This is a genomic window from Rhizobium sp. R711, assembly GCF_002211365.1.
Classification (GTDB): Bacteria; Pseudomonadota; Alphaproteobacteria; order Rhizobiales; family Rhizobiaceae; genus Rhizobium.
In genome coordinates, this window is record NZ_LOKZ01000038.1 from 112,681 (window position 1) to 225,812 (window position 113,132).

The 113,132-nt window shown below is 59.8% G+C and carries 106 protein-coding genes and 2 pseudogenes (2 of these 108 only partly in view); 52 read left to right on the forward strand and 56 right to left on the reverse strand.

Features of this window, described 5'->3' with window-relative positions; genetic code table 11:
• The 4 genes in view from ATY80_RS26685 to ATY80_RS26700 are tightly spaced (at most 12 nt apart) and all read right to left on the reverse strand, a layout consistent with a single transcriptional unit that may run on beyond the window.
• On the reverse strand, positions 1–1,619 hold the 5' portion of the coding sequence (locus ATY80_RS26685; RefSeq protein WP_088695300.1) for a hypothetical protein. 451 nt of this gene lie to the left of the window's left edge; only the first 1,619 of its 2,070 coding nucleotides appear in the window; its start codon is at positions 1,617–1,619; its stop codon lies off the left edge, out of view.
• A gap of 1 nt (position 1,620) precedes the next feature.
• Entirely contained in the window at positions 1,621–4,434 is a 2,814-nt protein-coding gene (locus ATY80_RS26690; protein ID WP_088695301.1) for a DUF4159 domain-containing protein, read from the reverse strand.
• A complete protein-coding gene (locus ATY80_RS26695) occupies positions 4,431–5,351 on the reverse strand; it encodes a DUF58 domain-containing protein (RefSeq protein ID WP_088695302.1) in 921 nt (306 codons plus the stop codon). Before ATY80_RS26695 ends, ATY80_RS26690 begins: the two co-directional genes overlap by 4 nt.
• 12 nt (positions 5,352–5,363) lie before the next feature.
• The gene (locus tag ATY80_RS26700) at positions 5,364–6,374 is read right to left on the reverse strand and encodes a MoxR family ATPase (protein WP_088695303.1); all 1,011 of its coding nucleotides are present in this window, start codon (positions 6,372–6,374) and stop codon (positions 5,364–5,366) included.
• Between the two features lie 158 nt (positions 6,375–6,532).
• Here ATY80_RS26700 and ATY80_RS26705 point away from each other — a divergent pair, with 158 nt between their 5' ends.
• From ATY80_RS26705 to ATY80_RS26715, 3 genes are read left to right on the forward strand one after another with little or no spacing between them, the layout of a single operon-like run.
• Complete coding sequence (locus ATY80_RS26705) at positions 6,533–7,156, forward strand: DUF1285 domain-containing protein (protein WP_088695304.1); 624 nt, start codon at positions 6,533–6,535, stop codon at positions 7,154–7,156.
• The gene (locus tag ATY80_RS26710) at positions 7,153–7,803 is read left to right on the forward strand and encodes a CoA pyrophosphatase (protein ID WP_088695305.1); all 651 of its coding nucleotides are present in this window, start codon (positions 7,153–7,155) and stop codon (positions 7,801–7,803) included. Before ATY80_RS26705 ends, ATY80_RS26710 begins: the two co-directional genes overlap by 4 nt.
• Positions 7,800–9,056, forward strand: a complete 1,257-nt coding sequence (locus ATY80_RS26715; RefSeq protein WP_088695306.1) for a CCA tRNA nucleotidyltransferase — start codon at positions 7,800–7,802, stop codon at positions 9,054–9,056. The genes ATY80_RS26710 and ATY80_RS26715 overlap by 4 nt, the downstream gene beginning before the upstream one ends.
• Here the strand turns inward: ATY80_RS26715 and ATY80_RS26720 are convergent.
• The 3 genes from ATY80_RS26720 to hemF all read right to left on the reverse strand — a co-directional run bounded on the left by ATY80_RS26720 (position 9,053) and on the right by hemF (position 10,623).
• Positions 9,053–9,238 carry a DUF1059 domain-containing protein gene (locus tag ATY80_RS26720; protein ID WP_088695307.1) on the reverse strand — a complete coding sequence of 62 codons (186 nt, stop codon included), beginning with the start codon at positions 9,236–9,238 and terminating at the stop codon, positions 9,053–9,055. The two genes, ATY80_RS26715 and ATY80_RS26720, sit on opposite strands and share 4 nt — an antisense overlap.
• Positions 9,239–9,358: 120 nt before the next feature.
• The gene (locus tag ATY80_RS26725) at positions 9,359–9,616 is read right to left on the reverse strand and encodes a hypothetical protein (protein ID WP_088695308.1); all 258 of its coding nucleotides are present in this window, start codon (positions 9,614–9,616) and stop codon (positions 9,359–9,361) included.
• A gap of 92 nt (positions 9,617–9,708) precedes the next feature.
• Positions 9,709–10,623, reverse strand: a complete 915-nt coding sequence (gene hemF, locus ATY80_RS26730) for an oxygen-dependent coproporphyrinogen oxidase (protein ID WP_088695309.1) — start codon at positions 10,621–10,623, stop codon at positions 9,709–9,711.
• Positions 10,624–10,789: 166 nt separating this feature from the next.
• Between hemF and ATY80_RS26735 the strand changes: the two genes are divergently transcribed.
• Positions 10,790–11,050: a hypothetical protein gene (locus tag ATY80_RS26735; protein ID WP_007534061.1), complete on the forward strand. Its 261-nt coding sequence runs from the start codon at positions 10,790–10,792 to the stop codon at positions 11,048–11,050.
• 3 nt (positions 11,051–11,053) lie between these two features.
• Here ATY80_RS26735 and ATY80_RS26740 read toward each other — a convergent pair whose 3' ends face one another.
• Both ATY80_RS26740 and ATY80_RS26745 read right to left on the reverse strand, forming a co-directional pair.
• Positions 11,054–12,700 (reverse strand): Na/Pi cotransporter family protein, encoded by a 1,647-nt coding sequence (locus tag ATY80_RS26740; protein WP_088695310.1) that lies wholly within the window; start codon positions 12,698–12,700, stop codon positions 11,054–11,056.
• Positions 12,701–12,897: 197 nt separating this feature from the next.
• The gene (locus tag ATY80_RS26745) at positions 12,898–13,359 is read right to left on the reverse strand and encodes a tRNA (cytidine(34)-2'-O)-methyltransferase (RefSeq protein ID WP_088695311.1); all 462 of its coding nucleotides are present in this window, start codon (positions 13,357–13,359) and stop codon (positions 12,898–12,900) included.
• A gap of 384 nt (positions 13,360–13,743) precedes the next feature.
• Here ATY80_RS26745 and ATY80_RS26750 point away from each other — a divergent pair, with 384 nt between their 5' ends.
• The gene (locus ATY80_RS26750; RefSeq protein WP_088695312.1) at positions 13,744–15,600 is read left to right on the forward strand and encodes an ABC transporter ATP-binding protein; all 1,857 of its coding nucleotides are present in this window, start codon (positions 13,744–13,746) and stop codon (positions 15,598–15,600) included.
• Positions 15,601–15,661: 61 nt separating this feature from the next.
• Here ATY80_RS26750 and ATY80_RS26755 read toward each other — a convergent pair whose 3' ends face one another.
• The gene (locus ATY80_RS26755; protein ID WP_088695313.1) at positions 15,662–15,871 is read right to left on the reverse strand and encodes a hypothetical protein; all 210 of its coding nucleotides are present in this window, start codon (positions 15,869–15,871) and stop codon (positions 15,662–15,664) included.
• Between the two features lie 182 nt (positions 15,872–16,053).
• On the opposite strand from ATY80_RS26755, the gene ATY80_RS26760 reads away from it, so the two are divergent.
• On the forward strand, positions 16,054–17,973 hold the full coding sequence (locus ATY80_RS26760; protein ID WP_088695314.1) for an ABC transporter ATP-binding protein: 1,920 nt from the start codon (positions 16,054–16,056) through the stop codon (positions 17,971–17,973).
• On the opposite strand, the gene ATY80_RS26765 is transcribed toward ATY80_RS26760, so the two are convergent.
• Positions 17,929–18,861, reverse strand: a complete 933-nt coding sequence (locus tag ATY80_RS26765) for an endonuclease/exonuclease/phosphatase family protein (protein ID WP_088695315.1) — start codon at positions 18,859–18,861, stop codon at positions 17,929–17,931. The genes ATY80_RS26760 and ATY80_RS26765 overlap by 45 nt on opposite strands.
• A 286-nt stretch (positions 18,862–19,147) precedes the next feature.
• Here ATY80_RS26765 and petA point away from each other — a divergent pair, with 286 nt between their 5' ends.
• The 4 genes from petA to ATY80_RS26785 all read left to right on the forward strand — a co-directional run bounded on the left by petA (position 19,148) and on the right by ATY80_RS26785 (position 22,599).
• The gene (gene petA / locus ATY80_RS26770; RefSeq protein WP_088695316.1) at positions 19,148–19,726 is read left to right on the forward strand and encodes a ubiquinol-cytochrome c reductase iron-sulfur subunit; all 579 of its coding nucleotides are present in this window, start codon (positions 19,148–19,150) and stop codon (positions 19,724–19,726) included.
• Between the two features lie 13 nt (positions 19,727–19,739).
• Positions 19,740–21,017: a cytochrome b N-terminal domain-containing protein gene (locus tag ATY80_RS26775; RefSeq protein WP_088695317.1), complete on the forward strand. Its 1,278-nt coding sequence runs from the start codon at positions 19,740–19,742 to the stop codon at positions 21,015–21,017.
• A 26-nt stretch (positions 21,018–21,043) separates the two neighbouring features.
• On the forward strand, positions 21,044–21,940 hold the full coding sequence (locus ATY80_RS26780; protein ID WP_088695318.1) for a cytochrome c1: 897 nt from the start codon (positions 21,044–21,046) through the stop codon (positions 21,938–21,940).
• Positions 21,941–22,056: 116 nt separating this feature from the next.
• The gene (locus ATY80_RS26785) at positions 22,057–22,599 is read left to right on the forward strand and encodes an adenine phosphoribosyltransferase (RefSeq protein WP_088695319.1); all 543 of its coding nucleotides are present in this window, start codon (positions 22,057–22,059) and stop codon (positions 22,597–22,599) included.
• Between the two features lie 297 nt (positions 22,600–22,896).
• Here the strand turns inward: ATY80_RS26785 and ATY80_RS26795 are convergent, their stop codons facing one another.
• Together ATY80_RS26795 and ATY80_RS26800 are read right to left on the reverse strand one after the other, a co-directional pair.
• Positions 22,897–23,364 (reverse strand): MaoC family dehydratase, encoded by a 468-nt coding sequence (locus ATY80_RS26795; protein ID WP_088695321.1) that lies wholly within the window; start codon positions 23,362–23,364, stop codon positions 22,897–22,899.
• Positions 23,361–23,831: a MaoC family dehydratase gene (locus ATY80_RS26800; RefSeq protein WP_088695322.1), complete on the reverse strand. Its 471-nt coding sequence runs from the start codon at positions 23,829–23,831 to the stop codon at positions 23,361–23,363. Before ATY80_RS26800 ends, ATY80_RS26795 begins: the two co-directional genes overlap by 4 nt.
• Before the next feature lie 81 nt (positions 23,832–23,912).
• Here ATY80_RS26800 and ATY80_RS26805 point away from each other — a divergent pair, with 81 nt between their 5' ends.
• Positions 23,913–24,992, forward strand: a complete 1,080-nt coding sequence (locus ATY80_RS26805; RefSeq protein WP_088695323.1) for a hypothetical protein — start codon at positions 23,913–23,915, stop codon at positions 24,990–24,992.
• 22 nt (positions 24,993–25,014) lie between these two features.
• On the opposite strand, the gene ychF is transcribed toward ATY80_RS26805, so the two are convergent.
• Entirely contained in the window at positions 25,015–26,118 is a 1,104-nt protein-coding gene (gene ychF / locus ATY80_RS26810; protein ID WP_088695324.1) for a redox-regulated ATPase YchF, read from the reverse strand.
• Between the two features lie 179 nt (positions 26,119–26,297).
• Between ychF and clpS the strand changes: the two genes are divergently transcribed.
• A complete protein-coding gene (gene clpS, locus ATY80_RS26815; protein WP_088695416.1) occupies positions 26,298–26,609 on the forward strand; it encodes an ATP-dependent Clp protease adapter ClpS in 312 nt (103 codons plus the stop codon).
• A gap of 63 nt (positions 26,610–26,672) precedes the next feature.
• Here clpS and ATY80_RS26820 read toward each other — a convergent pair whose 3' ends face one another.
• From ATY80_RS26820 to ATY80_RS26840, 5 genes are all read right to left on the reverse strand, one after another.
• The gene (locus tag ATY80_RS26820) at positions 26,673–27,134 is read right to left on the reverse strand and encodes a GNAT family N-acetyltransferase (protein WP_088695325.1); all 462 of its coding nucleotides are present in this window, start codon (positions 27,132–27,134) and stop codon (positions 26,673–26,675) included.
• 3 nt (positions 27,135–27,137) lie between these two features.
• Positions 27,138–27,854: an aminoacyl-tRNA hydrolase gene (gene pth, locus ATY80_RS26825; protein ID WP_088695326.1), complete on the reverse strand. Its 717-nt coding sequence runs from the start codon at positions 27,852–27,854 to the stop codon at positions 27,138–27,140.
• Positions 27,855–27,944: 90 nt separating this feature from the next.
• The gene (locus ATY80_RS26830; protein WP_088695417.1) at positions 27,945–28,664 is read right to left on the reverse strand and encodes a transporter substrate-binding domain-containing protein; all 720 of its coding nucleotides are present in this window, start codon (positions 28,662–28,664) and stop codon (positions 27,945–27,947) included.
• A gap of 23 nt (positions 28,665–28,687) precedes the next feature.
• Complete coding sequence (locus ATY80_RS26835; RefSeq protein ID WP_088695327.1) at positions 28,688–31,048, reverse strand: EAL domain-containing protein; 2,361 nt, start codon at positions 31,046–31,048, stop codon at positions 28,688–28,690.
• 184 nt (positions 31,049–31,232) lie between these two features.
• On the reverse strand, positions 31,233–31,847 hold the full coding sequence (locus ATY80_RS26840; protein ID WP_088695328.1) for a 50S ribosomal protein L25/general stress protein Ctc: 615 nt from the start codon (positions 31,845–31,847) through the stop codon (positions 31,233–31,235).
• Positions 31,848–32,183: 336 nt separating this feature from the next.
• Here ATY80_RS26840 and ATY80_RS26845 point away from each other — a divergent pair, with 336 nt between their 5' ends.
• The 4 genes from ATY80_RS26845 (at position 32,184) to ATY80_RS26860 (ending at position 39,942) form a co-directional block, all read left to right on the forward strand.
• A complete protein-coding gene (locus ATY80_RS26845; protein ID WP_088695329.1) occupies positions 32,184–34,271 on the forward strand; it encodes an EAL domain-containing protein in 2,088 nt (695 codons plus the stop codon).
• Positions 34,272–34,355: 84 nt separating this feature from the next.
• Positions 34,356–35,810, forward strand: a complete 1,455-nt coding sequence (locus tag ATY80_RS26850; protein WP_088695330.1) for a hypothetical protein — start codon at positions 34,356–34,358, stop codon at positions 35,808–35,810.
• A gap of 112 nt (positions 35,811–35,922) precedes the next feature.
• Positions 35,923–39,177, forward strand: coding sequence for an adenylate/guanylate cyclase domain-containing protein (locus ATY80_RS26855; protein ID WP_088695331.1), 3,255 nt, complete (start codon positions 35,923–35,925; stop codon positions 39,175–39,177).
• An 87-nt stretch (positions 39,178–39,264) separates the two neighbouring features.
• Positions 39,265–39,942, forward strand: coding sequence for a peroxiredoxin-like family protein (locus tag ATY80_RS26860; RefSeq protein WP_088695332.1), 678 nt, complete (start codon positions 39,265–39,267; stop codon positions 39,940–39,942).
• Positions 39,943–39,981: 39 nt separating this feature from the next.
• Here ATY80_RS26860 and ATY80_RS26865 read toward each other — a convergent pair whose 3' ends face one another.
• The 7 genes from ATY80_RS26865 to lgt all read right to left on the reverse strand — a co-directional run bounded on the left by ATY80_RS26865 (position 39,982) and on the right by lgt (position 46,608).
• Positions 39,982–40,434 (reverse strand): Kazal-type serine protease inhibitor domain-containing protein, encoded by a 453-nt coding sequence (locus ATY80_RS26865; protein ID WP_088695333.1) that lies wholly within the window; start codon positions 40,432–40,434, stop codon positions 39,982–39,984.
• 97 nt (positions 40,435–40,531) lie between these two features.
• Positions 40,532–41,464: a ribose-phosphate pyrophosphokinase gene (locus tag ATY80_RS26870; protein WP_088695334.1), complete on the reverse strand. Its 933-nt coding sequence runs from the start codon at positions 41,462–41,464 to the stop codon at positions 40,532–40,534.
• A gap of 106 nt (positions 41,465–41,570) precedes the next feature.
• Positions 41,571–42,398, reverse strand: a complete 828-nt coding sequence (locus ATY80_RS26875; protein WP_088695335.1) for a hypothetical protein — start codon at positions 42,396–42,398, stop codon at positions 41,571–41,573.
• Between the two features lie 154 nt (positions 42,399–42,552).
• Positions 42,553–43,704 carry a Xaa-Pro peptidase family protein gene (locus tag ATY80_RS26880; protein WP_088695336.1) on the reverse strand — a complete coding sequence of 384 codons (1,152 nt, stop codon included), beginning with the start codon at positions 43,702–43,704 and terminating at the stop codon, positions 42,553–42,555.
• A 5-nt stretch (positions 43,705–43,709) separates the two neighbouring features.
• A complete protein-coding gene (pgeF, locus tag ATY80_RS26885) occupies positions 43,710–44,504 on the reverse strand; it encodes a peptidoglycan editing factor PgeF (RefSeq protein ID WP_088695337.1) in 795 nt (264 codons plus the stop codon).
• 96 nt (positions 44,505–44,600) lie between these two features.
• A complete protein-coding gene (locus ATY80_RS26890) occupies positions 44,601–45,701 on the reverse strand; it encodes a class I SAM-dependent methyltransferase (protein ID WP_088695338.1) in 1,101 nt (366 codons plus the stop codon).
• Between the two features lie 25 nt (positions 45,702–45,726).
• Positions 45,727–46,608 carry a prolipoprotein diacylglyceryl transferase gene (lgt, locus tag ATY80_RS26895; RefSeq protein WP_189637281.1) on the reverse strand — a complete coding sequence of 294 codons (882 nt, stop codon included), beginning with the start codon at positions 46,606–46,608 and terminating at the stop codon, positions 45,727–45,729.
• A 282-nt stretch (positions 46,609–46,890) separates the two neighbouring features.
• Between lgt and ATY80_RS26900 the strand changes: the two genes are divergently transcribed.
• The 4 genes from ATY80_RS26900 to ATY80_RS26915 all read left to right on the forward strand — a co-directional run bounded on the left by ATY80_RS26900 (position 46,891) and on the right by ATY80_RS26915 (position 49,218).
• Complete coding sequence (locus ATY80_RS26900; RefSeq protein WP_088695340.1) at positions 46,891–47,151, forward strand: accessory factor UbiK family protein; 261 nt, start codon at positions 46,891–46,893, stop codon at positions 47,149–47,151.
• Between the two features lie 392 nt (positions 47,152–47,543).
• On the forward strand, positions 47,544–48,044 hold the full coding sequence (locus ATY80_RS26905; RefSeq protein WP_007789996.1) for a YbjN domain-containing protein: 501 nt from the start codon (positions 47,544–47,546) through the stop codon (positions 48,042–48,044).
• Positions 48,045–48,863 carry a pyrroline-5-carboxylate reductase gene (proC, locus tag ATY80_RS26910; protein ID WP_088695341.1) on the forward strand — a complete coding sequence of 273 codons (819 nt, stop codon included), beginning with the start codon at positions 48,045–48,047 and terminating at the stop codon, positions 48,861–48,863. It begins immediately after the preceding gene.
• A 13-nt stretch (positions 48,864–48,876) separates the two neighbouring features.
• Positions 48,877–49,218, forward strand: coding sequence for a tRNA-binding protein (locus tag ATY80_RS26915; RefSeq protein WP_088695418.1), 342 nt, complete (start codon positions 48,877–48,879; stop codon positions 49,216–49,218).
• Here the strand turns inward: ATY80_RS26915 and ATY80_RS26920 are convergent, their stop codons facing one another.
• From ATY80_RS26920 to ATY80_RS26935, 4 genes are read right to left on the reverse strand one after another with little or no spacing between them, the layout of a single operon-like run.
• Positions 49,219–49,800: a DUF1349 domain-containing protein gene (locus tag ATY80_RS26920; protein WP_088695342.1), complete on the reverse strand. Its 582-nt coding sequence runs from the start codon at positions 49,798–49,800 to the stop codon at positions 49,219–49,221. It lies immediately after the preceding gene.
• Positions 49,801–49,806: 6 nt separating this feature from the next.
• Entirely contained in the window at positions 49,807–51,186 is a 1,380-nt protein-coding gene (locus tag ATY80_RS26925; protein WP_088695343.1) for an ATP-binding protein, read from the reverse strand.
• 28 nt (positions 51,187–51,214) lie between these two features.
• Complete coding sequence (locus tag ATY80_RS26930) at positions 51,215–51,916, reverse strand: response regulator transcription factor (RefSeq protein WP_025581889.1); 702 nt, start codon at positions 51,914–51,916, stop codon at positions 51,215–51,217.
• Positions 51,917–52,414 carry a MarR family transcriptional regulator gene (locus tag ATY80_RS26935; protein ID WP_088695344.1) on the reverse strand — a complete coding sequence of 166 codons (498 nt, stop codon included), beginning with the start codon at positions 52,412–52,414 and terminating at the stop codon, positions 51,917–51,919. It lies immediately after the preceding gene.
• Positions 52,415–52,668: 254 nt separating this feature from the next.
• Here ATY80_RS26935 and ATY80_RS29865 point away from each other — a divergent pair.
• Positions 52,669–52,804: pseudogene (locus ATY80_RS29865) on the forward strand (branched-chain amino acid aminotransferase); the annotation flags it as partial.
• 190 nt (positions 52,805–52,994) lie between these two features.
• Here ATY80_RS29865 and ATY80_RS26940 read toward each other — a convergent pair.
• Entirely contained in the window at positions 52,995–53,261 is a 267-nt protein-coding gene (locus ATY80_RS26940) for a hypothetical protein (RefSeq protein WP_037132788.1), read from the reverse strand.
• A 239-nt stretch (positions 53,262–53,500) separates the two neighbouring features.
• Complete coding sequence (locus ATY80_RS26945; protein WP_088695345.1) at positions 53,501–54,109, reverse strand: DUF1236 domain-containing protein; 609 nt, start codon at positions 54,107–54,109, stop codon at positions 53,501–53,503.
• A 227-nt stretch (positions 54,110–54,336) separates the two neighbouring features.
• Here ATY80_RS26945 and ATY80_RS26950 point away from each other — a divergent pair, with 227 nt between their 5' ends.
• Positions 54,337–54,984 carry an MBL fold metallo-hydrolase gene (locus tag ATY80_RS26950; RefSeq protein ID WP_088695346.1) on the forward strand — a complete coding sequence of 216 codons (648 nt, stop codon included), beginning with the start codon at positions 54,337–54,339 and terminating at the stop codon, positions 54,982–54,984.
• Between the two features lie 64 nt (positions 54,985–55,048).
• Here ATY80_RS26950 and ATY80_RS26955 read toward each other — a convergent pair whose 3' ends face one another.
• The 3 genes from ATY80_RS26955 to ATY80_RS26965 form a co-directional block, all read right to left on the reverse strand.
• Positions 55,049–55,456, reverse strand: a complete 408-nt coding sequence (locus ATY80_RS26955) for a BA14K family protein (RefSeq protein WP_088695347.1) — start codon at positions 55,454–55,456, stop codon at positions 55,049–55,051.
• A 141-nt stretch (positions 55,457–55,597) separates the two neighbouring features.
• Positions 55,598–55,813 carry a cold-shock protein gene (locus ATY80_RS26960; RefSeq protein ID WP_007534130.1) on the reverse strand — a complete coding sequence of 72 codons (216 nt, stop codon included), beginning with the start codon at positions 55,811–55,813 and terminating at the stop codon, positions 55,598–55,600.
• Positions 55,814–56,278: 465 nt separating this feature from the next.
• Positions 56,279–57,193, reverse strand: coding sequence for a DMT family transporter (locus ATY80_RS26965; RefSeq protein ID WP_088695348.1), 915 nt, complete (start codon positions 57,191–57,193; stop codon positions 56,279–56,281).
• 111 nt (positions 57,194–57,304) lie between these two features.
• Between ATY80_RS26965 and ATY80_RS26970 the strand changes: the two genes are divergently transcribed.
• Positions 57,305–57,790, forward strand: a complete 486-nt coding sequence (locus ATY80_RS26970; RefSeq protein WP_245306935.1) for a DUF3052 domain-containing protein — start codon at positions 57,305–57,307, stop codon at positions 57,788–57,790.
• Between the two features lie 8 nt (positions 57,791–57,798).
• On the opposite strand, the gene ATY80_RS26975 is transcribed toward ATY80_RS26970, so the two are convergent.
• The 3 genes from ATY80_RS26975 to ATY80_RS26985 are packed head-to-tail and all read right to left on the reverse strand — an operon-like array spanning position 57,799 to position 62,119.
• Positions 57,799–58,947 (reverse strand): PQQ-dependent sugar dehydrogenase, encoded by a 1,149-nt coding sequence (locus ATY80_RS26975; RefSeq protein WP_088695349.1) that lies wholly within the window; start codon positions 58,945–58,947, stop codon positions 57,799–57,801.
• Between the two features lie 56 nt (positions 58,948–59,003).
• A complete protein-coding gene (locus ATY80_RS26980; RefSeq protein ID WP_088695350.1) occupies positions 59,004–59,786 on the reverse strand; it encodes a class GN sortase in 783 nt (260 codons plus the stop codon).
• Positions 59,783–62,119, reverse strand: a complete 2,337-nt coding sequence (locus tag ATY80_RS26985; protein ID WP_088695351.1) for a marine proteobacterial sortase target protein — start codon at positions 62,117–62,119, stop codon at positions 59,783–59,785. Before ATY80_RS26985 ends, ATY80_RS26980 begins: the two co-directional genes overlap by 4 nt.
• On the opposite strand from ATY80_RS26985, the gene ATY80_RS26990 reads away from it, so the two are divergent.
• From ATY80_RS26990 to ATY80_RS27000, 3 genes are all read left to right on the forward strand, one after another.
• Complete coding sequence (locus tag ATY80_RS26990) at positions 62,075–62,440, forward strand: hypothetical protein (RefSeq protein WP_141105594.1); 366 nt, start codon at positions 62,075–62,077, stop codon at positions 62,438–62,440. The two genes, ATY80_RS26985 and ATY80_RS26990, sit on opposite strands and share 45 nt — an antisense overlap.
• A 54-nt stretch (positions 62,441–62,494) precedes the next feature.
• Positions 62,495–63,697, forward strand: coding sequence for a pyridoxal phosphate-dependent aminotransferase (locus ATY80_RS26995; RefSeq protein WP_088695353.1), 1,203 nt, complete (start codon positions 62,495–62,497; stop codon positions 63,695–63,697).
• Positions 63,698–63,834: 137 nt separating this feature from the next.
• Complete coding sequence (locus ATY80_RS27000) at positions 63,835–64,989, forward strand: GGDEF domain-containing protein (protein WP_088695354.1); 1,155 nt, start codon at positions 63,835–63,837, stop codon at positions 64,987–64,989.
• 19 nt (positions 64,990–65,008) lie between these two features.
• On the opposite strand, the gene ATY80_RS27005 is transcribed toward ATY80_RS27000, so the two are convergent.
• Positions 65,009–66,106: a calcium:proton antiporter gene (locus ATY80_RS27005; RefSeq protein ID WP_088695355.1), complete on the reverse strand. Its 1,098-nt coding sequence runs from the start codon at positions 66,104–66,106 to the stop codon at positions 65,009–65,011.
• A gap of 228 nt (positions 66,107–66,334) precedes the next feature.
• On the opposite strand from ATY80_RS27005, the gene ATY80_RS27010 reads away from it, so the two are divergent.
• Positions 66,335–66,616, forward strand: a complete 282-nt coding sequence (locus tag ATY80_RS27010) for a DUF2188 domain-containing protein (RefSeq protein ID WP_088695356.1) — start codon at positions 66,335–66,337, stop codon at positions 66,614–66,616.
• A gap of 28 nt (positions 66,617–66,644) precedes the next feature.
• Here ATY80_RS27010 and ATY80_RS27015 read toward each other — a convergent pair whose 3' ends face one another.
• The gene (locus ATY80_RS27015; RefSeq protein ID WP_088695357.1) at positions 66,645–67,556 is read right to left on the reverse strand and encodes a LysR family transcriptional regulator; all 912 of its coding nucleotides are present in this window, start codon (positions 67,554–67,556) and stop codon (positions 66,645–66,647) included.
• A 93-nt stretch (positions 67,557–67,649) separates the two neighbouring features.
• Between ATY80_RS27015 and ATY80_RS27020 the strand changes: the two genes are divergently transcribed.
• On the forward strand, positions 67,650–68,660 hold the full coding sequence (locus tag ATY80_RS27020; protein ID WP_088695358.1) for an NAD(P)H-binding protein: 1,011 nt from the start codon (positions 67,650–67,652) through the stop codon (positions 68,658–68,660).
• Positions 68,661–68,706: 46 nt separating this feature from the next.
• On the opposite strand, the pseudogene ATY80_RS27025 reads toward ATY80_RS27020, so the two are convergent.
• The 5 genes and pseudogenes from ATY80_RS27025 to trxB all read right to left on the reverse strand — a co-directional run bounded on the left by ATY80_RS27025 (position 68,707) and on the right by trxB (position 73,606).
• Positions 68,707–69,484 (reverse strand): annotated as a pseudogene (locus tag ATY80_RS27025) (aminoglycoside phosphotransferase family protein).
• A 71-nt stretch (positions 69,485–69,555) separates the two neighbouring features.
• The gene (locus ATY80_RS27030; protein WP_088695359.1) at positions 69,556–70,677 is read right to left on the reverse strand and encodes an alkene reductase; all 1,122 of its coding nucleotides are present in this window, start codon (positions 70,675–70,677) and stop codon (positions 69,556–69,558) included.
• Positions 70,678–70,876: 199 nt separating this feature from the next.
• The gene (locus ATY80_RS27035) at positions 70,877–71,170 is read right to left on the reverse strand and encodes a metalloregulator ArsR/SmtB family transcription factor (RefSeq protein WP_088695360.1); all 294 of its coding nucleotides are present in this window, start codon (positions 71,168–71,170) and stop codon (positions 70,877–70,879) included.
• A 541-nt stretch (positions 71,171–71,711) separates the two neighbouring features.
• Positions 71,712–72,608 (reverse strand): LysR family transcriptional regulator VtlR, encoded by an 897-nt coding sequence (locus ATY80_RS27040; RefSeq protein ID WP_007534166.1) that lies wholly within the window; start codon positions 72,606–72,608, stop codon positions 71,712–71,714.
• Positions 72,609–72,631: 23 nt separating this feature from the next.
• On the reverse strand, positions 72,632–73,606 hold the full coding sequence (trxB, locus tag ATY80_RS27045) for a thioredoxin-disulfide reductase (protein WP_088695361.1): 975 nt from the start codon (positions 73,604–73,606) through the stop codon (positions 72,632–72,634).
• A gap of 235 nt (positions 73,607–73,841) precedes the next feature.
• On the opposite strand from trxB, the gene ATY80_RS27050 reads away from it, so the two are divergent.
• The 4 genes from ATY80_RS27050 (at position 73,842) to ATY80_RS27065 (ending at position 77,288) form a co-directional block, all read left to right on the forward strand.
• Entirely contained in the window at positions 73,842–74,309 is a 468-nt protein-coding gene (locus ATY80_RS27050) for an Lrp/AsnC family transcriptional regulator (protein ID WP_007534169.1), read from the forward strand.
• Positions 74,310–74,415: 106 nt separating this feature from the next.
• Entirely contained in the window at positions 74,416–75,225 is an 810-nt protein-coding gene (locus ATY80_RS27055; RefSeq protein ID WP_088695362.1) for a glycosyltransferase family 2 protein, read from the forward strand.
• Between the two features lie 12 nt (positions 75,226–75,237).
• Positions 75,238–76,269, forward strand: a complete 1,032-nt coding sequence (locus tag ATY80_RS27060) for a glycosyltransferase (RefSeq protein WP_088695363.1) — start codon at positions 75,238–75,240, stop codon at positions 76,267–76,269.
• The gene (locus tag ATY80_RS27065; RefSeq protein ID WP_088695364.1) at positions 76,266–77,288 is read left to right on the forward strand and encodes a glycosyltransferase; all 1,023 of its coding nucleotides are present in this window, start codon (positions 76,266–76,268) and stop codon (positions 77,286–77,288) included. Before ATY80_RS27060 ends, ATY80_RS27065 begins: the two co-directional genes overlap by 4 nt.
• A 9-nt stretch (positions 77,289–77,297) precedes the next feature.
• Here the strand turns inward: ATY80_RS27065 and ATY80_RS27070 are convergent, their stop codons facing one another.
• Both ATY80_RS27070 and greA read right to left on the reverse strand, forming a co-directional pair.
• Positions 77,298–78,347: a glycosyltransferase family 4 protein gene (locus ATY80_RS27070; RefSeq protein WP_189637282.1), complete on the reverse strand. Its 1,050-nt coding sequence runs from the start codon at positions 78,345–78,347 to the stop codon at positions 77,298–77,300.
• Between the two features lie 31 nt (positions 78,348–78,378).
• Positions 78,379–78,855 carry a transcription elongation factor GreA gene (gene greA / locus ATY80_RS27075; RefSeq protein WP_007534180.1) on the reverse strand — a complete coding sequence of 159 codons (477 nt, stop codon included), beginning with the start codon at positions 78,853–78,855 and terminating at the stop codon, positions 78,379–78,381.
• 414 nt (positions 78,856–79,269) lie between these two features.
• Between greA and ATY80_RS27080 the strand changes: the two genes are divergently transcribed.
• Positions 79,270–80,301: an alpha/beta fold hydrolase gene (locus ATY80_RS27080; protein ID WP_088695366.1), complete on the forward strand. Its 1,032-nt coding sequence runs from the start codon at positions 79,270–79,272 to the stop codon at positions 80,299–80,301.
• A 56-nt stretch (positions 80,302–80,357) separates the two neighbouring features.
• Here ATY80_RS27080 and carB read toward each other — a convergent pair whose 3' ends face one another.
• Both carB and ATY80_RS27090 read right to left on the reverse strand, forming a co-directional pair.
• Positions 80,358–83,843, reverse strand: a complete 3,486-nt coding sequence (gene carB / locus ATY80_RS27085) for a carbamoyl-phosphate synthase large subunit (protein WP_088695367.1) — start codon at positions 83,841–83,843, stop codon at positions 80,358–80,360.
• 172 nt (positions 83,844–84,015) lie between these two features.
• Positions 84,016–85,044, reverse strand: coding sequence for a zinc-dependent alcohol dehydrogenase family protein (locus ATY80_RS27090; RefSeq protein ID WP_088695368.1), 1,029 nt, complete (start codon positions 85,042–85,044; stop codon positions 84,016–84,018).
• Between the two features lie 221 nt (positions 85,045–85,265).
• Here ATY80_RS27090 and ATY80_RS27095 point away from each other — a divergent pair, with 221 nt between their 5' ends.
• On the forward strand, positions 85,266–86,378 hold the full coding sequence (locus ATY80_RS27095; RefSeq protein ID WP_088695369.1) for a phosphatase PAP2 family protein: 1,113 nt from the start codon (positions 85,266–85,268) through the stop codon (positions 86,376–86,378).
• Positions 86,379–86,522: 144 nt separating this feature from the next.
• Positions 86,523–87,440 carry a neutral zinc metallopeptidase gene (locus ATY80_RS27100; RefSeq protein WP_088695370.1) on the forward strand — a complete coding sequence of 306 codons (918 nt, stop codon included), beginning with the start codon at positions 86,523–86,525 and terminating at the stop codon, positions 87,438–87,440.
• A 38-nt stretch (positions 87,441–87,478) separates the two neighbouring features.
• Here the strand turns inward: ATY80_RS27100 and ATY80_RS27105 are convergent, their stop codons facing one another.
• On the reverse strand, positions 87,479–88,474 hold the full coding sequence (locus ATY80_RS27105) for an aldo/keto reductase (protein ID WP_088695420.1): 996 nt from the start codon (positions 88,472–88,474) through the stop codon (positions 87,479–87,481).
• A gap of 109 nt (positions 88,475–88,583) precedes the next feature.
• Here ATY80_RS27105 and ATY80_RS27110 point away from each other — a divergent pair, with 109 nt between their 5' ends.
• From ATY80_RS27110 to ATY80_RS27120, 3 genes are all read left to right on the forward strand, one after another.
• Positions 88,584–89,522 carry a LysR family transcriptional regulator gene (locus tag ATY80_RS27110; protein ID WP_088695371.1) on the forward strand — a complete coding sequence of 313 codons (939 nt, stop codon included), beginning with the start codon at positions 88,584–88,586 and terminating at the stop codon, positions 89,520–89,522.
• Between the two features lie 121 nt (positions 89,523–89,643).
• A complete protein-coding gene (locus ATY80_RS27115; protein WP_088695372.1) occupies positions 89,644–90,891 on the forward strand; it encodes a TCR/Tet family MFS transporter in 1,248 nt (415 codons plus the stop codon).
• Between the two features lie 144 nt (positions 90,892–91,035).
• Positions 91,036–92,439 carry an MATE family efflux transporter gene (locus tag ATY80_RS27120; RefSeq protein WP_088695373.1) on the forward strand — a complete coding sequence of 468 codons (1,404 nt, stop codon included), beginning with the start codon at positions 91,036–91,038 and terminating at the stop codon, positions 92,437–92,439.
• A 14-nt stretch (positions 92,440–92,453) separates the two neighbouring features.
• Here the strand turns inward: ATY80_RS27120 and ATY80_RS27125 are convergent, their stop codons facing one another.
• The 4 genes from ATY80_RS27125 to carA form a co-directional block, all read right to left on the reverse strand.
• Positions 92,454–92,774, reverse strand: coding sequence for an antibiotic biosynthesis monooxygenase (locus ATY80_RS27125; RefSeq protein ID WP_088695374.1), 321 nt, complete (start codon positions 92,772–92,774; stop codon positions 92,454–92,456).
• A 286-nt stretch (positions 92,775–93,060) separates the two neighbouring features.
• On the reverse strand, positions 93,061–93,489 hold the full coding sequence (locus tag ATY80_RS27130) for a GNAT family N-acetyltransferase (RefSeq protein ID WP_088695375.1): 429 nt from the start codon (positions 93,487–93,489) through the stop codon (positions 93,061–93,063).
• A 232-nt stretch (positions 93,490–93,721) separates the two neighbouring features.
• Positions 93,722–94,015: a hypothetical protein gene (locus ATY80_RS27135; protein ID WP_088695376.1), complete on the reverse strand. Its 294-nt coding sequence runs from the start codon at positions 94,013–94,015 to the stop codon at positions 93,722–93,724.
• Between the two features lie 155 nt (positions 94,016–94,170).
• Positions 94,171–95,376, reverse strand: coding sequence for a glutamine-hydrolyzing carbamoyl-phosphate synthase small subunit (gene carA / locus ATY80_RS27140; RefSeq protein WP_088695421.1), 1,206 nt, complete (start codon positions 95,374–95,376; stop codon positions 94,171–94,173).
• Between the two features lie 274 nt (positions 95,377–95,650).
• On the opposite strand from carA, the gene ATY80_RS27145 reads away from it, so the two are divergent.
• On the forward strand, positions 95,651–96,103 hold the full coding sequence (locus ATY80_RS27145) for a GatB/YqeY domain-containing protein (RefSeq protein ID WP_088695422.1): 453 nt from the start codon (positions 95,651–95,653) through the stop codon (positions 96,101–96,103).
• Here the strand turns inward: ATY80_RS27145 and ATY80_RS27150 are convergent, their stop codons facing one another.
• Positions 96,104–96,982, reverse strand: a complete 879-nt coding sequence (locus tag ATY80_RS27150; RefSeq protein ID WP_088695423.1) for a hypothetical protein — start codon at positions 96,980–96,982, stop codon at positions 96,104–96,106. It lies immediately after the preceding gene.
• A 660-nt stretch (positions 96,983–97,642) separates the two neighbouring features.
• Between ATY80_RS27150 and dnaG the strand changes: the two genes are divergently transcribed.
• The 12 genes from dnaG (at position 97,643) to ATY80_RS27210 (ending at position 111,209) form a co-directional block, all read left to right on the forward strand.
• Positions 97,643–99,628, forward strand: a complete 1,986-nt coding sequence (dnaG, locus tag ATY80_RS27160; protein WP_088695377.1) for a DNA primase — start codon at positions 97,643–97,645, stop codon at positions 99,626–99,628.
• Entirely contained in the window at positions 99,628–101,484 is a 1,857-nt protein-coding gene (recQ, locus tag ATY80_RS27165; RefSeq protein WP_088695378.1) for a DNA helicase RecQ, read from the forward strand. Before dnaG ends, recQ begins: the two co-directional genes overlap by 1 nt.
• A 118-nt stretch (positions 101,485–101,602) precedes the next feature.
• Positions 101,603–102,790 carry a glycine C-acetyltransferase gene (locus ATY80_RS27170; protein ID WP_088695379.1) on the forward strand — a complete coding sequence of 396 codons (1,188 nt, stop codon included), beginning with the start codon at positions 101,603–101,605 and terminating at the stop codon, positions 102,788–102,790.
• 21 nt (positions 102,791–102,811) lie between these two features.
• Positions 102,812–103,849, forward strand: a complete 1,038-nt coding sequence (gene tdh, locus ATY80_RS27175) for an L-threonine 3-dehydrogenase (RefSeq protein WP_088695380.1) — start codon at positions 102,812–102,814, stop codon at positions 103,847–103,849.
• A gap of 9 nt (positions 103,850–103,858) precedes the next feature.
• On the forward strand, positions 103,859–104,206 hold the full coding sequence (locus ATY80_RS27180) for a GFA family protein (RefSeq protein ID WP_088695381.1): 348 nt from the start codon (positions 103,859–103,861) through the stop codon (positions 104,204–104,206).
• Between the two features lie 455 nt (positions 104,207–104,661).
• The gene (rpoD, locus tag ATY80_RS27185) at positions 104,662–106,713 is read left to right on the forward strand and encodes an RNA polymerase sigma factor RpoD (RefSeq protein WP_088695382.1); all 2,052 of its coding nucleotides are present in this window, start codon (positions 104,662–104,664) and stop codon (positions 106,711–106,713) included.
• A gap of 210 nt (positions 106,714–106,923) precedes the next feature.
• The gene (locus ATY80_RS27190; protein WP_088695383.1) at positions 106,924–107,217 is read left to right on the forward strand and encodes a GYD domain-containing protein; all 294 of its coding nucleotides are present in this window, start codon (positions 106,924–106,926) and stop codon (positions 107,215–107,217) included.
• A 165-nt stretch (positions 107,218–107,382) separates the two neighbouring features.
• Positions 107,383–108,558 carry a DUF930 domain-containing protein gene (locus ATY80_RS27195; protein ID WP_088695384.1) on the forward strand — a complete coding sequence of 392 codons (1,176 nt, stop codon included), beginning with the start codon at positions 107,383–107,385 and terminating at the stop codon, positions 108,556–108,558.
• Positions 108,559–108,661: 103 nt separating this feature from the next.
• Entirely contained in the window at positions 108,662–108,823 is a 162-nt protein-coding gene (locus tag ATY80_RS29150; protein WP_189637277.1) for a hypothetical protein, read from the forward strand.
• Positions 108,824–108,922: 99 nt separating this feature from the next.
• A complete protein-coding gene (locus tag ATY80_RS27200; protein WP_088695385.1) occupies positions 108,923–109,723 on the forward strand; it encodes an AraC family transcriptional regulator in 801 nt (266 codons plus the stop codon).
• A 70-nt stretch (positions 109,724–109,793) separates the two neighbouring features.
• Entirely contained in the window at positions 109,794–110,681 is an 888-nt protein-coding gene (locus tag ATY80_RS27205) for a DMT family transporter (RefSeq protein ID WP_088695424.1), read from the forward strand.
• Between the two features lie 147 nt (positions 110,682–110,828).
• Positions 110,829–111,209: a DUF427 domain-containing protein gene (locus ATY80_RS27210; RefSeq protein ID WP_088695386.1), complete on the forward strand. Its 381-nt coding sequence runs from the start codon at positions 110,829–110,831 to the stop codon at positions 111,207–111,209.
• 212 nt (positions 111,210–111,421) lie between these two features.
• Here ATY80_RS27210 and ATY80_RS27215 read toward each other — a convergent pair whose 3' ends face one another.
• Positions 111,422–112,447 (reverse strand): porin, encoded by a 1,026-nt coding sequence (locus ATY80_RS27215; protein WP_088695387.1) that lies wholly within the window; start codon positions 112,445–112,447, stop codon positions 111,422–111,424.
• Between the two features lie 485 nt (positions 112,448–112,932).
• Here ATY80_RS27215 and ATY80_RS27220 point away from each other — a divergent pair, with 485 nt between their 5' ends.
• Positions 112,933–113,132, forward strand: the beginning of a protein-coding gene (locus tag ATY80_RS27220) for a LysR substrate-binding domain-containing protein (protein WP_088695425.1). 820 nt of this gene lie beyond the right edge of the window; only the first 200 of its 1,020 coding nucleotides appear in the window; the start codon lies at positions 112,933–112,935; the stop codon falls past the right edge of the window.

Below are 113,132 nucleotides of genomic sequence, written 5' to 3' on the forward strand. Positions count from 1 at the left end.
CCAGGATCCGCGCCAATGGTCTGGCGTGTGATCTCCAGCGTGCGGCCTGATGCGCGCGCCGTGAGGGCCTCCTCCTCAAGCGCCGGCTCTTTCATCAGCCAGTGAGCGACGCGGCGATAGAGCGATACATGCGGGCCGCCGCCTTCGAAGCCACGGGCCCATAGCCAGCCCTGATCAGAGAGCAGCATGGCAACGCGGCCCTGTCCGGCGCGGTTGAGAACGAGCAGCGGATGGTTGTCGGCGCCGACCATAACCGTCTGGCCCTGCGGGGGATCGACATCGACGCTGCGGAACCAGCGGCCCCAATGCGGCGGTTCGTCAGCGGAACCATCGAGGCCGCGGGTAACGGGGTGCTTGCGACCTTCTTCCGAAAGCCGGGGATAGAAGGCCTTTTCGATCATCTGGCCGGTCGGAGCGGCCGGCAGTACCGACGACAACGGCGTCAGCGCAATCGAATCCTGGCCTGCATGTTCGGGGCCTGCAGCGATCAGCAGGGCGCCGCCATTTTCAACGTACTGGGCAATATAGTCGTAGTAGAGGATCGGTAGCACGCCGCGATGCTGGTAGCGGTCGAAGATGATCAGATCGAAATCCTTGATCTTGTCGACGAACAATTCGCGGGTCGGGAAGGCGATCAGCGACAGTTCGTTGATCGGTGTGCCATCCTGCTTTTCGGGCGGGCGCAAAATGGTGAAGTGGACGAGGTCCACCGAGGCATCCGACTTCAAAAGATTGCGCCAGGCGCGCTCGCCGGCATGCGGTTCGCCGGAGACGAGCAGTACGCGCAGATTTTCGCGAATGCCGTCAATCAAGTGGACCGCGCGGTTGTTCGCGTCGGTGACCTCGCCCGGGAGGGTGGCGACCGAAAATTCGAGAACGTTGCTGCCGCCGCGCTCGACCTTGAACGAAAACGGCGTGTCGCGGCCGGGCGTTGCCTGGAGTGTGGCGATCTCGTTGCCGTTGAGTTTCACCGTGACGTTTGCGGTGCCGCCGGGGCTCGGTCCGTCGTCGAAGACGCGCAGCATCAATTGCTGCTCTTCATTGACGATCCCGAAGCGCGGCGCCTTCACCACTTCGATGCGGCGGTCGAACTCGTTGGCCTTGCCGGTGATCAGGCCGTGGATCGGCGCGTCGAAGCCGAGGGCTTGGTTGACGCCGGGAACGTCGTGGATTTCGCCGTCCGTCAGCATGACGGCGCCGCCGATGCGGGCGGGCGGCACATCCGCGACAGCAGCGGAAAGCGCATTGAACAGCCGCGTCGAGGGAGCGTCCGAGTCTTCCGGTTCCGTCGCGTCGACGTAGCGTGGTTCGATGTTGGGGAAGCGAGCGAGGCGATCCTTCAGCTGCGCCAGGGCATCGTTGGTCATCTTGATGCGTTCAGGCGTCTGCTGGCTCTGGCTGCGGTCAACGATCACGGGCACGACCGTCGACAGTTGCTCGCGATCTTCCTGCAGCAAGAGCGGGTTGGCGAGGGCAGCCAGCAAAGCAAGGGCCGCGATCGAGCGGATCCACGCGCCACGCACGCGGCGCCAGATGGCAAAGGCTGCAGTCACCAGAACAATGATCGCCAGACCCGCCAAGAGCGGCCAAGGGATGAAGGGCGAAAAATCAACTGTCATATCACTGTCCCAACCGTTCCAGGAGAGCTGGGACATGGACCTGATCGGTCTTGTAGTTGCCGGTTAGCATGTACATCATGATGTTGACGCCGCTGCGATAGGCGTATTCGCGCTGTGTCTCGTCCGGCGGGACCGTCGGCAACATCGGTACCCCGTTGTCATCGACGGCCCAGGCGCCGGCAAAATCGTTGCCGGTGATGAGGATTGGAGAAACACCGTCGGCCGTGGCCGCCGACTTGGCGTTTTCGGGACGATTTTCTTGGCGTGCTTCAATCCAGAGCGGGCTGCCCGTGTAGCGGCCGGGAAAGCTTGAGAGCAGGTAGAACGATTTCGTTAGTACGTGGTCCGACGGCACCGGTTCCAGCGGCGGAATATCGAGATTGGCGAGGATCTGCTGCAATCGCTCGCCATTGGCGCTGACCGAGCTTCCATTGCTGTCGAGCGCGCTAAACTGATCGCGCGTATCGAAGAGCACGGTTCCGCCCGCGCGCATATAGGCATCGATCTTGTTGATCGCAGCGGCCGAGGGCATGGGCGCGGTCGCCGAGATCGGCCAATAGATGATCGGATAGAAGGTGAGCTCATCCTTCGTGAGATCCACGCCGACAGGCGGCGATGGCTCCAACGTGGTGCGGTATGTCAGGAATTCCGTCAGGCCTTCCAGCCCGCGTTCGGATATGTGGTCGACCTCCTGTTCGCCGGTGACGACATAGGCGAGGTGTGTATTGTCGAGCCGCTGGAAGATCTGATCGTCGCCGGGCTTGGAGTCATCGGCATTTGATTGTCCCGGCAGCAGAAAGAAGGCCGCACTGACCGCCACTGCGACAAGCGCTGCTGTACGCGCCGCCGAGCGCAGCCTCGAAAAGGCTCCGCTCATGAACATCACGATCAGGCTGTCCGCCAGCAACAACAGGAAGGCGATCAGGAACAGCGCAGGCTTTGCCGACCAGGTTTCACCGCCGATCAACCCTTCGCGCACGACGGTGAGACCTGAGGCATCTAGCGGTTTCAGTTCGGCATTTTTCGGCAGGACGTTCAGCGCCGTAAATCCTTCTTCCGATCCGTAGAGGCCGGGTGGGTTATCGAAGCTTGCAACCGGCGTCACTTTGGCGTTCGGGATCAGCGGACGCGCCGTGCCGGTTTCGGTCGTGAGTGCGCCCTTCGCGGTCAGCAACCGGAAAGGCGGCAAGGCCTCAGCAGTCGAGGCGCCGCTGGCCTCGGCGGTAACGCCGCCGGAACGCGACAGCTGGACGAGGCGACGCAGCATCTCGACAAAATTGCCGGAGATCGGCAAATCGGACCACGTCGCTTCGGCGCTGACATGGAACAGGACGATCCGGCCTGCATTAATCGGCTTCGTCGTAACGAGGGGCGTGCCATCGGCGAGGCTTGCCCAAGTGCGTTCTGCAAGGTCCGGCGTCGGCTCCGCGAGAACTTGCCGCTTGACCGTAACATCCGTCGGCTTCGGCATCCCGGCAAAGGGGCCAAAGGTCGGAAATTCGGCGAGCGGCTGCGGCTCTGCCCATGAGAGCGCCCCACCCAATGCACGTTCGCCCTGGCGCAACGTCACCGGCACCAACGGATCGTCGGCGGGTGCGGCGGCAAGGCGCGGACCCGCAAAGCGAACGAGCGTTCCGCCGTTCGCGATCCAGCGCTGCAGCGGCTCGTAGGTTCCCTGGGGCAGGCGGCCAATATCCGCCATGATGATGACAGATGGATTCTGCGACAGCAGATCCGGGATCGAGGTCGCAAGATCGGGCGTGTTCGGTTCGATCAGGTCGGCATAAGGCTGCAGGGCGCGCTGGATGTAATAAAGCGGCGAAAGCAGTGGCTGGAACGTGTCGCCGACTTCGCCCGATAGCAGGACGACGCGGCGACGTTTGAAGCCATCGTCGAGCAGGTGCACGGCGCCAGCCGTAGCGTGATTATCGATGCTGACGCGCGCGAAATCGTTGCGCATTTCAAACGGTGCGGTGATCGATCCGGTCGCGACGCTCTGACCCGGTTGGAAGTCGATCGAGCCAGCCGCGATCGCGCGTCCCTGCGTGTCCTGCGCGGTGATCAGGCGCGAGGCGGCAGCGGCATTGTCAAGGCGCGTGGCGGTCACCGTCATCGCATCGGCGGCATTGTTTGCCGACGTGATCGCGATCGTCTCGTTCGCGTCCCCGGAAATCAGTCGCAATTGGGCCGGCGAGAGATCGGAAAGCTCGCGGACGGTCGCGTCGTTCTCGCTTGCAGCGGCACCGTCAGTGAGAAAAGCGAGAGTGCCAGGATGGACGCCGTTCAGCGCGGCGCGGAGAGCTTCGAAAGCGCGCTGGCGATCCGGCACAAGCGGCTTCGGTTCCGCGGCACGCAGCTTGTCGCGGGCGGCGGCTGCCGTTCCAGGGACGGCATCGTTGGTCGGGTCGGCAGTGAAGGCGATCGCCACCGGAGTACCAGCCGATTCTGCGTCATCAATCAGCGCGTCGGCCGTCTTCACGCGGCGATCCCAATCTGGTGACGTGGCCCAGCCGTTGTCAACAAAGAGCACGAGCGGGCCACCGGAAGCGATTGAATTCGTACGCGGATTGAAGACCGGGTCGGCGATAGCCAAAATGACGGCAGTGGCCAACAGCATGCGCAGCAAGGTCAGCCACCAGGGGCTCTGGGCCGGGGTTTCCTCCCGCTTCAGGACCGTCGCCAGAATCTTCAGCGGCGGAAAGACTTCCGTCTTCGGGCGCGGGGGCGTCAGTCTCAGCAGCCACCAGATGATCGGCAGGGCGAGGAGCGCGCCGAGGATTGCGGGGTAGGCGAAGGCAAAGGGAAGAGCGCTCACGTGCGTTCTCCCTGCGTTATCCTCGCGGGCATGCCCGAGAGATACATGTGAACGGCGACCAGTGCTTCGGAGGCGAGATGGTCAGTCCGGTGGCTGACAAAGGTCCAGCCCATATGACGCAACGCCTGGCCAAGATCATCCCGGCGGCCGAGGTAGGCGCGGGTATAAGCTTCGCGAACATGCTCGGCCCGGCCGGATGTCAGCTTCGACCCCGTCTCGGGATCGGTGAATTCGGTGCGGCCATCATAGGGGAAAAGCTCTTCGGCCGGATCGGCGATCTCGATGACGTGGCCGCGCAGACCGCGCCGCGCCAGGGGACCGATGCGCGCCATGACCGCGGATGCATCATCAAGGAAATCACCGATCAGCACGAGTTCGCTCCAACCGCGGATCATGGCTGTGTCGGGCAGTCCTCCGCTCAGCGGCGCGTGCATCAGTGCCGTTGCAAGTCGTTCGGCGGCATTGCGCGCGGCGATCGGTTCCATGACGCCTGGGCATCCGATTCGTTCGCCGGAGCGCGCCAGGATTTCGGCAAGCGCCAGCATGATAACGAGCGCCCGGCCTTCCTTCGAGACATTTCCGAACGTCGATTTGTACATCATCGAGGGAGACATGTCGGCCCAAAGCCAGACCGTATGGGCTGCCTCCCACTCGCGGTCACGGATGTAGGTGTGGTCGTCGCGTGCCGAGCGGCGCCAGTCGATGCGAGACAGGCTCTCGCCTTCGCTATAGGGACGGAACTGCCAGAAGTTCTCGCCGATGCCGCGTTTGCGACGGCCATGCCAGCCGGCGATGACGGTGTTAGCGATCCGCTTGGCCTCGACGAGACAATCCGGCACAAGGCTCGCTCGCTGCCTTGCGCGGGCGAGCGCATCATTGCCCGAGGTCGGATTGACGATCTGTCCGATGGGTGCCACGCAGACGCTTCCTTATCCCTTGGCCTGCTTGACCAGCCCACCAATGACGTCGCGAACCGACATGCCTTCCGCCCGCGCGGCAAACGTCAACGCCATGCGGTGCTGCAGTACGGGTTCGGCGAGCGCGTGGACATCGTCGACTGATGGTGCAAGGCGGCCTTCGTACAGAGCGCGAGCGCGGGCGCAAAGCATCATAGCCTGGCCAGCGCGCGGACCCGGACCCCAGGCGACGTTCTTGTCGGTCGCGGCATTTCCCTGACTGGGGCGAGCCGAGCGGACAAGCGCGAGGATCGCGTCGACAACCTTGTCGCTGACCGGCATCTGGCGGATGAGCGTCTGGATTTCGACGAGGCGCTCCGCGTCCAGGATTACTTGCGGCGCCCTCTCGCCGATTCCGGTCGTCTCGAGCAGGATCTGTCGTTCCGCGGCGAGCTCCGGATAGTGGACGTCGACCTGGAGGAGAAAGCGGTCGAGCTGGGCCTCCGGTAGAGGATAAGTGCCTTCCTGTTCCAGCGGATTCTGGGTGGCAAGGACGTGGAACGGAGCGGGCAAGTCATAGCGATGCCCGGCGACGGTGATGTGGTATTCCTGCATGGACTGCAGCAGGGCCGACTGCGTGCGCGGCGACGCCCGGTTGATTTCGTCGGCCATGAGGAGCTGGGCGAACACCGGGCCCTTGACGAAACGGAAGGAGCGGCGGCCGCTGTCGTCCTGGTCCATCACTTCCGAGCCCAGGATATCGGAGGGCATCAGATCCGGTGTAAACTGGATGCGGTTGGAGGCAAGGCCGAGCACTTCGCCGAGCGTCGTGACGAGTTTGGTCTTGGCAAGGCCCGGGACGCCGACCAGCAAGGCATGGCCGCCCGAGAGAACCGCGAGGAGGGTGTTCTCCACGACGCTTTCCTGGCCGAAGATCACCTTCGAGACTTCGCCCCGGACGGCGGCAATATCTGCAAGGGCCTTCTCGGCCGCGGCGATGATCGCCTTTTCATCGAGAGGGGCTTCGGTCTTCATCATACCCATAAGGCATCTCCAGCGGCTGATATCTTTCGTCGCGAATCGGCAGACTTACACGCAATCGTCATACCAGATAGAGTTATGGAGATGTTGCGGGCTGACAAGTTCGTTCCGAATGACTATCTCGTGACCCTCTGGAGTTAAAGACAAACCGGGACAGAAGAATGGCAGCCGAAGAGATCAAGGCGACAACGGATGCGGCCGGTCTTGCCGCGCTGATTTCGCGCGCGGCCGGCGACGCAGGAGCCAAAGCCCGCGGCCTTCCGCCCGTCGACAAGTGGAATCCGCCGTTCTGCGGCGATATCGATATGGAAATCCGAGCGGACGGCACGTGGTTCTACATGGGAACGCCGATCGGCCGGGCGCCGCTTGTCAGGTTGTTTTCGACTGTCCTCCGCAAGGATGAGGATGGGAAGACCTACCTTGTAACGCCCGTGGAAAGGGTGGGTATCCGCGTTGTAGATGCGCAGTTCGTGGCCGTTGAAATGAACGCCGGTGAAAGGGATGGTGAGCCGCTGCTGACGTTCCGGACCAATGTCGGCGACGTGGTCGAGGCTGGGCCGGAGCATCCTCTTCGCTTTGTAATTCACGGTGAAAACAGCGAGTTGAAGCCCTATCTTCATGTGCGTGGGCGGCTGGAAGCGCTGGTTTCGCGGCCCATCATGTACGAACTCGTCGAACTCGGCGAGCGCCTTGAAGTCGATGGCAAGACGATGTTTTGTCTCCGCTCCGGGGGGATGACTTTTCCCGTAATGCCCGCGGACGAACTGGATGCACTTTCCCGATGACCAATGCTTTGATCGAAAACCGTTCGCTCTATTCAGCGGCTGAATTCCGCCGTCGCGCCCTTCACCAGAGTGGTGGCCCGGTGGATCTCTCCTGGCGCGACCATGGCGATCATATTCTCAACCCCGATATTGTTACTCAGGTTGAGACCTTCAAACTTCGAGATGCTGCGGTGCTCGTGCCGGTCATCGACGATGGTGATGATGCGCATGTAATTTTTACACAGCGCACGGCGACGCTGCGCAAGCACTCCGGACAGATTGCGTTTCCGGGTGGGAAGATCGACGCTATCGACGGCTCCGCCGAAAAGGCTGCAATCCGTGAAACCGAGGAGGAGATCGGTATCGACGGGTCGTTCGTCGAGACGGTGGCGCGGCTTCCGAACTATCTCGCGTCGACGGGCTTCCGCATTACGCCGGTGCTGGCGGTTGTCCGGCGCGGTTTCGAGCTGAAGCTTAATCCAACGGAAGTGGATGATGTCTTCGAGGTGCCGCTGTCCTTTCTCATGAATCCGGCCAATCATAGCCGCGACCGGCGCGTGCTCGACGGGCTCGAACGGCATTTCTACCGGGTGCCCTATGAAAGCCGGATGATCTGGGGCATTACCGCCGGCATCGTTCGCACCCTCTATGAAAGGCTCTATGCATGACCAACCTTGGCCACGAGGCATGGTTCAAGGACCCGGCGCTGACGCGCGTGTTCACGCTGCTCAACGCCGATGGAGGAGAGGGGCGCGTCGTCGGCGGTGCCGTCCGCAACAGTCTCATGGGGCTCCCGGTCAGCGATATCGATGTTGCGACGACACTCACGCCGGAACAGGTCATCGAGCGTGCGGCTGCCGCTGGCATCAAGGCTGTTCCGACCGGCGTGGCACATGGCACCGTGACTCTTGTCATTGATGGCAAGCCCTTCGAGGTCACGACGCTGAGGGCCGATGTGGAAACTGACGGGCGCCGGGCCAAGGTCGCCTTCAGTTCGGATTGGCAGACGGATGCGGAGCGTCGCGACCTGACGATCAATGCACTTTATGTCGACGCCAAAGGTGATGTGATCGACCTGGTCGGTGGTCTTGCCGATATCGAGAAGCGCAATATCCGCTTCATCGGGGACGCGGCGACGCGTGTTGCCGAGGACTATCTGCGTATCCTGCGATTTTTCCGGTTCTTCGCCTATTATGGTTCCGGTCGTCCGGACGCGGATGGGCTGAGGGCATGCGCAGCGGCTCGGGACAAGCTGAAGACACTTTCCGCCGAAAGGGTATGGTCGGAACTCCGCAAGTTGCTCGGCGCCGGGGATCCTGGCCGGGCACTCCTGTGGATGCGGCAGGTCGGCGTGCTCAGCGAAATCCTGCCGGAGACAGAGAAGTGGGGTATCGACACCATTCCGACGCTGATCGGCACGGAGCAAGTGCTTGGCTGGAGACCGGATCCGCTTCTACGCCTCGCCGCCATCATTCCACCCGATGCTGATCGGCTGGAGAAGATGGCGATACGCCTTAAGCTTTCCAATGCCGAGGCCGCTTGGTTCAAAGCATGGGCCAAAGCGCCTGTTATCAATGACGAATTGTCGTCGGTTGCCTTTGCGCGATTGCTCTACCGGCACGGCGCGGACGGGATACTAACACGTTTGAAACTTGCGCTGACAACGGCACGGGGCAAGGCGGAAGGCGACATGCAGGAGATGGCTCGCTCGGCGAGGCTCAGTAAGCTGCTTGAATTGGCGCAAGGCTGGAGGAAGCCGCAGTTCCCGATCAATGGCGGCGACGTCTTAGGTGCGGGCGTGCCGGCCGGGAAGCAGGTTGGTGAGACGCTGTCGGCTTTGGAAGATTTCTGGGTCGGAGAAAACTTCGCTCCGGACCGGGCGGCGCTGCTCGCCCGGCTGAACAGTCTGACAAATAGCTAAGCGGCCGTCGCCTCGTTGCGAATCCGGGCCTTGATGTTGTCGATCATGTTCTCGCGGATCACGGTTTCCCCGTGAGCGCTCCTCATGTGCTCGACGACGCGGCGGACGATCTCCGCATCATCATTCGCCCGGGTATGCCACTCGCATCCGGGGACAAGAGTTCCACATTCGAAGAGTCTCATTTTTTCCTCCTTCTGTCGGATTTCATGCCATTGCGCGCTGCCGCAATGTTTGAATGTTCGAAGCGGTAAGAAGGTTCCGGTCCGGCCGGCGCGAAGGACCGGCCGGCGGTCATTTTCTCGTTATTCCGGCATCGCCCAGGCTCTGTAGCAATCTACTGCTGCTTTGTTGTCTTGATTTGCCGCGAGGTCGAGTTCCTCCGGCGTCTTGCCACCGGCCAGTTGAAGCTTTACCTGCTCGATGAAGCAGGAAAGCGGCAAGTCGGAGCCGCTTTTTGCCCGCAGCCGTTCCGCAATCCGGCGTAGAAACTCGGGCGTATCCAAGGGCATAAGAGGCTCGTGAGCACCCGCCGATGCCGCAGAGCTGCTTTGTATCGTCATGAACAATCCTCCTCCGATTGTTACGCGTACATGCCTAAACCTAGTGGTCCAGTTTCCGAATTTAAGCCCTCCAGCCCTCTTTATTTGTCCGGTCAAGGCCAGAGCACGAGAGGGGGCAGAGACGAGAGAATGGACTCTACATTTCCTCCTGTCTTGAGGCCAAAGATTGTACCTCGATCGTAGAGCAGATTGAACTCAACATAGCGCCCACGGCGAATCAATTGTTCGTCACGATCCGCGTCTGTCCACTGTTTATTGAAGTTCGAGCGAACGATCCGCGGATAAACCATGGCGAATGCCCTGCCGACATCGCGCGTGAAGGCGAAATCGGCATCCCAACCGCCTGCTTCCTCGCCGGAATGGAGCCAGTCATAAAAGATGCCGCCGATGCCGCGCGGCTCGTTGCGATGCTTGAGGAAGAAATACTCGTCGCACCATGTCTTGTAAGCAGCGTAATCGGCGACGCCGGAGTGGCTGCGACAGGCGATCTCCATCGCCTTGTGGAACAACTGGCTGTCCTCGTCTTCCTGCGTGCGGCGGCGGTCAAGCACCGGCGTCAGATCGGCGCCGCCACCGAACCATCGACTTGAGGTCACCACCATGCGCGTGTTCATGTGCACGGCGGGCACGTTAGGATTGACCGGATGGGCGATGAGCGAGATGCCGGAGGCCCAGAAGCGAGGATCCTCCTTGGCGCCGGGCATCTGAGCGCGGAGGTCGGGCGCGAACTCGCCATAGACGGTGGAAGTGTGCACGCCAACCTTCTCGAAGACGCGGCCGTGCATCATCGACATCCGGCCGCCACCGCCTGCACCATTCTCGCGCGACCAGTCCTTGGCCACGAAACGGCCTGGCTCTCTGTCCGATAGCGGGCCGGTCAGTTCGTTTTCCAACGCTTCGAAGGAGGCGCAGATAGTGTCGCGAAGGCTCTCGAACCAGGCGCGGGCGACGGACTTCTTCTCTTCGATATCGTCAGGCAGGCCGATCGGAAGTTCGGGTCTTTCCATCTTATCTTTCTCCGGGCGCGTCAGAGGTCGATTCGCGCTTTCGTCTTTTCAGTCCTGATAGCAGGTGAGGCACGGTCCTGCCAGCATAGCGGGTGATTGAGGCTTCCTCAGATTCGACTCGCAAAACGCGACTTTCGATATTACCTTTTCCCACAGAGGTAGGCTCATGACGAAAATTCCTGGACCTCCGTCGTTCGAGGGTCTCAAACGACGGATTGCTACCCACCGGGCGGAGGGCACACCCCGGAAGAATGACCGTTTCGTGCGTCAAACATATTGCCTCAACCTGCTTGAGGCTCGCGCCAAGGCGCGTGAATGGTTCGACGAGTATCCCAAGGCGGCGTACTGGACAGAAGTCGAGAGCTGGCGTCAGCTGGAAGGCGATCAGATCGAATTCACGATGCGCCGCTTGCCGTCCGCCGATTGAGCGCTATTCGGCCGCACCTTTCAGTCTGCTTTCGATCAGCAGTCCGCTCTCGTCGAGGATTGGGTGTGCGACGGAGACGATGTGAGCGTTGATGCGCTTCAGGTCGCGCAACATGTCGAGGTGCAGCGAGCTTGTCTGAAGGCTGTCGGCGCGACCATCGCGCAGGCGCTCCAGATGCCGCTCCGACGATTGCTTCTCCATCCGGCGAACCTCGACCTTCACCTCCATCAACTGCTTGGCGAGATTGAAGTCGCGGGTGACGAAGATCGTCTGGGCAATCCGCAGATTGTCGATTGTCAGGTGGAAGAGCTTTCGTAGTTCTTCGTAGCCCTCCTCGGAGAATTTCAAGCCGAGCGAGATCTTCTTCGTCACCTGCGGCATCAGGCCCTTCTCGATGATGTCGCCGATGTGTTCGAGGTTGATCGCATAGTCGATGATGACGATGGAGCGGCGACCGTCCTCTTCGCTCAGGCCACCATGCCCCAGCTTCGAAAGGTAGATTTTCACTTCCTGCTGCAGGCTGTCGACGCGTTTCTCCAGTAATGGAATTTCCTTGAGCTTCGCCAGATCATTGCTTTCAAAAGCGCTTGACGCGCGCAGCAGCATCCGTTCGATCAGATCGCCGACGCCGAGAACCTCGCGCGTGGCGCTGGCAAGGGCGACAACTGGCGTCGAAAGTTCGTGTTGGTCGAGATATTTCGGTCCGCTGTCCGGCTGAGCCTGTTCCGGTACCAGCCTGAGCATCAGTCGCGACAAGGGACGCGAGAAGGGCCATGCAAGTGCTGCAAGCATCAGGTTGAAGCCGAGGTGGGCGTCCACAGGCAGCTTTGCCGGTGCCAGTGGCAGTGCTTCCAGCAATTCGGCACCGAAGCTCGCGAGCGGTAACGCAACCAGGCAGCCGATGGCTCGGACGATCAGATTGCCAAGGGTGACACGCTTGGCGGCAGCCGGTCCGGAGAGCGATGCTATGACAGGCGGAATGGCGCCACCAAGATTGGCGCCGAGCACCAGCACGATGATCAGTCCTGCCGACAGGATGCCCGTCGAGGCGAGCGACAGAATGAGGACGACTGCGGCAAGGCTCGACGACGAGATGAAAGCGATGCCGGCGGAAAAGGCCAGTGCGACCGGCCAGGCATTGTCGAGCAGGGCAACGAAGGCACCAAGCGCCGGCGACTGGCGCATCGGCTCCGTGGCACTGCTCAACAAATGCAGCGACAACAGCATCAGACCGATGCCGATCAGCGCCGTACCGCCGCCCTGACGCGACGACGAGCCACTGCGATGGAGGACCATGCCGGCGAGGATTACCAGTGGAGACAGCCACTCTATGCCGGTTGCCACGATCCAGGCGGTCACAGCGGTTCCGACGTTGGCACCGAGCAAGACGATTTGCGCCATGCGCGGCTTCACCAATTCGCGCTCGACGAAGGAGGCGACCATCAACGCCGTGGCAGTCGAGCTCTGCAGCGCGATCGTCGCGAAGAAGCCCGACACGAACGAGCGCAGGCCGCTGCGCGTGCCGGTGGCAAGGCCGGTGCGCAACCGCGCCCCAAACGCTCTAGAGACACCGTCCTTCACCTGTGCCAGACCGAACAGCAGCAGAGCTACCGCGCCGAACAGGTTGATCATGACGATGGTGGATTCCATGCTGCCTTTCTTTTACGTCTTGCACGAACAAGCGTCGTTCTGTTCGAATCTCTCTTTGCCAAGTGATTGAAAACATGGCTTTCCGGACATTCTTTTTATTGTCCGGCTAAAAACTATACGCCGCTTGGGGGAATTCACAACGCCATTCGCGACATATTCTGAGGCTGTATCGGCATTTGCGTCATTGAGGCCAGAAGTCAACGCCAGACTGTCTGCCGCATGGCCTCTCCAACGATCATTGCCGCCGAGACGGCGACGTTGATGGAGCGTTGGCCCTCTATCATGGGGACAAGTATCCGGGCGTCCGCTGCCGCGTGCACGTGATCGGGGACGCCGGCGCTCTCGCGGCCGAACAGGAGGATGTCGTCGGGCAGGAACTCCAAGTCGGTGTAGCGTTCGGCCGCCTTGGTGGATGCCAGTATCAGGCGGCGGCCGGTGGCCCTTCGCCATTCCTCGAAACGGTCCCAATTGACGTGGCGGGTGAGGGCGGCAGCAGCGATATAATCCATACCAGCCCGCTTGAGATTGCGATCCGATATGTCAAAACCTGCCGGCTCGATGATGTCGACGGCAAAGCCGAGGCAGGCGGCAAGACGCAGGATAGTACCGGTATTCCCCGGGATGTCAGGCTGATAGAGGGCTAGTCTGAGGTCTGCCATAGTGGGTGTCGTCGTTTCCGCTTTCTTCGAGAGACACCTATTGCAACTGTGATTTTGGCGCAACAGGACGCATTTAGGCCTATAATTGTTCAATTTCCGGCCGGTCGGGGCTGGAAATTCTGCTTAATTCGCGTTAAGGGTGCACATCTTTTAATCGCCAAAAGGGAGCGCCAGATGGAAATGTTGCCGCGTATGCGCTCTCGATGCGTGAACCCACGAGTGGCGATCTGGCACGCCTAGTGCCATTTCTTTCCTGAATTCCCATTTCTAATCCATTGCGCGGCTGTCGTGGCCTCGCCCCGTGAACGTCCGGTTCCCATATGAGCTCAAGCGCCGTTTTGCGCGAGTCGGGAGGCCGGAGCGATCAAGTTTCGGAGCATTTTCATGTTTGGCTGGTTCGAACAGCGACTCAATCCCTTCCCCAGCGAGGAGCCGATTGCTCCTCCGAAGGGCCTCTTTGCATTTTGCTGGCATTATACGAAGCCGGCAGCACCGTGGCTCGCCATCATGGCAGTCCTGACCGCGCTGATCGCCGTGGGCGAGGTGGCGCTCTTCCAGTTCCTGGGCGACATTGTGGACTGGCTGACCAAAGCCGACAAGGCGACATTCCTGCAAACGGAGTGGCCGAGATTGGCGTGGATGGGATCGTTGATCCTCCTTGGCCTACCGCTGGCGGCTGGGCTGGATTCGCTCATCATGCATCAGGTGCTTCTCGGCAACTATCCGATGATCGCACGCTGGCAGATGCATCGCTTCCTGCTGCGTCACAGCATGACCTTCTTTGCCAACGAGTTCGCCGGACGCGTTGCGACGAAGGTGATGCAGACGTCGCTTGCGGTTCGCGAGACGACGATGAAGATCCTCGATGTCTTCGTCTATGTTGTCACGTACTTCCTGTCGATGATCATCGTTATCGCTGCTGCCGACTGGCGGCTGATGATACCGATCCTCGTTTGGCTCGCCGTCTATATCGGCATCGTCGCCTACTTCGTGCCACGGCTTCGCAAGATCGCGGCGCAGCAGGCGGATGCGCGCTCGATGATGACCGGGCGGGTGGTTGACAGCTACACGAACATCGCGACCGTCAAGCTGTTCTCACATGCCGGCCGCGAGGAGACCTACGCGCGTAGCGGCATGGAGGAGTTCCTCGGAACCGTTCATGCGCAGATGCGCCGCGTCACGTTGTTTCACATATCTGTCTATGTGAACAACTGCGTGGCACTCTTCGTGGTGTCGGGTCTGTCCATCTGGTTCTGGCTAAACGGGCAGATTTCGGTGGGCGCCATCGCCATCGCCATTGGTCTTGCCATGCGTGTCAACGGCATGTCGCAGTGGATCATGTGGGAAGTCTCGGCGTTGTTCGAGAACATCGGCACGGTCTATGACGGCATGGAGATGATGACGAAAAAGCACGACATCGTCGACAAGCCGGGCGCGCCGCAGCTGTCAGCGAAGAAGGGCGCAATCCACTACGATCGCATCCGCTTCCACTATGGCAAGGGCAAAGGCGTCATCGACAATCTCTCTCTCGACATCAAGGCGGGTGAGAAGGTCGGTCTGGTCGGTCGCTCCGGCGCCGGCAAGACCACGCTGATGAACCTGTTGCTGCGCTTCTACGATCTGGAGGCTGGCCGCATCACGATCGATGGGCAGGACATCTCGGGCGTGTCCCAGGAGAGCCTGCGTGAATTGATCGGTGTCGTGACGCAGGATACGTCCCTGCTGCACCGGTCGATCCGCGACAACATCGCCTATGGCCGCCCGGATGCGACGGATGCCCAGGTGATCGAAGCCGCCAGACGCGCCAATGCCTGGGACTTCATCGAAGGGCTTGTCGACATGCAGGGCCGGACAGGGCTTGACGCGCAGGTCGGCGAACGCGGCGTGAAGCTCTCCGGCGGCCAGCGTCAGCGCATCGCGATCGCCCGCGTCTTCCTGAAGGACGCGCCGATCCTGGTGCTCGACGAAGCGACGTCGGCGCTCGACTCCGAGGTCGAGGCAGCGATTCAGGAAAACCTGTTTGCGCTGATGGAAGGCAAGACGGTGATTGCAATCGCTCACCGCCTGTCGACCCTGACGGAGATGGATCGCTTGATCGTGCTCGACAAGGGCAAGATCATCGAGGCAGGAGCCCATGCCGAGCTTGTCGAACAGGGCGGCATTTACGCCGACCTGTGGAACCGCCAGTCGGGCGGCTTCCTGGCCGACCATTCCGAAGAAGCGGAAGAGGCGGCCGAATGAACCAGAAGCCCTCCCTGCGGGTGCGGGGAGGGCTTCTCATTTGCATTTGATGTGTGTCGGATCAGAGGCTGTCTGCCCAGTCTTTCACGCGGTTTCCTTCGACAAGCATGCTGTTGGTCGACGCAAGCGTACGCAACGCAAACAGACGCCGCTCTTCCTCACGATCGACCCACGCAGAGATCGCCTCGGCGATAACTTCGTCGTAAGATATTTCCAGCTGTTCAACGATTGCATCAAGTCGTTCCGCAAGGGGCAGCGGAATACTCGACATGACTGTCTTCCTTGCTTGCATCGCGGCCGTCTCCCGTAAAAATCCATTGTACCCCGAGATTGTCACGAGGTCAGTCTCATTCAACGGTGATGCCGTTGTTGTTACCGATTGTTACGAAAATATAAGGTTGCGCCCTGGGGCCGTTGCTTTCCCGCTCTGGCTAATAAGCCTATATCGCATTTATGCTGATAAAACGACTCCTCCGTGTCTTCGAAAATTGGATTAATCCCTTTGCGCCGCGGGAAAACATTCAGCCACCGCGCTCCACGTTTGGATTCATCTGGTTCTACATCGGTCAGGCGAAGGCGCCGTTCGTGGCCATGCTCGTCCTCGGCGGCATGTCGGCGGCAATCGAGGCGGCGCTCTTCTGGTTCGTTGGCCGGCTTGTCGATATCCTCGCGACGATCACACCGGCGGCAGGCTGGAGCGGCCTCCTTGCAGCGCACGGCGCTGAACTGTTCGGTATGCTCGTGCTTATCGGCATCGTCCGCTCTGTCGTTGCGCTGTTGATTGCGCTCGTGGATCAGCAGGTGATTACGCCCGGCTTCTATAACCTCGCGCGCTGGCAATCCTACCTGCATGTTTCGCGGCAATCGCTCTCTTTCTTTCAAAGCGATTTCTCCGGCCGCGTCGTCACCAAGGTCTGGTCGGCCGGCCAGGCCACGGGCGACCTGGTGACGTCGCTGATGGAGAGCGTCTGGTTCGTCGGTATCTACGCGGCGACGACGCTGGTCCTCGTCGCCAGGCTGGACTTCTCGCTTGCCGTGGTCGTGCTCTGCTGGCTCTGCGTATTCGGCGTTCTCGCGCGCTATTTCGTGCCGCGCATCCGATTCCATTCCCGGGAAACGGCTGAAGCCGCGTCGATGATCAACGGGCGTATGGTGGATGCCTACAGCAACATCCAGACACTGAAGTTGTTTGCGCGCGACGAGGAGAGCGACCGCTACATGCGGCAAGGCTTCGACTTCTATCAGCATACCGTACTGCGGTTCACGCGCTTCATCACCGGTGTACGCGCCTCGATGGCGCTGCTCTCGGGCATCATGATCGTTACAATGGCCGGACTGAGCGTTCATTTGTGGCTGGCTGGTCTCGTCAGTTCCGGCGCGGTGGCCTTCTCGCTGGCGCTTGTGCTGCGCCTCAATTTCCTTCTCGGCCGACTGATGACCCAGTTCAACGGCATCATGCGTAACCTCGGCACAATCCAGAATGCCGCCGAGTTGATCGCGCAGCCGCTCGGGCTCGTCGATCGCCCGGGTGCCCGCGATCTTGTGATCCGCCAGCCTGGCATCCGCTTCGAGAACGTCTCTTTTCACTATGGCAGGCCAAACGGCGTCATCGGCAACTTTTCACTCACGATCGAACCAGGTGAGAAGGTCGGCATCGTCGGGCGCTCCGGTGCGGGCAAGTCGACGCTGGTGAACCTGCTGCTACGGCTGTACGACCTCGAAGGCGGGCAGATCTTGGTCGACGGCCAGAATATTGCGGCGGTCAGCCAGGAGTCTCTGCGGATGCAGATCGGCGTCGTCAGTCAGGATACGTCGTTGCTGCATCGCTCGGTCCGGGACAATATCCTGTTTGGGCGCCCTGATGCGGGCGAGGCGAAATTGACGGAGGCAGCATTGCGTGCGGAGGCGCTTGGCTTCATCGAGCGCCTGCAAGATCAGAATGGCCGTAAGGGCTTCGACGCCCATGTCGGCGAGCGTGGGGTGAAGCTCTCCGGCGGCCAGCGCCAGCGCATCGCGATTGCTCGTGTCATGCTGAAGGACGCGCCAATACTCGTTCTCGACGAAGCCACATCGGCGCTGGATTCCGAAGTGGAAGAGGCGATCCAATCCAATCTGATCGGCCTCATGCAAGGCAAGACGGTGCTTGCCATCGCGCATCGGCTCTCGACCATTGCCGCACTCGACCGACTGATCGTCGTTGACGATGGCAAGATCATAGAGGAGGGCACGCATGAGACCCTCCTGAAACGTGGAGGTCTCTACGCCGATCTCTGGGCGCGGCAATCCGGTGGGTTCCTTGCCACCGATTTCGACGTGTCGCGGCCAGCGTCAAGGGTCGATGGCAAACTCGGCGATGAGGCCAAAGTGGTTTGATCCCATATTGTCCGCGATCCGCTGGACGGACTTCAATCGCAGCGGCGGACGGGCGAGGACGTGGTCGATGCTGATGCCGAAGTCACGCGCCCTGATCGGCCAGGTCGCCGGCTCGGGAAAGACCGTCTGAAAGCCAGTCGTGCGTATGAAACGCTGGATGCGTGGGTCCAGGATCGCTGAATTAAAGTCTCCGGTGAGGACGAGCGGCCCGTCGATAGCGCCCGTCACGGACCCGAGATCGTCGAGTTCGTCTCCCTGGAAGTCATCGAAGTAGGGTTTGGCGAGATGGGCCGCGAGGAAATTGATCTTCGTTCCCTCGAAGTCGATGACCGAATATGTCAGCCGATTTTGCCACAGTTCGCCAAGGCTGCGGACTTTCTTCTCGATGAATCGACGCTTCGAGAGGACGAGCGTGTCGCATTGGTTGATCTCTTCGCCGCAGCCGATGCGGTAGGGATATGTGCCGGACAGGCGTGCGATATAGGGGCGAAGCGGAGCTGCCTCCAGGATGTTCACGACATCGACATTCGAGGCGACGATGAAATCCGCAATTTGCCCGGCATTGGAGAAGTTCTCGTGCTCGATGTTGAAGGACATCACGCTGAAAAGTGGTGGCGTATCAGCAGCCGCTGGCAGAGAGGCGAATTCCCTCAGCATGATAACGCCATGCCCCAGCAACACTACCGCGACGGTCAGTAGCAGGTAGGCATACCAGTGCCGTTTGAGGAGTAGAAGGACGAGGCACCCTGCGACCGCAACCAGGGCAAAATGGATCTGAAAGCTGTAAACGAAGGCGAGAAGCCAAACGTATGTGATGTAGCGCAAAGACATCAGCGCCAGCAACAGCGAGAGGAGGACACTCCCTATGCAGTATAAAGTGTCTTTCATCGGCGGGCGCTGGGATAGGGAGAGGTTAGTGGCGGTCGCCTAGCACGAGGTTCGAATTGGTGCAATGCACAACTGTGGCAAGCATGTGATTGTCTTCGAAAATCATCTGAAAATTCCCGCGACATTGTGCCCTCATGGCCTTGCCAAGGCTGGACATAATTTGCGATCAAGCTTAGAACGCGCCGGATTGGTGGGGAATCTATGGTCGAATTGTGTCGCGACAGATTCGCCGCCGCGAGGGGAAGGGCGGAGTTCCGCAAAAATTGCGCAGAGGATGGTTTAAGCCGTGAGCGAACACGAAACGACAAGCGAGATCACGGGTGAGCCCACTCGCCGTGATTTCCTTTATCTCACCACTGGTATGGCGGGCGCCGTGGGCGCCGTTGCGGTCGCTTGGCCGTTTATCGATCAGATGCGTCCGGATGCTTCGACATTGGCTCTGGCTTCCATCGAAGTCGACGTTTCCAGTCTTGAGCCCGGAATGTCGCTGACCGCCAAGTGGCGCGGCAAGCCTATCTTCATTCGCAACCGTACGCCCGAGGAAGTGAAGGCGGCCGATGAAGTGCCGCTGTCCGACCTGAAGGATCCGGTTGCCCGCAACGCCAACCTGCCTTCTGACGCGCAGGCGACGGCTGTCGACCGTTCCGCCGGCAAGGACAAGGAAAACTGGATCGTCATGATCGGCTCCTGCACCCATCTGGGCTGCATCCCGCTCGGTCAGGCCGGCGAATACAATGGTTGGTTCTGTCCCTGCCATGGCTCGGTCTACGATACGGCCGGCCGCATCCGCAAAGGTCCGGCGCCGCAGAACCTGGCGATCCCGACCTATTCGTTCATTTCCGATAAAGTAATCAAGATCGGTTGAGGGGGACTGATTTATGAGTGGCCATTCCAGCTACGAGCCATCAACCGGCCTTGAGAAGTGGATCGATGCGCGCCTGCCTTTGCCGCGCATGGTCTATGACAGCTTTGTCGCATATCCGGTTCCGCGTAACCTGAACTATGCCTACACCTTCGGCGCCATGCTTGCGGTCATGCTCGTCGTGCAGATCCTGACCGGTGTCGTGCTTGCCATGCACTATGCCGCGGAAACGACGGTTGCGTTCAACTCCGTCGAGAAGATCATGCGTGACGTGAACCACGGCTGGCTGCTGCGCTACATGCACGCCAACGGCGCGTCCTTCTTCTTCGTTGCCGTTTATCTGCACATCGCCCGCGGTCTCTATTACGGCTCCTACAAGGCGCCGCGCGAAATCCTCTGGATCCTCGGTGTTCTGATCTACCTCCTGATGATGGCGACCGGCTTCATGGGCTACGTTCTGCCCTGGGGTCAGATGTCCTTCTGGGGCGCGACGGTTATCACCGGCTTCTTCTCGGCATTCCCGCTGGTTGGCGAGTGGATCCAGCAGTTCCTGCTCGGTGGCTTCGCCGTCGAGAACCCGACGCTGAACCGCTTCTTCTCGCTGCACTACCTGCTGCCCTTCGTTATTGCCGGCGTTGTTGTCCTGCATATCTGGGCGCTGCACGTTGTCGGCCAGACGAATCCGACCGGCGTCGAAGTCAAGACCAAGACGGACACTGTTCGCTTCACGCCTTATGCGACCCTCAAGGACGCGCTTGGCGTTTCGGTCTTCCTGCTGGTCTACGCCTACTTCGTCTTCTACATGCCGAACTTCCTCGGTCACCCGGATAACTATATCCCGGCTGACCCGTTGAAGACGCCGGCCCATATCGTTCCGGAATGGTACTTCCTGCCGTTCTACGCGATGCTGCGCTCGATCACCTTCAATATCGGACCGATCGACTCGAAGCTTGCAGGCGTTCTGGTCATGTTCGGCGCCATCATCGTGCTGTTCTTCCTGCCGTGGCTCGACACGTCGAAGGTTCGCTCGGCTGTCTACCGCCCGTGGTACAAGCTGTTCTACTGGTTGTTCGTCGCCAATGCGATCGTTCTCGGTTGGCTCGGTTCCCAGCCTGCCGAGGGCCTGTACACCACCATCTCGCAGATCTGCACGCTGCTGTACTTCGCCTTCTTCCTGGTTGCCATGCCGGTTCTCGGCCTCGTCGAGACGCCGCGCCGCTTGCCCAATTCAATTACGGAAGCGGTTCTGGAAAAGCGCAACAAGGCGGCGGCCGCTGAGCCGGTCAAGGCCTGAACGTGCGACAGGAAGGGAAGAGAAACATGAAAAAGCTTGTTACAAGCCTCCTGTCGCTTGCTGTCGTCGCTGGTTTGAGCGGCGCGGCATTCGCCCAGGAAGCCGCATCATCGAACGGCGCTGAGCCGGCACATCATGCGGAAGGCGCAACGCCGCACTATCCGCTGCTTCATCCAAAGCATGAAGAGTGGACCTTTGCCGGTCCCATCGGCCACTATGACAAGGGCCAATTGCAGCGCGGTCTGAAGGTCTACACGGAAGTTTGTGCAGCCTGTCACTCAATGAACCTTGTGGCTTTCCGTACACTTGGGGATCTTGGCTACTCCGACGCTCAGGTGAAGGCCTTAGCGGCGAACTACGAAGTTCAGGACGGTCCGAACGCAAGTGGTGACATGTTTACCCGTAAGGCCATTCCGTCGGATCACTTCCCGTCGCCGTTCCCGAACCACGAAGCGGCAGCAGCGGCCAACAACGGTGCGGCTCCTCCGGACTTCTCGCTGATCGCGAAGGCGCGCGGTATCGAGCGCGGTTTCCCGCAGTTTCTGATCGACATGATCCCGTTCGTCGGCGGCTATCAGGAAGGTGGTCCTGATTACATCTATTCGCTGCTGACCGGCTACGATCAGCAGCCGCCGGCTGGTGTTCAGGTCGCTGAAGGCACGCACTACAACCCGTACTTCGCCAATGCTGCCGCACTGGCCATGCCAAAACCGCTCTCCGACGGTCAGGTAACATATGACGACGGCTCGCCGGCGACGGTCGACCAGTATGCCAAGGACGTTGCATCCTTCCTGATGTGGGCCGCTGAACCGCACCTTGAAGAGCGCAAGCGTACGGGCTTCATGGTCATGGTCTTCCTGGCCATCTTCACGGGATTGATCTACCTGACCAAGCGTTCGGTCTACGCGAACAAGGAACACTGAGAGCTTCGCTCCAGAGTCTAGTGAAAGGCGGCCTTGGGGCCGCCTTTTTTGTTGGTTCCGTCTGCGGCAATTGATAGGGTGCAGCCGAATTGAAGCCTGCAGAGTATGGACATTCCATGAGCGATACGATTTCGGAGCTTGCAGCCAGCATCCGCTCCATCCCGGACTACCCGAAGCCCGGCATCATTTTCCGCGACATCACCACGCTTCTCGGCAATCCGCGCGCCTTCCGCCGCGCCGTCGATGAACTGGTGCAGCCCTATGCCGGGTTGAAGATCGACAAGATTGCCGGAACCGAAGCTCGGGGCTTCATTCTGGGCGGTGCGGTCGCGCATCAGCTTTCGGCGGGGTTCGTACCGATCCGCAAGAAGGGCAAGCTGCCGCGCGATACCGTGCGGGTAGCCTATAGCCTGGAATACGGTGTCGACGAGATGGAGATGCATCGGGATGCGGTGCAGCCGGGTGAGAAGGTCATTCTCGTCGACGACCTGATCGCGACCGGAGGCACGGCGGTCGCCGCCACGCAGCTTTTGCGGCAGATGGGGGCGGAGGTCGTTTCGGCCTGCTTCGTCATCGACCTGCCGGATCTCGGTGGCCGCAAGAAGCTGGAGGAGCTGGGCGTCGACGTCCGTACGCTGGTGGAGTTCGCGGGCCATTAGAGCCTTTCAGGGTTAAAGCGTTCTGTTGGCTCAAACGGAGTCGAATGGTCGACGGGTCGGCGCGCGTCGTAGCCATTTCCTACGGCCAAGCCGGCCGGTCGATCAGGCGGCCCGTTTCAGCCAACCCCGGTGGTTTGCTTGCGAACCAGCTAGGGCCGGGCATCTTTCCACCAGGATCAGAGGCGATCGGCTCAGACGTACATTGGGGTGTGCCCTTCGCCAATCGCCTCTGCCCTGACGAAAACCTGCTCCGGCAGAACGCTTCAATTTAACTCTGAAAGGCTCTAAGGCTAGCGCTTACTCGAATTCGATGACGGTGCTTTCGAACCGGATGACCGGCGTGCCGTCGGCGATCGTCCCCTCGCACAGAATACTGTTCAGCCGGCACCCTGGACGGGACGCCAGGGGACGGCTCGCAAGGAACGTGACAGAGTAGGTCACTTCCTCGCCGGCGTAGACCGGGCGCAGCCATTGAAGCTTCTGAAACCCAGGGGAGGGACCAAGCTTGGGTGGTTTCACTCCCTCGCTTGCAAGGCGCGCGCACTCGGCGCTCCAGTAGGCGATGAAAGTTTTCATCCAGGCCGCGCAAGTGTGCCATCCCGAAGCGCAGTGTCCACCAAAGAGCGTGGCCTTCGCAGCCTCCGCATCCAAGTGAAATGGTTGAGGGTCGAAGCGCTCGGCAAAGTGAATGATCCGTTCGGCCGTAAATAGATAGCTTCCGATGTCGGTCTTCTCGCCGGCGGCGTAGCGTTCCGCCATAATCATGCGGTCTTCTCCAGCGTTTCACGCATGACGAACATGATCGAGTTCTCGGCGCGACAGACGAGTTCTGCTTTCTGATTTAAAACTTCATGGCGGAACTTCACCATGCCGATGCCGGGCCTAGAGCGCAGTGCGCGGGTTTCTATGACCGTCGAATGACCTGCAAGCGTATCTCCGGCAAGAACAGGCTTTCGCCACTCCATGAAATCCACGCCGGGCGCGCCTTGGGAGAACGAATTGACGAGAAAGCTCTCCGCCATCATGCGCATGAACAGCGCCGAGGTATGCCAGCCGGATGCCGCCAGGCCACCGAGGATGCTGGCGCGACCGGCCGCCTCGTCCAGATGCATCGGCTGCGGGTCAAATTCGCGGGCGAATTCGATGATCTCCGCTGCGGTTACCGACCGCGGCCCGAGCGCAAAGCGTCGCCCCGGCTGGAAATCTTCGAAGGTAAGTTTCTGATCGGACAAATTCCTCTTTCCCTCGTAGGAGTTTCAAAACGACTACAATAGCATTCGAAGCGACTCAACGATTCCCGCGAGAATTTGACCATGCCCGAATTGAAGTTGATCCTTGATGAAGCCGAGCGGGAGGGTCTCATTCCGCGCCAGGCTGCTGAGCGGCTGCTACCATTCCTGATCGCGCACGGCGTCAGGGTCGATCAACTGTCGTCCGAAGCGCCTCCACGGTCGGTGCCTTTTTCGGATACCGAAACGCCAAGCTTCGTGCGTGGCTTCCATGACGTGTTGATAACCATCGGCATTGTCGTAGCGTTGGCCGGCTTGTGGGGTATCGCTTCGGTTTATGCCGTGCTGCCAGCGATCGTCGTCCTCGCCGAGATCCTTGTTCGACGTCAGAGGCTGGCGTTGCCCGCCGTCGTGCTGACGATTGCGCTTGCCATCTGGACGGCAGTTGTCGGCGCGCAATGGCTGCAAGATTCGCCTTCTTTTATCCCGATAGGTGGCAACGTTGCGCTGCAGTACACCCTTTCCTTTCCAGTCGTTCTAGGGCTCTTCTACCTGCTCTATCGCGTACCGCTCGCGCTTGCGTTGACGATCATGGGGGCGGCAGTGGTCGCGCTGCAATTGATTCTGCGTGCGCTTGGCTGGCTGAGCGGCGATCCACTCTTCGATGTCAATCATCCCATCGTCTTGTCGATTATCGCGATCGCGTGTGCGGTCGGTCTTTTCGCACTGGCGATGACATTCGATCTGCGCGACCCGCTTCGTCGTACAATCAATTCCGACGTTGCCTTCTGGCTCCATCTCGGTGCCGCGCCGGCCTTGCTCTACAGTGTCATATCGCTAGCCGGGCTCAGCGGCGGCACGCTTGCCGCGCTGCAGACGGTATCGTTTCGTACGCCGGTTGTGGTTGTGACCGTCGTCGCGCTCATGTTGATCGGCCTTATCATTGACCGGCGCGCATTCGTGACGTCAGGCCTGCTGTCGCTGGGCTTTGCGCTCTACGGAATCTTCCGCCTGGGGGACGCGCGGGTCGATACCTACATCTACATCACGCTTCTGACTGTTGGCGCGATCGTGCTGGTGATCGGGACGGGATGGATGCCGCTCCGTCGGTTCGTCATGGGCAGGCTGCCGGCTGCCATGCAGGCGAAACTGCCGCCGGCATAGGGCGGCAGTTTCTCGGTTCGCGTCAGGTATTGAAGCGGAAGTGGATGACGTCGCCGTCCTGGACGACGTATTCCTTACCTTCGTCGCGGCCCTTGCCGGCTTCCTTGGCGCCGACTTCACCCTTGAAGTTGATGTAGTCGTCGTAGCCGATGGTGAAGGCGCGGATGAAGCCGCGTTCGAAGTCGGTGTGGATCACGCCAGCCGCCTGCGGCGCCTTGGTGCCGCGCACGATCGTCCAGGCGCGTGTTTCCTTGGGGCCAACCGTGAAATAGGTGATCAGGTCGAGCAGGTGGTAACCGGCTCGGATCAACCGGTCGAGACCGGCTTCCTCGAGGCCGAGCGCCGAGAGGAACTCCGCCGCTTCCTCCTCAGGAAGTTGGGCCACTTCGGATTCGATCGCGGCCGAGATGATGACGCATTCGGCGCCCTGCTTCTCGGCCATGGCGGCGACTGCCTTGGTGTGCTCGTTGCCGGTCGAAGCGTCGGCTTCCGCGACGTTGCAGACATAGAGGACCGGATGCGAGGTCAGGAGGTTGAGGCCCTTCAGGATCTCGATTTCTTCCGGCGCCAGAGTCTTCAAGAGCAGGCGAGCGGGCTTGCCTTCGTTCAGCAGCTTGATCACGGCTTCCATGACCGGCAGCTGGGATATCGAATCCTTGTCCTTGCCCGTGGCGCGCTTGCGCGTCTGCTCGACACGGCGCTCAAGGCTTTCGAGGTCGGCCAGCATCAGTTCGGTTTCGATCGTGTCGGCATCGCCGACCGGATTGATGCGACCCTCGACGTGCGTGATGTCGTCGTCCTCGAAGCAGCGCAGCACGTGCACGACTGCATCGACTTCGCGGATATTGGCGAGGAATTTGTTGCCGAGGCCTTCACCCTTCGAAGCGCCGCGCACCAGGCCGGCGATATCTACGAAAGAGATGCGGGTCGGGATGATTTCCTTGGAGCCGGCGACCACTGCGAGCCTCTGCATGCGGGGATCAGGAACGGCGACTTCGCCGGTGTTCGGTTCGATCGTGCAGAAGGGATAGTTTGCCGCCTGCGCTGCTGCCGTCTTTGTGAGCGCGTTGAAGAGGGTCGATTTGCCGACATTCGGCAGACCGACGATACCGCATTTGAAGCCCATGGCCAGAAACCTGCTGTTCTTGAATTCGTTGGTGCTGGCTATGGGATAAAACGCGCCTTGCGGTCAAGCTTTTCGCGCAAGTCTCTTGCATTGCGAGGGTTGAAGGGTCGCCTTTGCAGCGCAATATAGATATTGGCGATCTGTTCTCGCTTCTTCATGTCATCAACGGTGGGTTTCCGATGAGTGACAACGATATTGCCCTTAAACCGAAGACAAAGTCTAAACCGAAGCTGGATCGGCCGAAGCTCTATAAGGTCATCCTGTTCAATGACGATTACACGCCGCGCGAATTCGTCGTGATGATCCTCAAGGCTGTCTTCCGCATGAGTGAGGAGGTTGGCTATCGTGTGATGATGACAGCGCACAAGATGGGATCGAGCGTCGTTGTGGTCTGTACGAAGGATATCGCCGAGACCAAGGTCAAGGAGGCGATGGATTATGCCAAGGAGGCCGGCTTTCCCCTGATGCTGACGGCGGAGCCGGAGGAATAGCTTGCGATCTCTAACCAGGCTTCCCAGCATTCTCCTTCTTTTCAGGCTCGGGCTGCTCTGAGCTTAGTCGTCAGCCGGTCGTCGGATCTGGTAGCCGGTCTTGTCCTGTCTGAAACCGCAGTTCTCGTAGAAACGCAGCGTTGTCGGATCCTTCGAGCCGGTAAGGAGCATCACCTTGTAGCAGCCGGCCTTCCATGCCGTTTCGATGGCATGCAGGATCAAGGCCCGTCCGTAGCCACGCTGCCGGTGATCGGCAGCAGTAACAACGTTCTCGATCAGTGCATAAGACGCGCCATGCCGGGTCAGATTGGGGACGATGACCAGCGTCACCGACGACGCGGGGGCTCGACCCGCCACGCCGAGGAAAATCGTCATGCCAGGCTGTGCGAGGATCGCTTCAAACCGTTCTTCGGCAAACGCGCGGTCCATGACCGGATCAGTTGGGTTGAGCTCATGGTAAAGGGCAAGCACGCCCGGCAGATCGCCAATCTCGGCGGCGCGGATGACGAGTTCGCCGGCAGACATGGTTCAATCGCCCTTGTTGCCGAACATTTTCTTCAGCATTTCAGCCATTGGCCCAGTTGCAGGCAGCTTTGGCTGATTGTGATTGCGGGCCTGGTGGATATGGGACTTTGCCGCCGCCTTCTTCTCCGGCTTCGGCTTCTCCTCTTCGACATTGCCGCCGAGCGCAAGGGCCAGCTTGTTCATCAGCTGGGAATCTTCCTTGCGGACCAGCATGTCGGCATTGTCGGCAAGCGCATCCAGCAGCGGTTCAAGCCAGGCCTGGTCGGCCTTTGCGAAGTCGCTGAGAACGTGATGCTGCACGAGTTCCTTGACGCCGGGGTGACCGATGCCGAGTCGCAGCCGGCGATATTCCTTGCCGCAATGAGCGTCCAGCGACTTGATGCCGTTGTGGCCGCCGTGGCCGCCACCTGTCTTGAGGCGGGCCTTACCGGAGGGCAAGTCGAGTTCGTCATAGATCGCAACGAGGTCGGCGGGCTGCAGTTTGTAAAAACGCATGGCCTCGCCGACGGCTTCGCCCGAGAGGTTCATGTAGGTCTGGGGCTTGATGAGCAGCACCTTCTCGCCTGCTATCTCGCCCTCGGCGATCTCAGCCTTGAACTTCTTCGACCAAGGCGAAAAACTATGGCGACGGTAAATGGCATCGACGGCCATGAAGCCGATGTTGTGGCGGTTTCCGGCGTATTTGCCGCCGGGATTACCGAGACCCGCGATGATCAGCATGGCTCGTTCATTCCTTGCAATGTGCTTTTTCCGTTCACCATCGCGAAACGGCGTCAAAGTCAAGACGAAGTGGCCGCTGCCGCGGAAAAATCAGTCCGCGGAGCTTAGGCCATATTTGGTGAAGATGGCCTTCTGCGTGCCATCGGCAATTAGCTTGTCCAGTGCGGCTTGCATCTTGGTCAGCAGATCGCTTGGGAAGTTCTTCTCGCAGGCTATCCCCATCGGCTGGGTGGAGAGTATCGTAACCATCTCCAAGGGCTGTTCCGCCTTGAGCTTGCCGAAGTAGATCTCGGAGATCGGCATCATGTCGATGCGACCGTTCAGTAGCTTGCGCAGTGTGGCGTTGAAGTCGGTGGCGATGTCGAGCTTGGTGAAGCCGTTCTCCTTCAGCGTCATCTCGGTGTAGTCTTCGCGCTGGGTACCGACCGTGTATTTCTTGGCTTCCTCGAGATCCTTGGCTGTCACGCCGGAGCCCGTCTTGGTAATGAGGATGTTGCGATCGACCAGTAGCGGTTCGACCCATTTGAACATCGGATCGCGTTTCGCATTGTGCGCGGTCGTGAAGACGCAGCCCAAAGGCGTGTTTTGGGCGAGGGCGTAGGCTCGCGCCCAAGGCATCATCTCGATTTTGTATTCAATGCCGGCGTCCTTCATCACCTTTTCGACTTGCTCGACCGAGGCGCCTTTGATTGCTTTCCCGTCGCGGTAGCTGAAGGGAGGGTATTCCTCCGTCGCGAGTGTGACGGCGGCTGCAATGGCATGGGTCGAGGCAGCGAGACCCAACAGAATGGAAAGCAGCAGTCTCTTCATCGCGTTGACCTTCTTCCCCGTGTTCAAGAAGCCCGCGCGATAGGCTGTTCCGCTGCGGACAAACGCTCGATCAAAGCCGTGGCATGCTGTGGGCGGTGGAACAGATATCCTTGGCCGAAGTCGAGGCCCATTTCGTGAAGCGTCTGGCATTCATCCTCGGTCTCGATGCCTTCGGCGATGACAGTGCAGCCCATCTTGTGGGATAGCGTCGTGATGCTTTCCACCAGCGTGCGGCTCTTTTCGCGGACATCATCATTTGTGTCGTTGATCGACTGGGTGAACGACTGGTCGACCTTGATGATGTCGACCGGAAAGCGATTGAGATAGCTCAGTGAGGAATAGCCGGTACCGAAGTCATCGAGGGCAATTCTGCAGCCGAAACGGCGCATCTCGGTGACAACAGTGTGGATTTGCGGATTGTTATGCATCAGCACCGCCTCGGTGATCTCCACGACGATGCGTTGAGGGCGAATGCCGTGGCGGCCAAGCAGTGCGGCCAGACGCGCGGGCAGGGCGTCTTCGAACTGCAAGGGAGAGAAGTTGATGGCGAGATAGCTGTCCTGCATTCCCGGTAACCTGGAAATGGCGGCAAGATGGGCGATCGCCTTCTCCATGATGACGTTGCCGACTCGAATAATCTTCGCCGTTTCCTCGGCGACATGGATGATTTCCGCCGGTGCCATCAAGCCCTTTTGCGGATGGTTGAGGCGCATCAGGGCCTCGAAACCCGCGATGCCGCGGCCGTTCAGGTTGACGATCGGCTGCAGGTAGGCGTCGAACCAGTCCTCGGCGAGGCCGGCCTCGATATAGGTCTCGATTTCGGCGCGGGCCCGAGTACGGTCCATCATGCTGTTGTCGAAGAGCTGCGCACCGTTCTTGCCGTCACGCTTCTTTGCGTACATGGCCATGTCGGATTTCTGCAGCAGCTCGGATGCATTCGCGGCATGGAGCGGGTAAATGGCGATACCGACGCTGGCGCTCATATGCAGGTCCGGACCGAACGGCTCGATGAAGATGGAGGCAATCTGCTCGGCCATCGCGCTTGCCCGGCGGGTGGCATCCTTTGCCGGGAGAAGGATCGCGAATTCGTCGCCGCCCAGGCGGGCCGCTTGATCGGATGGTGCCAGGTGCATCTTCAACCGGTCGACAAACTCCCGAAGGGCCCTGTCGCCCTCGGCATGGCCGAGATTGTCGTTGATCCATTTGAAGCGATCGAGATCGATGAACAGGCAGGCGAGTTCCTGGCCTGCCGCATCCGCCTCCTGAATTTTGGTGTCGAGCACTGACTCGAACCCCTGACGGTTCAGCAGGCCGGTCAGATGGTCCCTGATGGCCTGCTGGTGGTTGCGGGCCTCGGAGGCTTTGAGCTCGGTGACATCGGTCATAACCGACAGTGAGAGCCGATCATAACCCGCGGTCGCCGCCGTCGATTCCAGAATGAGCACATCCATAATGTTACCGTCGGCGCAGATGAACTTGACCGTGACATCGACTGCGGGGCCGCCCTCGAGATCGTTCTTGCGCTTGAGGAAGGCTTCGCGCGTATCTGTAGTGACGAGGTCGGCGAACCGGCGGCCGATCACGTGCGGTCGGTCGTAGCCGGTCGCGACGAGCCAGTAGTCGCTGACGGCGGTAATGCGATCGTCCTCGTCAAGGGAGAAGAGCATGGCGGGGGTCAGGTCGTAGATGTCGACGGCACGGCGATGCGCGAGCTTCAATTCGCGTTCCTCGCTTTCGAGCTTCGACTGCATCTCGTTGAAGCCACGGGCGAGGCGGCCCATCTCGTCGTTAGACTGCCAGTTCACGTGTTGCCGCGATCCGAGTTGGCGCGTGGCCTCGACCGCGGCCGTCAAGCGCATCAGCGGCCGGATGATGAAGATACGATTGCCGATCAAGGCAGCGCTGAATACGGCAAGCACCGCGAAGATGAAGATCGACATGAAGACGACTTCTTCGTGCTTGAGGCCGGAGAAGAGACCGAGGGCCGGATAGAACACGGAAATGGTGCCCAGATTTTTCGGGCCGTCGATGGTGTTGTATATGATCGCGCGCGACACCTGGACGAGGCTGCCGTTAAACGACTTCGGTATAGTCGACTGTGTGACGTCGAGCTGCCCCGACTGGTCGCGGACCTGAACCTTGACGATGGCGCCCTGCGAAACGATCGTCGCGCTGATCTGGGTCACGCTGTCGTCGTCAAGGTCCCAGAGCGGCTTTGCGAGTGCCTGAGAATTGGCGACAAGAAGAACCGAGATGTGGTCACGTATTTCCTTGTCTGCGCGCTCAGAGGAAAGAAAAAGAAAAAGGACGAACAGTGGGGCGACGAAGAGCAGCAATGCTCCGCAAATAATTGCCAAAAAACGATTTTCAACGGAATTGTTCATTGTTCCGTTTGCTCCCAGCCGCACTTTGCATCCACGATTTTCTACGCCCGTGGGTCTTCAAAAACGTACCGGCATGGTTTCACGAAATGTATTAAATGTTGCTGAAACGGGCTTCCTACCGCCAACGAAAAGGGCCCGCTTTCGCAAGAAAGCGGGCCCTATGCTTTACAAATTATGGAAGCGATCAGGCTTCTGCTTCGCCTTCTTCCGCAACCGTCTCGTCAACGCCGCCGGCCGGGGCGATGATCGTTGCGATCGTGAAGTCGCGGTCGGCGATAACCGGCGCTACACCCTTCGGCAGGGTGAGGTCGGAGATATGGATGCTGTCGCCGATCTTCTTGCCGCTGAGGTCAATGTTGAAGAATTCCGGGATTGCATCGGCCGGGCAATGAACTTCGATTTCGTGACGAACGATGTTCAGAACGCCGCCAGCCTTGAGGCCCTGGGACTTCTCTTCGTTGACGAAGTGAACCGGGATTTCAACGGTAACCTGGGTGTTGCCGGAAACGCGCAGGAAGTCCACGTGCATCGTGAAGTCGCGGACCGGATCGAGCTGATAGTCCTTCGGCAGAACCTTGTACTTCGTGCCGTCGACTTCGATGGTCGCGATGGTGGTCATGAAGCCACCTGCGTGAATGCGCTTCGTCACCTCATTGGTGCTGAGAGCGATAGAAATGGGGGCCTGCTTGTCACCATAGATGACAGCGGGAATCAAACCGTTGCGGCGAAGTTCACGGGCGGACCCCTTACCAACCCGTTCGCGCGCCTCGGCCTTGAGCTCGTAGCTTTCGTGGCTCATGACTTTTCCTTCCGAGGTTATTTGGAGAGCCCCGCGCAGGCTTATGCTTGCCGCGGAACTGGAGGCGGGTTACCCCATCCTCATCCGCGTTGCCTCCAAGGGTGTCTGCGCGGACGCGTGCGCTATAGTATAGATGTGACGGAAAGGCAAGCTGGTGCCTGTCATCGATAAAGGGCCACGTTCCAAACAAGCAGTCGGCGAGCGGTGTCGCTCGAACGATTCCGGAGGTTGAAGCGGATCGCGAAAGCTTAACCATATAGCTGGATTTCCCGCGAGATTAAGTAATACAAAATATCGGCGTTGCTATGAAGGCCAAAACGCAACCTGGTCCCTCCGATGCCTCGTCTTCTTACCTGCATTGTTGCCGAACATAGCTGGCCGCATCTGATCTTCGCAACCGTGATCTGCCTGCTTGGCTCGCTGCTTACCGTTCGGCTCTTCTCGCGGGTTCGGCGCACGCAGGGACTGCAGAGATTCAATTGGCTTTTCCTGTCGGCCTTCGTCGGCGGCGCGACGATTTGGACAACCCATTTCATTGCCATGCTTGGCTTCAATGCGCCGACGCTCAGCGGTTATGAGCCGGATTTGACGCTGCTGTCGCTTTTCATCGGCGTCGCCTCCTCGATGATCGGCTTTGCGGTCGCGTCGATGCGTAGCCAGGATGCGCTGGTCGAGGCCGGTGGCGCAATCGTCGGCCTTGGCGTAGCGGCCATGCACTATGTCGGCATTGCCGGCTACAAGGTGGCTGGCGATGTTCAATGGAATAGTGCCTATGTTGTTACCTCGCTGATTGCAGCTGCCGGTTTCGGCGCCCTCATGGCGAGCCGAGTTGCGCGCCCGACGGCGCCCTTCAGCCCGGTCGGGGCGGCTTTGCCGCTGATCCTTGCGATCGTTTCGACGCATTTCCTCGGAATGGCGGGTATGACGATCGTGCCGGATGCGGCAATCGCCGTTCCGCGTGAAATTCTCTCCGTGGGCGTGATGACCAGCCTTGTCGGCGCGGTGATGATCATCATCCTGCTTCTTGGTGCGTCCACCTACATCATCGACATGCAGTCGACGGAAGCAGCTGTCGCCCGCTACCGCCATCTCTCCCTTCATGATCCATTGACGAACCTGGCGAACCGGTCGGCGCTGAACGAGCATCTCGCTACAGCGACCAAGAGCACTCGTGAAATCGGCTGGAACATCGCCGTCCTTTGCTTCGATCTCGATCGCTTCAAGGAAATCAACGACGTGCACGGCCATGCCGCCGGCGACGCCGTGCTGCGGGCAATCGGCGAGCGGTTGGCGAAAGTCATGCAGAAGGGACAGTTTGCCGCCCGGGTTGGTGGTGACGAATTCGTGGTCGTGATGCGCGATCACGCTGGTCGTTCAGAGGCCAGAAGCGTAGCACAACGCCTGCTCGACGAGATCGAACGGCCGGTGGAGTGGAACGGCCAGTCGCTCAGCGTCGGGTCCAGCATCGGCGTTTCCAGCTTCCCAGACAGGGCACGAAGCGTTGATGACCTGCTTTCGCAGGCCGATGTCGCCATGTACCGCGCCAAGACAACGGCGGGCAATAGCATTTGCTTCTATGATCCTTCGATGGACGAGGCAGCGCGCGAACGAAATGCTCTGGCGATCGAGATGCGCGAAGGGCTGAAGAAAGGCGAATTTGAGCTGTTCTATCAGCAGCAGAACGATACCATGACACGGGAGGTGTTGGGCTTCGAGGTGTTGCTGCGCTGGAAGCACCCGACGCGTGGTTACATCTCGCCGGCCGAATTCATCCCGATCGCTGAAAAGACGGGCTTCATCATGGAGCTTGGCGAATGGGTCCTGCGTAGCGCATGCGTGGAAGCTGCCAGCTGGAAGAAACCATTGAACATCGCCGTTAACGTGGCAGCCCAGCAACTCGCCGATAGCCGCCTGCCGCAGATCGTACAGCAGATCCTGATGGAAACTGGTCTGGCAGCGCCGCGGCTCGAGCTCGAGATCACGGAATCCGGTATTATTGCCGACCACGGGCACGCGCTGAATGCCATCCGGCGGCTGAAGGCGCTGGGCGTCAAGGTTGCAATGGACGACTACGGCACCGGATATTCCTCGCTGTCGACACTCCAGAGTTTCCCGTTCGATAAGATCAAGATCGATCGTGCCTTCGTCGATGGCGTCGTCACCAACAAGCAGTCGGCTGCGATCGTTCGCTCGACGCTCATTCTTGCGCAGAGCCTTGATATTCCGGTTCTCGCCGAGGGCGTGGAGCGGGAGGAGCATGTCGATTTCCTTCGCCGCGAAGGTTGCCTGCAGGTGCAAGGCTTCCTTTTCGGAAGGCCGGTGCCACGTCCCGACATCGAGGCCTTCGTCAATGCCGACGCAACAGCTGTAGTCGAGAACGCGGATCGCTCGTCAGTTGCGGTGAAAACCGACGCCGCGGCCTGACCGTGGCCCTGCAACACAGCTTGACATCCGCCGCCCGGAAACCTCACATGCTCGCAAAACGCAGATGGCGGAGGAATTCAGGTTATGCGGCTCAATCTCATTGCGGCAACGAGCACGATCGCAATCGGTCTGGCATCCGCGGCCTATGCGGCCGACGTCAACCAGGCAGGGGCAAAGAAAGTTGAAGAGAGCCTGACGAAGCTGCTGCCGAGGAGCGTCGCGAAAGAAGGCTTCGTGACCGTCAATCCGGCAGGGACTCGCTACAAGATTATCTACGATCTTGCGAAGCTCCTGAAGAAAGTCGATCCGGGCAGTCTGGCGATCACCGGCTTGACGCCGTGGTCGATGTTCGCGACACCGCTAGACACCGGTCTATGGAGCGTGGAGGGGAACAACTCCCTCAATGTTTCCGGCAACTTCAAGGCGCCGGGACAGGCGAAAACGGATTTTACCTACGCTATCGATGCCTTCGTGTTCAGCGGTATTTTCGACCCGGCGATCAGCTATTTCCGCTCAGGTGATTTCTCCACGAAGGCCGTGAACTTTTCGTCGAAGACCGAAACCGAGGAGGTTAACGCCAGCTTTGACGGCATGAAGTACAAGGTGACGTCATCGGAGGGGGCCGCGGCTGGCACAACGAACTTTGCCACCAGCGGTTCCGCTACAGGGTTCCTCGAGAAGATCAGCAGCCGAGAGGTGCCGCCGGTCGAAGTTCGCGCTGACGCATTTGACTTCGCGGCGGCGGTGAACGGCCTGCCTGCAAACAAAGTTCGCGACATCATCATGTTCGCGATCGACCACGCGGACGAAAAGAAGCTTGCCACGGCGGACAGCGACAAGTTGAAGGCGATGCTTCGCGATGCTTTCCCGTTGCTCACGAGCTTCAACGAAACGATTGGCTTCAACAACTTGACAGTGTCGAGCGCTGCAGGGAACGGCGGTGCGAAGAACGTCGGTTACGAGGTCACGCTCGACGGTCCGACCAACGCCACGCGGTTCGGAGTCGGTGTGACGGCGGAAGAGATCAGCTTCGCGAGCCCCATCGTTCCTGCGGCCTACTCGGCGTTCGTGCCGCAGGAATTCCAGCTGAAGTTCGCCATTGCCGATATGGATTTCGCGGCCTTCGGCGACGAGTTTCTCAAAGTTGACTTCACCGGCGGCGCCGCATCGGAGGACAGCGGCAAGAAAGCGGCCGAGCGGCTCTTCAAGGGCGGTGAACTGGTGATGGACTTCCCGAAGATCAGCGCGGTGTCGAGCGTGTATGATGCCGAGATTTCTGGCAAGATCCGCGGGCGGATCGACACGTCCAAGGATTATTCCATGGATGTCACCGTTCTGGCGCGGGATCTGGACAAGACCGTCGCTGCCGTTCAGGAGCTTGCGAAGACCAACGCCGATCTCAATCAAGTTTCGTTCAGCCTGATGATGGCGAAGGGCTTTGCAAAGACCGATCCAGATGGGCGCCAGCGCTGGGATATCAGCGTTGCTCGGAACGGATCCGTCACAATCAACGGCCAGGTCATCAAGGGTGCGGACTGAGCCTGTCGCAACTCTAGGTGCGGGGCTCTTGCAGGGCGCCCCCGGCAGGTTCATGCTGTCTTTCTAAGCGTTTGCTCAAGTGGGGGCGATACGCTTCCGAGAGGCAGGCCCGATGAATTGTGCCGCCTGTGGTTTTGCGATCGAAAGCAGTTTTGCGTTCTGTCCCAAGTGCGGCGCAAGACAACCTGTTGTGTGCGCGTCCTGCGGAGCGGCTTGCCAGCCCGATTTCGCGTTTTGCCCGAAGTGTGGAAATGCCCTTAGTCGGGCCGAGAGCTCTGCCGCTCCAGCTGAGGCGCCGCAGCCGGTCACGTCTCCGTCGCCACTGGACGATGTGGCCGACCGACGTCCCCTGACTGTTCTATTTGCTGACCTCTGTGGTTTTACCGCTCTCAGTGAGAGAACCGACCCCGAACTGATGCGCTCCCTGCAGAACGAGCTGTTCGAAGAGTTGACGCGCGCGGTAGAAGCCTACGGCGGCTTTGTCGACAAGTTCGTCGGCGACGCGCTGCTTGCGTTGTTCGGTGCGCCGACGGCACATGAGGATGATCCCGATCGTGCGCTTTGCGCAGCGCTCGACATGATCGCGGGCGCCGAACGTCTTGGCGCCAAGTGGCTGGATCTGGCCGGTGGCGATCCGCTGCAGCTGCATGTCGGCATCAATACCGGACCGGTGGTCAGCGGTGGCTTCGGGGCGGCGGCGGCGCGTTCCTATTCAGTGACCGGCGACACGGTGAACACGGCCCAGCGACTGCAAACCATGGCAGGGCCCGGTGAGATTCTCGTCGGGCCGGTAACCTGGCGCCTGACGCAGCATGCATTCGCGTTCGAAAATCTCGGCTCGCTGACGCTTCGAGGGAAGACGGGCAATGTGCAGGTGCATCGTCTCCTCGGGCGGATGGAGACACCCCATGCGGCGCGCGGACTGGAGAGCCTCGGACTACACGCCGAACTCATCGGGCGTGACGCGGAGTTGTCGCGAATGTCCGATTGCCTCGATCTTGCCTGTGGCGGAAGTGCGCAACTCGTCCAGCTCATCGGCGAGGCCGGCATCGGCAAGTCAAGGCTGGTCGGGGAGTTCCTGAAGACGGTCTCTGAGGGAGAGCGATTTCGTGACGTTGTCGTGCGCCGCGCTGTCTGTTCGCCGCTTGGCGAGCAGTCATACGGTACACTCGCATCCGTTCTGCGCAGCGCTTATGGAATAGCCGAGCGGGAAACGGCAGCCCGGACTGCGGAACTGCTGGTATCAGGATTGATCGATCTTGGTTTTAGCGAGGCCGAGGTCGCCGGTCTGACGCCGCTTTTATCCTACGTCCTTGGCCTAGGCGATCCCGACGGAGCGCTGCGCCATGTCGAGCCGGAGCAACTTCGGCGGCAGATCTTTTACGCCACGCGCACCCTCTTCGAGCGACGCCTGTCGCTCAGCCCGCTGCTGCTTGTCGTGGAGGATCTTCACTGGGCGGACGCGGCGTCGATCGAGGCGCTTCGTTTCGTGTTGGACAGGCTGGAGCGAACGCGCCTGATGATGCTGACGACAGGGCGGTCGGTTGCGGAGGGCGAGGGCCTGGAGTCAAGCCGGATCAACCACACACTCATGCGACTCGCGCCGCTCTCGGTTCAGGACGGCGAGGCGCTGCTGGCCCAGTTATTCGGCAGGGACAGCTCTGTGCCTGCAAAGACGCGTTCTCGCATTCTCGCACGCGCGGGCGGCAATCCTCTTTTCATCGAGGAGATCGTTCGTGCCTTGATCGAGACAGGCGTGCTGCGTTCCGATGGTGGAGCTTGGCGTGTCGCGGGCGCTGAAATGGGGACCGAGATACCGATGAGCCTACAGGCGATGCTGCTTGCGCGCGTTGACCGTTTGCCGCCCGAAATCAAGCGCTTGGCGCAGGAAGCTGCCGTCATCGGCCCACGCTTCGATCCCGCGCTGCTTCGCGCTGTCGCATCGGACGCTGCGCGCGTTGAGCATGGGTTAGACTATCTCTGCCAGGCGGAGATCGTGGAGGAGATGCCCGGCGCTGCTGCGACCAAGGCGACCTCCTATCGCTTTCCGCAACAGCTATTGCACGATGCCATCTATGGCAATCTCTTGCTACAGCGTCGCAAGCAGTTGCACGCACGCATCGGCGCGGCGATCAAGCGGATGCATCATGGAATACCAGATCGGCTTGAGGACATTGCACAGCTCGGCCGTCACTACTGCCGGGCGGGTGAGACGAGCGAGGGTGTGCAATATCTCATGGCTGCGGGCGATTTGGCCCGCAAGACCTACGCCAATGACGATGCGATGCGTCTCTACCGCGAAGCGCTCGTGGCGATTTCGGAAAATCCGCAGGCCAGTTCGCAATTGCTTGCCCTTTCTGAGCGGTTCGCCGATCTATGCGGGCCGGCGGGAGAGCGGGACATGGCACGTGAACACTATGGGCGCGTATTGGCGACCTTAAGGAGGGTCGGCGATCGGCCCGGTGCGGCACGAATCCTTCGAAAGCTTGGCCGTCTCAATCTCGCCGCCGGCAGAAGGGATCTTGCCGATGCCGACTATGCCCAGGCAGCTTCGCTGCTCGGCGAGAGCAATGCGCCGATCGAGCTTGCCCATCTTCTTCAGGAGCGTGGGCATCTTGCCTTCCGAATGGGCGATCAAAGCGCGGCGGCACGCTGGGCCGATGATGCGCTATCCTGCCTCGATACAGCGGCGATCGACGAGGCAGGTTCCGCTGCGTCTGAGTCCGCGCAGGTGCGCGCGGAAGCGCTGAATACGAAGGGCGTAGCACTGGCACGGTTGGGGCGGCATCGCGAAGCGGTACACGAGGTCGAGCGAAGCCTGGAGGTGGCCGAGGCGGCCGGATTGCTGAGCGCTGCCTGCCGCGCCTATTCCAATCTTGGAGTGCTCTACACGATCGTCGATCCGGCACGCGCCATCGATGTGTGCCGCCAAGGCCTGGAGGTCGCCACGCGGATTTCCGATCTCGGCTTTCAGGCTCGTCTTTTTGCCAATCTCGCTGTCGCCTGCTGCACCTTCACGGACAATTGTGCCAAGGAGGGAGTCCCGGCGGCGGAGAGAGCGATCGAGATCGATCGGGCGCTGGACCAGCGCGATCACTTGGCGGTGCCGCTCATCGTGCTCGGACAGATCCATCAATGTCATGGCAAACCGGACCTCGCGTGGAACTATTATGAGGAAGCGCTTCAGCTCGCGCGTGAAATCGGCGAACCGCAGCTCCTCTTTCCGTGCTATGATGGGCTCGCGACGTTGAACCTTGAAAAGGACGACATGGCCGAGGCCGAGCGATACTTTTCACTCGCCCAAGACGTTTGCGTCAGGCATGGGCTGGATCCCGACGCACTCGTCGTGCTGCCCTTCCTGGATTGATTCAGTGCCGGCAGGTAAAGTACTGAGTTTTCGCTATTTTTTTCTTCTGCTCGGCCTTCCGCCGATGCGCAAGCGAGGGAGGGTGTCATGCCCGAAAGTCAAAGCGAAAGACCACTGCAGCCCGGCGATCGTGCGCCAAACGTCGTTCTCGATGCAATCACGCGTCAGGGCAAAATTTCGATCGATGACTTCCGAGGGCAGAAGCCTGTGCTGGTCGGCCTGTTTCGCGGGCTCCACTGTCCGTTTTGCCGGCGGCAGATCGCTGCGATGGCAAGCCTTGCCGGCGATCTCCAGCAGAAAGGCATCGAGAGCCTGACGATCGTCAATACGCCCATCGACCGGGCGCGCCTTTATTTCCGTTATCACCCCCTGCCAAACGTCTTGGCTGCATCTGATCCCGACCGAATATCGCATCGAGCCTTCGGGCTTCCGAACATCGAGTTCACGCAATCAGAAACGGCATGGCCTTACAAGGTGAGCCTCGACACACTCACCGCGATGCGCGTCGACCTGCCTGACCTGCCTGAGCCGATGGCTCCGATGGCAGCTGTCGACTATCTCGACAAGGCTGACGGCTATGAATTCACCGACGACGACAAGCGCATGATTGCAACGGGTGAGGGGCAACTGGTCGGCGAATTCCTGCTCGACCGCGACGGCGTCGTTCGCTGGTGCTTTACCGAAGTCCCAGATGAGGGACGGCACATGTTCGGAGTGCCAGCACCCCAGGAGGTTATGTCAGCCGCATCCCATATGGCTGCGTAATGCGGCTGCTTGAATCGATTTGGTCAGCCGCTGCTGAAATCAGCGGCGGCATTGACCTTGGGCGATGATGCGGAAGCCGCTGTTGCCAGCTTCGCAGGCATTCGGGAAGGTCCGCATCTGCTGACCACGCTGGCCGCATACCGGCCGGTATTCGCGCGTGCAGATACCACCGGGTCGCGGCGGTGCGGGAGGCTGCGGGCGGATTGTTATGCCGGGCTGTCGGCGGCACTGGCCGCGGCCGATGACGGTGAAGTTGGCTGCGCGGGCCTCGCACGCATTGGAGAAGGTCTGGACACGCGCCCCACGCTGGCCGCAAACCGGAGCGTATTCCATGGTGCACATCTGCGGCCTCGGCGGGAGAGGCGACGGATGCGATGGTGGGCGAGGCGGCGGACGCGAATAACTAGGCCCGACGTCGACGCAGGCGGAAAGAAGCGGCATGAGTGCCAATAGGGCGAACTTTCGCAGCGACAGGAATCCGGCGAGCGTCATTATTCTTCCCCCACGTGGATTTCTTTTCAAATCCTAGCGCAAGTTGCATTTCCGGGGAAGATCAAACCTCTGCGGTCGTTGAGAATTTCGTGACGCGTCAGTCGAACAGGCTGGAAACCGATTCTTCCTGGCTGGTCCGGTTGATCGCTTCACCCATCAGGCTCGCCGTGCTTACGACACGGATGTTGTGGGCCGACTGGACAGCGGTCGTCGGCTGGATGGAGTCGGTGATAACGAGTTCGCGCAGCTTCGAGGAGGTGATGCGGGTAACCGCACCGCCTGAAAGAACCCCGTGGGTAATATAGGCGGTGACGCTCGCGGCGCCCTGGGCAAGCAGCGCGTCGGCGGCGTTGCAGAGCGTGCCGCCGGAATCGACGATGTCGTCGATCAGCAGGCAATCCTTGCCTTCAACTTCGCCGATGATGTTCATGACTTCGGATTCACCCGGACGGTCACGGCGCTTGTCCACGATCGCCAGCAGACAGTCGAGGCGTTTGGCGAGCGCGCGCGCGCGAACGACGCCGCCGACATCCGGTGAAACGACCATGACGTTGCTGATGTCGTAGTTGGCCTTGATATCGCGGGTCAGGACCGGGATGGCGTAGAGGTTATCCGTCGGGATATCGAAGAAGCCCTGAATCTGTCCTGCGTGCAAATCGAGGGTCAGCACGCGATCGGCGCCGGCTTCCGTGATCAGGTTCGCGACAAGCTTGGCCGAGATCGGCGTACGCCCGGAGGCACGGCGATCCTGACGAGCATAGCCGAAATAGGGAAGGACGGCGGTGATGCGGCGTGCGGACGAGCGGCGCATCGCATCGATCATGATAAGCAATTCCATGAGGTGATCGTTCGTCGGGAAGGACGTCGACTGAACGACGAACACGTCCTCGCCACGGACGTTTTCCTGGATTTCGACGAAGATTTCCTGGTCGGCAAATCTTCTGACGCTGGCTTTGCCCAAGGGCACATTGAGATAGCTGCAGATCGCTTCGGCGAGATGCCGGTTCGAATTGCCTGCGAAAACCTTCATCTTGGTCCGCCTATTTCCTGCTGATAGCCGCGCTTTTTAGCCAGCTTGCTCCTGAATGCAAGGCCTAAGGCGTCATCTCGGCTCATATTTCTAAAAAGCTTGTGGCTTAACCTCCGCGAGCATCACGCCACGACGAGAATTCGGTGATGGTTTTAGAGGCGATTTGCTGCATGACCGAAGCCGGAACGCCAGCCCAAGGGTCCTGCGCTTCCGAGGGCACGCTCTCCTGTCCCTGAATGCGGTGCAGGCGTGCGCCTGCTCCGTCGAGAACGTCCCAAACGTAGACCACGGTCACCTTACCGCTGTCGGAAAAGGCGGAGAGGTATCCTTTCAGAATGTAGGCGCTGGAGCTGTCATTCGAACTCTTGATGGAAAACCCATGTGACCGCGCCTCGGCTCCGAGTTGGCGCGAAAGCGGTGTGACGGCTTGGACCGGTGCACCGATGATCGGCAGGAAGCGGACGGTCGTGCTGCGTGACGATGCGCTGGTGTTCAGCGTCGCCGTCTGGGTCTGCTGCCGCGGCGGCTCACGAGCAGGCGCTTCCACCATGTCCTCTTCCTCGGCCTGGGCGTTGGATATCGGCTCCGACAGCGTCTGAGCCTTGATCGGCGCGGCCGCCGCGGGCGGGCGGGCGTCGTTTTCCAGCGCCAAAGCCTGGGCGTCCATCGTGGTCGGCGGTGCGCCGGAACCCTGCCGATAGCCCGTCTGATTGTAGGCAGGATGATATCCGTTCGACCGCTGTTCGGTGGTAAAGGCCTGCTGGCGGGGGGCGGTTCCCGCCATGCGCTCAACGTCGCCCTGCGTTACCGGCGACGAGCGCATGTTTGTGGAAGAATTACCGATGTCGACTAGGGGGACCAAGGCGTCGGTGGTGTTACAGGCGGTCAGGGCAACGCAGGCAAGGAGCATTGGCGCAGTCGCAACTCGCGTCATCCCTCGTTACATCCTTCCCAGTGCCGGCCCCGTGCACTTTATGAAGGCCGGCGCCGGTCTGTGTCAATTCCGGATTCTTGCTCGCAATGGTTTGCGTCTAATGAATAGAGCGGGATCTCAGCTGAAGACCGCTCACACTCTTCAGCATGCCGCTCTAGACGTTGATGAAGTCCAGAGAGTGCCGGGAAAGCACGCGTGGCGCGTCGTCGGTCGTCAGATAGGTTTGTCCGAGGGTCATCGCTGTTCCAGTGTCGGAATCCATGATGATCATGTGCACGAAGAGCGACATGTTCGGCTCGATCGGCTGCGGATTGCCGACATGGAACATCTGATGCTCCATCCAGGATGGCGAGAAACGGGCGCCCAGCGAGTAGCCGCAGGCATTGAGACGATGGCGGGACAGGCCGCGCTCGTCCATGATCTTCGCATGCATATCGAACACGTCGCCGAAGCTGTGGCCCGGCCTCAGGACCGTTTCGATCGCCTGGATCGTTTCGAAGCAGGCGTTGTAGAGTTCGCGGTGGCGATAGCTCGGTTCGCCGATGACGATGGTTCGCATCATTGCCGCATGGTAGTGGGCGTAGGCGCCCGCCCATTCGAGCGTCAACTGATCGTTCGGGTCGAGTTTGCGGCGGCCGGCCTTGTAGCGGCAGAGGAGGGCATCCTCGGCGGAGCCGATGATGAACTCGTTGGCGGGGTAGTCGCCGCCACCCGCAAATACAGCACCCTGCATGGCGGCCAGAATGTCAGATTCATCTGCGCCCGGCGTGGTCAGCGCGAGTGCCGCATCCAGCGCATCGTCAGCCAACACCGCGGCGCGTTCGACATATGCGACCTCGGCCGGGCTCTTGATCAGCCTCAGGTGGCTAACGAGATAGGATGCGTCGACGATCTGGCCGAAGGACGTCAACTGCGCATCGAGCATCCGGGCGATGCGGCCCGTCATGCCGTGGGTATCATACTCGACGCCGATCCTGGCGCCGAGCAGGTCCATCTCGACGAGCAGGTTCCGGAGGTCGACGGTCGGGTCGGCATTGACGCGGTCGACCCAGATTTGGACATTTTCCAGGATGGAGGTGTGCTTGGCCTGGCGCAGGTCGGCGGAACGCGTGATCAGCGCCATCGTTCCATCGGCCTTGACGACAAGTGTCTGGAAGAAGCAGTAGCCGAATGTGTCATAGCCGGTCAGCCAGTACATGCTTTCCTGGGCAAAGAGCAGCAGGGCATCCAGCTTCTCTTCGCGCATCTTGTCTGTCAGACGTGCGAGGCGGACGGCGAATTCGGGTCTGTCGAAGTGCAGGGCCATGCCTCTTAAATCTCCCTGATTGCAATTGCAGAAATCTGCCGACCGTAATCCGGCTCCTTGTTATGTGTGGTCCGGCGATAAGAGAAGAAACGCTCGGTGTCGGGATAAGTGCAGAGGCCTAAGCTCTCTGCGCGGATACCGGCGGCGCGCAGCCGATCGACCGTCAGGGCCGGCAGGTCAAACATCGCGTGCCCCGGCTTTCCGGAGGGTACGAAGTAGCGCCCGTAAGATGGATCCTGTGCGACGAAGCGTTCAACGAATTCCGGGCCGACCTCGTAGCTTGCCTGGCTGATCGATGGGCCGAGGCAGGCTACGATTGCCTCGCGCTTTGCGCCTAGTCGGACCATCGCGTCGATCGTATTTTCCAGCACGCCGGTAAGAGCGCCTTTCCACCCGGCGTGAGCGGCGCCGATGACACCGTTTTCCGAATCGGCGAAGAGAATTGGTCCACAATCGGCGGCCAGCACGCCAAGCGCTATGCGCGGAGTTGCGGTCACCATCGCATCGGCTGCGGGGCGGGAGCCGTCATAGTCCTTGTCGACAATGACCACATCGGGGGAGTGGACCTGGTGTACGGTAGCAAGGCGCTCGACAGGCAACTCGAACCAGCTTGCCACGCGGCGGCGGTTCTCCTGAACCTTCTCGCGCTCGTCATTCGAGCCAAGGCCGACGTTCAAGCCGCGATAGATGCCATCCGATACGCCGCCCTGCCGGGTGAAATAGCCGTGGAGAATCGCGTCACCGGTTGCCTCTTTCAGCAGCGCGCTTTGGATCGGTGCCGGAGATGCTGCTTGCGTCATTAAAACTTCCGAGATTGCTTGAATTGCCTGGGCGTCATTACTGATGGCGAAGCCTGGTCGACTGCGGCGGATGTTGGCCCAGCGGTGCTCGCGCTGTCAATCCACTGAACGGAAAGGCATCAAATCCACGGCGGGGTGTGAGACCGCCAGCACCTTGAAGAGTTCGCCCATACGGCCTTCACCTTCGCCCGCCAGCCGGTCGACTGCCGTCTGGATAATTTGCCGCGTATGTGCTTCGCGATCCCGGCCAAGCGCGGCGGCGCGGTCGAGAATGCCGAGGCCGACGAGAAAATCGCCCTGGTGGAGCATGCCGTTGACGTAGACACCGGCCGAAGTCGCGGTCTGCGCCAATGCCTGGAAATCGACATGGCTCGTCAGGTCCGCTTCGCCGGGATGGGCCAGCGGCGGATCATACTCATGCATGCGCACCGCCTGCAGCGTGTCGCCATAGCCGCTCACGAGGTGCCCGTAGTCGATGGCGACAGCCGTCCCGCCATGTTCTTTCAGCCGGTCGCAGATGGCGAGCATCACCGACTGGCGTGCCGGCGAGACTTCAAACACGGTTCCTGGGAGCACGTCCGCTTCCGGCCAGGGGAGGAGGCTGGAATCGATCCCTGCCACGCCGACACCGAACGTCAGGTCGCCCGCGGCGTCGATACCGACCATTCGTTCACGGAAGCCCGCCGGCGTCCTCACGAACTGACGGATCGGAATCGCATCGAACAACTCGTTCGCAGCGACGAGCGAAAATCCCGGTGGGATCTCATCGAAACCCTGATGCCAACTGACCTTGTGGCCGTCGGACGCCAGCGTCTCCTGCTGGATGTCGCGCAGGCGCCCGCTTGTCTCGACGAGGTGCACTGTCATGTCTTCGAAAAGTGGTGGCGCGATCCGGGCAATGACGCGCAGCATATCCGACATCATCGTGCCGCGACCGGGGCCGATTTCGACAAGACGGACACCGGTGGGCGTTCCGTGTCGCTGCCAGGCATGGACGATGAAGACGCCGATCATCTCGCCAAAAAGCTGGCTCACCTCCGGTGCGGTCACGAAGTCGCCTGAGCTTCCGAAGGGTTCGCGGGTCTTGTAGTAACCATATTCAGGATCGGCGAGGCACAGCGAGAAAAAGTCCGTGACGCTGATCGGGCCGTTCGCCTGAATGATAGCCTTGATCTTCTCACCAAGCGCGGTGCTCATGTATCTCCCCCCTGTCCAGCTCCGGTCATTGCTGAAGCGCGGCCTGACGGCGAGCGCGAAGCATGGCCCAGATTCCAAGCAGTACCATCGGCGTGGAAAGCACCATGCCCATGGTGAGCCAATTGGTGCCCAGCAGGTAACCCAGCTGGGCATCCGGTTCGCGGAAGAATTCAACGAAAATGCGGGATAGTGCATAGCCGCAAACGAAGACGCCGGTGACAAAGCCGGGGGTCTTCAGGGCACGGAAACCAAAAATCAGCGCTGCCAGAACCAGAAGCAGCACGATGCCCTCGAGGCCTGCCTCGTAGAGTTGGCTGGGGTGGCGAACAAAGTCGCCGCCGGGGCAGTAGCCGTTGGCCCGCTCGATATATTGGTTGCAGAAGACCATGCCCCACGGCACATCGGTCAAACGGCCCCAAAGCTCACCATTGATGAAGTTGGCGATACGGCCGCAGAATAGGCCGATCGGGACGACCGCCGAGACGATATCGAAGAGGCTCCAGATCGGTACGCTGTTGCGACGGGCGAAGATGATCATCGCGATGGTAGTGCCCGTCAATCCGCCGTGGAACGACATGCCGCCGTTCCATATCTGGATCGCCCGAATCGGGCTCTCGATAACCGACGGTAGATCGTAGAAGAGGATGTATCCGATGCGCCCGCCGAGAACGATGCCGAGCGCGACCCAGATGATGAAATCGTCGAGTTGCACCTTGGTAATCGGGGAAGCGTCAGCCGGCCACAGTTTGTCGTTTCCGGCGAGCTGGCGCGCATAGTACCAGCCGAGCATGATGCCGGCGACATAGGCCAGTCCGTACCAGTGAATTGAGAGTGGGCCGAGCGAAAAGGCGATCGGGTCGATCTCGGGGAACGGCATGATCGCCATAAGATTGGCTACTGTCGGCAAGGTTTTCCCATTCGCTGGCGTGAGTCCCATGGAGTATTCGATCGGACGTCAACGCGCTTCAGTTCAAGGCGTCCTTTGCGACTTTCTAAAGGCGCGCCAAGCTCGGTGTGGGCGGAAGATGGCGCTGGGATCAAAGGTGGTCAAGTCGATTGTTGGCGATCGGGTGGCGGCCGGAAGGCTTATCCAGAGCAAACCGCTTGCATCCTTGGTGGCGAAGGCCTACCTCATTCTTGAGGGGCCGAAGTGGCCCTAACCGGTCTATAGCAAAGGGAGAAAACCGCCATGACGACTGGAGCAAACCGCATCATGGACGAGTTCGCCAAGCTGATGACGGATGCGGCCGGCGCTGCCCAGGGTGTGCGCAAGGAAATCGAGACAGCCTTCAATGCGCAGGCCGAGCGCTGGCTGAATACGCTCGATATCGTCAAGCGCGAAGAGTTCGAGGTTGTGCGCGAAATGGCCATCAAGGCGCGGGATGAAAATGATGCGCTGCTTGCCCGTATCGCCGCCCTTGAAGCCAAGCTTGCGGCTAAGGGCAAGTAATTCCCGTTGTGACACAGGCCGTGGTGTGACCTTTATGAGACACGCCGCGGCCGCGACCTAAAAACCGGGTGTCGTTATCCACCTGTGGACACTGCCAAAAAGATCAATGGGCAGAGTCATTTAAACCCTCCTTCTGAATGGAAATCCGAAAAGCTTTCCACAGTGCCGTTCCCTAAAACGGCGCCAAGGGGCTGGCGTGTCGGCTAGCCCATTATACACTGATTTTAAATGATGATTCGAAGCGGTTGGTAAGCTCCAGGCAGGTTTGACTGCGTTAAGTCTGGTAGCGGTTCAACGGTCATCAGGGTTGGTGGTTCCGGCTGTTGCGTGTGTTCTCCTTGTGTCTCGTTGACGAAGTTGGTTCGCATTCACTCCGGTCAAGAAGGTGCTGCATGAGCCTCATGGAATTGGAAGTCGAGCGTCAGTCGAACCCGGTCGATATGATCGAGTACGTCGCCGCCAATAACGACTGGTCTTTCGAGCGGTCGGGCGATGACGAGATTGCGATGACGGTTGAAGGGAAGTGGACCGACTACCACGTTTCCTTTTCCTGGATGGAAGAGTTTGAGGCGCTGCACCTTGGCTGCGCCTTCGACGTCAAGGTTCCCGAACAGCGTGTCAACGAAGTCACCAAGCTTTTGGCCGCAATCAACGGTCAGGTCCTGATGGGACACTTTGATCTGTGGCGCCAGGAAGATGTCATTATCTTCCGGCAGTCGCTGCTGCTTGCCGGAGGTGCCGAGCCGACCAATCGACAGGTCGAAGTTCTGCTCGCTAGTGCGCTGGACACCTGCGAGGCGTATTATCAGGCTTTCCAGTTCGTGATCTGGTCCGGCATGGATGCGAACCGCGCGATGGAAGCGGTTCTGTTCGAAACCGTCGGCGAGGCGTAAATGTCATCCGCAGCTTCAGGTCCAGTCGTTCTCATCGGTGCCGGCAATATGGGGGGCGCTATGCTCTCCGGCTGGCTGAAGAATGGCATGCCCGGTTCTTCTATCGTTGTCATCGATCCCGGTCCCTCCGAGCAGATGATGAAAACGATCAACGATGCCGGCGTGACCCATGTTACCTCGGCGCCCGCTGGGCTAACGGCAGGCGTTCTTTTCCTTGCGGTCAAGCCGCAAGTGATGGATGCCGTGCTACCTCCGGTCAAGGGAACGGTAGGGCCGGAAACCGTCGTTGTTTCGGTCGCTGCAGGCAAGACGCTGTCGTTCCTTGAAAAGCATCTCGGCGAGGCTGCGATGGTGCGCGCCATGCCGAATACGCCGGCCATGGTCGGTCGAGGCGTCACGGGCGCGTTTGCTAATGCGCGCGTCACGGATGCGCAGCGAGGGCAAGTCGATTCTCTGTTGCGCGTATCCGGTCCGGTGGAATGGGTTCCCACCGAAGCGGATATCGATGCCGTCACCGCCCTGTCGGGAAGTGGGCCGGCTTATGTGTTCTATCTCGTCGAGTGTATGGCAGAGGCAGGCCGTAAACTTGGCTTGCAGGCGGACCTTGCCATGCGCCTTGCACGGGAAACAGTCGCGGGGGCTGGTGAGCTTTTGCACCAGTCCCCCGACGACGCCTCGCGGCTCCGGCAGAACGTGACATCACCGGGCGGCACGACGGCTGCGGCGCTTTCCGTGCTGATGGCCGACGATGCGATGCAGCCGCTTTTCGACAAGGCCCTTGCCGCAGCGCGCAAGCGTGCCGAAGAGCTTGCCGGCTGAGGGCATCAAGACCATGACCGACGAAATCACCTATGCCGACTTCGAGCGTGTCGACATTCGCGTCGGTACGATCGTCGAGGCAAGTCCGTTCCCGGAAGCCCGTAAGCCGGCCTTCAAGCTGCTGATCGACTTCGGGCCTGACATCGGCCTCAAGAAGTCGTCGGCCCAGATCACGGTTCACTATACGCCCGAGAGCCTTGTCGGCCGGCAGGTTCTCGGCGTGGTCAACTTTCCACCGCGACAGATCGGCCCGGTTCGCTCGGAAGTCCTGACGCTCGGGTTCGAGGATGAGGCGGGCGCCATCGTTCTTGCGGCAACCGACAAACCGGTACCGAACGGTAAGAAACTGATGTGATCAGTGGATTTCGCGCGACAGCGGATCGGTGAGCGAGAAATCGTGAAATACGGCTTCGAAGCCGGCGCGTTGCGGCGAGCAGAACGTGGGGCCGACGGAAATTTCCGTAAATGCCGGATCAAACCATGCAAGGCGTGCCATGCGCCAGTCTTCCATGCGGTTTGTCTTGTACTGAATGAACAGGGCATCGCCGTTTCGTGTCACCCGCACGCCCATACGCTCGAATGCGTGGTCGATCCGAAAGGCTGACCAATCGGAATTGCCATTGGTCACGACGACGCTGAAATGCCTGGCGCCATCGGTATATTCGATCCCGCATTTCATCCAATGCCTTGCGTTAGCACGTACCATGAGGCCCGCCTGGTCATAGAGTTCCTGGTAGCGTCCCGAGAAGGAAACCTCGGCGGTGAAGTCACCTTGTCGCTGACGGTGCAGGAAATGTCCGCCGTCGCGATGGAAACCGTAGTAAGTTCCCTGCCAGAAATCGGTTTTGTGTCCGGACCAGACATGCAGCTCGCCGTCGCGGTCTTCACAGCGAGGCGGCGGGTTCAGCCATGTCATTCGATTGATATCGATCGCCATCGGCTCTCACGCGGGTAGGCGGACGGTCGCCCGCAGGCCGCCGAGGGGACTATCGCCGAGCGTGACGTTGCCGCCATGGCTTCGGGCGATGTCGCGGGCGATTGCCAAGCCGAGGCCGGTGCCGGAGGCATCGAGATTCCGTGCTTCGTCGAGCCGGAAGAACGGTTTGAAGACATCCTCGCGGTTCTTCTCGGGAATCCCCGGGCCATCGTCGTCAAAGGTTACCGTCAGCCACTTGGCGCTGTGCTTGGCATTGATATCGAGCGTGTTGGCGTAGCGGCGGGCATTGGAGGCGAGGTTGGTCACAAGACGCGTGAAGGCGTTCGGGCGCACCAAAATCTCATCGTCGCCTTCGATCGAGTAGGTAAGCGCCTTGCCGTCGTGAAGCTCGAAGTCTGCCTCCAATCGAGCGAAAAGCTCGCTGAGCTTCATGTCGCCGACATCCTCTTCGACCTCGCCTCGGGCAAACGCCATGTAGGCCTCAAGCATCGACTGCATATCGTTGACATCGTCGTTCAGGCCATGCAGGTCGGGATTGTCGCCGGCGAGCGCCAATTGCAGCTTGAAACGCGTCAGGATCGTGCGCAGATCGTGGCTGACACCGGTCAGCATCGCTGTGCGCTGCTCGATCTGCCGCTCGATGCGCTCTCGCATCAGAATGAAGGCGAGGCCGGCACGCCGAACCTCGTCTGCGCCACGCGGGTGAAAATTGTCAGCTTTTTGGCCCTTGCCGAAGCTTTCGGCAGCGTTCGCCAGCGCAAGGATCGGTCGAATCTGTCCGCGCAGGAATAGGATTGATATGCCGATCAGCACCAGCGAGGCGCCGACCATCCAGACGATAAAGATGTGTGTGTTGGAGGCGTAGGTCGAGCTGCGCCTTGCCAGCACGCGAAGGATCTTATCCTCGAGCTTGATGCGAATCTCGACGAGATTGGAATCGCCCAATGTGTCGATCCAGAACGGGCGTTTGACCTGGTCGCTGATCTCGTCGCTCAGGATTCCGTCGAGGATGGAGAAGAAGGGCTTTGTGCGCGGCGGTGGCAGATCGCCGTCCGGTTCGATCGAGATCTGCAGGTTCATCTGGTCGCGTGCGATGCGGGTGACTTCGCTGTAATCCGTATCCTGCGGGTAGGTCTCGATGATCTGGATGATTGCTGCAATATCGCGCGTGACCGCCGCTGAAAGGCGCTGCGTCACCATCTGCCAATGGCGCTCCATGAACACGGCGGCGACGACGGACTGCAACAGCACCATCGGGATAATGATAATCAGCAACGACCGAACATAGAGACCGGTCGGCAGATAGAGCCGTAGCCTGCGTATCATCCATCGCCATCCGCGGGCGGGCGAGCGGTCGTCGCGCCGAAGAGAGTCGAATGTCACCATATGGTCGCCGGTCCTGCGGTTGCGACTGTCAATCGATGCTCAATCGGTATCCTATACCACGAACCGTCTGCAGCCAGACCGGATTTGCGGGGTCATCCTCGATCTTGCGCCGCAGGCGATTGATCTGCACATCGATGGTGCGCTCGCCGACATCAACATCGTTACCGATGAGCTCATGTCGCGGAATGGTATCGCCAGCGCGCTTGGCGAACAGCAGCATGATTTCCTGCTCGCGATCCGTCAACCGGACCACTTCGGAGGCTTTTTTCAACTCCTTACGCGTCAGGGAGAAGGTATATGGTCCGAACATCACTTGTTCGATCTTCGGCGCATCGTTCGAGACATTGCGGCGCAGGATGTTGTTGACGCGCAGCACGAGTTCGCGCGGGTCGAAGGGTTTTGCCAGATAGTCGTCTGCGCCAGCTTCCAGTCCGGCGATGCGGCTGCCCGATTCCGCAAGCGCTGTCAGCATGATGATCGGCACGTTCTTGATTGTGCGCAGGCCCTTGGTCACCTCGATCCCCGAATCTCCCGGCATCATCACGTCCATGATGATCAGGTCGAAATCCAGGCCGGCGAGCTTGCGTTGTGCCTCAGCGCCATCCGCGGCTACCGTCACCCTGAACCCGTTCTCGGTCAAATAGCGGTTGAGCAGAGCGCGGATACGCGTGTCGTCATCCACAACAAGCAAGTGCGCAGCGTCGTCCGAAATCACTGTCTTTGTCGCCATTCAATCCGCTCTCGAGTTTGGTCTGTTTCGCATACCTCTCAGAAAGGCCTTTATGCCCTCCCGTACCTCCGGGGAAGCCCCGTCGAATGCTCTCTCAATACGGCGCGATTGCGGCTCTGCCAGAGCAAGAGCAAGCTCGCGCCCCATCGTGGTAGGATAGAGCTTGCGCTGCCGCCTGTCTTCAGGCCCCGCTATCTGTCGAATATACCCCGAATCGATGAGTTGTTTGAGCACTCTTGCAAGACTCTGCTTGGTAATCTTCAACGTATCCAGCAGATCGGCAACCGTCATGCCCGGGTTGCGGTTAACGAAATGAACGACGCGGTGGTGCGCCCGCCCGAAGCCGATCTCCGCAAGAATGGCGTCAGGATCGGAAACGAAGTCGCGATAGGAAAAGAACAGAAGCTCGATGATCTCGAAATCGATGGTTTCCGTGTTTTCCATCGGCATCTTGAGCGGTTCGGGCTTGCCCGCCTTCGGGCTCGTCTGGCGTGCCAATTTGGCATTTCCTTTCTAGTTGCGCACCTTCCGGGAAGTTTTCGAAAAATATGTCAGTATTGGTGACGTATCTTTGCGCTGTTGCGAGCTTCCCTATGCGTTGCGAAGCCGAAAGAGGACGCCATTTCCAATGGAAATTTGGCCTGACTTCGCAAACTTCACTACAATGCGTAATTTTCCCCTGCGCCAGTGGATAAAACGTATCGGGGACAACAATCAACAGCAATGGCGTGCGGGCGTCGGAGGAGTGCGACGTGACTTCAGTGACCCTTTGCCAATTGGACGGCGAAATCTGGTCCAACGGCACGTTCGTGCCGTGAAGACGCAAAGATCCACATATTGACCCACGGGCTGCACTACGCGAGTGCGATGTTCGGAGGAGGGCGCGCGCCTATGACGGTTGGCCGAAGTGACGTCGGTTTTGGAAATCAGCCCACATAAATCAGGCCGGGGCGATCAGCGAAACGCTGATGAATGATTAACGGAAGAAGTGTCTCGGGCAGCCACGACAGCCGAGTAATCTTCGCTGACAGGAGCGGCCGGGTTCCTTGCGAGCTCGGCCGCTTTCTTGACGCCCTGTTTATCTTGCGCGAGCTGCTACGGCGCCGACGATCGTCGACAGGATACCGCCGCCGATCAAGCCGCCGATACCGTCGGCAATGAGGCCGGTCATTGCGGCTTCACCACCTACCATGCTGAGCAGCATGCCGCCGCCGATGCCGCCGATTGCACCGGCGATCGTTCGGGCAACGGCATTGATTGCAACCTGTTTCAGCGCTCCGCTTGCGACGTTGCCGCCGACGGCGCCTGCTATCGCCTGCGTGATGATGGGCAATAAGGCTTCCACGATTTCCCTCCTTCGCGTTTCCTCAAAACGCCTCTGCCGGCTGGGTGGTCCGAGAAGATCGCCAGCCCCTACAGGCGATCCGACGTCCGACCGGGAGCAGGGGATATCGTCTGAATTGCAGTATCTTATCATGATTGAATGTAAAGTGGAATGGAGGGCAACCCACGCGTGAAAGTTTTCCATGCTGCCGTCAAAAGAAAAGGCGCCCGAAGGCGCCTTTTTCCAACTGTCCACCATAGTCAGTTGTAGACGTAAACGATGCGACGGGTACCGGGATCCACAAGGACCGGCCGATCGTTGATGCGGACATATCGATACTGATAGTCCGGAATTTCCTGGAACGTCACGCTGTCGGGTACCGACGCGCCGACGACCACATCACCACGGAGGCGGACGGTCCGGGCCGGATTGGTTTGAACATAAGTCGTGACGGTCTCAGGCGGGCTGATCGCCTCGATAGAGCCAACAGGTCCCAACAGTTCGTCCCCTGGAGCGGGGTCAGGAGCGATGCTTGCCGTCGTCTCATAGGTGACGATAGGCACGCCGAGGTCGGCCTGGTGTTGCTCGACAATGACGCTGCTGCCACCTTGTTCAACCTGCAGATATTGCGCATAGACCCAGCCACGGACGCCATTGACGTCAACGCGGCACCAACGGCTTCCCTGGATGCAGCCGTCCAGCATTGTCTGCGAGCCGCGCGTCGCTATTCCGATGGAAGGATACTGCGGGCCGGGGCCGGCACGAACGTTCAGATCGTTGATGGCCGTGGCAACCATGTCCGCCTGGGCAAGACCGGCGCTTCCCACGACGATCGCGCCAGCCAGGAACAGATTTCGCTTCAAGGTCATCTCGTTTCTCCTTGTCTTGTACAGGCAGGTAACGTTTGGTTGATGGTGATGTTCCAGCGCGCTCAGACTCGCCGGTAAACGATTGTATCAATGTGTTAAATTCAAACGGAACCGGCGCCGAGGTCCGGGCGCCGGGGCATTGACGGCCTTTGCTTTTATAAATCGCGGGCTGTGCGCAACGCCGTTTCAGACTATAGGGACACGGAACAGAGAGAAGCGAGGCACTCATGGGCATGCTCCAGGCCGGTATTATTCCGGTGACACCCTTCCAGCAGAACTGCACGATCCTCTTCGATCCTGAGACGAAGGAGGGCGTCGTGGTCGATCCAGGCGGGGATGTGCCGGCGATCCTAGAGGCCATCAAGTCGAACGGTTTCAGCATCAAGGAAATCTGGCTGACGCACGGCCATCTTGATCACGCCGGCGGTGCGAAGGAGCTCAAGGAGGCTCTGGGTATTGATATCGTCGGCCCGCATCAGGACGATCTTCCCCTGTTGCAGCGGGTCGAGACGCAGGCGCAGAAATATGGCCTTCCGCCGGGCATGCAGAATGTCGTTCCCGACCGCTGGCTGAAGGATGGCGACAAGGTTTCCTTCGGCACTCACGAGTTCGAAGTCTATCACACGCCAGGCCACGCGCCGGGCCATGTTATCTATTTCAACCGCGCACAGAACTTTGCCCATCTGGGCGACGTCCTGTTCAACGGCTCGATTGGTCGAACTGATCTGCCGGGGGGCAACCACCAGCAATTGCTCGATTCGATCCGCGATAAGGTTCTGCCGCTGGGCGATGACGTCGGCTTCATTTGCGGGCACGGGCCGGGCAGCCGGATCGGCGATGAGCGACGCAGCAATCCCTTCCTGCAGGGGATCTGACCATCAAAAACAAAAAAGCGCCGTTGAAAGGCGGCGCTTCGTGCCCGACCATACGTTCAGGCTATCAGCCGGCGTTGCAGAAGTGGCTGCGACCGTCATTGCCGATAAACGTGCCGCTGGCCGGATCGAACGATCGATAGCGATAAGAGCAATAGCGCTCCCACTGCGGAGTCCAGGGCTCGATGTCAGCGACCGGACGATAGTAACGGGGCGGGGGAGCGCGATAAACCGGAACGGCTTCATATTCCGGCTCATAGACCGGCGGATCGATGTAGCGCGGCTCGTCATAGCGCGGCGCGCTGGCAATGGCAGAGCCGACGATCAGGCCCGTTGCGAGGCCGACGGCGCCGCCCACAAGTGCGTCGTCGCTATGGTGGCGGTGCCAATCACCTGCCGATGCAACGCCGATCGATGACACCGTGAGGGCTGCAGCGGTTGCCGTCATTAGGAGCGTTTTCGCAAGCCTGTTCATTTGTCTTTCCCTGTTTAAACCGATTCCGGTTCTGCACCTTGATGATGGCAAGGTAAGGGCCGCGAGGTGAATGCAGGCTGAATGACAAAACCCGGCATCGCTGCCGGGCTTCAACTCGAATTGACAACGTTGGCTGGAGGGTCAGCCTGCAATCTGCAGGTTGACAGCCTTAGGGCCCTTGCCGCGGCGGTCCGGCTCCGTGTCGAAGCTAACCTTCTGATTTTCCGTCAGTCCGGCCAAGCCTGAAGCCTGAACGGCAGAAATGTGTACAAAGATGTCCGCCCCGCCCTTGTCCGGCTTGATGAAGCCAAAACCTTTGTCGGTATTGAAGAATTTTACAGTGCCAGTCTCGGCCATGCGTCAGGTCCTTTTGTCTCTGCCCGCCATCCACACGGGCAGCATCACTGATATTGCCTCCTCGCGGAGACGTTAGCAGGCAATCATTGAAATGTGAGAAAAAGGTCCCCTCTAGCTCAACCACATTCCCCGCGGAACTGACGCCCGCTTTATTGGAACCGGTTGACCGGAATATTAGCGTCTCCGGCGCGCACATTCCTAAGGACTTCCCATGCTCGCAAAATGCCCGAACACGGTGAGAGTGCTGCGATTATTAAGTTTTGGCAAGCAAAAGTTTTTTAACGCCTCTGTGCAGATACGCCTCTCTGAGCGGCTTTTTCGCGCGTCTTGAGCAAAAATTTGGTCGTTAGCCGCCGCAGATCAAGGCTTTATATCGTTGGCAATATAGTTTGGGAGCAGATTTTGCCAAAAATGCAACAATAGCGCGACTACGCAAAAGCTAAAGTTTTTTTCTTTTCGGGACATTCAACCCAAATTTGGGCTCGGTTTCAGTCTGTCCGAAGCACGACGGCGCGCTATTTCGGGCACGACTTCAACCAGAAGCATAGCGGTAAACATCAACGCGCAGCCGGCGTAGCCGAGTGGCGGCATGGTTTCGCCCAAGAGCAGGGCGCCGAGAGAGGCGCCGAAGAGCGCTTCCGAGGACAGGAAGATCGCTGCTTGCGATGGAGTCGTGTAGCGCTGGCCGATGATCTGCAGCGAAAAGGCGACACCGGAGGAGAAGAGGCCGACATAAAGGATCTCGGGAGCGGCCGCTAAGACCGCCTCCCAGCTGATCGGTTCCGCGATGATGGCAACGGCAAGCGCGCAGGCGGCGGTCACGGCAAACTGGGCGACCGAGAGTGCAAGCGGACGACCGGTGTCCGATACCGTGGTGCCCGCCAGGGTGATCTGTCCGGCCCAGAAGATTGCGCAAACGACCGTAAGCAAGTCGCCGGTCGTCAGTGCCGAGAGTTGTCCGCCTGACAGCAAATAGATGCCGGAGACGGCCATGATTGCACCCGGCCAGATGATCCAGTGCGGGGAGCGGCGAAGGAAGACGACGGCGATCAAGGGGACGATCACGACGTAGAGCCCGGTGATGAAACTCGAATTCGTCACGGTCGTCGTCTGCAGGCCGATCTGTTGGGTTGTGGCGCCGCCGAATAGCGCAAGGCCGGTCAACAGGTAGAGCTTGAGATGGCGCGGAGCGGTCTTGACCGGCGCCTTGCGTGCCTCAAACAGCATGAACGGCAGGACCGCCACAGCCGCGATCATGAAGCGCAGGCCGATGAACCAGAACGGACCGATCGCCTTCATTGCCGTCGACTGCGCGACAAAGCCACCGCCCCAGATGGCAGCTGCAAGCAATAGAAGGAGGTTCGCCTGAATGCGCGTCATTTCGTCCTCGATACGGGAGCGGGAGAGTATGGCCGAGCGTTAACAGTTGCCTTTCGTTTGGGCAAGGGTGAAGAATGTCGCCACTGCGCTAGCGTCTGAGAGCAAAAACGGATGACAAGGAAAGCGGTTTCATTGCCGGACGAAAAGGATGCGCTACGACAGCAAGGGGATGGTGCGCCGGCGGGGTATTCGGGCAGTTCGCTGAGACGAAAGCTGGGTCTGAGGGATGGGCAGGCGGCACTCCTGATCGCTGTGCCCGAGATCGCCGAAATTCAAGCCTTTGATCAATTCTCCGCCGTCGAGACTGCTCTGCCATCGATGATCGAGCGTCGCTTTGACTACGGCCACGTTTTTGAAACCCGCCGGTCGGCCCTAGAGGACATGGCACCGGTTCTCTCGGGCGTTATCAAACCCGATGGGATGCTATGGATTTCCTGGCCTAAGAAAGCCGCACGGGTGCCGACGACAATCACCGAAGACGTGCTGCGATCGATTTTCCTGCCTTTGGGACTGGTCGACGTCAAAGTCTGCGCCATAGACGAGACATGGTCCGGCCTTAAGTTCGTGAACCGAAAGGAACTGCGTGCCGGTCTCTAGACTTCGCATCAGCCATTATTGGCCGGCGCTCGCGACACTCTCAGCAAGGCACCATCGTCTTCATCCGTGAGGACCAGCACCGCGCCATCGGGCGCAACGATCACATCGCGCAGGCGGCCATAGGAGCCATCGAATATCCGCTCCTCGGCGACGAAGGCTCCGCTGTCGTCGCGCTGCATTCTCGAAAGCAGCTGGAATTTCAGCGCCGCGACGAGGAAGTTGCCATCCCATTCAGGGAACATCTTGCCGTGGTATATGGCCAGTGCCCCCGGCGCGATGGACGGGTCCCAATAGTAAAGGGGTTGCTCAAGTCCTTCCTTGGCGGTTCCTTCGCCGATCTCGGCGCCGGAATAATCACGGCCATAGGTGATAATCGGCCAGCCGTAGTTTTTGCCGGGCTCTATGTGGTTGATCTCGTCGCCGCCGCGCGCGCCGTGCTCTACCGTGTAAAGCTTGCCGTCGGCGGCATCAAAGGCAATGCCCTGTGGATTGCGATGACCTTTCGACCATATTTCAGGAAGTGCCTTGGCGCCATCCTTGAAGGGGTTGTCGCCAGGAATGCTGCCATCGGCGTTGATGTGGATGATGGAGCCGGCGTCATCCTTCCAATCCTGTGAGCGCTCCCTGTCGCCGCGGTCGCCGATGCTGATGAACAGCGAGCCGTCCTTGGCGAAGGCGATTCGCGAGCCGTACTGGATATTGCCACCGGTGAAGCGCTTCATCGCGAAGATGGATCTAACATCGTTCAGCTTTGTTCCGTCCTCTGACAGCGTCGCGCTGAATACCTCGGTTCCGGAGCCGCCCTTGGCGCTAGTCGCAGCGGTTAGGAATATCTTGCGGCTCGTTGCAAAATCAGGCGCGAGCGCGACGTCCATCAGGCCTCCTTGGCCGCGGGCATTGACATCAGGTACGCCTCCGATGGGAGCCGAGAGCCTGCCGTCACGGATTATCCGCAGCCGCCCCGGTCGTTCGGTGACGAGGTAGGAACCATCTGGGAGAACCTCGACCGCCCAGGGATGCTCGAGCCCCTTCACAATCGTATCGACCTGTAACTCGACGGTCTTCGTCTTGACGATATCGGCGGAGAGGCTTGGGGCAGCGGCCAACACCGCGGTTGCGAGAAAGAGCCCGTATCGAAGCCTTGCAAGTGTCGTCATGGTCCGTCCCAATTTCTGTCCCGGTCAACCTGGAGCGTCGGCCATCTGCTTCAACCTCATTTGCCCCCGGATAACGGTTTTGTGTTTGTCGATGGCACGGTGGCGGTTGGCTGCGGATCAACGAGTTCCGCTTCTACGATATAGCGCAGCGGGCCGCGTTCCGTTGCGCCGAAAGGCCAGCAAGTCGCGAGTATGAGATGGCGACCTTGCGCTGCCGGATCAATGCCGCTGTGGTCCCACGGCACGACGCGACCTTCGCCTGCCTTGAACGTCAGCACCTTGCCGTCACGACGCGTAACCTCGATCTCATCACCGGGTTTAACATCCTTCAGCCAGCGGAAATGGGTGTCGCGGTGGGCGGCGATGACAGAAGTTCCCTCATCGCCGGGTTGGGGAGTGTTGGCGAGCCAGGCAGGGCCGAAGGCCAGCGCCTCTCCGGAGGCGCCCGAAAGGACAATCGCGTGCTTGCCGAGACGAGGTGCGGACACCTCCGCTTCGGTCGTGAAATCCGCCCAGGGCCACGGCTTGGCGTCTTCGCCGCGAAGTTCGGCGGCAAAGGCCCTCTTCAGAAGAACTTGCGACAGGTTCGCTTTGGCCTTGATGTAGAGCCCGTCGGCGACCAACAGCGTTCCGTAGAGCGCAAGCGCCGCGATGCTCACGGCAATGGCCTTTTCAACAATGGAGAGACGGGGAAACAGCGTGCGGCTTTCCTGTCCCGTCGTCGTATCGTAAGCAGTCGCCGCCGCGGTTGCCATGGCGAGCTCGAGATAGGTTGGAAGCGGACCGAACTCCTCCGCTTCGTGGTTTCGAACTCCTGCTCGCGAGCCCACTGGCGTCATTGCTTGGCTCCTGCGAAGACGCCGCGCACGCGCCGGCGCCAGATGGCGAGCCCGCTTGCTGCGATCAGTGCGGCGAGAAGCATGAAGATGCCGCGGACGATCTGCTCGTCTGCTCGCGTTGCAGTTTGTGGCAGCTTTACCGATCCAGACTTCTGCGCGATCAGCCCGGCAGCCTTCGCAGTCGGCGCGGCAGCCATACGCGATGCCGCAAGCTGGGCAAATTCCTGCTGGGGCGTTGCCATCGCATGATCGGGCGGGCTGGCAGGTGCGGGCAGCGCTTCTTCGCCAACGACCTTCTCGAAATTCCAGCCGTCGGGCAGGTTCAGCGGCAACTTCGCGGAGCCGACAGGTTCGCCGGTCGGACGCGCCGGTGTGACGTCGACTGCGACGAGGCTGGTCACGCGCGAGACAAGGTGGTGGGCGAGCGCTATTGCCTCGATGTCCTTGTCGAGCGAAGCGCGGTCTTCCCGTTCGTAGGCACGGGCTTCGAGATCATCGATCTTGCGCCGCGCCCAGAGCTTCGAGATGCCCTGGCCATTGGCGGCATTTGCGATATCCATGTCGACGCGCCAGGGCTGAAGGCCGGTCTTGCCTATGATCTGCAGCTTGCCGTCGGGTTTTTCCTCCGGCAGTTCGGCTGTCAGGACGACCGGCTCGCCCGTATAGAGGTCAGGCATCGGATTCGGGGTGATGTCCTCGGCCTTTATACCTTCGAAGGTTGCCGCGATATCGGTCATTGCCGGGGTTTGCAGCTTCGCGAAAAGCTCTCCCATGCGGCTCGCGACCTGGTCCGCGGACCCGATCTGGGTGAAGGTGCCGCGACCCATCTCGGCGGCCTTGGTCATGAAATAGGAGTTCGGGGCCGAGCCGATACCGACGGTGAAGACGCGAGCGTCGCCGCGGTTCTGGCTGATTTCGCCAAACAACTGCTGTTCGTCGCCGATTGCGCCGTCTGTCAGGAACACGACCTGGCGAAGCGCGCCGTTTGCGACAGGACCCTGGTTGCGCAGCGCATCCTGCAGTGCCGGCAGCATTTCGGTGCCGCCATCGGCGGTCAGTCCGCGAACGTAGGCAATGGCCTTCTCACGATTGTTGGGTGAAGCGGCAACAAGGCTGTTGAAGTAGTCGGTCATCGTGTCGTCGAAGCGGATGACGTTGAAGCGATCGTCGGGATTGAGCTTCGAGATGGCAAGCGCCAGGCTTTCCTTGGCCTGTTCGATCGACGGGCCGGACATGGAGCCGGAATTGTCGATGACGAAGACGACTTCGCGCTTGGCTCCAGGCGAGGATGCGTCAGGGGTTGCCGGCGGTGTTACGAAGGCGAGCAGATAGGTCTTGCCGTTGATGACCTCACGGAAAAGGCCGGCGCTTGGCGCTTTGCCCGGCGCGGCCTTCCAGGTGAGTTCGAAGTCCTTATCCGCCGGAACGCTCTCACCTTTAAGCGAGATCATGCGGTTCTGGTCGCCGTCCTGCTTGATGTCTACGTTGTGGAAGGAGGATTTTACGTCGCCGAGTGGGAAACCGGCGTTGAGATTGACGGTAAGCGCGACGGGATTGATCTTGGCGTTTTCGCGGGGATCGAGAACCGGCGCCTCGATCTTCTCGCGATGATCCACCGGGTCGGTCGGGACGGCGAAACCGGCGCCATTGTTGAATTCCACAGTCTGGACGATCGGCGCGGGATTGTAGCGCGGGGCGACGACCATCGGGAAGCGCAGCGAGAACTCGCCGGCGGATTGGTGGACGGCCTGCTGGTATTCGATCTGCACGACAATCGTTTCGCCCGGGCCGATGTTGGCGACCTGGTTGGTAAAAATGTTGGGGCGCTGCTGCTCGAGAAGGGCAGCCTTCTTGCCTTCCACCTTTGCCTGTTCGTAGATCTCGCGCGCCTCCTGGCGCGGCTTGATCTGACCTTCGATGAAGCGCTCGCCGATCTGCATCTTCAGCACGTCTACCGCGGCGTTTTCCGGAAGTGGAAAGACGTAAGTGCCCTCGACCCAGCCTTTGCTCGGGTTCTGGAAGCGCTGCGTGACCTTGACGCGGGCGATGGGGCCGGACACGTCCATCTGCACATCGGTCTTCAGGCGCGGTGCCTCGACGAAGAAACCGGGTTCCCTAGCGGGAAAGAGGAGCGAGCCGCTGTTGACGTCGTTCGGCCGAACGAGACCGGCGAGCTGCTCGACCTTCTGCTGGACTTCTTCGGCGTAAACCGTCGTGACGAGCCCGAACGTCATAAGGATCGACGCGGCGAAAGCCACGAATGCAACCAGCAATGAGATGGATACGCGATGGGCGCGAAGGCGCCTTATGACAAGTTCGTCTTCCAGAAACATGGGTATGCCCTCAATAACCAATGTCGGATGCAAACAAAATGCGGCTTCGATCTCGGCGCGCTCGCGACCGAATTGCGGCATGTCGCGGCATTTGTTGCGACCAATTCGTGGCAAAGCCCGAAAAAGGCGAAGTTTTTGATTTCAGAGCGTAAATCGGGCTCTCTTCAGAAACTGATTCAGGTACTTCGCAAAATGATTCATCGGGCCGAGCGGGCGATGTCGCGAATCGCCAATCGCATGAGCCGACCGATCACGAAGAATCATTGGCACCATCACGCCTTTGCGCTTGAAATGCCTGCTCACATTGGACATAGAGCTTAGCGCAGAATTCCGGTCCCGGCCTTCTGCCCAAATCAACCGTATAGGACCGATATCATGGCCTTTCTTGCCGATGCTCTTTCCCGTGTGAAGCCTTCAGCCACCATCGCCGTTTCCCAGAAAGCGCGCGAGCTGAAAGCAAAAGGACGCGATGTGATTGGCCTCGGCGCCGGCGAGCCGGATTTCGATACGCCAGACAATATCAAGAAGGCCGCCATCGACGCAATCAACCGCGGCGAGACGAAGTACACGCCGGTTTCCGGGATACCTGAGCTGCGCAAGGCGATCGCCGCGAAGTTCAAGCGCGAGAACGGCCTGGAATACTCCTGGGAGCAGACGATCGTCGGTACCGGCGGCAAGCAGATCCTCTTCAATGCCTTCATGGCGACGCTGAACCCGGGCGATGAAGTCGTCATCCCGGCGCCGTACTGGGTGTCCTACCCGGAAATGGTATCGCTGTGCGGCGGCACGCCTGTCATCGTTTCGGCAACGCAGGAAAACAACTTCAAGCTCCAGGCGGCCGATCTCGACAAGGCGATCACGCCGAAGACGAAGTGGTTCGTCTTCAATTCGCCGTCCAACCCGTCCGGCGCTGCCTATACGCACGACGAGTTGAAGGCGCTGACGGACGTGTTGCTCAAGCATCCGCATGTCTGGGTGCTGACCGACGACATGTACGAGCATCTGACCTATGGCGACTTCAAGTTCGTCACGCCTGTGGAAGTCGAGCCGAAGCTCTACGACCGCACGCTGACGATGAACGGCGTCTCCAAGGCCTATGCCATGACCGGCTGGCGTATCGGCTACGCAGCCGGCCCGCTGCAGCTCATCAAGGCGATGGACATGATCCAGGGCCAGCAGACCTCCGGCGCAACCTCGATTGCCCAGTGGGCCGCCGTCGAAGCGCTGAACGGCACGCAGGATTTCATCCCCGCCAACAAGAAGATCTTCGAAGGCCGCCGTGACCTCGTCGTATCGATGCTGAACCAGGCCAAGGGCATCACATGCCCGTCGCCGGAAGGCGCCTTCTACGTTTATCCGTCCTGCGCCGGCTTGATCGGGAAGACCGCGCCGTCGGGCAAGGTCATCGAGACGGACGAAGACTTCGTGTCTGAGCTTTTGGAGAGCGAAGGCGTTGCCGTCGTTCATGGCTCGGCCTTCGGCCTCGGCCCGAACTTCCGCATCTCCTATGCGACCTCGGAAGCCCTGCTCGAGGAAGCCTGCAAGCGCATTCAGCGCTTCTGCGGCGCCTGCAAGTAAGCCTCCGATCTACCTATTGCTGAAAAAAACCCGTCGGAAACGGCGGGTTCTTTTTTGCAGGCGTGCAATTCAATCTTCGCTAACAACTGTCGCCTATCTGTCGGCCCAACTTCTCTGACTCTGATGTTTTCGGGATCATGACCATTCATCTCGACTTGGCGACCGTTCTCCTGCTGCACCAATGTTCTTTCCTGGTAGGTGCTCTGTGCTTCATTTACATGCGTCTTCAGTCGCGCAGCGGTGAAGGGTTGGGAGCGCTTGCCGCGAGTTACTTCTCACTGGCTTTGGCGTCGGCGCTTGCTGGATTGGGAGAACAACATCTTCTGTCGGTTCCTGTTTGGGGATTCGGCAGCGTTACCTTGGGTGTCACCGGATACGCATTGTTCTGGATCGGCATTCGCGGATTGAGCAGCGGCAAGCAACAGCGCATGGACTGGTGGGCCCTTGCCATTCCGGCCGTTGTGGCGGTCCTTGCGTTCGTGACGCAATTTCATGTCGTGGGTTATATGCGCGGCACCATCGGCAACGGCTTTGCATTTGCGTCGCTTGCAGCATCCGCGATGTGCGTATTGCGAGATCGTGCACGCGAGCGATTGCCGGTCCGGCTCTTGCTTACCATCCCAATCGCGCTTGGCGCGTTGCTGGCCCTGCTCGTGATCGTGGGCCTTCTTGTTCCCGACGTCGCGCCCATGACGCCGATATGGGCCTTCTTCTTGCGCATCATGTGCCAATTCGCAATTGCGCTGTTCGTCATCATCCTTGTCACCGAACGGACCGAAGCGGAATTGCGGTGTGCTGCCGAGACTGACATGCTCACGGGCGTTGGCAACAGGCGCTGGTTCATGTCGCGCATGCCGCGCACGGCGCTCGAGGGCAATGCGCTGTTGTTGATGGATCTCGATTTTTTCAAACAGGTAAACGACCGCTTCGGTCATGATGCCGGTGACGCTGTTCTTGTCTCGTTTGCCAAGGCGATCCGTCGTAACCTGCGGCCTGGCGACAGCTTCGGCCGATTGGGTGGAGAAGAGTTCGGAGCGTACCTGCCAAAGACGGCTGCAAGCAAGGCTCTCGCGATGGCGGAGAGCCTGTGCAATGTCGTACACGGTCTTGCGGTGGAATGTGGTGGCGAACGGATATCGCTGACGGTGAGCATCGGCGTTGCCGCCGTCGGGGAACGCCAGTGCTCACTGACCGATCTGTTCAAAATGGCCGACGCCGCGCTCTATGCCGCAAAGGATTCCGGGCGTGACCGTGCGGTTCTATTCGAGCCGAGCATCCGCGCCGCTGCGTGACGATTTGTTTGTGAGATCGTCAGAGACCGAGTGCCGACAGCATCAGGAACGTTGCAAAGAGGATGAAATGCGTCATGCCCTCGATGGCGTTGGTTTCGCCGTCGTTGAGGTTGATCGCGGCCGCGATCAGCGTGATCGCCACCATGACCGTCTGGACGGGCGTCATGGCCATGATGAAAGGTTGGCCGGTATAGAGGGCGATCGCCTCCATAACCGGAACCGTGAGGATGACAGTCGAAAGGGAAGCACCCATGGCAATGTTGACGGTCGCCTGCATGCGGTTGCGAAGCGCCGCTCGCAGTGCCGTCAGGATCTCGGGCGCCGCGGAAATCGCCGCCACGACGATGGCGGTCAGGGCGACGGGAGCGTTGGTAGCCCGCAAGCCTTCCGTCATGAAGGCAGACATGAACTCCGCAAGCAGGCCAATGATGACCACACCGATCAGGATCGTCGCGATAGATGCGGCCGTGGACTCCTCGGTCGAGTGCTCCGCCGGATCGGATTTCTTCCGCTCGCTGCGAGGATAGGCATAGCTGAAGAAGTAGCTGTGCTGACCGACCTGCATGCGCAGGAATAAGCCGTAGAGCGCGATCATCGCGACGATGGTGAAGGCGGAATAATAGTGCCATTTATCCGTAGGCACGAATTCCGGGACGATCATCGAGATGCCCATGGCGGTCAGGATCATGACGCCATAGGTCTTGCCCGAATTGTCGTTATATGGCTGTTCTCCGTGTTTCAAACCGCCGAGCAGGGCGGCGAGGCCAAGGATGCCGTTGATGTCGAGCATCAAGGCCGCATAGATCGTGTCGCGAACGAGGGTGGGGGAGCTTTCGCCACTCATCATGATCGCAAGGATGATCACTTCTACGGCAACGGCTGACAGCGTCAGAATCATCGTGCCGTAGGGATCGCCGACCTTGATTGCCAGAATCTCCGCATGATGGGCGACGCGAACGGAGGCAACGACGATGGTGGCGACAAGCGCTGAGGCCGCGATCAGCGCTGCGCCGCGCCCCATCTCAAGGACAGTGTGTTCCGAGAAATACGCGACAGCGGCGACGACCATTGCCAGCATCAAGAACATTTCGTCTTTCAGTCGCGACACGATTTCCACGGAAAGCTCCGACCTTGATTCACCCAGCAAGTCTAAAGCGATGATTTTGCATGGCAAGCGAGCACGGGGAGGAGTGCGTTTGCAGTCTTGGGAATTTAATGGAATACTAACGTATCGGTCAGCCGGAAGCATATCGCGGCGCCCACTCGTCTCTTGCAACGCGGCCCGCGCAGAACTGGATGCAATCCGGTCAGTGTTCGGGCGCGAACAAGAAGAGGAGTGAGATGTATGGTCAAGGTGGTCTACGAGGTCGTTCCTCACGACGGGGGCTGGGCCTACCGGTTGGGCGGTGTCTATTCCGAAGCATTCCCGACACACTCCGAAGCGCTCGAAGCAGCCCGTATCGTTGCGGCCGAACAGCAGGTTGGCGGTGACTCCGCCGAGATCAGCTGGCAGGACGACAAGGGGAAATGGCACGAGGAATACGCCGAAGGTGGTGATCGGCCGGAGACGGAGGTTGTCGATGGCACCTGGAAAAGCCACGCCAGCGAAACCTCGCCCCGCGCATAAGGATGCTGTATCGTTGCCGATGCGATGATCATCCTGCGTGCTTGCGCGCCGTTCCTTTCACATATTTCGTCAGGCCGTCTACCAGCGCGTCGAATGTGACGCGGTAGCGGCGCGCGGTTTTGATTCCTTCATGCATGACGACCCAGGTGTCGAGCGGTATCCGGAAACACTCCGGCAGGACTGGCAACAGATCGGGATCTCGTGCCGCAATACCTATTTGGCAAATTCCGATCCCCAATCCGGCCCGAATTGCTGCGATTTGCGCGTGTGGATTGTCGCTCTTGAAACCGAAGGCGAGGCCATCCGGCAATGGAAAGCGCGCCATCATGGTCCTGATATAGGCGGTCTGCCGGTCAAAACCGACAAGGCGATGGCGGGTGAGATCGGCAATCTGCTGGGGCATGCCGTGTTGATCGAGGTAGCGTCGATGGGCGTGAAAGCCAAGCGGTATCTCTCCGATGCGGCGTCCGATGAGCTGTTCCTGAACCGGTTCTGCCATCCTTACGGCAATATCCGCCTCCCGATTGAGAAGGTCCTCGATGGCGTCCGATGCCGAGAGCTCGATGTTGAGGTCCGGATGCGCCGCTATGAGAGGTGCGAGTATGGGCGGCAGTATCTCGACACCGATGACCTCGCTGGCGCTTATCCGGACGGTACCGGCAACCCGCTCCCGATGTCCCGACGCAGTTCGTAGCAGAGCGGCAGATGTCGCCGCGAGCGTTTGGGCGTACGGCTTCAATTCAAGGGCCGCGTCCGTGGGCAAAAGACCGTTCGGCGAGCGGACGAAGAGCTGCGAGCCGATTGCTTCCTCCAGCGCGTCGATGTGCCGTCCGACCGTCGGCTGTGTCAGGCCAAGCTCGCGCGCTGCCGCCGAAAGCGATCCGTGTTCCAGGACGGCCAGCAGCGTTCGATAGAGATGCCAGTCCGGGTCTCTATTCATACATTAATGTATAGCTACACCACGATTTTAGTCAATTTTGTTTAGACGGGAGTGGCGGCATGATCGGTTCAGTTCAAAGAGACGGAGATCATCATGACGGAACAGAGTGGGCAGATTGCCTTGGTGCTAGGGGCAACCGGCGGGATCGGAGGCGAAGTCGCCCGGACGCTCGCCGCGCGCGGTTGGCAGGTGAGGGCGCTGAACCGGGATGCAGCAAAGGCCCGCGTGAAAGCGCCAGACTTCGATTGGGTTCAAGGCGACGCGATGAACGCGAAGGATCTCATGACCGCAGCGAAAGGTGTCAGCATCATCGTTCACGCGGTCAATCCGCCGGGTTACCGCGATTGGGAAAAGCTCGTTCTCCCGATGCTCGACAACACCATTGCTGCCGCACGTTCCGTCGGTGCGCGCGTAATTCTGCCGGGCACAGTCTATAATTTCGGACCGGATGCCTTTCCGGTTCTTCGGGAAGACAGCCCGCAACATCCCGTAACGAAGAAGGGAGCGATACGCGTCGAAATGGAAAGGCGGCTGGAGATTGCCTCGCGGGCTGGTCTGCGGGTCATTATCGTTCGTGCAGGCGATTTCTTTGGACCCGGGGCGGCAAACAACTGGTTCTCGCAAGGTATGGTCACGCCGGGGAAACCGCTGACCACCGTCAAGAATCCGGCGCGGCGAGGTATCGGGCACCAATGGGCTTATCTGCCTGATGTCGCGGAAACGATGGTCCGTCTCGTCGAATGCGGTGACCGCCTGCCATCGTTTGCCGTTTATCACCTGGACGGATTCTGGGACGTCGATGGTTATCAGATGGTGGACGCCATCAAACGGGTGGCTGGCCACCGACTAAAGACACAGGCTTTTCCCTGGTGGGTGGTGCCGCTCGCGGCTCCCTTCGTTACCTTCATGCACGAGTTGAAGGAGATGCGTTACCTCTGGCGGGAGCCGTTGCGGATGTCGAACGACCGATTGGTCGCCGAGCTCGGCAGCGAGCCACATACACAAATCGACGAGGCTGTTCGTGCCTCGTTGGTCTCGCTCGGTTGCCTGCCGGCGACCGGCCGGGAGGTCGAAGGTCGCGTTTCGGTGCCAGCGGCCCATTAGTACGGGTTTTGAAGTTCGCGCATTCGGCCTCGTGGCGTCCTTGATGTCAGGTGCGCTGTAGCTCGGCCAGTGCGATGCGTGCGACGGCAAGCGGGCTTTCGGCTTGAACGGTCGATCCATCGCCGAGAAACCAGGCGGCCGACAGGCCGGAATAAGCAACAATCCATTGAAGCAGTCGTTTCGGCTGGAGGCGAGCCTCGGTAGCGACGATCCCAAGCTGCCTCTGCAGGCGACCGGGAGCGTTTATTGTCGGAAGGTCTTCGTTGGCGAAGATATTGGCGTAGTCAAAGCCGCGTTCGCCGATAAGGCCTTTCGGGTCGATCGCCAGCCAGCCGTGCTCTTCGAAATCAAGGATGTTGCTGTGGTGAATGTCCCCATGCAGGACGACGGGATCGTCCTGGTCTGCCAGCAGTGTTTCGGCAATCGCATTGCACTGAACCAGTATGCCGCCATGGACGCTCGCCGCCGGCGCGAGGTCGCGAAACCAGCGGGTCAGCGGAATGAGCTCCGGCTTGGGTTGCTCGCGTGGCGCGTGAAGCTTTGCGACAGTGCTGCAAATGATGCGGGTTGCCGTATCGTCCGCGCCATCCATTGCCATCGCCAGAAGCGAGCGCCGGCCCATCGCGCGTTCGAGCAGAACGGCTTCGCCGTCGTGCGCGTAGACCCTTGCGGCGGGCGCCTCCCGCGCGCTCTGCCTCGTCCCTGGAGATTTTCAGCATCGCGGGCCTGTCGTCCCAAAGGATGGGCAACAGGTGGCTGGAATGGGTGATGATCGGTTCACCGTCGACAGTCAGTCGCCAGCGCTTGAGATGCGATTCGAACATGGTGTCATGCTAACCACGCACTCGAAAAAGAAAACCCCGCCGGATGGCGGGATCTCCTTGGTAGATATGGCTCAGGCCGCCTTCTCTTGCGTCGGATAGTCGACGTATCCGGTCGCGCCGCCGCCATAAAGGGTTGCTTGGTCAAGGCCCGCGAGCGGCGTGTTGTCCTTGAGGCGCTGGACGAGGTCCGGATTGGAGATGAACGGTTTGCCGAACGCAACGAGGTCGGCGCGGCCGCTTTCCACGGCGTCGATTGCCATGTCACGGTCATAGCCGTTATTGACCATCCAGCTCGCCTTTCCACCAGCCTTCTCGTAGGCGTCGCGAAGCGCCTTGTAGTCGAAGGGCTTGTCGCCTTGCTGATAGTTGCGATCGCCGCCGGTCGCACCTTCCACGACGTGGATATAGGTGAGATCATACTTTGCCAGACCTTCGACCACATAGGTGAAGATCGACTGTGCATCCGGGTCGGAGGAGTCGTTTGCCGGCGTCACGGGTGAAATCCGAATGCCGGTGCGGCGAGCGCCGATCTCGGCGGTGATGGCGTCGACGACTTCGAAGAGGAAACGTGCGCGGTTTTCGACCGAGCCGCCATATTGATCCGTGCGGTCGTTGATGCCGGAGCGTAGGAACTGGTCAATCAGATAGCCGTTTGCGGCGTGGATCTCGACGCCGTCGAAACCAGCTTCGATCGCGGCGCGCGCTGCCTTGCGATAGTCTTCGACAATGCCTGGGATTTCCGAAGTTTCGAGGGCACGCGGCTCAGAGGTCGGGGCGAAGCTTCCCGTACCATCCGGATTGACGAGATAGGTCTTGGATTTGGCGGCCGTATTCGTCGAGGAGACCGGCTTGCCGCCGTTCGGCTGCAGCGTCGTATGCGAGATACGGCCGACGTGCCACATCTGAACGACAATCTTGCTGCCCGCCGCATGCACGGCGTCAGTCACTCGCTTCCAGCCGTCGATGGCTTCCTTAGAGTAGAGACCGGGAACGTCTGCGTAGCCCTGGCCCTGATGCGTAATGGCCGTTGCCTCAGTCACGATCAGCCCAGCTCCCGACCGCTGGCGGTAGTATTCGACGTTGAGGTCGTTCGGAACGGCGCCCGGCGATCGGTTACGCGTAAGCGGCGCCATCACAATGTGATTCTTGATGGCAATATCGCCAACGTTTGTCGGTTCGAAAAGCTTGCTCATGGGAGTCCTTTCTTAGTGCTGGGAGATCACTCGGCCGAGGCGGACGTGCCTGCCATTCGGCGAAGGGATAGGTGAGGGCGGTTGCCACACGCCCGATCAACGGCAGAGGCCGCAAGCGGTGCTGCCCGGTCGTGGTTTCGTACACACGGTGCCGAGCACGAGCGCGCTCGGACAACGCATCGCAATGGCAACCAGCATCCTACAGATCCTTCGAGAGTTGATTGAGGAAAGCCGCGATGGTTTCTTCGTTGCGCTTGTAGAAGATCCATTGGCCAACGCGCCTTGTCGTTACGAGGCCTGCTCGGCTCAACGTCCCGAGATGTGCTGACACAGTCGATTGAGAGAGGCCGCAGCGCTCGAACTGGCTGGCGCATATGCCCATCTCAAGCGGATGCTCCTGCGAGGAGAAGTGATCCTCGGGATTCTTCAGCCAATTCAGGATCTCCATCCGTGTCGGGTGGGCTATCGCCTTCAGGATTTCGTCTTTGTCCATCGTCGTTCGTCGAACTATAAATCGTTTCTAGGCGATATATGGATTGGCCATTCTCGATATGCAAGTCACGACGGCGTGAATTGTTATTGTTTCCGGCGTGGCTAAATTTTGGGCAAAAAAAGAGGGCCACCGAAAGATCGGGGCCCTTTAAAGGTGTGAAGGTCAATAAACCTCCAGAGGGGAACAGCTAACGCGGTGGCACTGGGAGAGAAGCCACGAAATGCATCAGCTGAGTGGGATATGATGCTTTGAGAGGCAGATTGCAATGCATGTTTGCGCATGCCTGCTATGCGCTGCACAATTTTCTGCTGCAGTGCGAAAAAAACGGGCAAAAAAAGAGGGCCGCCGAAAGATCGGGGCCCTTATAGGTGTGAAGGTCAAAACCTCCAGAGGGGAACAGCTAATGCGGTGGAACTGGGAGGAAAAGCCACCGTGTGCATCAGCTATAAGCGATATGGTGTTTTAATGAGCAGACGGCAACCCCAATTTATGCATGCCAGACATGCATGCATTGCAAGGCTTGTATTTCTGGGCTGGACAACTAAAAGTTCCAGTTGCGCGCCTTGCTGACAATGAAGTCCCGGAAAGCCTTCAGTTTGGCGGCATTCTTCATTTCGTCGGGATAGCAGAAGTAGGTGTCAAACGAGGGCACGTCCGCGTTGATTGGCAGCTGGATGAGGCCAGGGTCGCGTCCAACAATATAGTCAGGCATGCAGGCGATGCCCATTCCAAGCAGGCAGGCGCGCTTGATCGAGGTCTGGCTGTTGATCTGCAGATGCGGGATGCGCTTGTTATCGGACGAGCGTCCAGCGACCTCAAGCCAGTTGACGTCAAGCAGATAGCTCGGTGCCGGTTCGCCGAATGTGATGATGCGATGGTTGTCGAGGTCTTCGACCGTCTGTGGCTCGCCATGGCGGTTGATGTAGGAGGGGGCCGCATAGACGTGCATGTGAACGGTGAACAGCTTGCGCTGGATCAGATCGGACTGCACCGGCTGACGTAGACGGATGGCGCAATCCGCGTAACGCATGTTGACGTCGACTTCCTCGTTGTCGAGGATCAGCTGGATCTGGACGTCCGGATAGAGCTGCATGAACTCCTGGATCTTGTCCGTCAGCCACCCTTGGCCGAGGCCGACCGTCGTGGTGACGCGCAGCTTTCCGGTCGGCGTCTCCGTCGTTTCGGTCAGCTGCATCTTCACGGTTTCGAGCTTCAGCAGCACGTCGTGAGCGGTGCGATAGAGCAGTTCGCCCTGTTCCGTCAGGATCAGACCGCGCGCATGGCGGTGGAAGAGCTTGGTGCCGACATCCTGCTCTAGCGCGCTTACCTGGCGGCTGATCGCGGACTGAGATAGGTGCAGTTTATCCGCAGCGTGCGTGAAAGAACCCGCTTCGGCAGCCGCGTGAAAGATACGCAGCTTGTCCCAATCCAATGGCATTCCACCACCCCTCATAGCCGATCCTACTCCGCGGCCACGGCAACGGGCATATGACCCGTCAGATATCGTTCGGCTTCGAGAGCTGCCATGCATCCCATGCCGGCGGCGGTTATCGCCTGGCGGAACGTATCGTCGGTCACGTCACCTGCGGCATAAACACCTTCGAGGCTGGTCGCCGTCGAATCCGGTGCGGTCCAGAGATAGCCATTGTCCTTCAGCTTCAGCTTGCCCTTGAAGAGCTCAGTCGCCGGAGCGTGGCCGATTGCAACAAAGACGCCGTCGACCGCAACCTCGGTGATTGCACCCGTGCGCGTGTCGCGCAGGCGAGCGCCCGTAACGGACGGCGGCATTGGCGGCTTGGACGGCGTGCCGGTGATTTCCGCGACCTCGGTGTTCCAGAGGACTTTTATGTTTTCCTTCGAGAACAGACGTTCCTGAAGGATTTTCTCCGAACGGAAGCCGTCGCGACGATGCACGACCGTCACCGACTTGGCGATGTTCGAGAGGTAGAGGGCTTCCTCCACAGCACTGTTGCCGCCGCCGACGACGATGACGTCCTTGTTCCGATAGAAGAAGCCGTCGCAGGTCGCGCAAGCCGAGACGCCGAAGCCTTGGAAATGTTGCTCACTCTCGATCCCCAGCCACTTCGCCTTGGCGCCGGTCGCGATGATCAGCGTATCGGCTGTCCAGACCTGACCGCTATCCGTGCGGGCCACGAACGGGCGCTGGTTCATCTCGACTTCGGTGACGATGTCGTTGACGATCTCCGCTCCGACATGCTTTGCCTGCTGGAGCATCTGATCCATAAGCCATGGTCCCTGTATGGGATCGGCAAAGCCCGGATAGTTCTCCACATCGGTAGTGATCATCAGCTGTCCGCCTTGCTCCATGCCGGCGATCAGAACTGGCTTCAGCATTGCACGGGCTGCATAGACGGCAGCCGTGTAGCCGGCAGGGCCGGAGCCGATAATGAGCACCTTGGTGTGGCGGGCGGACATGGGTATTTCCTTTCGACTGTCAGGAGAGCGGCGGCTAAGAGGCGAATGAGGCCGTTTCGCGATCCATTCGCCATTTATGAACGTCCAGTGCTTTTATTCAAGGGCAGCCTTGCGTTACCAACAAGGCTTTCTCGGGCGCGCTGTGCAACGATCCATCGCTGAGTTGAAACTTTCTTGCGAATTCCGTCGCTTTATATAGAAGCTGGCGATCACGAATTAAAGGAAGGGCAGGATTGTGCTTCGCGCCGAACTCGATGCCATCGATATAAAGATACTGCGTGAGCTGCAGGCAGACGGACGGATGACCAATGTCGAGCTCGCCGACCGCGTCGGCATTTCGGCACCGCCTTGCCTTCGCCGGGTGCGAAAGCTCGAAGAGACGGGCGTCATCGAAGGCTATCACGCGATGCTGAACAGCCCGAAGCTCGGCTTCGATCTTGTTGCCTTCTGCATGGTTGGCCTCAAGCATCAGTCGGAGGCCAACCTCAAGGCCTTCGCGGCGGCGACGGCGCAGTGGCCTCTGGTGCGTCAGGCCTGGATGGTTTCAGGAGACAGCGACTTCCTTCTGCATTGTGTGGCAGAGAACCTGACGCGCTTCCAGGACTTCGTTATCGAGGTGCTGACGGCGAACGAGCACGTCGATACCGTCCGGACGATGCTGACGATCAGACAGGTTAAGCGCGTGGGCTTGGTCGAAGTCTGAGCGGCCAAAGAGCAGCAAGCAATGCTCTATGAATGAAGCGGCTTATGCCTTAATGAAGGCGCTTTGCTAGCCGTTTTGCCACGAAAGAAGACACGAAGCTCGTTCAATGTCCAAGTTGCCTATTTCCGCGTTCATCATTTGCTTGAACGAAGAAGCGTACCTCGGCAATTGCATCGAGAGCCTGGATAAGTGCGCGGAGATTGTGGTCGTTGACTCTGGTTCGACGGACGGCACCGTTGCCCTGCTGCAATCCTACATCGACAAGGGATGGCCGATCCGGTTGTTTCACGAGAGGTGGCGTGGCTACGCGGGGCAGAAGCAATTTGCGCTTGATCAGTGCACGCAGCCCTGGCGCTTGAATATTGATTCCGATGAACGGCTCGATGCGCCGTTGAGAAAGCTTTTGCCAGAGCTTATTGCCGCTTCAGACGATATCGTTGGCTGGCGTGTAGCGCGCCGCCCCTATCTGATCGGCTACGGTTATACGCCCGAGCATGTGCACGAGCGGAAGAACCTACGGCTCATCCGCAAAGGCAGAGGCGCTTATGATCTCACGCAAACTGTTCACGAAGGCATCGTGCCGACCGGGCGGGTTCAGGATGCCCCATCGGGGAGCCTGCTTCACTACCGGCCACTGGTCATCGACGAGCAAATCCTCAAGGAGAACAAATACTCGACCTTGAAGGCTGACCAGCACTTCGCCTTGGGCGAGGGTACAACCTTTGTCAGGCTAATTTTCAGTCCGTTGCTCTATTTCTGGCGTCTGTATTTTCACAACGGCCTGTGGCGCTGCGGACAATCGGGCTTTATCGAGGCAATGACTGGCGCGGTCTACGCGTTTCTCACGCAGGCGAAGTTGTATCAGCGCAGGGCCGCGGAGCGGCATCCGAGCTTTGACGACGCAGGAAGACACTAAGGTTCCATCGCGATGAAGGTAATGCATATTCATTTCGGCAAGGAGGGTGGTGCCGAGCGTTTCTTTGTCAACCTCGTCAACGCGCTCCACGATCGTGACATCGAGCAACGCGCGCTCATTCGCCCCGATCGCAGCTGGCGCAAGGATATAGAAAAATGCGGCGAGGTTTATGAGGGGACGTTTCGGCGCATTTCGCTCTCGCGCTTTATCTTATCGGCGCGCATGCGCGCCATCCTGAATGAATTTCAGCCAGATGTGATCATGTCGTGGCAATTGCGCGCGAGCCGTTTCATGCCGCGGTACAAGAACGCTCGGCGCATTTCGCGGCTCGGAGATTATCCGGAGCACCTCGGCTACTATCGCAATTCCGAAACGCTCATTTGTATTACGCCCGATATCGCCAAGCGGGTACGCGAACTCGGCTGGACGCGCGGCGTTGAAGTCATTGCAAATTTCACCCGCTCGGCTCCACGCGAGCCAATTGCTCGGGAAGCACTGCAAACACCTGCCGATGCCTTCGTCGTCATCGGCATGGGGCGCTTCGTAAAGCGGAAGGGCTTCGATGTGCTGATCAAGGCCATCGCAAAGACACAGGGCGCATTTCTGTGGCTGCTGGGCGATGGGCCAGAGCGCGAGAATCTTGAAAAACTTACTGATGAGCTCGGCTTGCGAGACCGTGTTCGATTTGCGGGATGGCAGATCAACGCCTATGCGTATCTTGCGTCCGCCGATGTCTTTACAGTGACCTCGCTGCACGAGCCGCTTGGGAACGTGTGCCTTGAAGGGTGGGGCGCCGGCAAGCCTACGATTGGTTCTCGCGCCGAGGGGCCGAGCTGGGTGATGACGGACGGCAAGGACGCGCTGATGGTCGATTGCGGCGATGTCGATGGGCTTGCGAATGCGATCGCGCGCGTTCGCGACGATCCGGCCCTGCGCACCTCGTTGATCAAAGGCGGCCAAGACACCCTTGCGAACCGTTTCTCCGAGGAAGCGATCACGCAGGCTTACATCCGTTTGTTCGAAACCGGGAAGAGCGAACCGTGAGGGTGATGCATTTCCACTTTGGCAAGGATGGCGGAGCCGAGCGGTTCTTCGTGCATCTTGTCAACGCTTTGGCCCTGCGCGGTGTCGAGCAGAGCGCGGTCATCCGGCCCGATCGGATCTGGCGCAAGGATCTACCGGCTTCAGTCGGGATTTATGAAAGCAACTTCCGCAACCTGTCGCTGGATCGGATTCTCCTGCCGCTGAGAGTTGCTCGTGAGGCCCGACGGGTTCGGCCAGATGCGATCATGGCCTGGGCACCTCGCGCGAGCGAACTGATGCCTGACCACAAGGGATGCATCAAGATCTCCAGGCTGGGGGATTATCCGACCAATCTCAGCTATTTCAAAAACTCCGACATTCTCGTCTGCAACACGCCTGGCATTGCCGAACATGTGCGCGAGCTGGGCTGGACGAGGGGAGTCGAGGTGATCTCGAACTTCACGAGCACTGGGCAAGTGCCCCCGGTCGATCGTGCGACGTTCGACACGCCAGCGGATGCGCCCGTCGTGATGTCAATGGGCCGTTTCGTGCCGCGCAAGGAGTTCGCGCTGCTGACGGCGGCGGTTGCGAAGCTTCCGGGCGTCTATTTGTGGCTGGCGGGCGAAGGCGAGGAACTGGAGAACGTCAAGAAGGTTGCGGCGGATCTTGGCGTGACGGACAGGGTGCGTTTTCTCGGCTGGCAGAAGGACACGCGACCGTTCGTGGCGGCTGCCGATATCTTCGTCATGCCGTCAAACCACGAGCCGCTTGGCAATGTCATTCTGGAGGCCTGGGCGCAGGGCAAGCCCGTCGTTTCCAGCCACTCCGAAGGCCCTTCCTGGTTCATGCGGGATGGCGACAATGGGCTTCTCGTTGATATCGGGAATACTGATGGGTTCTCGCAGGCCATCGAAAGGCTAATCGACAATCCGGTGCTCGCCGCAAAGGTTGCCGCGGGTGGGCGCGAAACGCTGATGAAGCAGTTCTCCGAAGAAGCGATTGCCAACGCCTATCTTGAGCTTTTCAGGCGCAAACCTTGAGGCTGTCGCTCAAAGCGACTGGTAGACCGCGCTGAGCTTTCGAGCTTCACCTTCAATGCTGAAGGCAGCGGCTGTGTGGGCGCGCGCGCGAACCGAGGCCTGCTGGCGGCGGTTTTCGTTGTCCATGAAGAGACCGGAGGTTTGAACCATTGCATCGAGATCGTCGCGCGGGACGATAACGCCGGTTTCGTCGGCGCCCGTTACCAGCAGTTCCGGGAATGCGCCGACGTCGGTGGCGACAACAGGGACGGCCGTTGCCATCGCTTCGAGCGGCGTCAGACCAAAACCTTCCCAGCGCTGCGGCGCAATGAAGAGGTCGAGCGTTCGGTACCAATCGTTGATATTGGTGTGTTCGCCGACGAAAAGAATACGCTCGACCAGGCCGGCTGTAGCGACACGCGCTTTCAGTTCCTTCTCGAACTCGGCGTGCTGGGCTGTTGCGCGTCCGGCAACAATGGCGATCCAATCCGGCCGGGTTGGCAGCAGGCGGATCATGCCGTCGACAAAAAGATCCGTGCCCTTCTGATGGCGCACGCGGCCGAAGCAGCCGACGATCTTCTTCGTGGCATCGAGACCAAGCAACTGTTTGGCAATTACCTTGTCATCAGCCGGCGAGAAGCGGGTCGTATCTATTCCGTGCAGCACGACCGTGTTCGGGACTTCCAGATAGTTCGCCGTCTTACCGCTGGTTGCGATGACGGCATCCATTCTGGAGATCAGCCATTTGGTCCAGCCGGTGTGGCGGCGCTGAGAGGCTGACGTGAAGACGATCTTCAACGGCATGCGCAGGATATCGCGCATCAGAATGGCAGGCAGCATCTCGATGTTGCGACGGGCGTGCCATATGCGAAAGCGCTTGCCACGCGGCGGCTGCCATAGCTTCAACAAGTCACGAAAGTGGATATGCGGCAGGGATGCCGGAAGGCCCGGTCCAAGAGCGGCAATCTTCTCGCCGAGTGCGCGCTGGACCGGAATCAACTGAATGATGGTTGAGGTGACGCCGGAGAGCCGCTTTTTGAAGTTCGGCGCAATAATCTCGACGTCACTAACGTTGACGATAGCCGGTTGGCCGAGACCGTCCACGGATCAATCAGCCCCAGGAAATGGAAAGGACTTCGTAGGCCTTGGAGCCGCCGGGCGCATTGACTTCGATGGAGTCGCCGACTTCCTTGCCGATCAGTGCACGAGCGATCGGGGACGAGATGGAAATTCGCCCGGCCTTAACGTCGGCTTCTTGATCGCCAACGATCTGATAGGTCTTTTCTTCTTCGGTGTCCTCGTCGACGAGTTTCACCCTGGCGCCGAACTTGATCTTGTCACCGGACATCTTCGACAGGTCGATGACTTCGGCGCGCGCAGTCAGGTCTTCGAGCTCGCTGATCCGGCCTTCGTTGTGGCTTTGGGCTTCCTTGGCGGCATGGTATTCGGCATTTTCCGAAAGGTCACCATGCGCGCGGGCTTCGGCGATCGCCTCGATGATCCGGGGACGCTCCTCCTGCTGACGCCAGCGCAGTTCTTCCTGCAGCTTGACGAAACCACCCTGCGTCATCGGTACCTTATCAACCATTTTTTTGTCCTTCACTCCCCGCATCCGCTTAGCCGCGGACACAAAAGAAAACAGGTCCCGAAGGGGAACTTCGGAACCGTGCAACAATCCTAACTTTTCTCCTTATAGCAGATCGCCACCGCTGATTTCCATAAAATTCGTATCGCTACTCGAAGGCGCGCTGTTTGCGACTGTAAACCCGGGCAATCTGACTTTTGGGGACTGAAACCCATAGTGAATAGAGGATGGTAGGTTCTGAATGTAGAGCATTACCGCTGTCAGCTCCAGCAGGCGGAGCCAAGGCTGGTGATCTCAACGGGCCGCGGCATTGTTTGCGCTCTCGGGTTGCGGTCGAGCGTTGGCGTCTTCGGGTTGAATCTGTAAGCTGATACGATCGTCCTAGGCGGTATGGGCTGGTTGGCGCAGGAGGGGAAGATGAGCGACAACTATATCATCAGTGCCAGAAAGCGGTCCGGCGATGCATTAATTGCCGAACCTGGACCGATTAAATTTCTGAAGGTACCTGCTGCGCTCGACAGCTACGATGCGCGCCAGGCAGTCTCCAGCGCGAAGGACTGGGTCGCGGAGGTGCAGGGGCTTGCGGATGGGGACGAAAACCCGAACTCGATCGGTCCGCGCGGCGATGTGCTCATCTTCGTGCACGGCTACAACAACGACATTCCGACGGTTTTAAAACGCATCAGGCAGCTTCGCGCCGACATGCGCGCGGAAGGCTGGCATGGCGAGATCGTGGCCTTCGACTGGCCGAGCGACAATCAGACACTGAACTATCTCGAGGACCGATCGGATGCCGCCGCTGTCGCAAGCGAGCTTGTGGCCAAGGGTATTCGTCTCCTGAAGCAGAGCCAGCAGACAGGCTGCGAAACCAATGTGCATCTGCTTGGTCATTCCACCGGCTGCTATGTGATCATGGACGCCTTTGCACAATCGGACAAACAGGGCGATCTTTTCAAGGCAGACTGGCGCATCGGCCAGGTGGCGTTTATTGGTGGCGATGTCTCTACCGACAGCCTATCGCTTGCGAGCGATTGGAACCAGCCGATGTTCCGCCGGATCATGCGGCTCACCAACTATTCCAACCCCTTTGATTCCGTGCTTGCCGTTTCCAACGCGAAGAGGCTCGGTGTCGCGCCCCGCGTCGGTCGTGTCGGACTGCCGGCGTCCGTCAACGCCAAGGCGGTGGATGTCAATTGCGGTGAATATTTCAAGACGGTCGATCCAGCTTCGCAGCCGCAGATTGGTTCATGGACCCACTCATGGCACATCGGCAATCGGGTTTTTGCCCGCGACCTTGCCATGACGCTGGAAGGTGCGATCGATCGCCACGCCATTCCGACGCGGCGTGAAGAAGGGGGTAAGCTCATTTTGCAGGATCGGCCGCGACCGGCCTTTCAGGATGCCTGGAACGTCAAGGCGGACGCGCAGGATGCGAGGGCGCGAATCTAACGATTTCGACGCCGCAAGAAGAAAGGCCGGCGCTGATGGCGCGCCGGCCTTATTTATCAGAAGTAGCTCTGCAGCGGACGAACTTCGAGGTTGCCGGCTCGTAGTGCCTTGATCGCCTGGGCGGCTGCCTCAGCGCCGGCCATGGTGGTGTAGTAGGGGACCTTCTGCATCAGCGTTGCACGACGCAGCGACTTAGAGTCCGAGATCGCCTTGTTGCCGTCGGTGGTGTTGATCACCAGTTGGACCTGGCGGTTGCGGATGGCGTCCTCGATATGCGGGCGACCTTCCAGAACCTTGTTGACCTTCGTCGCGGTGATCCCGTTTTCGGCCAGGAAACGCTGCGTGCCGCCGGTCGCCAGCACCTTGAAGCCTTCGCCGACGAGAACGCGGATCGCAGGCAGAACGCCTGCCTTGTCCGCATCGCGGACGGAAACAAAGACGGTGCCTTCACGCGGCAGCTCAACGCCCGCCCCGAGCTGCGACTTGGCGAAGGCTAGCGCAAAATCGGTGTCGAGGCCGATGACTTCACCGGTCGAACGCATTTCCGGGCCGAGCAGGGTATCGACGCCCGGGAAGCGCGCAAACGGGAAGACGGCTTCCTTGACGGCAATATGCTTGAGCGCGCGCGGATCCGGCTTTTCGCCGTAGGCGGCAAAAGTGGCGTCCAGCTTCTCGCCTGCCATGACGCGCGCGGCGATTTTGGCAATCGGAGCCCCAATCGTCTTTGCGACGAAGGGCACGGTTCGCGATGCGCGCGGGTTCACTTCGAGCACATAGACGGTGCCGTCCTTGATGGCGAACTGTACGTTCATCAGACCGCCGACGTTCAGGGCCTTGGCCATGGCCTTCGCCTGACGCTCCAGCTCGTCGATCAGCTCCTTTGAGAGCGACCGCGGTGGCAGCGAGCAGGCGCTGTCACCGGAGTGAATGCCAGCTTCCTCGATATGCTCCATGATGCCGGCGACATAGACGTCATCGCCGTCGCAGAGGCAGTCGACGTCGACTTCGATGGCGTTGGTCAGGTAGCTGTCGAAAAGCAGCGGGTTCTTGCCGAGCAGCGTGTTGATCTGGCCCGTCTTGTCGTTCGGATAGCGCTGCTTGATGTCTTCAGGCACGAGTTCCGGAACCGTGTCCAGCAGATAGGTCTGCAACTGGCTTTCGGCGTGGATGATCTGCATGGCGCGGCCGCCCAGAACGTAGGACGGACGCACGACTAGCGGGAAGCCGATTTCGGCGGCGACAAGGCGGGCTTGCTCGACCGAGTAAGCGATGCCGTTGTTCGGCTGGTTGAGATCGAGCTTCATCAGAAGCTTCTGGAAGCGGTCGCGGTCTTCGGCGAGGTCGATCATATCAGGTGCGGTGCCGAGGATCGGGATGCCATTCTTCTCGAGCGCTTCGGCAAGCTTCAGCGGCGTCTGGCCGCCGAACTGGACGATGACGCCGACGACTTCGCCCTTTTCCTGCTCGGCGCGCAGGATCTCGATCACGTCTTCGGCCGTTAGCGGCTCAAAATAGAGCCGGTCTGAAGTGTCGTAGTCTGTTGAGACCGTTTCCGGGTTGCAGTTGATCATGATCGCTTCATAACCGGCATCCTTCAGCGCGAAGGCGGCATGGCAGCAGCAATAGTCGAACTCGATGCCCTGACCGATACGGTTCGGACCGCCACCGAGGATGACGACCTTCTTGCGGTCGGAAACCTGGGCTTCGGAGCGCAGCGCGCCGACGAAGGGCGTTTCGTAGGTCGAGTACATGTAGGCGGTTGGCGAGGCGAACTCGGCAGCGCAGGTGTCGATGCGCTTGAAGACCGGACGGACGTTCAGGCTGTTGCGGAGCTCGGCGATTTCCTTCGGGCGCTTGCCCGTCAACGTGGCGAGGCGGGCGTCGGAGAAGCCCATGGCTTTCAGCATGCGCAGGTTCGCGGCGTCGGTCGGAAGACCATGTTCGCGGATGCGGGCTTCCATGTCGACGATCGACTTGAACTGGGCGATGAACCACGGGTCGATCTTGGAGCCTTCGTGTACCTCTTCCGGGCTCATGCCGGTGCGAAGCGCCTGGGCGACCATGCGCAGACGGTCGGGTGTCGGCGTGCCGATTGCGGCTCGGATTGCGTTCTGGCTGGATTCGCCTTCCTCAACATCCGGAATTTCGATCTCGTCGAGACCGGTGAGGCCGGTTTCCAGACCGCGAAGTGCCTTCTGCAGCGATTCGGCGAAGGTGCGGCCGATTGCCATGACTTCGCCGACAGACTTCATCGCGGTGGTGAGCACCGGCGAGGCGCCAGGGAACTTCTCGAAGGCAAAGCGCGGGATCTTGGTGACGACATAGTCGATCGACGGCTCGAACGACGCTGGCGTTGCGCCGCCGGTGATGTCGTTTTCCAGTTCGTCCAGCGTGTAGCCGATGGCGAGCTTGGCGGCGACCTTGGCGATGGGAAAGCCGGTGGCCTTCGAGGCGAGGGCGGACGAGCGCGAAACGCGGGGGTTCATTTCGATGACGACGAGGCGGCCATCCGCTGGGTTGACGGCGAACTGCACGTTCGAGCCGCCGGTTTCGACGCCGATCTCGCGCAGCACCGCGATCGAGGCGTTACGCATGATCTGGTATTCCTTGTCGGTCAGCGTTAGCGCAGGCGCAACGGTGATCGAGTCGCCCGTATGGACGCCCATCGGGTCGATGTTCTCGATCGAGCAGATGATGATGCAGTTGTCCGCCTTGTCGCGGACGACTTCCATCTCGTACTCTTTCCAACCAAGCACCGACTCTTCGATCAGAACTTCGGTGGTCGGCGAGGCGTCGAGGCCGCTGTTGACGATCTCGAAGAATTCCGAGCGGTTGTAGGCAATGCCGCCGCCGGTGCCGCCGAGCGTGAAGGACGGGCGGATGATGGCCGGCAGGCCAACGTGATCAAGCGCCTGTGCGCCGATTGCCATGGCGTGTGCCATGTAGCGCTGCTTGCGGTCGCTCTCTCCGAGGTTCCAGTGGTTTTCCAGCTCGTCGAGCGCCCTGTCGAGCTCGGCGCCTGAGAGGCTCTCGCGCAGCTTGGCGCGCTCGGCTTCATGGGTCTTGCGGTCGGCGTCCTTGATGTCGGTGGCGTTTGCCAGCATCGAGCGCGGGGTTTCGAGGCCGATCTTTGCCATCGCCTCGCGGAAGAGGGCGCGATCCTCTGCCTTGTCAATGGCGGCGGGCTTCGCGCCAATCATCTCGACATTGTATCGATCGAGAACGCCCATGCGTTTCAGCGACAAGGCGGTGTTAAGTGCCGTCTGCCCACCCATGGTCGGCAGCAGCGCATCGGGCCGTTCCTTGGCGATGATCTTGGCGACGACCTCAGGAGTGATCGGCTCGACATAGGTGGCGTCGGCAAGACCCGGGTCGGTCATGATCGTTGCCGGGTTGGAGTTGACGAGGATGACGCGGTAGCCTTCCTCTTTCAGCGCCTTGCAGGCCTGGGTGCCGGAGTAGTCGAATTCACAAGCCTGGCCAATGACGATCGGTCCCGCGCCGATGATGAGGATCGATTTGATATCTTGGCGCTTCGGCATGGGCTTTTTTCCGTTTCCTAGCTGCGCAGAAAGCCGGCCAGGGTGGGAGGCACCGGCCGGGTCGCGCATGTGATGGTCTTTTCAGGCTAGAAGCGGCTTATAGGCAAATGTATTTGTAAACGGAACCCCATAAATTGCGGAATCGACAGGAATTGGCAGAGCTTGCGAGAGCCTAGTCGATACCCGGTACGACAAGCGCCCTGATCTCGCCCCTGCGGGCGGGGTTGGAGATGGCTTCGACTGCCGCCTCGAGGCCGATTCGACGGGAGATCAGCGGCTCGACCTTGATGGTTCCTGACGCGATGAGATCGGCGGCTCGCCGGTGCGTGAACGGATTGATAAACGAGCTTGTAAGCTTGATCTCTCGAAAGAGGAGATCGAACGGTTCGATCTCGACTTTCACACCCTGCGGCATGACCCCGAGGATGATGACCGTGCCACCGCGACGCGCGAGGCCCGGCGCTTGCTCGATCGTCTCGGCAACGCCAGCGCATTCGATCACGACGTCGCCGCCGCCGGGCAGCAAGCCGTTTGCCGCCGTCAGCTGTGCGACGATGTCCCCAATCGAGGGGTCCGCGCTGGCGGTCGCGCCGAGCTTCTCGGCGAGCACGCGCTTCTCCTCGCTGCGAGTCGCGAGGACGACGTTGGTCGCTCCCGCGAGCCGGGCCAGCTGGACGACGAGCAAACCGATCACGCCGCCACCGAGCACGATGACGGAAGAGCCGGTGCGAATTTCGGCCAGGTCGACTCCGTGGATGCAGCAGGCAAGCGGCTCGCAAAAGGCGCCGTAGAGGGGAGGCAGCGTGTCGGGCAGCTCGAAGGCCTGCTGCTGCGGGATGCAGACATACTCTGCAAAGCCGCCGTCGCGATGGATGCCGATCGCCTGCAGGTTATGGCAGAGATTGACACGGCCGCGCTGGCATTCGGGGCAGCGACCGCAGACAATATTCGGATCGCCGGTGACACGCATGCCTTCGCGAAAGCCGCTGACACCGTCACCTACCTTTTCGATGATCCCGGCGAACTCGTGGCCGAGCGTGACCGGGGACTTGGATGGAAACTCTCCGAGGAACAGATGGCGATCGGTGCCGCAAATACCGCAGGCCTCCACGCGAACAAGCAATTCACCGTGAGCTGGTTCTGGCCGCTCCATCTCACGCAAGGCCAGCTTTCCGGGCCTTTCGAGCCGCACTGCTTTCATCGCCTGTCTCCTCTCAGACTTCCTTGCGCAAAGAGGCCCGATCGCCGGTCCTTCGTCAAGGAGCCCGGCTTTGGAAGTGCTCGTTGCCTTGCACGAAGAAAATATTCGTTCTGGCTCGTGTTTTTAACTGCGCTGGTTCGTAAAAATTAATAATTAGGGTGCTTTCTATTTGTCATCGCATACCGGAGGGCGGATTGCTTGCGGGGCGTCTTGAATCAACAATGGCTAATCGCGACAAAAAACTTACAAATCTCAGAGGTTGGTCTTTCGAGTTGCTGTCGCATGTTTGCGCTCGGGTCGGAGCGGACTGCTGGCTCTATTTGGCGGTTGCAGCCTATTTCGCAATCGGTGTCGTGTTGTTGGCCACATATGGTCACGCCGAGATAGCGTCCTACGCGCTATACTTCGACCAATGGACCTATCTTTTCCTGTTTCTGATGCCACTTATGGCCGCGATCTTTGACTACGCGTGGATTTTGCTTCGTTTTGAGGGGAAACGGTCGCTCGCTGCGCGAAGGACATTCTCGCCCCACAGGTTGGCTCATCTTCTTTCCGGCATGTTGCTGCTGATGGCGCTTATGGTCTTTCAGGGCACGTTCACGTCAATTAAGAATCTGTTGCCGATCATTCGAGGCGGCTTTCTCTACGATGAGGGACTCGCAAAGATCGATGCACTGCTGTCGTTTGGCCCGGATCCGTGGAAAATCCCGCCGTCGATTGCCGGGCACGCTGCGATCGTCAAGATTGTGGACTGGAATTACAGCGTATTGTGGTTCGTGGTTTGCTTCGGAGCGCTTTTCTACGTGGCAACCTCGCCGCGGGCTAGGTCGGTGCGCGTCCGCTATGTCTGCATGTTCATGTTTGTTTGGGTGGTCTGTGGAAACATCTTTGCCGGAATCTTCATATCCGCTGGGCCGGTCTTCTACAGCGCAGCAACCGGCGACAGCCAGCGCTTTGCAGAACTGGCGAACTTCCTGGCGTCGCCTGATGGTCCCACGACAGCGAGCATGTTTCAGCATTACCTATGGTCGCTTCACGAGCACGGATCGTCTGGACTCGGCTCGGGCATCTCGGCGTTCCCGAGCGTACATGTTGGGCTGATCGCCCTGAATGCATTTTTCGCTGCAGAGGTCTCGCGCAGGCTGGGGATCATCGCCTTTGGTTACACGGCATTTGTGATAGCAAGCTCCGTTTATCTCGGTTGGCACTACGCGATTGATGGCTATGCGTCGCTGCTTATCGTTGGGTCAGGCCATTTTGCTCTCAAGACGCTGATGGATCGCGAATCGAGATCGGTCTCGGACACTCGACAGGTTAGCGCCGCAACCGCCTAATGGACTGAGCAGAACCGAACCTCGGGCCAGATTGTTCGATCGTTCTCTGCCAACAACAGCTCCCTCGGGTAACTGGAATTTCCTGATTGCCGGGATATATACATTACCCTGTAACGACCGAAGGTTTAGCTCGAGGGAGCAGTCATGGAATGGAAAGGCCGGCGTCAGTCCGACAACATCGAGGATCGTCGTGGCGATCCTTCCATGGGCGGATTGGGCAGAGGTGGAGGCTTCAGTTTTCCATCCGGTGGCGGCATGGGCCGGCGTGGCGGTGGCTTGAGCATCGGCACGATCATCTTCCTCGTCGTCATCTACCTTATCTTCAAGGCCATGGGCATCGACCTGCTGCAGGTCCTTGACGGCGGCATGACCACCGGCGGACCGGGCTACGAGCAGAACGAATCGGGAGGCCAGACACCCGCCAACGACGAAATGAGTGCATTCGTTCGCACCGTGCTTGCCGAGACTGAGGACACCTGGAACGGGATCTTCCAGTCCATGGGCCGTCAGTACGAAGAGCCTCGCCTCGTCCTCTTTTCCGGGCAGACGCAGTCTGCCTGCGGCTTTGCCTCGGCGGCGACCGGTCCCTTCTACTGCCCGAGCGACCACAAGGTCTATCTCGACACGGCCTTCTTCAACCAGCTCAGCCGCCAATTCGGCGCCTCCGGCGATTTCGCCGAAGCCTACGTCGTTGCGCATGAAGTCGGCCATCACGTTCAGAACCTGCTGGGCATCCTGCCGAAATTCAACCAGGCACGTCAGCGGATGAGCGAGGCGGAGGCTAACAAGATGTCCGTTCGCGTCGAACTGCAGGCTGATTGTCTTGCCGGCATCTGGGGTAAGTTCACTGATCAGAAGGGCATTCTCGAAGCCGGCGATCTTGAGGAGGCGTTGAACGCAGCCCAGCAAATTGGCGATGACACGCTGCAGAAGCGCAGTCAGGGCTACGTGGTGCCTGAGAGTTTCAACCACGGTACCTCGGAGCAGCGGGCGCGCTGGTTCAAGCGCGGCTTCGACAGCGGGCAGCTGACCGCCTGCGATACGCTGTCAGGGCCTGTGTGATCTGAAGCAGCCTCTCCGTGCGGAGAGGCTGGCCATCATCACTTCTCGCTGTCCATGTGCTTGAGCTGTGCGTCGGGATAGCGGGCACCGGCTGCGGCATCCTTCGGTACGGCTCTTTCGATAGTAGTCATGTCCTCGGCCGACAATTGCACGCCGCGCGAACCGAGTGCTTCGGTCAGCCGGTCGCGTCTGCGCGCACCGACGAGAGGCACGATATCCTGCCCTTGAGCGGCCACCCAGGCTATGGCGATCTGAGCGACAGAAACCCGCTTTGCGTCCGCGATCTTGCGCAGTTCCTCGACGAGCGCGAGGTTCTGATCGACATTGCCGTCCTGAAACCGCGGGCTCATGCCGCGGAAATCGCCTGCGCCGCGTCCTTGCCCCTTTTGCCAATGCCCGCTGATCAGGCCGCGAGAGAGAACGCCGTAGGCGGTGATGGAGATGCCGAGCTCGCGGCAGGTCGGCAGGATCTGCTCCTCGATGCCGCGTGAGATCAGCGAGTATTCGATCTGCAGGTCGCAGATCGAATAGGTGTTGGCGGCGCGACGAATGGTCTCCGCGCCGACTTCCGACAAACCGATATGCCTTACATATCCTGCCTTGATCATGTCGCCGATCGTGCCCACCGTTTCCTCGATTGGAACGCTGGGATCGAGCCGGGCAGGGCGGTAGACATCGATGTAGTCGACGTCGAGGCGTTTTAGCGTATAGGCAAGGAAGTTCTTGATTGCCGCCGGTCGGGAATCGTAACCGCTCCAGTTGCCGGCTGGATCGCGCAGGGCGCCGAATTTGACGCTGATGACGACGTCGTCCCGCTTGCGGCCCTTCAGCGCCTCGCCGATCAGCATTTCGTTGTGGCCCATGCCATAGAAATCGCCGGTATCGAGCAGATTGATGCCGACGTCGAGGGCGGCGTGAATCGTCGCAATGCTTTCACCACGGTCGGATGGCCCGTACATGCCGGACATCCCCATGCAGCCCAGGCCGATGGCCGACACCATGGGCCCGGTTTTTCCCAAACGATGCTTTTCCATTTCGGTCTCCTTCGTCGTGTCGGTGTTGATCGTTGGGAGTGGTTTTACCGCGCCTGGCGTCGTGCGATAATCCGTATCGATGCGAACGGCCTGTACGGAAAAATGCACAGTGGAAGATCTTCCCCTCAATGATTTGGATGCCTTCACGGCCATTGCAAGGGAGCGCAGCTTTCGCGCCGCTGCCCTCAAGCGCGGTGTCTCGGCTTCTTCGCTCAGCGACTCGCTGCGGCGGCTGGAGAAGCGGGTCGGCGTTCGCCTGCTCAACCGGACGACCCGCAGTGTTACGCCGACGGAAGCGGGCGAGCGGCTGCTGGAGCGTCTTACACCTGCCCTTTGCGAGATCTCCCTGGCCCTGCAGCAACTCGATAGTTTTCGCGATAGTCCGAGCGGGACACTTCGCCTCAATGTGCCGACAATTGCAGCGCGGTTTTTTCTGCCCGATCTCGCCAACCGTTTCCTCAGGCGCTATCCGCAAATCTCGCTCGATATCATCGGCGAGGATACATTCGTTGACGTGCTGGCGGCCGGTTACGATGCCGGTATCCGCTATGACGAGCGGTTGGAGCGCGACATGATTGCAGTGCCAATCGGACCTCGCAGGCAACGATATGTCACGGCGGCCGCGCCTTATTACCTGAAGCGGCGCGGTGTTCCGCGTCACCCGCGCGACCTGCTCGAGCATGATTGCGTCCGGCATCGCTTCCACAGCGGTGCTGCGTTGCCCTTTGAGTTCGAGCGGGGCGACGAGACGCTGATGATTACGCCGAAGGGGCCGATCATTGCCAACGCGATCGACATGCAAGTTTCGGCCGCAGTCGCAGGACTCGGCGTCATCCGGACCTTCGAGGAGGCCCTGACGCCTGCCATGGAGACGGGAGCGCTGGTGCCGATCCTCGAGGAATGGGTGACGGAATTCTCCGGCCCCTTTCTTTACTATGCGAGCCGCAGGCACATGCCGCCCGCACTTCGGGCCTTCGTCGACTTCGTCAAAGGCGAGCAGCGGAAAGAGGCTAAGATCGCCGTTTGTTCCGCTTCTCGATCAACATAAGTCGTGAGCCTATCAAAAGATTTGAAATGTTCACGGATTGTTTCCTGAAATGCGTGAGCTATGTAACATGACCGGCGACGAGATCGTCTTTTCAGAAAACAACCTGCTGTAGAGATGTTTGATGCTCGATCCGAAATTCGTTCGCCGTGGCCTTTTCCTCGTCTTCATGATCCTGTTTCTCGACGTGATCGGGATCGCGATCATCATGCCTGTGTTGCCGGCCTACCTCGAACAATTGACCGGGGGATCCGTGAGCGAGGCGGCACTCGACGGTGGGTGGCTGCTCGTCGTCTACGCGGTCATGCAATTCCTGTTTGCGCCATTCCTCGGCAATCTCAGCGACCGCTTCGGGCGGCGACCGATTCTGCTTCTGTCAGTGCTGACGTTTGCGATCGACAACTTCATCTGCGCGGTGGCGACGAGCTTTTGGATGCTCTTCATCGGTCGCGCCCTTGCCGGGTTCAGTGGCGGCAGCTTTGCGACCTGTTCCGCCTACATCGCCGATATCAGCAATGATGATAATCGGGCGAAGAACTTCGGCTTGATCGGCATTGCGTTCGGCGTCGGTTTCACGATCGGTCCCGTCATCGGCGGCTTCCTCGGCGAGTTCGGTCCCCGCGTGCCATTCCTTGGGGCTGCGGCTCTGTCGTTTGCGAATTTCGTTGCTGCCTACTTCATGCTTCCCGAGACGTTGGAGGCAAAGCATCGCCGGACGTTTGAATGGAAGCGTGCCAATCCGTTGGGCACTCTGAAGCAGATGCGAAACTACGCCGGCATTGGGCCGATCTGCGCGGTCATGTTCCTTTTTTGGCTGGCGCATGCCGTCTATCCCGCTGTCTGGTCCTTCGTGTCGACCTATCGCTATGGCTGGAGCGAGGGGCAGATCGGGCTGTCGCTAGGTATCTATGGTATTGGCGCTGCCTTCGTCATGGGGGTCGTCCTGCCGAAAATCGTGCCGGTGCTCGGTGAGTGGAAGACAGCAGTCCTTGGTCTTTCTTTTTCCGTCGTCGGGCTGACAGGTTACGCCTTTGCCTGGGAGGGCTGGATGGTCTACGCGGTGATCGTGCTGACCGTCATGGAAAACGTTGCCGACCCGCCGCTGCGAAGCATTGCGGCCGGCAAGGTGCCGCCGTCAGCCCAAGGCGAGTTGCAAGGGGCACTCACAAGCCTCAGCAGCATCACCACGATCGTCGGGCCACTCATCTTTACGCAGATGTTCGGCTACTTTACGGGGCCAGAAGCGCCGGTGCGCTTTGCAGGTGCGCCGTATCTGCTGGCGGCCATTATCATCCTGATTGCAGCGATCGCGTTTCTCGCCAAGGTCCGTACCGTCAAGACGGCTAAGGTGGTAGAGCAGCCGGCAGAATGAGCTATCAGGATTTGTGATGCGATGATGAATTTTTCATCATTTGCATAGTTTTGAGTAGTTCTTTGCCGGGCTTTGATCTAAGCCCTCCTGATTACGTTGCCGCAATTTGCGGCCAATCAGCGATTCAATTACAGGACTGGTGTCATGGACACGCCGATCGACGCGCGCAAGCTTGCGCCGAAAACCGATAACCATTGGGCTGCGCATTTTTGCGCCACGCTGGCGCTCGGCATCCCGCTGATCGGCGCACAGCTTGCCCAACTCGGCATCAACACGACCGACGTGATGATCGTGGGGCGCCTCGGCGCCGAAAATCTTGCCGCCATGGTGCTCTCGGCGCAGTTCCTGTTCACGATACTCGTCTTCGGCTCGGGGTTTGCGATCGCCGTCATACCGATGGTCGCGCAGGCCTACGGCAGAGGCGATGTCGTCAGCGTACGCCGGTCGCTGCGCATGGGGCTCTGGGTCGTGCTCGCCTATTGGGTGATCATGCTGCCGGCATTCTTCAATTCCGAGCGGATCCTGCTTGCCGCCGGGCAGAAGCCCGAGGTGGCGGCGCTGGCGCATGGCTACATCCTGATCGGTCAATTCGGCGTGTTGCCTGGCCTGCTCTACAACGTCATGCGCGCGCTGGTCAGTGCGATCGGTCGCGCCGCCGTCATTCTCAATGTGACGATCACGATGCTCGTGCTGAATGCCTTCTTCGCCTATGCGCTGGTGCTTGGGCATTTCGGTTTTCCGGCGATGGGGCTGGAAGGTGCGGCGATCGTTTCAGTGGTCGTACAGACTGCCGGCTTCCTGTTCATCCTCGGCTACGTGCAGAGCAGGGCGGACACGCGCCGCTACGAGATCTTCGTGCGGTTCTGGCGTCCCGACTGGAAGGCATTCTGGGAGGTCGTGCGTCTCGGTCTGCCAATCAGCGTCACGATCCTGGCCGAAGTGAGCCTCTTCACGGTTGCCTCGTTGCTGATGGGCCATATCGGGACGATCGAGCTTGCGGCCCACGGTATTGCTCTGCAATGGGCCTCGATCGCGTTCATGATCCCGCTCGGCTTGTCGCAGGCGGCAACCGTTCGTGTCGGCGTGGCGCACGGGCAGGGCGATTACACGGCGATTGTTCGGGCCTCGATCGCAGTCGTCGTCATCGCCTGCCTGATCGCGGGTGTCGGTGGCATCCTGTTTGCCGTTGCGCCTGAGTTCCTGGGAAGCTGGTTCCTTGATACGAAGTTGCCGGAGGCGCCACAGGTGCTTGCCTATGCCGGGCCGTTGATCGTTGTGGCAGGGCTCTTCCAGTTGGTCGATGGCCTGCAGGCGATCGCCAATGGCCTGCTGCGCGGTCTGAAGGATGCGCGTGTGCCGATGATCCTGGCGCTGATTGCCTATTGGCCGATCGGCTTCTTCCTCGCCTGGGCCTTTGCGTTCCCGCTTGGCTTCGGCGGCATCGGCATCTGGTTCGGATTCCTGGTCGGGCTTGCGGCGGCAGCCGTGATGCTTTGCGGACGCTTCTATCTGCTTCTCCGCCGCGAAAAGAACATGGCCGGCGTCTAGCCGGCCATTCGGGATCAAGCTGCGATCGGCTTGTAGTTGGCAATGTCGGCGCGAATGCCGAGCCGTTGAAACAGCGCCTGCGGGTCGAAGTTTCGGGCGCGATGGGCAGCCTGCAACACGGCCTTCACCCGGTCGACTACCTCAGCGCTTTCCCATTGGGCGATCGTCACGAAGTTGAATTCGCCCGGGCCCGACACCTGTTCCAGAACCTGATGGCTGATGAAGCCCTCCTGTGCCTGCAGGACTTCGTGCGTTTTCAAGACGTTCATCAGGAATTCCTCGCGCGCAGCCTCCGGAACAGCAAACTTGTCGATCCGGTAAAACGCTCCGTTCATTCTTATCTCCTTTGCTTTGGATGTCGCAAAGGCGGGTGTAATTCCTCAAGTTAAGTTGAGGTCAATGGGTTGAAACAAAGATGCTCGCTCGAAAGCCCAGGCCCGAACTGACCTGTGGGATACTTTCTGTCGCAAATTGTCTGTCCCGAGACTTGACCTTTGAGAGTGGATTTTGCGACGGGAAAGTTCAGCGCGCAGTTCCGACGCCAAAGTTAGAATTCCCGCGACTTTGGCATCGAATCCATCGGCGTAACGGTGAATAGATAAGCGGGTCCGGGCCAGCGTGCTATGAAGAGAAAGGTTGCTTTACAAGGTATCGTCTCTCTGTCGTTTCCTGATGAACTCGGAATCCGTGTCGCAGGTAAAAGTCCACGGCCGGATTGGTGGTCAGGACGCTTAGGCGTACTGGAAGTTCAAGTTCTTCGGCGTCCGATATAAGGCTCAGTAGAAATTTCGAACCAATTCCCCGTCGCTGAAATGTTGGCGCGATGAATAATTCATCGAGCCATAGATGGTCGAAGTGCTTCTCAACAGTGACACAACCGACATCGTAGTCGTCGTCGGCGATGATCTGGCAGCCCACAATAGAGTTCCGCACGCTCAAATCCTCCGACCACGCGCCCCAGAGCGCAACGGCGTATTCACGCATGCAAGTCTCTTCAAGCCAGATAAGAAAGGACTTATCGGCTTCGATGGCCGCTCGCTTGGAAATCATTGCTTTAACCTCGTCTGGCTCGATCCGAGATGCGAAGAAAGTTTCGCGGAGATATTCCCGGCAAGATTCACCGCCCAAAAAGCCGATGCCACAAGGAATACCGTATCAATATCTATCTGGATTCCACATTTGAGTTAGAGGCTGGGCTCTAGAGCGGGCATTCTCAAGCCAAACGAATGGATGACGAGGGCGCCCGACGAGCGCGTCCTGCCAGCCTGGACCAGCACAATGGCTAGTAATTATACATCGACATCGGATCATTGACGCAGGCGTAGTCCAGCAGGCACTGCTTGCCGGTACGGTCACGCAGACTGGCAGTACTCAGCTTGTCCCCGGGACCGCATTGGGCCGGCGGATAGCGAAAGTTGCGGCCCCCGAAGCCGAGGCGGACATAGACCTTCTTGGATTGCCGGATAATCTGCGCGAGCTGTGCGCAGCTGTAATCCTTTGCATCGACCTTCACGGGCCCGGCGGCAAGAGATACCGTCGGGAGCAAGCACGCAACTGCTAGAACCAAGCATCTCATGGCTGGCTGCCTCCCTGACCGATGCTCAGTAAATCAGCACTTTCGACACTATTCAAACGGATATCGCGTGGCGGCGGCCGTCGTTACGCGCAACAGCTGCAAAAACAAAAAGCCCGCTCAGAGGCGGGCTTTCGAAACGATGAAATGATTGCGTCTCAGCGTTCGGCGAGGGCTTCCTCGCCCTTCTTTGCGCGCACCAGATTGACGAAGCGGCGGAAGAGGTAGTGGCTGTCCTGCGGACCGGGGGAGGCTTCCGGGTGATGCTGCACCGAGAAGATCGGCTTGCCCGATACCCGCAGGCCGCAATTGGTGCCGTCGAACAGGGAAACGTGAGTCTCTTCAACGCCATCCGGCAGAGACTTCGTGTCGACCGCGAAGCCATGGTTCATCGAGACGATCTCGACCTTGCCGGTGGTGTGGTCCTTCACCGGATGGTTGGCGCCGTGATGGCCCTGGTGCATCTTCTCGGTCTTGGCGCCGAGCGCGAGGCCGAGCATCTGGTGACCGAGGCAGATGCCGAAGACCGGGATGTCGGTCTTGATCAGCTTCTGGATGACCGGAACGGCGTATTCACCTGTTGCGGCCGGGTCACCCGGGCCGTTCGACAGGAAGATGCCGTCGGGCTGCATCGCAAGCACGTCCTCGGCGCTCGTCGTAGCCGGCAACACTGTGACCTTGCAATCGAGGCCGGCAAACAGGCGCAGAATGTTGCGCTTCACGCCGTAGTCCAGACAAACGACGTGGTACTTGGCATTTTCGGGCGCAAGCTCGCCGTAGCCTTCATTCCAGATCCAGGGGGTCTGAGCCCACTGCGAGGATTGGCCTGACGAAGCGACCTTGGCGAGGTCGAGGCCTTCGAGGCCGCTCCAGGCCCTGGCTTCCGCCTTCAGCGTCTCGACGTCGAAGACACCGTTCGGATCGTGGGCGATGACGGCGTTCGGCGAGCCGTTTTCACGGATCCAGGCGGTCAGCGCGCGCGTGTCGATGCCGCAAAGGCCGATGATGCCGCGAGCCTTCAACCAGGCATCGAGGTGCTTGACGGCGCGATAGTTGGACGGATCGGTGATGTCGGCTTTGAAAATGACGCCGACCGCGCCATGGCGTGCTGCCGGCGTCAGGTCTTCGATGTCTTCGTCGTTGGTGCCGATGTTGCCGATATGCGGGAAGGTGAAGGTGACGATCTGGCCGAGATAGGAGGGGTCCGTCAGGATCTCTTCGTATCCAGTCAGCGCAGTGTTGAAGACCACCTCGGCCTGGACCTTGCCGGTCGCACCGATGCCCTTGCCTTCAATGACGGTTCCGTCTGCAAGAACGAGCAGGGCAGTCGGCTTTTCGGTTGTCCAGGGTGCTGTCGCGGTCATCTTCATCCCGTTTCCGGCAGCCACACGTCCTTGGGTAACGTTGGCCGGCCATTTGGTTCGCAAGCATTTGCGCGCGGCAAGGCACGCGCTCTCAGGCCTGATCACGAATTTTTGGTGCAGGTGGCGGTAAATACCCACGCTATTGCGCAAGGTCAATCTTTGTACCGCACGTTCTGCCGGTTTTCTCGCGCTTTCTCCTGGCATTTTCCGCAATTTATTTGATCCCATGCATTCGCGTGGTTTATGAAGCGGCATTCAAACAGGAGTGATTATGATGTTGCGCGATCAACTCGCCGCCGCCCTCAAGGATGCCATGAAGTCCAAGAACGCCGAGCGGCTTTCGACCGTTCGCCTGATTCAGGCCGCGATCAAGGACCGGGATATCGCCAATCGCGGCGCCGGCAAGGAGGCCGCCAGTGACGACGAGATTCTGCAGATCCTCGCCAAGATGGTGAAGCAGCGCGACGAATCGGCGAAGATCTACGAAGAAAATGCACGTCCGGAACTGGCAGCCAAGGAGCGTGCCGAAATCACCGTGCTGCAGGATTTCCTGCCGAAGCAGCTTTCCGACGCGGAAGTGCGCGGCAACATTGCGGCGATCATCGCCGAGATCGGCGCCGCCGGCCCGAAGGACATGGGCAAGGTGATGGCCGTTCTGAAGGAACGCTATGCCGGCCAGATGGATTTCTCCAAGGCCTCCGGAGCCGTCAAGGAACAGCTGAACTGATCAGCGCAGGCTCGCCGTCTTTCTGGCGGCGGGCCCCAGCACCGCCTCCGCGGCGGCGTCGATAACGGCGAATTTTGCCGCCTGATATCCCCAATATTCCATGACAAAGGCATGCGATATCCAGGTGTCGCCCTTATAGGGCGGCTGGGTCCAGCCGATGCTTCCCATTTCGGACGCCTGCGTCAGCAGGCGTTTCAGGTGGGTGTTGGAGATCATGAACTGGTTACGGATTTCCTTGAGCGGCAGGGGTCCGATGTAAGCCCGTTCCGAGCTGCGATCGAACTTGTCGATACGGCTCATGAGGTAGTCCATGATCAGGCCGCCGGAATTAGCCCAGTTGAACAGACTGTAGGTTGCGCCGGGGTCACGCACGGCGTCGCTATCGATGATCGCCTTGGAAATCAGCGGCTGTATTCTGGAGAAGGCTGCCGGGTCGGCGTTGATCCGGTCCAGCCGATTACCGCCGTCCAGACTGTCGAGAATGAAAAGATGAGTGGCGAGCCATCTGAAAAAGTGTTCGTGGGCGGTTTCTGTCGGCTCCAGCAGGCGTGTGCGCTTGTCGCTTCTACTGTCGACCGGACGAAGGAACCGGTAGGCAAGCATTTCCTGGATGAAGGCTGCGGCGGTGTTTCGGCTTGCAATCTTGTTGGCCACGACGAAGGCGATAAAGCGGCCTGAATAGAGGCCGAGTTTCGGTTCGCCCGGGTAGCCGAAATGAAGGGCGAAGCCGGCATGCGCCATCAGCCAGCGCTGTTGCGCGGCAAAGATCGACGCGATGCGCGGACTCTCGCGATAGATTGTCAGCATTTCGCGGGCGCAATGCAGCACGGCCACGAAGAAGGCGTCGCTCTCTAAAAAATCTTCAACTTTATGTGGCATTCGACCATCCCGATAGGTCGCTTTCATTAGGCATTGGGCGATAACTGTCAATGCCTTCAACGGACGCTGATGGAGGCGGAAATATCGAACCTGAAACTTCTGGGTGAAATTAAAGAAGGCAGGAGCTGGGGGTGCTCCTGCCTTCTTGCTCTTTGCTTCCGGTGGCGACGCAGGACCGAGATCCAAGCCACCGGTTACTTGCAAAGACACCCTTGCGAGGCGGCGCCGGGGGTAGGGATGGTGCCTCGCACGGGGATCGCTGTGTCGGCCTTGAAGTTATTGCGACGCGGCAAGTGATTCAAATTACAAAAAAATAATGATTGGCGCCGGGGGCTGCCTTATGTGTGTCATTGGTGTGGTAGGCTGTCGCGTCGCGATAGTCGGTCACCGTTGGCGCAATTGCGAAGCTATTGTTCTGTCATCTATTTTTGACGATTGGCAAGAAATGGGCGTTTGGAACGCTAGCCTCGCATACACGCAGAACGCGGGTGCGGCTTTCAGTGTCGCACCCCCTGTCGCAGGGGTGGTAACGCATTTTTGAACACCCATCCCTAGAGAATTTCCAAGGTTGTGGGCCCCTGTGAATAGCGCGTCCTTTGGCCAAATGCCGTGGCATGTGCTGATGAACCTGCTTATATGGACCGCAGTTAAGAGGTTCACATGCGCTTTTCCAATTCCTTTCTCGACGAGATACGCGATCGCGTGCCGATTTCGGACGTGATTGGGCGTCGTGTGAGCTGGGATAAGCGTAAGACCAACGTCTCGCGCGGCGATTATTGGGCCTGCTGCCCGTTTCACGGCGAGAAGTCGCCGAGCTTTCACTGTGAGGATCGCAAGGGGCGCTACCACTGCTTCGGCTGCGGCGTAACAGGCGACCACTTCCGGTTCCTGACGGATCTGGAGGGGCTAAGCTTCCCGGAGGCCGTGCAGCAGATCGCCGACATGGCGGGTGTTGCCATGCCGGTTGCCGATCCAGTCATGGAGAAGCGTGAAAAGGAGCGCACGTCGCTTCTCGACGTGATGGAGCTCGCGACCAAGTTCTTTCAGGATCAGTTGCAGGCCGCTAACGGCGCGCGGGCGCGGGCTTATCTGCGCGATCGCGGATTGACGGGGCGCACGATCGAGACCTTCCGGCTCGGCTTCGCGCCCGACAGCCGCAATGCGCTGAAGGAGTTTCTGGCGGGAAACGGCGTCACCAAGGAGCAGATCGAGGCTTGCGGCCTGGTTGTCCATGGTCCCGATGTGCCGGTCTCCTATGACCGCTTTCGCGACCGGATCATGTTCCCGATCCTGTCGTCCCGTGAGAAGGTGATTGCTTTCGGCGGGCGAGCCATGTCTCCGGATGCGCCGGCCAAGTATCTCAATTCCAACGAAACGGAGCTCTTCCACAAGGGCAATGTGCTCTACAATTTCGCGCGCGCCCGCCGGGCGACACAGGGTGCCAACGGTGAGGGCACGATCATTGCCGTCGAAGGCTATATGGATGTGATCGCGCTCAATCAGGCCGGCGTCGAGAATGCCGTGGCGCCGCTCGGGACGGCGCTAACCGAAAACCAGCTTGAACTCCTCTGGAAGATGACACCGCAGCCGGTGCTTTGCTTCGATGGCGACGGCGCCGGCATTCGCGCCGCCAATCGCGCCGCTGATCTGGCGCTTCCGCATATCAAGCCGGGGCGCACCGTGCGCTTTGCCCTGCTGCCCGACGGCAAGGACCCCGACGATCTTGTGCGCAATGAAGGCCGGGCGCCCTTCGACAAGGTGATGAGCCAGGCCAAGCCGCTGGCTGAGATGATCTGGAGCCGCGAGATCAATACCGGGCAGTTCGAGACGCCTGAGGCCAAGGCAGAACTCGAAGCACGGCTGAAGCAGCTGGTTGCCGTCATTGCCGATGAAAATGTGCGTCGCCACTACCAGCAGGATATGCGCGACCGCCTGAATGGCTTCTTTCAGCCGCAATTCCAGAATCGCGGCAATGAGCGGCGAAGCTTCGATCGCGGTGCTGGCCAATCCCGCGGTCGCGGCAACGAGGGACCGCGCGGTCCGCGTCTTTCCGGCGGCGGCATTTCCGACCGGCTCGCACGTTCCGGGCTTGTGAAGGGACATCAGGAAACCCCGGCCTTGCGGGAAAGCGTGCTGGCGCTGACGGTCATCAATCATCCTGCATTGATGCAGGACGAGTATGACGAGATCGCCTCCATCGACTACGACAACCGCGAACTGCAGCGGCTTTGGTCTGTCATGCTCGGGGCTGCGGCCGCCGTCGCCGGACCGCATCTGACCCGCGAGTATCTGTTGGAGCGTATGGAAGAGCAGGGCTTTGGCCCGTTGCTGCAGGGGCTTGAACAGCAGATCCGCAATGCCCGCCTCTGGATTGCCACATCGGAGGCGGCAATGGAGGATGCGCGCGAAGGATATCGCCAGGCGCTCGCCTTCCATAAGCGCGCCAAGGCTCTGCGCTTCCAGAAGATCGAGCTTGAGCGCGAGATTGCCGAGGCGACCGAGGCGGGCAACGGCGACGTGATCGACCAGTTGATGCGCGCACTGCAGGAGGTCCATTTCGAGGGACTTCGCCTCGAAAACCAGGAAGCCATTATCGACGGTTTCGGCGTGCTCTCCGGCCGCGTCAAGGGAGCGGCGAGCCACTGATGGATTCCGCAGATCGGCAATTTTCCGCTGGCGATGCGTTGTTCGGTGCGGAGCGTTCGCCGCTTGGCATTCTCAACCGCGTCTACGGCTATCCCGCCTTCCGTGGCAAGCAGCAGCAGGTGGTTGAGCACATCGTCTCTGGCGGCGATGCGGTGGTTCTTTTTCCGACGGGGGCCGGCAAGTCGCTTTGCTTCCAGATTCCGGCGCTCTGCCGCGAGGGCGTAGGGATCGTCGTTTCGCCGCTGATCGCGCTGATGCGCGATCAGGTGGAGGCGATGAAGCAGCTCGGCATCAGGGCGGCAGCACTGAACTCCGCGCTATCACGCGAGGAGTTTATCGAGGTCCGTCGGGCGATTTCTGCAGGCAGGCTCGATCTCCTCTACGTCACGCCGGAGCGCATTCTCATGGATGGCTTTCGCGATACGATCGGCAACGCGCGGATCTCGCTTTTCGCCATCGACGAGGCGCACTGTGTCTCTCAGTGGGGCCATGATTTTCGTCCGGAATATCGCGAACTCGGCAGGCTTGCCGAACACTATCCCGGGGTGCCGCGCATCGCGCTGACGGCGACGGCCGACCCTCACACCCGCGACGATATCGTCGAACGGCTGGCGCTGAACAATGCCAAGGTCTTCACGACCAGCTTCGACCGCCCGAACATTTCCTATGAAATTGTAGAGCGCGACCAGCCGCGCCAGCAGTTGCTGCGGTTTCTTTCCGGACACAAAGGCAACAGCGGTATCGTCTACTGCCTGTCCCGCGCCAAGGTTGAAGATACGGCGGAGTGGCTGAACGGGCAGGGCATTCGGGCGCTTCCGTACCATGCCGGCATGGACCGGGCGCTTCGTGATGCCAACCAGGATGCCTTTCTGAAAGAGGATGAGCTTTGCCTCGTCGCTACCGTCGCCTTCGGCATGGGGATCGACAAGCCGAATGTGCGCTACGTCGCACATCTCGATCTGCCTGGCTCGGTCGAGGCCTACTATCAGGAGACAGGCCGCGCCGGGCGTGACGGCCTGCCTTCCGAAGTCTGGATGGCCTACGGCATGGCCGACGTCATCCAGCGCCGCCGGATGATCGACGAGGGTGGTGCAGCCGACGAAATCAAGCGCGTCGAGCGCTCCAAGTTGAACGCCCTGTTGGCGATTTGCGAGACCGCCTCGTGCCGCCGCCAGGCGATCCTCGCGCATTTTGGCGAAACCCATGCGGGCAAGTGCGGCAGTTGCGACACCTGCCTGAAGCCGGTCGAAACCTGGGACGGGACGGAGGCAGCCATCAAGGCGCTTGCGGCGATCTACAGAACGGGCGAGCGGTTCGGCACCGGGCACGTGGTCGACGTGCTGCTCGGCAACGTCAACGAGAAGACGGAACGCTTCGGCCACACGACGATGCCGGTTTTCGGGGCCGGAAACGATCTGGCGGCCCGTACATGGCAATCGGTATTCCGGCAACTGCTTGCGATGGGACTGGTCCGCGTCGACCATGAGGCGTTTGGCGCCCTGAAGCTCGAGCCGGAGGCCCGCGCCGTCTTCAAGCGCGAACGGTCGGTCTTCTTCCGCAAGGATCGACCGGCGGCGGAACGGCGTTCGAAGCGAACGGCGCAGGTCGAGCGTCGCTCCGTTCTATCCGGCGGAGATGGCGTGCTCTTCGAAGCCTTGCGCGCGGAACGGACGGCGATCGCGCGTTCGCTCGGCGTGCCGCCTTATGTCGTCTTTCCCGATACGACACTCATTGCGTTTGCGACCGAGCGGCCGCGGACGCACAAGGAGATGCTCGGCATCTCGGGTGTCGGCCAATCGAAGCTTGAACGATATGGCGATGCGTTTCTCGATGTGATCCTCAGTCACGACGACTAGTCGCTGGATACGCCTTGACGGTCTACGCGCGCGAAACCGGGCGTTGACGACGGCAAGACAGGCGCTTGGCTATGTGCTAGTGCAGGGCATCGGGAAACAACACGAGAAGGGCCATCAAATGACCTCGCAATTCCTCTCCCACCTCCGCACCGAACTTGCTGCACTGAAGGACGCCGGGCTTTACAAGTCCGAGCGTGTCATCACGTCGAAACAGGCCGGCGAGATCGCCGTCGCCTCCGGTGAGCGGGTTTTGAACTTCTGCGCCAACAACTATCTCGGGCTCGCCGACAACGAGGAGCTTGCCGAGGCCGGTAAGAAGGCGCTCGACCGCTATGGCTATGGCATGGCTTCGGTGCGCTTCATCTGCGGCACGCAGGAGGAGCACAAGCAGCTTGAGGCGCGCATTTCCTCCTTCCTCGGCATGGAAGACACGATCCTCTATTCCTCCTGTTTCGACGCCAACGGCGGGCTTTTCGAAACGCTGCTTGGCGAGGAGGACGCGATCATCTCGGATGCATTGAACCATGCCTCGATCATCGATGGCGTGCGCCTCTCCAAGGCGAAGCGCTTCCGCTACGCCAACAATGACATGAAGGCACTGGAGGAAGAGCTGAAGAAGGCCGAAGGCAGCCGATTCAAGCTGATCGCCACCGACGGTGTCTTCTCGATGGATGGCATCATCGCCAACCTGCGGGGCGTCTGCGATCTCGCCGAGAAGTATGGCGCGATGGTCATGGTCGATGACAGCCATGCCGTCGGCTTCGTCGGGAAGCACGGACGCGGCTCGGCCGAGCATTGCCGGGTCGAGGGTCGGGTCGACATCATCACCGGTACGCTCGGGAAGGCGCTCGGCGGTGCCTCCGGCGGCTATACCTCGGCCAAGGCCGAAATCGTCGACTGGTTGCGGCAGCGGTCGCGCCCCTACCTGTTCTCGAATACGCTGGCGCCAGTCATTGCGGCTGCGTCGCTCAAAGTCTTCGATCTCATCGAGAACGGCGATGCGCTGCGCGAGCGGCTGGCAGCCAATGCGGCGCTTTTTCGCTCCGAAATGACGAAGCTCGGCTTCACGTTGGCGGGTGAGGGACATCCGATCATTCCGGTCATGCTCGGTGACGCCAAGCTGGCGCAGGATATGGCGGCGCTGATGTTGAAAAAGGGCGTCTACGTGATCGGCTTCTCCTTCCCTGTCGTGCCGAAGGGACAGGCGCGCATCCGCACGCAGATGTCGGCAGCGCATTCGCGTGCCGACGTCGAACGGACGATCGCGGCCTTCGCGGAAGCCGGCCGCGAACTCGGTGTCATCTAAAGGGTTTGGGAGAGTAAGATCATGTCGAACATGATGAAGGCACTGGTCAAAACGAAACCGGAAGTCGGGCTTTGGATGGAGCATGTCCCGGTTCCCGAGGTCGGGCCGAACGACGTGCTGATCAAGGTGAAGAAGTCCGCGATCTGCGGCACCGATGTCCATATCTGGAACTGGGACCAGTGGGCGCAGAAGACCATTCCGGTGCCGATGGTGGTCGGCCACGAATTCTGCGGCGAGATTTCGCAAATTGGTTCGGCCGTCACGAAATACCATGTCGGCGAGCGCGTCTCCGGCGAGGGACACATCGTTTGCGGCAAGTGTCGCAACTGCCGCGCGGGCAGGGGGCATCTGTGCCGCAATACGCTTGGCGTCGGTGTCAACCGTCCCGGTTCCTTCGGCGAGTTCGTCTGCATTCCCGAGGCGAACGTGGTGCCGATCCCTGATGATATTCCCGATGAGATCGCCGCGATCTTCGATCCGTTCGGGAATGCGGTGCACACGGCGCTTTCCTTCGACCTCGTCGGCGAGGATGTGCTTGTCACCGGCGCCGGGCCGATCGGCATTATGGGAGCGCTGGTCGCCAAGCGATCGGGCGCCCGCAAGGTGGTCATTACCGACATCAACCCGCATCGGCTTGATCTCGCCCGCAAACTCGGCATCGATTATGTCGTCGATGCCTCGAAGGAGAACCTTGCTGATGTGATGAAGTCGATCGGCATGACCGAGGGCTTCGACGTCGGGCTGGAAATGTCCGGGGCAGCACCGGCTTTTCGCGACATGATCGACAAGATGAACAACGGCGGCAAGATCGCTATCCTCGGCATTGCGCCCGCCGGTTTCGAGATCGATTGGAACAAAGTCATCTTCAAGATGCTTAATCTGAAGGGCATCTACGGCCGCGAGATGTTCGAGACCTGGTACAAGATGATTGCCTTTGTGCAAGGCGGGCTGGATTTGTCGCCCGTGATCACGCACCGGATTGGAATCGACGATTTCCGGGAAGGATTCGAGGCGATGCGCTCGGGCAACTCGGGCAAGGTCGTTATGGATTGGAACTGAGGAGGATCGATGCTTTACGAAGGAAGCTGCCATTGCGGCAAAATCGAATTTGAAGTGGAGGGAGAGTTGACTTCGGCTCTCGACTGCAATTGCTCGCTGTGCCGGCGGCGCGGGGGACTGTTGGCCTTCGTGCCGCGCGACAAGTTCACCCTGAAAACGCCCCGCGAGAACCTGTCGACCTATACGTTCAACACGCACACGATCCAGCACCGCTTCTGCGGCACGTGCGGCATCGCTCCTTTTGCGGAAGCCAAAATGCCTGACGGCGCCGAGATGGCCTGTATCAACGTCCGCTGCATTCCCGCGGTCGATCTTGCAAGTCTGGAGATCCAACCCTGGGATGGGCAATCTCATTAAAGCTTGCCCAACACGAACAACTGGCAGCGGGCACCACGAATCTTGGCGGCAACTTTGCCGCCTAAGAAGAATGCCGGCCGCTCTTGTCTTCTTGTGGTGACATCCTATCTAAGCTTGGCAATCGCTTGAGCGGTTCCGGGCCTGTGGATAAGGCTTTTTCCGGGTTTTCTGAGGCTTTTTTGCTAGAAAAGCTTGACGAGAACAAAAAATGTGGGAATCACCGTTCAACTTGGAAAGCGGTGAACTGGGTCAAGGGCGGATCGCACAACCATGGCCGGACATATGATGACTTTTAAGTTCTGTCGTCCGGCGCCGGCAATCGTGGTTAATCAGGCATTAAATCTCATCGCATTAGGTGGGACTAGGTGATTCGAGACGGTCGTTTGCGGCGTATCGGCTGCGCACGGCCGTTCACTGCGGCGAGTTTGAATAGCGTCAGGAAGGCGACGACATAAATGGCAACGAAGGTCAAAGAGAACGAAGAAGCGGAAGTCGAACGCGACGGCGGCACCGACGGCCCTCTTCTCGATCTTTCCGATGACGCGGTCAAGAAGATGATCAAGGCCGCGAAGAAGCGCGGCTACGTTACGATGGACGAGTTGAACGCCGTTTTGCCGTCCGAAGAAGTGACGTCCGAGCAGATCGAAGACACGATGTCGATGCTGTCGGACATGGGCATCAACGTCATCGAGGACGAAGAAGCCGAGGAAGCCACTGCCGGCGGCGACGATGATGATTCCGGCTCCGACGAGGAAAGCGAAGGCGGCGAGCTCGCACCTTCCGGCGGCACCGCTCTTGCGACCGCCAAGAAGAAAGAGCCGACTGATCGCACCGACGATCCGGTGCGCATGTATCTGCGTGAAATGGGTTCGGTGGAACTGCTCTCGCGCGAAGGCGAAATTGCGATCGCAAAGCGCATCGAGGCCGGCCGCGAGACAATGATCGGTGGCCTCTGTGAGAGCCCGCTGACGTTCCAGGCGCTGATCATCTGGCGCGATGAACTGAACGAAGGCACGACGCTGCTGCGCGAGATCATCGATCTCGAAACGACCTATTCCGGTCCGGAAGCCAAGGCTGCGCCGCAGTTCCAGAGCCCCGAGAAGATCGAGGCTGACCGCAAAGCCGCCGAGGAGAAGGAAAAGACGCGCCGTGTTCGCTCCGGCGACGACGACATCACCAATGTCGGCGGCGAGGGCCTGCCTCCGGAAGAGGAAGAAGAGGACGAAGACGAGTCCAACCTGTCGCTCGCCGCCATGGAAGCGGAACTGCGTCCGCAGGTCATGGAAACGCTCGACATCATTGCCGAGACCTACAAGAAGCTGCGCAAGCTGCAGGACCAGCAGGTCGAGCAGCGTCTCGCTGCCACCGGCACGCTGTCGTCCGCCCAGGAGCGCCGCTACAAGGAACTCAAGGATGAGCTCATCAAGGCCGTCAAGTCTCTGTCGCTGAACCAGAACCGCATCGATGCCCTCGTTGAGCAGCTCTACGACATCAACAAGCGCCTCGTTCAGAACGAAGGCCGCCTGCTGCGTCTGGCTGAATCCTACGGCGTCAAGCGTGACTCGTTCCTCGAACAGTATCAGGGCGCCGAGCTCGATCCGAACTGGATGAAGTCGATCGGCAATCTGGCGGCACGCGGCTGGAAGGAATTCGCCAAGGGCGAAAACACGACGATCCGCGACATCCGCCAGGAGATCCAGAATCTCGCAACCGAAACCGGCATCTCGATCTCGGAATTCCGCCGTATCGTGCACATGGTGCAGAAGGGCGAGCGCGAAGCACGTATCGCCAAGAAGGAAATGGTCGAAGCGAACCTTCGCCTCGTCATCTCCATCGCCAAGAAGTACACGAACCGTGGCCTGCAGTTCCTCGACCTCATTCAGGAAGGCAACATCGGCCTGATGAAGGCGGTCGACAAGTTCGAATACCGCCGCGGCTACAAGTTCTCGACCTATGCGACGTGGTGGATCCGTCAGGCGATCACCCGCTCGATCGCCGACCAGGCCCGCACGATCCGTATTCCGGTGCACATGATCGAAACGATCAACAAGATCGTTCGTACCTCGCGCCAGATGCTGCATGAAATCGGTCGCGAGCCGACGCCGGAAGAACTGGCCGAAAAGCTCGCCATGCCGCTCGAAAAGGTCCGCAAGGTCCTGAAGATCGCCAAGGAGCCGATCTCGCTCGAAACCCCCGTGGGCGACGAAGAAGATTCACACCTCGGCGATTTCATCGAGGACAAGAACGCACTTCTGCCGATCGATGCCGCCATCCAGGCGAATCTGCGCGAGACAACGACGCGTGTTCTGGCATCGCTGACGCCGCGCGAAGAGCGCGTCCTGCGTATGCGCTTCGGTATCGGCATGAACACCGACCACACGCTTGAAGAAGTCGGCCAGCAGTTCTCGGTCACCCGCGAACGTATTCGCCAGATCGAGGCGAAGGCACTGCGCAAGCTGAAGCATCCGAGCCGCTCGCGCAAACTGCGCAGCTTCCTGGACAGCTAAGCTTCCATCTTCGACCAAATGCATCCGAAAGCCGGGCCTTGTGCCCGGCTTTTGCTTTTGGCGCGCGTCCGCGGGCCACGGTGTTTCTTGTTGTCGAATGGGGACAGGAGTAAGGTACATTCCACGGGGGACAGGACCGACCACAGCGCATGAGCGAAGGTCGCCATAGCCTGTTGCGTAGGGCCAAAACCCTCCGTGTGGAGGTGTGCAATGACCACTTATGTCATGCTTATCAACTGGACAGATCAAGGCATTCGCACTGCACGCGACTCGGCAAAGAGACTGGACGCAGCAAAGAAGGCGCTCGGTGATATGGGCGGCTCCTTCAAGAATTTCTTTCTGACGATGGGCGACTACGACATGGTTGCCGTCTGCGAGGCGCCGGACGATGCTGTGATGGCACGGTTCACCCTGCAGCTTGCGACGGCAGGCAATGTGCGCACGCGAACGTTGAAGGCATTTCCTGAGGCCGCCTACCGCGAGATCATAGGGTCGCTCGGATAGCCTTGGGAGGCGGCACGGCCCAGGGCAACCACTGCAAAGATGTGGATGATGGGTCGCACGGACGCGGTCGCGTCCGTGCGACAAGAGGCTTTTTTGTTTTACGGCTTGATGATGCCTTCTTAAAAGGCCACATCCGTAGCGTGGCGTAGGGCATCGTTCATAGGTATGCAGCAGGTTTCGGCGAAGAAGTGGGGCGTATTCGGCTGGGGCATCGTGGCCTCCGTGCTGTTGCACCTTGCCGTCGTCGCCTTCTTTCTCGTGAAGCTGCCCGTGCCTGCTCCCCAGCCGGAGGAGGAGACGGTCAGTGTCGACCTCGTGCCGCCGCCTGAGGAGAAGAAGCCCGAGGAGAAGGCGCCGGAGCTGAAGATGCCGGAGGAGCCCAAGCCCGAAGAGCCTAAGCCGGAAGAGAAGAAGGCGGAAGAAAAGCCGGTTGAGAAGCCCCCGGAACCGCCGAAGCAAGAGAAGGCTGAGCAACCGCCGCCTCCGCCTCCGCCCGAGCAGGCAAAGGCGCCAGAAGAGAAGCCGCCGGAAAAGCCTCCGGAAGCAACTGCAAAGGATGCCCAATCCAAGGAGCAGGCTGCAAAGCCGCAGCCCCTGCCGGTGCTGCGGCCCGTGACGGAATTTGGCGACAAGGATACCGGACCGGAAAAATCGACTGAGGGAGATGCGTCCGCCGCCGGCGTGAAGTCGGATACGCCGAAGCCTTTACCGGAGACCAAGCCTGCGCCCCAGGAGGATCAGGCGAAGTCGGAGGAAACGGCACAGGCGGCCAAGGCACCTGAAAGTAAGGACCCGCTGGCCAATCCGGTTCCTGATGATGTCGAACTCCCGCAGGTCGACCTGGCGGATAGCCATGCCGAGAAGAACGGCCCTGCCGCCGGAGCCGAAAGCGAGGCCAAGACGAGCTTCGAGCAGCAAAAACCGCCTGCTGCCGCAAAACCCGATGCGACGGCAACTGCCCGGGCGGACAAGCCGATCGAACTGACGGAGGCGAAGACACTCTTCTCGCAGAACATGACGAACGACCCGGTGGCGCGAACCGCAATGGGTGATCTGCCGCGCCGTGCTCGTGTGGCCGAACTGTGCAGTTCGGAGCTGCGTCAGCAATTGATACACTCGCCGCCGGGGTATAGCCCTGAAATGGTACCGCGCGCTGGATTGGCGCAGGGAACCGTCCTTGAACTGAGGGGAGTTGCATTCCGTGCCAGTGCCCGCTGGTATGATCTAAGCTTTCGATGCGAAGTCGATGCCGATGCTACAAAGGTCGTATCCTTTGCTTACGACGTGGGAAATCCGATTCCGAAGAGCCAATGGAAGAGTCGAGGGCTTCCAAGCTTTTGACTGTGGGAAAGGCCGCTGCGAAACTGGCTCCAGTTCGGCACAAGACAGCCGGGATAGCTTTGCCTCATCGCCACATGTCAGTGGCGCGTGAAAGGACAATGAAATGTCGAACGAAATCGAGCGCTTCTTCGAACGACAGGATGAAGCAACCAAGGCTGCCTTTGTCGAGAATCGCGGGGACGAGCTTACCGACATCCTGGTCGCCGCGCTTGAGGACGTTTTTGCGATTCTTGCCGGCGACGATCTTTGCGAAACGATCCATTGATCAGCCACGGGCATTGATCGCTGACGCGCTCGCCCCCCACCTTCGCATTGTTTTCAGTGGCCTACGCTGGCACTATGCGTCGTTCGCTCGGAAGCGCACATGGCTCGCAATCAATTTCGCATGTTCAGGTCAGCCATCCCCGGCATCGAGGCGGTCGCGGCCGATAGCAACCAAAGCTTCGCGCGCCATACGCATGAGCAGTTCGGCATCGGGCTGGTTTCGTCAGGTGCGCAAAAGTCCCTGAGTGGTCGCGGCATGGTCGAGGCGAGTGCTGGCGATATCATCACGGTCAACCCGAATGAAGTGCATGACGGCACGCCGATCGGTGAGGGCCGGTCTTGGCGGATACTCTACTTCGATCCCGATATGATCGCTGCCTACGTGTGCGAGATTACCGAGGGACGACGATCGGCTGTCGAGATTTCTCATCCGGTCCTGCATGACCAAGCGATCGCCATGCACTTCGACGCGGCCTTCTCGCTTGTGACCAATGCGGACGAGCATGGATTAAAGCGTGAGGAAGCACTTCTTGAACTCGTCGCTCGTGTTGTCGCGGAAGCAGCGCCAGGGGATGGGCAGGCGGCTCCTCTGTCCATCCTGAGGGCCAAGGAGTTGATTGACTGCGATCCGACGGCCTCGATCTCGCTGTCCGACCTTGCCCGCACAAGTCGGCTGAGCCGGTTTCAGGTGTTGCGAGGCTTCGCCAAGGCGACCGGCATGACGCCGCATGCCTATCTGGTTCAGCGCCGCATCCATCTTGCCCGACGTCTAATTGCCGGCGGCACGCCCTTGGCGGAAGCTGCCGTTGGCAGCGGCTTCGTCGACCAGAGCCACATGACGCGGGTGTTCGTGCGCAAGTATGGCGTCTCTCCACGCGCCTATGCGAATGCGGTCGCCTGACTGCGCCTGCAATTTCATACAAGATCGCCAGGCGGTTTTCGTTTTTCTTCTGCGCAAACAGGAGAAGATGATGCAGCGACACTTGCAGGGTTACCTCTATCTGACTTTGGCCATGATTACCGTTGGCAGCACGGTCGTCGCAAGCCGGGTCATCGCGTCTGGTATGCCGCCATTCACCGCGACTGCGCTGCGCTTCGCCGCAGCCTTTCCATTCTTTCTATTGCTGATGCGCCTGACCCGGACGCGCTTGCCGAGCTTGCCGCCTCGTGACTGGATCATCCTCGTCGTTCAGGCCGGTGCGGGTAGCGTTGGCTACACAACATTGCTGATCTCGGGCCTGAAGCTGACCACGGCCGCCGACGCGGGTGTCATCATCGGAACGCTGCCGGTTGTGGCGGGTGCCCTTTCCGTTGTGGTTCTCGGCGAACGGCCTGATTCATCGATGGTGCTCGCAATCGCGCTGGCTGCAATCGGCGTTCTCTTCATTGCTCTTTCGCCCGATGCAGGGAGTGGCTCTCTGCTTGGCAACGCGTTGGTTTTTGGAGCCGTGGTCTGCGAGAGCCTGTTCATACTCCTGAACAAGAACCTCAGTTCACCGATCCCGGCGCTGACGCAATCGGCGCTGATGACGGGGATCGGCTTCGTCGTTGCCATGGTAGTGACCGCTGGGGTGGAAGGGGTGCCGAACACATTTCCAGTAGGCGCGACGTCGGCGGTTATCTATTACGCACTGGTGCCGACCGTTGCCGGCTTCATTCTCTGGTACGCGGGAGCGGAGCGTGTGAGTGGTGTTGAGGCGTCGCTTTTCACGGCGGTCGCGCCGGTCTCTGCGCTGTTAATGGCTTTTGTGGTGCTCGGTGAGCCGCTTTCCGGATACCACATCGGCGGCGTCGGGTGCGTGCTGGCGGCTGTCCTTGGGCTTGGGCTGTTTCAGCGGCGGGCGGCCACGACCAATTAGCGTTGTGCTCGAGCTATCGCCGTCGGAAGAGGGCCGATCGTTCCTGGCTAGAGCGCTGCAGTCTCCGAAATCCGCAGGAGCCGGGCAGGCTCCTGCAATATGATGTGGCAACTCCTATATTTAATTTCTGACTGAAAGGAGCTGCCGATGTCCGCACAACCGATGAAGATTCCGGGTCCCGATCATCCAATCACGGTCAGACCAAATCCGGCGCGCGTCGTCGTAAAGCTGCGCGGGCACATCATTGCCGACAGCCGCAAGGCGCTAACGCTGAAAGAAGCGTCCTATCCCGCCGTGCAATACATACCGCGCACCGATGTCGACATGGCGCTTTTCACTCGAAGTGATCACCACACCTATTGCCCTTACAAGGGGGAGGCTTCGTATTTTGATATCGTTTTGGGCGGTGAACGCTCCGCAAATGCGGTCTGGACCTATGAAAGTCCGTATGCGGCCGTCAGTGAGATCGCCGAATATCTGGCTTTCTATCCCGATCGGGTCGATTCTATCGAGGAATTGCCAGGCTAGCGTCGTTCCAAGGGAGCCGCGGTCGTACGTGAGGACGGTCCGCCCTAAGGGCAGATATTTCGCCGCGGAAGAGCGGCACGCTTGGAAGGAAACAAGGACTGGTCCGGCAGGGAAACCGGACCAATCCCCGTCACTGATCGGAGGTCAATCGGATCAGAAAACGCAATACTTCAGCGGCGCCCCAGGTTGATCCAGGGCGCCGGGATTTCAAGTTAGAACGCGCGCTGCAGGCGGAAGAAGCCCTTGGTTACTTCGTCGGCGTCGTCTGGATCGGTGTAGTCCACCGTTGCCTTGGCGTAGAGGTTATCGACAATCTGATAGTCGACGGTGATGCCGACCTTCCATGCGTCGCCAAGACCGTCGAACGAGTCGCCGTGGAAGTTGTCGAGATCAGGCACGTAGTTACCGAAGTACTGGGCCATCGGGGTGATGGTCCACTTGTCGGTTGCCTTGATCGCGTATTCGGCAGCAACAGTCCATTCCGACTGAGAGTAGTAGGAGTTCGGGCCAGACGCGTAGACAGCTGCCAGGCCGAGCGTGCCAGGGCCGATATCAGCGAAGATCATGCCGCGGACCGCACCTTCTTCGTTGTCGGTGTCGTAACCGCCGATGAGCTGATAGCTGACCACGCCGGCCTTGCCGCCAACGCCGAGAGCAACGCCGACGTTGTTCGGGTTTTCGCCGGTCTTGAAGTAGCCGTCTTCCAGCTCGTCTACGCTGATGCCGGCGTAGAAGTCGCCGTTTTCGTACTGGTAGCGAATGGAGTTGTGCAGCGTTTCAAAGCTGGAGAGAACATCCGGCTCGCCAGAAAGATCGTCATCCCACCAGGAGTAGAACAGACCGGCACGGAGGCCAGCGATGTCGATGTAGGCAGAATCCAGGGTTGAATTGGTCGAAGCGTTGTCGCCGTTGTTACGCAGAACGATTACGCCGGTGAGCGGACCATATTCCGTGTCGCTCTTGGCCGTGAACTGAACCTGAGCGCGGGTTTTTGCGTTCCAGTCTGACGTGCCCTTCTCATCGGGGCCAGCGTCTACCTGAAAGCGGATGTAACCGCTAACCTTGAGGCAGGTTTCGGTACCCGGGATGTAGAAGTAGCCTGTGCCGTACGCGTCGCAGACGCGGACGTATTCAACCGGCTCGGGTTCGGCTGCAACGATTGCGTCAGCAGCAAAGACCGGCGTGGACGCAGCAGCAAATGCTGCTGCGGAGGTCAACAAAGCCATCCGTATGTTCATTTAAAATCCATTTCCTTTTCGATTGAACCGCCGCCTCGGGAGATGGGGCCGTTCCGATAGTTTGCCTTTCGGCTGGCGGATCAGCGAACCGCTGAAGCCTTCATTTCATCCTTGATTAAATCTATCAATTCTCCCGGCAACGAAAACCGTGCTTGCGACAGCTTTTTGATCTTCAATGTGGTTTTTATGTAACAATATCAAATACATAGGCGCAGAATCGACTCTCGCCGCAGTTCGGCGGATATCGGGATGACCAACGCTGTTTTCGGAGGCTCGAGAGAGCGCGTTTGGCGCCATCAGTGCAATGGCGCCAAAGGAAATCTCCCCGCAGATAGTCCCGGCGGCGACTGGTTTGAAGGGCAGCGATTGGAACGCAGTGTTCCAAATTTGGAACGAAAACTTGTGTTGGACGGTTGGCATCGCCCGTCGGGAACGCTAAGCGATAGCAGTTGCAGGCCATCGCGTTTATCGAAAGAGGTGCCCAGATGCTCAACGCAGAGGGTGTTTTCCAGGATCTGAACGATTTCGTCTATTTTGCCGCAGTTGTTCGCCACAACGGTTTCTCTGCTGCCGGGCGAGTGCTGAATATGCCGAAATCGAAGCTCAGCCGGCACATTACTGCGCTGGAGGCGCGGCTTGGTGTCAGACTGCTGGAGCGGACGGTAAACCGGTTCCGGGTAACGGA

Excerpts from the sequence above, each read along its gene's own strand:
- ATY80_RS26905 (WP_007789996.1), top strand. The coding sequence starts at position 47,544 with ATGAGCCTCATGGAATTGGAAGTCGAGCGTCAGTCGAACCCGGTCGAT.
- ATY80_RS26875 (WP_088695335.1), bottom strand. The coding sequence starts at position 42,398 with ATGACGCGAGTTGCGACTGCGCCAATGCTCCTTGCCTGCGTTGCCCTG.
- ATY80_RS26835 (WP_088695327.1), bottom strand. The coding sequence starts at position 31,048 with ATGAACAATTCCGTTGAAAATCGTTTTTTGGCAATTATTTGCGGAGCA.
- proC (WP_088695341.1), top strand. The coding sequence starts at position 48,045 with ATGTCATCCGCAGCTTCAGGTCCAGTCGTTCTCATCGGTGCCGGCAAT.
- greA (WP_007534180.1), bottom strand. The coding sequence starts at position 78,855 with ATGGTTGATAAGGTACCGATGACGCAGGGTGGTTTCGTCAAGCTGCAG.
- ATY80_RS26985 (WP_088695351.1), bottom strand. The coding sequence starts at position 62,119 with ATGTTTCTGGAAGACGAACTTGTCATAAGGCGCCTTCGCGCCCATCGC.
- ATY80_RS27060 (WP_088695363.1), top strand. The coding sequence starts at position 75,238 with ATGAAGGTAATGCATATTCATTTCGGCAAGGAGGGTGGTGCCGAGCGT.
- ATY80_RS26720 (WP_088695307.1), bottom strand. The coding sequence starts at position 9,238 with ATGAGACTCTTCGAATGTGGAACTCTTGTCCCCGGATGCGAGTGGCAT.
- ATY80_RS27030 (WP_088695359.1), bottom strand. The coding sequence starts at position 70,677 with ATGAGCAAGCTTTTCGAACCGACAAACGTTGGCGATATTGCCATCAAG.
- ATY80_RS26860 (WP_088695332.1), top strand. The coding sequence starts at position 39,265 with ATGCCCGAAAGTCAAAGCGAAAGACCACTGCAGCCCGGCGATCGTGCG.
- ATY80_RS27135 (WP_088695376.1), bottom strand. The coding sequence starts at position 94,015 with ATGAGATGCTTGGTTCTAGCAGTTGCGTGCTTGCTCCCGACGGTATCT.
- ATY80_RS26765 (WP_088695315.1), bottom strand. The coding sequence starts at position 18,861 with ATGAAAGACACTTTATACTGCATAGGGAGTGTCCTCCTCTCGCTGTTG.
- ATY80_RS26955 (WP_088695347.1), bottom strand. The coding sequence starts at position 55,456 with ATGAACAGGCTTGCGAAAACGCTCCTAATGACGGCAACCGCTGCAGCC.
- ATY80_RS26920 (WP_088695342.1), bottom strand. The coding sequence starts at position 49,800 with ATGGCGATCGATATCAATCGAATGACATGGCTGAACCCGCCGCCTCGC.
- ATY80_RS26990 (WP_141105594.1), top strand. The coding sequence starts at position 62,075 with ATGGGCGCGAAGGCGCCTTATGACAAGTTCGTCTTCCAGAAACATGGG.
- ATY80_RS26975 (WP_088695349.1), bottom strand. The coding sequence starts at position 58,947 with ATGACGACACTTGCAAGGCTTCGATACGGGCTCTTTCTCGCAACCGCG.
- ATY80_RS27010 (WP_088695356.1), top strand. The coding sequence starts at position 66,335 with ATGGTCAAGGTGGTCTACGAGGTCGTTCCTCACGACGGGGGCTGGGCC.
- recQ (WP_088695378.1), top strand. The coding sequence starts at position 99,628 with ATGGATTCCGCAGATCGGCAATTTTCCGCTGGCGATGCGTTGTTCGGT.
- ATY80_RS27145 (WP_088695422.1), top strand. The coding sequence starts at position 95,651 with ATGTTGCGCGATCAACTCGCCGCCGCCCTCAAGGATGCCATGAAGTCC.
- ATY80_RS27195 (WP_088695384.1), top strand. The coding sequence starts at position 107,383 with ATGCAGCAGGTTTCGGCGAAGAAGTGGGGCGTATTCGGCTGGGGCATC.
- ATY80_RS27035 (WP_088695360.1), bottom strand. The coding sequence starts at position 71,170 with ATGGACAAAGACGAAATCCTGAAGGCGATAGCCCACCCGACACGGATG.
- ATY80_RS26795 (WP_088695321.1), bottom strand. The coding sequence starts at position 23,364 with ATGATTATGGCGGAACGCTACGCCGCCGGCGAGAAGACCGACATCGGA.
- rpoD (WP_088695382.1), top strand. The coding sequence starts at position 104,662 with ATGGCAACGAAGGTCAAAGAGAACGAAGAAGCGGAAGTCGAACGCGAC.
- ATY80_RS27215 (WP_088695387.1), bottom strand. The coding sequence starts at position 112,447 with ATGAACATACGGATGGCTTTGTTGACCTCCGCAGCAGCATTTGCTGCT.
- ATY80_RS26960 (WP_007534130.1), bottom strand. The coding sequence starts at position 55,813 with ATGGCCGAGACTGGCACTGTAAAATTCTTCAATACCGACAAAGGTTTT.
- hemF (WP_088695309.1), bottom strand. The coding sequence starts at position 10,623 with ATGGAAAGACCCGAACTTCCGATCGGCCTGCCTGACGATATCGAAGAG.
- ATY80_RS26700 (WP_088695303.1), bottom strand. The coding sequence starts at position 6,374 with ATGGGTATGATGAAGACCGAAGCCCCTCTCGATGAAAAGGCGATCATC.
- ATY80_RS27095 (WP_088695369.1), top strand. The coding sequence starts at position 85,266 with ATGGCTAATCGCGACAAAAAACTTACAAATCTCAGAGGTTGGTCTTTC.
- ATY80_RS26930 (WP_025581889.1), bottom strand. The coding sequence starts at position 51,916 with ATGGCGACAAAGACAGTGATTTCGGACGACGCTGCGCACTTGCTTGTT.
- ATY80_RS27105 (WP_088695420.1), bottom strand. The coding sequence starts at position 88,474 with ATGGAAAAGCATCGTTTGGGAAAAACCGGGCCCATGGTGTCGGCCATC.
- ATY80_RS26870 (WP_088695334.1), bottom strand. The coding sequence starts at position 41,464 with ATGAAGGTTTTCGCAGGCAATTCGAACCGGCATCTCGCCGAAGCGATC.
- ATY80_RS26855 (WP_088695331.1), top strand. The coding sequence starts at position 35,923 with ATGAATTGTGCCGCCTGTGGTTTTGCGATCGAAAGCAGTTTTGCGTTC.
- ATY80_RS26925 (WP_088695343.1), bottom strand. The coding sequence starts at position 51,186 with ATGGTGACATTCGACTCTCTTCGGCGCGACGACCGCTCGCCCGCCCGC.
- ATY80_RS27205 (WP_088695424.1), top strand. The coding sequence starts at position 109,794 with ATGCAGCGACACTTGCAGGGTTACCTCTATCTGACTTTGGCCATGATT.
- ATY80_RS27015 (WP_088695357.1), bottom strand. The coding sequence starts at position 67,556 with ATGAATAGAGACCCGGACTGGCATCTCTATCGAACGCTGCTGGCCGTC.
- carA (WP_088695421.1), bottom strand. The coding sequence starts at position 95,376 with ATGACCGCGACAGCACCCTGGACAACCGAAAAGCCGACTGCCCTGCTC.
- pgeF (WP_088695337.1), bottom strand. The coding sequence starts at position 44,504 with ATGACGCAAGCAGCATCTCCGGCACCGATCCAAAGCGCGCTGCTGAAA.
- ATY80_RS26945 (WP_088695345.1), bottom strand. The coding sequence starts at position 54,109 with ATGACCTTGAAGCGAAATCTGTTCCTGGCTGGCGCGATCGTCGTGGGA.
- carB (WP_088695367.1), bottom strand. The coding sequence starts at position 83,843 with ATGCCGAAGCGCCAAGATATCAAATCGATCCTCATCATCGGCGCGGGA.
- ATY80_RS27055 (WP_088695362.1), top strand. The coding sequence starts at position 74,416 with ATGTCCAAGTTGCCTATTTCCGCGTTCATCATTTGCTTGAACGAAGAA.
- clpS (WP_088695416.1), top strand. The coding sequence starts at position 26,298 with ATGAGTGACAACGATATTGCCCTTAAACCGAAGACAAAGTCTAAACCG.
- tdh (WP_088695380.1), top strand. The coding sequence starts at position 102,812 with ATGTCGAACATGATGAAGGCACTGGTCAAAACGAAACCGGAAGTCGGG.
- ATY80_RS27180 (WP_088695381.1), top strand. The coding sequence starts at position 103,859 with ATGCTTTACGAAGGAAGCTGCCATTGCGGCAAAATCGAATTTGAAGTG.
- ATY80_RS26970 (WP_245306935.1), top strand. The coding sequence starts at position 57,305 with ATGACAAGGAAAGCGGTTTCATTGCCGGACGAAAAGGATGCGCTACGA.
- ATY80_RS26890 (WP_088695338.1), bottom strand. The coding sequence starts at position 45,701 with ATGAGCACCGCGCTTGGTGAGAAGATCAAGGCTATCATTCAGGCGAAC.
- ATY80_RS26715 (WP_088695306.1), top strand. The coding sequence starts at position 7,800 with ATGACCAACCTTGGCCACGAGGCATGGTTCAAGGACCCGGCGCTGACG.
- ATY80_RS29150 (WP_189637277.1), top strand. The coding sequence starts at position 108,662 with ATGTCGAACGAAATCGAGCGCTTCTTCGAACGACAGGATGAAGCAACC.
- ATY80_RS27000 (WP_088695354.1), top strand. The coding sequence starts at position 63,835 with ATGACCATTCATCTCGACTTGGCGACCGTTCTCCTGCTGCACCAATGT.
- ATY80_RS26755 (WP_088695313.1), bottom strand. The coding sequence starts at position 15,871 with ATGTCGAGTATTCCGCTGCCCCTTGCGGAACGACTTGATGCAATCGTT.
- ATY80_RS26775 (WP_088695317.1), top strand. The coding sequence starts at position 19,740 with ATGAGTGGCCATTCCAGCTACGAGCCATCAACCGGCCTTGAGAAGTGG.
- pth (WP_088695326.1), bottom strand. The coding sequence starts at position 27,854 with ATGCTGATCATCGCGGGTCTCGGTAATCCCGGCGGCAAATACGCCGGA.
- ATY80_RS26980 (WP_088695350.1), bottom strand. The coding sequence starts at position 59,786 with ATGACGCCAGTGGGCTCGCGAGCAGGAGTTCGAAACCACGAAGCGGAG.
- ATY80_RS26805 (WP_088695323.1), top strand. The coding sequence starts at position 23,913 with ATGCCCGAATTGAAGTTGATCCTTGATGAAGCCGAGCGGGAGGGTCTC.
- ATY80_RS26900 (WP_088695340.1), top strand. The coding sequence starts at position 46,891 with ATGACGACTGGAGCAAACCGCATCATGGACGAGTTCGCCAAGCTGATG.
- ATY80_RS27040 (WP_007534166.1), bottom strand. The coding sequence starts at position 72,608 with ATGCCATTGGATTGGGACAAGCTGCGTATCTTTCACGCGGCTGCCGAA.
- ATY80_RS27210 (WP_088695386.1), top strand. The coding sequence starts at position 110,829 with ATGTCCGCACAACCGATGAAGATTCCGGGTCCCGATCATCCAATCACG.
- ATY80_RS27150 (WP_088695423.1), bottom strand. The coding sequence starts at position 96,982 with ATGCCACATAAAGTTGAAGATTTTTTAGAGAGCGACGCCTTCTTCGTG.
- ATY80_RS27020 (WP_088695358.1), top strand. The coding sequence starts at position 67,650 with ATGACGGAACAGAGTGGGCAGATTGCCTTGGTGCTAGGGGCAACCGGC.
- ATY80_RS27200 (WP_088695385.1), top strand. The coding sequence starts at position 108,923 with ATGGCTCGCAATCAATTTCGCATGTTCAGGTCAGCCATCCCCGGCATC.
- dnaG (WP_088695377.1), top strand. The coding sequence starts at position 97,643 with ATGCGCTTTTCCAATTCCTTTCTCGACGAGATACGCGATCGCGTGCCG.
- ATY80_RS27125 (WP_088695374.1), bottom strand. The coding sequence starts at position 92,774 with ATGAACGGAGCGTTTTACCGGATCGACAAGTTTGCTGTTCCGGAGGCT.
- ATY80_RS26965 (WP_088695348.1), bottom strand. The coding sequence starts at position 57,193 with ATGACGCGCATTCAGGCGAACCTCCTTCTATTGCTTGCAGCTGCCATC.
- ATY80_RS26780 (WP_088695318.1), top strand. The coding sequence starts at position 21,044 with ATGAAAAAGCTTGTTACAAGCCTCCTGTCGCTTGCTGTCGTCGCTGGT.
- ychF (WP_088695324.1), bottom strand. The coding sequence starts at position 26,118 with ATGGGCTTCAAATGCGGTATCGTCGGTCTGCCGAATGTCGGCAAATCG.
- ATY80_RS27170 (WP_088695379.1), top strand. The coding sequence starts at position 101,603 with ATGACCTCGCAATTCCTCTCCCACCTCCGCACCGAACTTGCTGCACTG.
- ATY80_RS26995 (WP_088695353.1), top strand. The coding sequence starts at position 62,495 with ATGGCCTTTCTTGCCGATGCTCTTTCCCGTGTGAAGCCTTCAGCCACC.
- ATY80_RS26950 (WP_088695346.1), top strand. The coding sequence starts at position 54,337 with ATGGGCATGCTCCAGGCCGGTATTATTCCGGTGACACCCTTCCAGCAG.
- ATY80_RS26865 (WP_088695333.1), bottom strand. The coding sequence starts at position 40,434 with ATGACGCTCGCCGGATTCCTGTCGCTGCGAAAGTTCGCCCTATTGGCA.
- trxB (WP_088695361.1), bottom strand. The coding sequence starts at position 73,606 with ATGTCCGCCCGCCACACCAAGGTGCTCATTATCGGCTCCGGCCCTGCC.
- ATY80_RS26710 (WP_088695305.1), top strand. The coding sequence starts at position 7,153 with ATGACCAATGCTTTGATCGAAAACCGTTCGCTCTATTCAGCGGCTGAA.
- ATY80_RS27190 (WP_088695383.1), top strand. The coding sequence starts at position 106,924 with ATGACCACTTATGTCATGCTTATCAACTGGACAGATCAAGGCATTCGC.
- ATY80_RS26745 (WP_088695311.1), bottom strand. The coding sequence starts at position 13,359 with ATGGCAGACCTCAGACTAGCCCTCTATCAGCCTGACATCCCGGGGAAT.
- ATY80_RS27080 (WP_088695366.1), top strand. The coding sequence starts at position 79,270 with ATGAGCGACAACTATATCATCAGTGCCAGAAAGCGGTCCGGCGATGCA.
- ATY80_RS27120 (WP_088695373.1), top strand. The coding sequence starts at position 91,036 with ATGGACACGCCGATCGACGCGCGCAAGCTTGCGCCGAAAACCGATAAC.
- ATY80_RS26725 (WP_088695308.1), bottom strand. The coding sequence starts at position 9,616 with ATGACGATACAAAGCAGCTCTGCGGCATCGGCGGGTGCTCACGAGCCT.
- ATY80_RS26760 (WP_088695314.1), top strand. The coding sequence starts at position 16,054 with ATGCTGATAAAACGACTCCTCCGTGTCTTCGAAAATTGGATTAATCCC.
- ATY80_RS26830 (WP_088695417.1), bottom strand. The coding sequence starts at position 28,664 with ATGAAGAGACTGCTGCTTTCCATTCTGTTGGGTCTCGCTGCCTCGACC.
- ATY80_RS27090 (WP_088695368.1), bottom strand. The coding sequence starts at position 85,044 with ATGAAAGCAGTGCGGCTCGAAAGGCCCGGAAAGCTGGCCTTGCGTGAG.
- ATY80_RS26845 (WP_088695329.1), top strand. The coding sequence starts at position 32,184 with ATGCCTCGTCTTCTTACCTGCATTGTTGCCGAACATAGCTGGCCGCAT.
- ATY80_RS26820 (WP_088695325.1), bottom strand. The coding sequence starts at position 27,134 with ATGTCTGCCGGCGAACTCGTCATCCGCGCCGCCGAGATTGGCGATCTG.
- ATY80_RS27115 (WP_088695372.1), top strand. The coding sequence starts at position 89,644 with ATGCTCGATCCGAAATTCGTTCGCCGTGGCCTTTTCCTCGTCTTCATG.
- ATY80_RS27130 (WP_088695375.1), bottom strand. The coding sequence starts at position 93,489 with ATGATTTCCAAGCGAGCGGCCATCGAAGCCGATAAGTCCTTTCTTATC.
- ATY80_RS26840 (WP_088695328.1), bottom strand. The coding sequence starts at position 31,847 with ATGAGCCACGAAAGCTACGAGCTCAAGGCCGAGGCGCGCGAACGGGTT.
- ATY80_RS27100 (WP_088695370.1), top strand. The coding sequence starts at position 86,523 with ATGGAATGGAAAGGCCGGCGTCAGTCCGACAACATCGAGGATCGTCGT.
- ATY80_RS26740 (WP_088695310.1), bottom strand. The coding sequence starts at position 12,700 with ATGGAATCCACCATCGTCATGATCAACCTGTTCGGCGCGGTAGCTCTG.
- ATY80_RS26915 (WP_088695418.1), top strand. The coding sequence starts at position 48,877 with ATGACCGACGAAATCACCTATGCCGACTTCGAGCGTGTCGACATTCGC.
- ATY80_RS26735 (WP_007534061.1), top strand. The coding sequence starts at position 10,790 with ATGACGAAAATTCCTGGACCTCCGTCGTTCGAGGGTCTCAAACGACGG.
- ATY80_RS26880 (WP_088695336.1), bottom strand. The coding sequence starts at position 43,704 with ATGGCCCTGCACTTCGACAGACCCGAATTCGCCGTCCGCCTCGCACGT.
- ATY80_RS26785 (WP_088695319.1), top strand. The coding sequence starts at position 22,057 with ATGAGCGATACGATTTCGGAGCTTGCAGCCAGCATCCGCTCCATCCCG.
- ATY80_RS26750 (WP_088695312.1), top strand. The coding sequence starts at position 13,744 with ATGTTTGGCTGGTTCGAACAGCGACTCAATCCCTTCCCCAGCGAGGAG.
- ATY80_RS26850 (WP_088695330.1), top strand. The coding sequence starts at position 34,356 with ATGCGGCTCAATCTCATTGCGGCAACGAGCACGATCGCAATCGGTCTG.
- ATY80_RS26705 (WP_088695304.1), top strand. The coding sequence starts at position 6,533 with ATGGCAGCCGAAGAGATCAAGGCGACAACGGATGCGGCCGGTCTTGCC.